General features: G+C 61.0%; 105 protein-coding genes, 2 tRNA genes and 5 pseudogenes (2 of these 112 running past the window's edge). 61 read left to right on the top strand and 51 right to left on the bottom strand.

The window, feature by feature from the left end; translation table 11 throughout:
• The 7 genes from phoB to phoR form a co-directional block, all read right to left on the bottom strand.
• Positions 1-277 carry the beginning of a phosphate regulon transcriptional regulator PhoB gene (gene phoB, locus FZ934_RS18825; RefSeq protein WP_056817148.1) on the bottom strand. Its footprint begins 407 nt before the window's first position, so 277 of the gene's 684 nt are visible here — the first part of the coding sequence; it begins with the start codon at positions 275-277; its stop codon lies off the left edge, out of view.
• Positions 278-312: 35 nt separating this feature from the next.
• The gene (gene phoU, locus FZ934_RS18820; RefSeq protein WP_113364333.1) at positions 313-1,026 is read right to left on the bottom strand and encodes a phosphate signaling complex protein PhoU; all 714 of its coding nucleotides are present in this window, start codon (positions 1,024-1,026) and stop codon (positions 313-315) included.
• Positions 1,027-1,068: 42 nt separating this feature from the next.
• Entirely contained in the window at positions 1,069-1,884 is an 816-nt protein-coding gene (pstB, locus tag FZ934_RS18815; protein WP_153272309.1) for a phosphate ABC transporter ATP-binding protein PstB, read from the bottom strand.
• 61 nt (positions 1,885-1,945) lie between these two features.
• Entirely contained in the window at positions 1,946-3,217 is a 1,272-nt protein-coding gene (locus FZ934_RS18810; RefSeq protein ID WP_432443596.1) for a PstA family ABC transporter permease, read from the bottom strand.
• A complete protein-coding gene (gene pstC / locus FZ934_RS18805; protein WP_153272308.1) occupies positions 3,214-4,695 on the bottom strand; it encodes a phosphate ABC transporter permease subunit PstC in 1,482 nt (493 codons plus the stop codon). Before pstC ends, FZ934_RS18810 begins: the two co-directional genes overlap by 4 nt.
• A 151-nt stretch (positions 4,696-4,846) precedes the next feature.
• On the bottom strand, positions 4,847-5,881 hold the full coding sequence (locus FZ934_RS18800) for a substrate-binding domain-containing protein (RefSeq protein WP_153272307.1): 1,035 nt from the start codon (positions 5,879-5,881) through the stop codon (positions 4,847-4,849).
• 200 nt (positions 5,882-6,081) lie between these two features.
• Positions 6,082-7,305 (bottom strand): phosphate regulon sensor histidine kinase PhoR, encoded by a 1,224-nt coding sequence (phoR, locus tag FZ934_RS18795; RefSeq protein WP_153272497.1) that lies wholly within the window; start codon positions 7,303-7,305, stop codon positions 6,082-6,084.
• A gap of 224 nt (positions 7,306-7,529) precedes the next feature.
• Between phoR and ppk2 the strand changes: the two genes are divergently transcribed.
• The gene (ppk2, locus tag FZ934_RS18790) at positions 7,530-8,411 is read left to right on the top strand and encodes a polyphosphate kinase 2 (protein WP_113365298.1); all 882 of its coding nucleotides are present in this window, start codon (positions 7,530-7,532) and stop codon (positions 8,409-8,411) included.
• On the opposite strand, the gene FZ934_RS18785 is transcribed toward ppk2, so the two are convergent.
• Entirely contained in the window at positions 8,412-9,602 is a 1,191-nt protein-coding gene (locus tag FZ934_RS18785) for a hypothetical protein (RefSeq protein WP_153272306.1), read from the bottom strand. It lies immediately after the preceding gene.
• A gap of 249 nt (positions 9,603-9,851) precedes the next feature.
• Between FZ934_RS18785 and FZ934_RS18780 the strand changes: the two genes are divergently transcribed.
• Together FZ934_RS18780 and FZ934_RS18775 are read left to right on the top strand one after the other, a co-directional pair.
• The gene (locus FZ934_RS18780) at positions 9,852-10,817 is read left to right on the top strand and encodes an NAD(P)H-dependent flavin oxidoreductase (RefSeq protein WP_153272305.1); all 966 of its coding nucleotides are present in this window, start codon (positions 9,852-9,854) and stop codon (positions 10,815-10,817) included.
• 128 nt (positions 10,818-10,945) lie between these two features.
• Positions 10,946-11,021: transfer RNA gene (locus FZ934_RS18775), tRNA-Thr, on the top strand.
• 83 nt (positions 11,022-11,104) lie between these two features.
• Here FZ934_RS18775 and FZ934_RS18770 read toward each other — a convergent pair.
• Together FZ934_RS18770 and FZ934_RS18765 are read right to left on the bottom strand one after the other, a co-directional pair.
• Positions 11,105-12,070 carry a flagellin gene (locus FZ934_RS18770; RefSeq protein ID WP_153272304.1) on the bottom strand — a complete coding sequence of 322 codons (966 nt, stop codon included), beginning with the start codon at positions 12,068-12,070 and terminating at the stop codon, positions 11,105-11,107.
• Positions 12,071-12,250: 180 nt separating this feature from the next.
• Positions 12,251-13,162 (bottom strand): GntR family transcriptional regulator, encoded by a 912-nt coding sequence (locus FZ934_RS18765; protein ID WP_153272303.1) that lies wholly within the window; start codon positions 13,160-13,162, stop codon positions 12,251-12,253.
• Between the two features lie 203 nt (positions 13,163-13,365).
• On the opposite strand from FZ934_RS18765, the gene FZ934_RS18760 reads away from it, so the two are divergent.
• The 7 genes and pseudogenes from FZ934_RS18760 (at position 13,366) to FZ934_RS18730 (ending at position 21,410) form a co-directional block, all read left to right on the top strand.
• Positions 13,366-14,868 (top strand): UxaA family hydrolase, encoded by a 1,503-nt coding sequence (locus tag FZ934_RS18760; RefSeq protein WP_153272302.1) that lies wholly within the window; start codon positions 13,366-13,368, stop codon positions 14,866-14,868.
• 34 nt (positions 14,869-14,902) lie between these two features.
• Positions 14,903-15,921, top strand: a pseudogene (locus FZ934_RS18755) (aldo/keto reductase).
• Positions 15,922-15,931: 10 nt separating this feature from the next.
• Complete coding sequence (locus tag FZ934_RS18750; RefSeq protein ID WP_113365294.1) at positions 15,932-16,378, top strand: RbsD/FucU family protein; 447 nt, start codon at positions 15,932-15,934, stop codon at positions 16,376-16,378.
• A 290-nt stretch (positions 16,379-16,668) separates the two neighbouring features.
• The gene (locus FZ934_RS18745) at positions 16,669-17,655 is read left to right on the top strand and encodes an ABC transporter substrate-binding protein (RefSeq protein WP_153272301.1); all 987 of its coding nucleotides are present in this window, start codon (positions 16,669-16,671) and stop codon (positions 17,653-17,655) included.
• Between the two features lie 122 nt (positions 17,656-17,777).
• Positions 17,778-19,325: a sugar ABC transporter ATP-binding protein gene (locus FZ934_RS18740; protein ID WP_153272300.1), complete on the top strand. Its 1,548-nt coding sequence runs from the start codon at positions 17,778-17,780 to the stop codon at positions 19,323-19,325.
• Between the two features lie 24 nt (positions 19,326-19,349).
• Positions 19,350-20,324, top strand: coding sequence for an ABC transporter permease (locus tag FZ934_RS18735; protein WP_153272299.1), 975 nt, complete (start codon positions 19,350-19,352; stop codon positions 20,322-20,324).
• Positions 20,325-20,390: 66 nt separating this feature from the next.
• On the top strand, positions 20,391-21,410 hold the full coding sequence (locus FZ934_RS18730; RefSeq protein ID WP_153272298.1) for a zinc-binding alcohol dehydrogenase family protein: 1,020 nt from the start codon (positions 20,391-20,393) through the stop codon (positions 21,408-21,410).
• Here FZ934_RS18730 and FZ934_RS18725 read toward each other — a convergent pair.
• Positions 21,407-22,129, bottom strand: coding sequence for a copper homeostasis protein CutC (locus FZ934_RS18725; protein WP_153272297.1), 723 nt, complete (start codon positions 22,127-22,129; stop codon positions 21,407-21,409). The genes FZ934_RS18730 and FZ934_RS18725 overlap by 4 nt on opposite strands.
• Before the next feature lie 272 nt (positions 22,130-22,401).
• Between FZ934_RS18725 and osmF the strand changes: the two genes are divergently transcribed.
• From osmF to FZ934_RS18695, 6 genes and pseudogenes are all read left to right on the top strand, one after another.
• Positions 22,402-23,310, top strand: coding sequence for a glycine betaine ABC transporter substrate-binding protein OsmF (gene osmF / locus FZ934_RS18720; protein WP_153272296.1), 909 nt, complete (start codon positions 22,402-22,404; stop codon positions 23,308-23,310).
• 66 nt (positions 23,311-23,376) lie between these two features.
• Positions 23,377-24,543, top strand: a complete 1,167-nt coding sequence (locus FZ934_RS18715) for an ABC transporter permease (protein WP_153272295.1) — start codon at positions 23,377-23,379, stop codon at positions 24,541-24,543.
• Complete coding sequence (locus FZ934_RS18710; RefSeq protein WP_153272294.1) at positions 24,540-25,484, top strand: ABC transporter ATP-binding protein; 945 nt, start codon at positions 24,540-24,542, stop codon at positions 25,482-25,484. The genes FZ934_RS18715 and FZ934_RS18710 overlap by 4 nt, the downstream gene beginning before the upstream one ends.
• Complete coding sequence (locus FZ934_RS18705) at positions 25,481-26,230, top strand: ABC transporter permease (RefSeq protein WP_153272293.1); 750 nt, start codon at positions 25,481-25,483, stop codon at positions 26,228-26,230. The genes FZ934_RS18710 and FZ934_RS18705 overlap by 4 nt, the downstream gene beginning before the upstream one ends.
• Positions 26,231-26,277: 47 nt before the next feature.
• Complete coding sequence (locus FZ934_RS18700) at positions 26,278-26,673, top strand: VOC family protein (RefSeq protein WP_153272292.1); 396 nt, start codon at positions 26,278-26,280, stop codon at positions 26,671-26,673.
• Between the two features lie 9 nt (positions 26,674-26,682).
• Positions 26,683-29,132: pseudogene (locus tag FZ934_RS18695) on the top strand (glycoside hydrolase family 2 protein).
• A gap of 117 nt (positions 29,133-29,249) precedes the next feature.
• On the opposite strand, the gene FZ934_RS18690 reads toward FZ934_RS18695, so the two are convergent.
• Complete coding sequence (locus FZ934_RS18690) at positions 29,250-29,639, bottom strand: PRC-barrel domain-containing protein (RefSeq protein ID WP_153272291.1); 390 nt, start codon at positions 29,637-29,639, stop codon at positions 29,250-29,252.
• Positions 29,640-29,887: 248 nt separating this feature from the next.
• Here FZ934_RS18690 and FZ934_RS18685 point away from each other — a divergent pair, with 248 nt between their 5' ends.
• Entirely contained in the window at positions 29,888-31,588 is a 1,701-nt protein-coding gene (locus FZ934_RS18685) for a long-chain fatty acid--CoA ligase (RefSeq protein ID WP_153272290.1), read from the top strand.
• Positions 31,589-31,669: 81 nt separating this feature from the next.
• Here FZ934_RS18685 and FZ934_RS18680 read toward each other — a convergent pair whose 3' ends face one another.
• The 3 genes from FZ934_RS18680 to FZ934_RS18670 all read right to left on the bottom strand — a co-directional run bounded on the left by FZ934_RS18680 (position 31,670) and on the right by FZ934_RS18670 (position 33,619).
• The gene (locus tag FZ934_RS18680) at positions 31,670-32,410 is read right to left on the bottom strand and encodes an SDR family oxidoreductase (RefSeq protein ID WP_153272289.1); all 741 of its coding nucleotides are present in this window, start codon (positions 32,408-32,410) and stop codon (positions 31,670-31,672) included.
• 40 nt (positions 32,411-32,450) lie between these two features.
• Complete coding sequence (locus tag FZ934_RS18675; RefSeq protein ID WP_153272288.1) at positions 32,451-32,747, bottom strand: putative quinol monooxygenase; 297 nt, start codon at positions 32,745-32,747, stop codon at positions 32,451-32,453.
• 71 nt (positions 32,748-32,818) lie between these two features.
• The gene (locus FZ934_RS18670) at positions 32,819-33,619 is read right to left on the bottom strand and encodes a DJ-1/PfpI family protein (RefSeq protein ID WP_153272287.1); all 801 of its coding nucleotides are present in this window, start codon (positions 33,617-33,619) and stop codon (positions 32,819-32,821) included.
• A gap of 118 nt (positions 33,620-33,737) precedes the next feature.
• Between FZ934_RS18670 and FZ934_RS18665 the strand changes: the two are divergent.
• The 3 genes and pseudogenes from FZ934_RS18665 (at position 33,738) to FZ934_RS18655 (ending at position 37,423) form a co-directional block, all read left to right on the top strand.
• Positions 33,738-34,684 (top strand): annotated as a pseudogene (locus tag FZ934_RS18665) (LysR substrate-binding domain-containing protein).
• A gap of 185 nt (positions 34,685-34,869) precedes the next feature.
• On the top strand, positions 34,870-36,498 hold the full coding sequence (pgi, locus tag FZ934_RS18660) for a glucose-6-phosphate isomerase (protein ID WP_153272286.1): 1,629 nt from the start codon (positions 34,870-34,872) through the stop codon (positions 36,496-36,498).
• Positions 36,499-36,622: 124 nt separating this feature from the next.
• The gene (locus tag FZ934_RS18655) at positions 36,623-37,423 is read left to right on the top strand and encodes an alpha/beta fold hydrolase (protein WP_153272285.1); all 801 of its coding nucleotides are present in this window, start codon (positions 36,623-36,625) and stop codon (positions 37,421-37,423) included.
• A gap of 1 nt (position 37,424) precedes the next feature.
• On the opposite strand, the gene FZ934_RS18650 is transcribed toward FZ934_RS18655, so the two are convergent.
• Both FZ934_RS18650 and FZ934_RS18645 read right to left on the bottom strand, forming a co-directional pair.
• Positions 37,425-38,351: a carbohydrate kinase family protein gene (locus FZ934_RS18650; RefSeq protein WP_153272284.1), complete on the bottom strand. Its 927-nt coding sequence runs from the start codon at positions 38,349-38,351 to the stop codon at positions 37,425-37,427.
• Between the two features lie 91 nt (positions 38,352-38,442).
• The gene (locus tag FZ934_RS18645; protein WP_153272283.1) at positions 38,443-39,132 is read right to left on the bottom strand and encodes an orotate phosphoribosyltransferase; all 690 of its coding nucleotides are present in this window, start codon (positions 39,130-39,132) and stop codon (positions 38,443-38,445) included.
• Between the two features lie 208 nt (positions 39,133-39,340).
• On the opposite strand from FZ934_RS18645, the gene FZ934_RS18640 reads away from it, so the two are divergent.
• Both FZ934_RS18640 and FZ934_RS18635 read left to right on the top strand, forming a co-directional pair.
• Positions 39,341-40,612 carry an MgtC/SapB family protein gene (locus FZ934_RS18640; RefSeq protein WP_153272282.1) on the top strand — a complete coding sequence of 424 codons (1,272 nt, stop codon included), beginning with the start codon at positions 39,341-39,343 and terminating at the stop codon, positions 40,610-40,612.
• 275 nt (positions 40,613-40,887) lie between these two features.
• A complete protein-coding gene (locus tag FZ934_RS18635) occupies positions 40,888-41,790 on the top strand; it encodes a GGDEF domain-containing protein (RefSeq protein WP_153272281.1) in 903 nt (300 codons plus the stop codon).
• Here the strand turns inward: FZ934_RS18635 and FZ934_RS18630 are convergent.
• Positions 41,787-42,437, bottom strand: a complete 651-nt coding sequence (locus tag FZ934_RS18630; protein ID WP_153272280.1) for a TetR/AcrR family transcriptional regulator — start codon at positions 42,435-42,437, stop codon at positions 41,787-41,789. The two genes, FZ934_RS18635 and FZ934_RS18630, sit on opposite strands and share 4 nt — an antisense overlap.
• Positions 42,438-42,530: 93 nt before the next feature.
• On the opposite strand from FZ934_RS18630, the gene FZ934_RS18625 reads away from it, so the two are divergent.
• Positions 42,531-43,013, top strand: coding sequence for a DUF1772 domain-containing protein (locus FZ934_RS18625; protein ID WP_153272279.1), 483 nt, complete (start codon positions 42,531-42,533; stop codon positions 43,011-43,013).
• 33 nt (positions 43,014-43,046) lie between these two features.
• On the opposite strand, the gene FZ934_RS18620 is transcribed toward FZ934_RS18625, so the two are convergent.
• The 7 genes and pseudogenes from FZ934_RS18620 to FZ934_RS18590 form a co-directional block, all read right to left on the bottom strand.
• A complete protein-coding gene (locus FZ934_RS18620; protein ID WP_153272278.1) occupies positions 43,047-43,583 on the bottom strand; it encodes a glyoxalase superfamily protein in 537 nt (178 codons plus the stop codon).
• A gap of 188 nt (positions 43,584-43,771) precedes the next feature.
• Complete coding sequence (locus tag FZ934_RS18615; protein ID WP_153272277.1) at positions 43,772-44,950, bottom strand: GGDEF domain-containing protein; 1,179 nt, start codon at positions 44,948-44,950, stop codon at positions 43,772-43,774.
• 186 nt (positions 44,951-45,136) lie between these two features.
• A complete protein-coding gene (pyrC, locus tag FZ934_RS18610; protein ID WP_153272276.1) occupies positions 45,137-46,177 on the bottom strand; it encodes a dihydroorotase in 1,041 nt (346 codons plus the stop codon).
• Positions 46,178-46,322: 145 nt separating this feature from the next.
• Positions 46,323-46,948: pseudogene (locus tag FZ934_RS18605) on the bottom strand (nucleoside triphosphate hydrolase).
• Positions 46,945-47,727 (bottom strand): ATP-binding cassette domain-containing protein, encoded by a 783-nt coding sequence (locus FZ934_RS18600; protein WP_113361366.1) that lies wholly within the window; start codon positions 47,725-47,727, stop codon positions 46,945-46,947. The pseudogene FZ934_RS18605 and the gene FZ934_RS18600 overlap by 4 nt, the downstream one beginning before the upstream one ends.
• 1 nt (position 47,728) lies before the next feature.
• Positions 47,729-48,793, bottom strand: a complete 1,065-nt coding sequence (locus tag FZ934_RS18595) for an ABC transporter permease (protein WP_153272275.1) — start codon at positions 48,791-48,793, stop codon at positions 47,729-47,731.
• A 150-nt stretch (positions 48,794-48,943) separates the two neighbouring features.
• Complete coding sequence (locus tag FZ934_RS18590) at positions 48,944-49,969, bottom strand: sugar ABC transporter substrate-binding protein (protein ID WP_113361362.1); 1,026 nt, start codon at positions 49,967-49,969, stop codon at positions 48,944-48,946.
• Between the two features lie 232 nt (positions 49,970-50,201).
• Here FZ934_RS18590 and FZ934_RS18585 point away from each other — a divergent pair, with 232 nt between their 5' ends.
• Positions 50,202-51,449, top strand: a complete 1,248-nt coding sequence (locus FZ934_RS18585; RefSeq protein ID WP_153272274.1) for an ROK family transcriptional regulator — start codon at positions 50,202-50,204, stop codon at positions 51,447-51,449.
• A complete protein-coding gene (locus FZ934_RS18580) occupies positions 51,433-51,915 on the top strand; it encodes an RbsD/FucU family protein (RefSeq protein ID WP_153272273.1) in 483 nt (160 codons plus the stop codon). Before FZ934_RS18585 ends, FZ934_RS18580 begins: the two co-directional genes overlap by 17 nt.
• 2 nt (positions 51,916-51,917) lie before the next feature.
• Here the strand turns inward: FZ934_RS18580 and FZ934_RS18575 are convergent, their stop codons facing one another.
• The 6 genes from FZ934_RS18575 to FZ934_RS18550 all read right to left on the bottom strand — a co-directional run bounded on the left by FZ934_RS18575 (position 51,918) and on the right by FZ934_RS18550 (position 58,449).
• Positions 51,918-52,955: a 4-hydroxyproline epimerase gene (locus FZ934_RS18575; RefSeq protein WP_153272272.1), complete on the bottom strand. Its 1,038-nt coding sequence runs from the start codon at positions 52,953-52,955 to the stop codon at positions 51,918-51,920.
• Between the two features lie 619 nt (positions 52,956-53,574).
• Positions 53,575-53,946, bottom strand: a complete 372-nt coding sequence (locus FZ934_RS18570) for a surface protein (protein WP_153272496.1) — start codon at positions 53,944-53,946, stop codon at positions 53,575-53,577.
• 119 nt (positions 53,947-54,065) lie between these two features.
• On the bottom strand, positions 54,066-54,395 hold the full coding sequence (locus tag FZ934_RS18565; protein ID WP_153272271.1) for a DUF6204 family protein: 330 nt from the start codon (positions 54,393-54,395) through the stop codon (positions 54,066-54,068).
• A 188-nt stretch (positions 54,396-54,583) separates the two neighbouring features.
• Positions 54,584-54,660, bottom strand: a tRNA-Arg gene (locus FZ934_RS18560).
• A gap of 122 nt (positions 54,661-54,782) precedes the next feature.
• The gene (locus tag FZ934_RS18555; RefSeq protein WP_153272270.1) at positions 54,783-56,294 is read right to left on the bottom strand and encodes an ATP-binding protein; all 1,512 of its coding nucleotides are present in this window, start codon (positions 56,292-56,294) and stop codon (positions 54,783-54,785) included.
• 154 nt (positions 56,295-56,448) lie between these two features.
• Positions 56,449-58,449, bottom strand: coding sequence for a methyl-accepting chemotaxis protein (locus tag FZ934_RS18550; RefSeq protein ID WP_194273736.1), 2,001 nt, complete (start codon positions 58,447-58,449; stop codon positions 56,449-56,451).
• 444 nt (positions 58,450-58,893) lie between these two features.
• Between FZ934_RS18550 and rpmH the strand changes: the two genes are divergently transcribed.
• The 4 genes from rpmH (at position 58,894) to yihA (ending at position 62,048) form a co-directional block, all read left to right on the top strand.
• Positions 58,894-59,028, top strand: a complete 135-nt coding sequence (gene rpmH / locus FZ934_RS18545) for a 50S ribosomal protein L34 (protein ID WP_016552555.1) — start codon at positions 58,894-58,896, stop codon at positions 59,026-59,028.
• Positions 59,029-59,050: 22 nt separating this feature from the next.
• On the top strand, positions 59,051-59,452 hold the full coding sequence (gene rnpA, locus FZ934_RS18540) for a ribonuclease P protein component (RefSeq protein ID WP_153272269.1): 402 nt from the start codon (positions 59,051-59,053) through the stop codon (positions 59,450-59,452).
• On the top strand, positions 59,452-61,248 hold the full coding sequence (gene yidC / locus FZ934_RS18535; protein WP_153272268.1) for a membrane protein insertase YidC: 1,797 nt from the start codon (positions 59,452-59,454) through the stop codon (positions 61,246-61,248). Before rnpA ends, yidC begins: the two co-directional genes overlap by 1 nt.
• A 140-nt stretch (positions 61,249-61,388) precedes the next feature.
• Entirely contained in the window at positions 61,389-62,048 is a 660-nt protein-coding gene (yihA, locus tag FZ934_RS18530) for a ribosome biogenesis GTP-binding protein YihA/YsxC (RefSeq protein ID WP_153272267.1), read from the top strand.
• A gap of 48 nt (positions 62,049-62,096) precedes the next feature.
• Here the strand turns inward: yihA and FZ934_RS18525 are convergent, their stop codons facing one another.
• From FZ934_RS18525 to FZ934_RS18515, 3 genes are all read right to left on the bottom strand, one after another.
• Positions 62,097-62,654, bottom strand: coding sequence for a fasciclin domain-containing protein (locus tag FZ934_RS18525; protein WP_153272266.1), 558 nt, complete (start codon positions 62,652-62,654; stop codon positions 62,097-62,099).
• 101 nt (positions 62,655-62,755) lie between these two features.
• On the bottom strand, positions 62,756-63,475 hold the full coding sequence (locus FZ934_RS18520) for an anti-sigma factor (protein ID WP_153272494.1): 720 nt from the start codon (positions 63,473-63,475) through the stop codon (positions 62,756-62,758).
• Positions 63,472-64,011: a sigma-70 family RNA polymerase sigma factor gene (locus tag FZ934_RS18515; RefSeq protein WP_153272265.1), complete on the bottom strand. Its 540-nt coding sequence runs from the start codon at positions 64,009-64,011 to the stop codon at positions 63,472-63,474. Before FZ934_RS18515 ends, FZ934_RS18520 begins: the two co-directional genes overlap by 4 nt.
• 157 nt (positions 64,012-64,168) lie before the next feature.
• On the opposite strand from FZ934_RS18515, the gene argB reads away from it, so the two are divergent.
• Positions 64,169-65,056 (top strand): acetylglutamate kinase, encoded by an 888-nt coding sequence (gene argB / locus FZ934_RS18510; RefSeq protein WP_056816975.1) that lies wholly within the window; start codon positions 64,169-64,171, stop codon positions 65,054-65,056.
• 18 nt (positions 65,057-65,074) lie between these two features.
• Here argB and FZ934_RS18505 read toward each other — a convergent pair whose 3' ends face one another.
• Positions 65,075-65,848 (bottom strand): isocitrate lyase/PEP mutase family protein, encoded by a 774-nt coding sequence (locus tag FZ934_RS18505; protein ID WP_153272264.1) that lies wholly within the window; start codon positions 65,846-65,848, stop codon positions 65,075-65,077.
• A gap of 122 nt (positions 65,849-65,970) precedes the next feature.
• Here FZ934_RS18505 and FZ934_RS18500 point away from each other — a divergent pair, with 122 nt between their 5' ends.
• Entirely contained in the window at positions 65,971-66,678 is a 708-nt protein-coding gene (locus FZ934_RS18500) for a pyrimidine 5'-nucleotidase (RefSeq protein ID WP_153272263.1), read from the top strand.
• A 109-nt stretch (positions 66,679-66,787) separates the two neighbouring features.
• Positions 66,788-67,429 carry an EF-hand domain-containing protein gene (locus FZ934_RS18495; protein WP_153272262.1) on the top strand — a complete coding sequence of 214 codons (642 nt, stop codon included), beginning with the start codon at positions 66,788-66,790 and terminating at the stop codon, positions 67,427-67,429.
• Between the two features lie 52 nt (positions 67,430-67,481).
• On the opposite strand, the gene FZ934_RS18490 is transcribed toward FZ934_RS18495, so the two are convergent.
• Positions 67,482-68,348 (bottom strand): LOG family protein, encoded by an 867-nt coding sequence (locus tag FZ934_RS18490; protein ID WP_153272261.1) that lies wholly within the window; start codon positions 68,346-68,348, stop codon positions 67,482-67,484.
• Between the two features lie 193 nt (positions 68,349-68,541).
• Here FZ934_RS18490 and dapD point away from each other — a divergent pair, with 193 nt between their 5' ends.
• The 3 genes from dapD (at position 68,542) to FZ934_RS18475 (ending at position 71,326) form a co-directional block, all read left to right on the top strand.
• The gene (gene dapD, locus FZ934_RS18485) at positions 68,542-69,402 is read left to right on the top strand and encodes a 2,3,4,5-tetrahydropyridine-2,6-dicarboxylate N-succinyltransferase (protein ID WP_153272260.1); all 861 of its coding nucleotides are present in this window, start codon (positions 68,542-68,544) and stop codon (positions 69,400-69,402) included.
• Between the two features lie 147 nt (positions 69,403-69,549).
• On the top strand, positions 69,550-70,743 hold the full coding sequence (gene dapE, locus FZ934_RS18480; protein ID WP_153272259.1) for a succinyl-diaminopimelate desuccinylase: 1,194 nt from the start codon (positions 69,550-69,552) through the stop codon (positions 70,741-70,743).
• A complete protein-coding gene (locus tag FZ934_RS18475; RefSeq protein WP_153272258.1) occupies positions 70,730-71,326 on the top strand; it encodes a hypothetical protein in 597 nt (198 codons plus the stop codon). The genes dapE and FZ934_RS18475 overlap by 14 nt, the downstream gene beginning before the upstream one ends.
• A gap of 3 nt (positions 71,327-71,329) precedes the next feature.
• Here FZ934_RS18475 and arsC read toward each other — a convergent pair whose 3' ends face one another.
• From arsC to FZ934_RS18450, 5 genes are all read right to left on the bottom strand, one after another.
• Positions 71,330-71,734 (bottom strand): arsenate reductase (glutaredoxin), encoded by a 405-nt coding sequence (arsC, locus tag FZ934_RS18470; RefSeq protein WP_153272257.1) that lies wholly within the window; start codon positions 71,732-71,734, stop codon positions 71,330-71,332.
• Complete coding sequence (truA, locus tag FZ934_RS18465) at positions 71,712-72,518, bottom strand: tRNA pseudouridine(38-40) synthase TruA (protein WP_153272256.1); 807 nt, start codon at positions 72,516-72,518, stop codon at positions 71,712-71,714. The genes arsC and truA overlap by 23 nt, the downstream gene beginning before the upstream one ends.
• Positions 72,518-73,453, bottom strand: a complete 936-nt coding sequence (fmt, locus tag FZ934_RS18460; protein ID WP_153272255.1) for a methionyl-tRNA formyltransferase — start codon at positions 73,451-73,453, stop codon at positions 72,518-72,520. The genes truA and fmt overlap by 1 nt, the downstream gene beginning before the upstream one ends.
• 146 nt (positions 73,454-73,599) lie before the next feature.
• Positions 73,600-74,115: a peptide deformylase gene (def, locus tag FZ934_RS18455; protein WP_153272254.1), complete on the bottom strand. Its 516-nt coding sequence runs from the start codon at positions 74,113-74,115 to the stop codon at positions 73,600-73,602.
• A gap of 98 nt (positions 74,116-74,213) precedes the next feature.
• Positions 74,214-75,713 (bottom strand): globin-coupled sensor protein, encoded by a 1,500-nt coding sequence (locus FZ934_RS18450; protein ID WP_153272253.1) that lies wholly within the window; start codon positions 75,711-75,713, stop codon positions 74,214-74,216.
• A gap of 197 nt (positions 75,714-75,910) precedes the next feature.
• Here FZ934_RS18450 and FZ934_RS18445 point away from each other — a divergent pair, with 197 nt between their 5' ends.
• The 3 genes from FZ934_RS18445 (at position 75,911) to FZ934_RS18435 (ending at position 80,649) form a co-directional block, all read left to right on the top strand.
• A complete protein-coding gene (locus FZ934_RS18445; protein ID WP_153272252.1) occupies positions 75,911-77,134 on the top strand; it encodes a DNA recombination protein RmuC in 1,224 nt (407 codons plus the stop codon).
• 50 nt (positions 77,135-77,184) lie between these two features.
• Positions 77,185-78,084 (top strand): ribokinase, encoded by a 900-nt coding sequence (locus FZ934_RS18440; RefSeq protein WP_153272251.1) that lies wholly within the window; start codon positions 77,185-77,187, stop codon positions 78,082-78,084.
• Positions 78,085-78,303: 219 nt separating this feature from the next.
• Positions 78,304-80,649, top strand: coding sequence for a methyl-accepting chemotaxis protein (locus FZ934_RS18435; RefSeq protein ID WP_153272250.1), 2,346 nt, complete (start codon positions 78,304-78,306; stop codon positions 80,647-80,649).
• Between the two features lie 75 nt (positions 80,650-80,724).
• Here the strand turns inward: FZ934_RS18435 and ptsN are convergent, their stop codons facing one another.
• The 6 genes and pseudogenes from ptsN to lptC form a co-directional block, all read right to left on the bottom strand.
• Positions 80,725-81,189: a PTS IIA-like nitrogen regulatory protein PtsN gene (gene ptsN, locus FZ934_RS18430; RefSeq protein ID WP_056816923.1), complete on the bottom strand. Its 465-nt coding sequence runs from the start codon at positions 81,187-81,189 to the stop codon at positions 80,725-80,727.
• Positions 81,190-81,254: 65 nt separating this feature from the next.
• Positions 81,255-81,830: a ribosome hibernation-promoting factor, HPF/YfiA family gene (gene hpf / locus FZ934_RS18425; RefSeq protein WP_153272493.1), complete on the bottom strand. Its 576-nt coding sequence runs from the start codon at positions 81,828-81,830 to the stop codon at positions 81,255-81,257.
• 249 nt (positions 81,831-82,079) lie between these two features.
• The gene (rpoN, locus tag FZ934_RS18420; RefSeq protein ID WP_153272492.1) at positions 82,080-83,636 is read right to left on the bottom strand and encodes an RNA polymerase factor sigma-54; all 1,557 of its coding nucleotides are present in this window, start codon (positions 83,634-83,636) and stop codon (positions 82,080-82,082) included.
• Between the two features lie 159 nt (positions 83,637-83,795).
• Positions 83,796-84,605, bottom strand: coding sequence for an LPS export ABC transporter ATP-binding protein (gene lptB, locus FZ934_RS18415; RefSeq protein ID WP_056816910.1), 810 nt, complete (start codon positions 84,603-84,605; stop codon positions 83,796-83,798).
• A 15-nt stretch (positions 84,606-84,620) separates the two neighbouring features.
• Positions 84,621-85,253 (bottom strand): LptA/OstA family protein, encoded by a 633-nt coding sequence (locus tag FZ934_RS18410; protein WP_153272249.1) that lies wholly within the window; start codon positions 85,251-85,253, stop codon positions 84,621-84,623.
• A gap of 15 nt (positions 85,254-85,268) precedes the next feature.
• A pseudogene (gene lptC, locus FZ934_RS18405) lies at positions 85,269-85,933 on the bottom strand (LPS export ABC transporter periplasmic protein LptC).
• A 211-nt stretch (positions 85,934-86,144) separates the two neighbouring features.
• On the opposite strand from lptC, the gene sppA reads away from it, so the two are divergent.
• The 4 genes from sppA to FZ934_RS18385 all read left to right on the top strand — a co-directional run bounded on the left by sppA (position 86,145) and on the right by FZ934_RS18385 (position 88,960).
• A complete protein-coding gene (gene sppA, locus FZ934_RS18400) occupies positions 86,145-87,098 on the top strand; it encodes a signal peptide peptidase SppA (RefSeq protein ID WP_153272248.1) in 954 nt (317 codons plus the stop codon).
• Between the two features lie 26 nt (positions 87,099-87,124).
• Complete coding sequence (locus FZ934_RS18395; RefSeq protein WP_018898213.1) at positions 87,125-87,424, top strand: integration host factor subunit beta; 300 nt, start codon at positions 87,125-87,127, stop codon at positions 87,422-87,424.
• A 114-nt stretch (positions 87,425-87,538) separates the two neighbouring features.
• Positions 87,539-87,871 (top strand): LapA family protein, encoded by a 333-nt coding sequence (locus FZ934_RS18390; protein ID WP_153272247.1) that lies wholly within the window; start codon positions 87,539-87,541, stop codon positions 87,869-87,871.
• Between the two features lie 183 nt (positions 87,872-88,054).
• The gene (locus FZ934_RS18385; RefSeq protein WP_153272246.1) at positions 88,055-88,960 is read left to right on the top strand and encodes a S1C family serine protease; all 906 of its coding nucleotides are present in this window, start codon (positions 88,055-88,057) and stop codon (positions 88,958-88,960) included.
• Positions 88,961-88,966: 6 nt separating this feature from the next.
• Here the strand turns inward: FZ934_RS18385 and FZ934_RS18380 are convergent, their stop codons facing one another.
• Positions 88,967-89,404 carry a GNAT family N-acetyltransferase gene (locus tag FZ934_RS18380; RefSeq protein ID WP_153272245.1) on the bottom strand — a complete coding sequence of 146 codons (438 nt, stop codon included), beginning with the start codon at positions 89,402-89,404 and terminating at the stop codon, positions 88,967-88,969.
• Between the two features lie 29 nt (positions 89,405-89,433).
• A complete protein-coding gene (locus FZ934_RS18375; protein WP_153272244.1) occupies positions 89,434-89,886 on the bottom strand; it encodes an SRPBCC family protein in 453 nt (150 codons plus the stop codon).
• 118 nt (positions 89,887-90,004) lie between these two features.
• Between FZ934_RS18375 and FZ934_RS18370 the strand changes: the two genes are divergently transcribed.
• From FZ934_RS18370 to FZ934_RS18350, 5 genes are all read left to right on the top strand, one after another.
• Complete coding sequence (locus FZ934_RS18370) at positions 90,005-91,105, top strand: class I SAM-dependent methyltransferase (RefSeq protein WP_153272243.1); 1,101 nt, start codon at positions 90,005-90,007, stop codon at positions 91,103-91,105.
• On the top strand, positions 91,102-91,962 hold the full coding sequence (locus FZ934_RS18365; RefSeq protein ID WP_153272242.1) for a TrmH family RNA methyltransferase: 861 nt from the start codon (positions 91,102-91,104) through the stop codon (positions 91,960-91,962). The genes FZ934_RS18370 and FZ934_RS18365 overlap by 4 nt, the downstream gene beginning before the upstream one ends.
• On the top strand, positions 91,959-92,462 hold the full coding sequence (gene lspA / locus FZ934_RS18360; RefSeq protein WP_113361268.1) for a signal peptidase II: 504 nt from the start codon (positions 91,959-91,961) through the stop codon (positions 92,460-92,462). The genes FZ934_RS18365 and lspA overlap by 4 nt, the downstream gene beginning before the upstream one ends.
• 56 nt (positions 92,463-92,518) lie before the next feature.
• Positions 92,519-94,780 (top strand): hybrid sensor histidine kinase/response regulator, encoded by a 2,262-nt coding sequence (locus tag FZ934_RS18355; protein ID WP_153272241.1) that lies wholly within the window; start codon positions 92,519-92,521, stop codon positions 94,778-94,780.
• A gap of 109 nt (positions 94,781-94,889) precedes the next feature.
• Complete coding sequence (locus tag FZ934_RS18350) at positions 94,890-95,765, top strand: GNAT family N-acetyltransferase (protein WP_153272240.1); 876 nt, start codon at positions 94,890-94,892, stop codon at positions 95,763-95,765.
• 58 nt (positions 95,766-95,823) lie between these two features.
• Here the strand turns inward: FZ934_RS18350 and FZ934_RS18345 are convergent, their stop codons facing one another.
• On the bottom strand, positions 95,824-98,109 hold the full coding sequence (locus tag FZ934_RS18345; RefSeq protein ID WP_153272491.1) for an NADP-dependent malic enzyme: 2,286 nt from the start codon (positions 98,107-98,109) through the stop codon (positions 95,824-95,826).
• A 112-nt stretch (positions 98,110-98,221) separates the two neighbouring features.
• Between FZ934_RS18345 and mutS the strand changes: the two genes are divergently transcribed.
• The 4 genes from mutS to murJ all read left to right on the top strand — a co-directional run bounded on the left by mutS (position 98,222) and on the right by murJ (position 105,836).
• On the top strand, positions 98,222-100,954 hold the full coding sequence (gene mutS, locus FZ934_RS18340) for a DNA mismatch repair protein MutS (protein WP_153272239.1): 2,733 nt from the start codon (positions 98,222-98,224) through the stop codon (positions 100,952-100,954).
• Positions 100,955-100,957: 3 nt separating this feature from the next.
• Positions 100,958-101,233, top strand: a complete 276-nt coding sequence (locus tag FZ934_RS18335) for a hypothetical protein (RefSeq protein ID WP_153272238.1) — start codon at positions 100,958-100,960, stop codon at positions 101,231-101,233.
• 105 nt (positions 101,234-101,338) lie between these two features.
• On the top strand, positions 101,339-104,248 hold the full coding sequence (locus FZ934_RS18330) for a [protein-PII] uridylyltransferase (protein ID WP_153272237.1): 2,910 nt from the start codon (positions 101,339-101,341) through the stop codon (positions 104,246-104,248).
• Positions 104,249-104,258: 10 nt separating this feature from the next.
• On the top strand, positions 104,259-105,836 hold the full coding sequence (gene murJ / locus FZ934_RS18325) for a murein biosynthesis integral membrane protein MurJ (RefSeq protein WP_153272236.1): 1,578 nt from the start codon (positions 104,259-104,261) through the stop codon (positions 105,834-105,836).
• An 11-nt stretch (positions 105,837-105,847) separates the two neighbouring features.
• Here murJ and FZ934_RS18320 read toward each other — a convergent pair whose 3' ends face one another.
• A complete protein-coding gene (locus FZ934_RS18320) occupies positions 105,848-106,273 on the bottom strand; it encodes a YcbK family protein (RefSeq protein WP_113361252.1) in 426 nt (141 codons plus the stop codon).
• A gap of 350 nt (positions 106,274-106,623) precedes the next feature.
• Between FZ934_RS18320 and FZ934_RS18315 the strand changes: the two genes are divergently transcribed.
• The 10 genes from FZ934_RS18315 to miaB form a co-directional block, all read left to right on the top strand.
• Positions 106,624-107,019, top strand: coding sequence for a VOC family protein (locus tag FZ934_RS18315; protein WP_153272235.1), 396 nt, complete (start codon positions 106,624-106,626; stop codon positions 107,017-107,019).
• 97 nt (positions 107,020-107,116) lie between these two features.
• On the top strand, positions 107,117-108,181 hold the full coding sequence (trpS, locus tag FZ934_RS18310; protein WP_113361248.1) for a tryptophan--tRNA ligase: 1,065 nt from the start codon (positions 107,117-107,119) through the stop codon (positions 108,179-108,181).
• A gap of 84 nt (positions 108,182-108,265) precedes the next feature.
• Complete coding sequence (locus FZ934_RS18305; protein WP_153272234.1) at positions 108,266-108,691, top strand: cupin domain-containing protein; 426 nt, start codon at positions 108,266-108,268, stop codon at positions 108,689-108,691.
• A gap of 79 nt (positions 108,692-108,770) precedes the next feature.
• Positions 108,771-109,262, top strand: coding sequence for a universal stress protein (locus tag FZ934_RS18300; RefSeq protein WP_113361244.1), 492 nt, complete (start codon positions 108,771-108,773; stop codon positions 109,260-109,262).
• 111 nt (positions 109,263-109,373) lie between these two features.
• Positions 109,374-109,940 (top strand): NifU family protein, encoded by a 567-nt coding sequence (locus FZ934_RS18295; protein WP_153272233.1) that lies wholly within the window; start codon positions 109,374-109,376, stop codon positions 109,938-109,940.
• 103 nt (positions 109,941-110,043) lie between these two features.
• Positions 110,044-110,703 carry a tRNA (adenosine(37)-N6)-threonylcarbamoyltransferase complex dimerization subunit type 1 TsaB gene (tsaB, locus tag FZ934_RS18290; protein WP_153272232.1) on the top strand — a complete coding sequence of 220 codons (660 nt, stop codon included), beginning with the start codon at positions 110,044-110,046 and terminating at the stop codon, positions 110,701-110,703.
• Positions 110,700-111,200, top strand: coding sequence for a GNAT family N-acetyltransferase (locus FZ934_RS18285; RefSeq protein ID WP_194273735.1), 501 nt, complete (start codon positions 110,700-110,702; stop codon positions 111,198-111,200). The genes tsaB and FZ934_RS18285 overlap by 4 nt, the downstream gene beginning before the upstream one ends.
• Positions 111,201-111,236: 36 nt before the next feature.
• Positions 111,237-111,665 carry a Fur family transcriptional regulator gene (locus tag FZ934_RS18280; RefSeq protein ID WP_113361237.1) on the top strand — a complete coding sequence of 143 codons (429 nt, stop codon included), beginning with the start codon at positions 111,237-111,239 and terminating at the stop codon, positions 111,663-111,665.
• A gap of 32 nt (positions 111,666-111,697) precedes the next feature.
• Complete coding sequence (locus FZ934_RS18275) at positions 111,698-112,495, top strand: lysophospholipid acyltransferase family protein (protein ID WP_153272230.1); 798 nt, start codon at positions 111,698-111,700, stop codon at positions 112,493-112,495.
• Between the two features lie 48 nt (positions 112,496-112,543).
• Positions 112,544-112,757: the 5' end (the start) of a tRNA (N6-isopentenyl adenosine(37)-C2)-methylthiotransferase MiaB gene (miaB, locus tag FZ934_RS18270; RefSeq protein WP_153272229.1), read on the top strand. Its footprint extends 1,196 nt past the window's final position; only the first 214 of its 1,410 coding nucleotides appear in the window; the start codon lies at positions 112,544-112,546; the stop codon falls past the right edge of the window.

The raw sequence follows: 112,757 nt of genomic DNA, 5'->3' as shown, positions 1-112,757 counted from the left end.
GAACGCGTTCGCTCTCCTCGCCGCGCGCCGTCAGCATGATGATCGGCAGACGTTCGGTTTCCGGGCGCATGCGCAGACGACGGCACAGCTCGATGCCGGAAACGCCCGGCAGCATCCAGTCGAGAATCAACAGGTCCGGTGTGCGTTCCTGCAAGCGGATTTCGGCTTCATCGCCGCGCAAGATCGTGTCGACGTCGAAGCCTTCAGCCTCAAGGTTATAGCGAAGAAGCACGCTCAGTGCTTCTTCGTCTTCGACAACAGCTATTCTCGGGATCATTCGTTTCGGTCTCCTGGGGGCGTGGTCCGGAACGCTTATTCCGTCACCGCACCGACGGTGTTGGCGGTGTCGTCCTTCGGACGCTCGCCTTCCGGCTGGGCACCGGTGGCCATGTAGTAGATCGTCTCGGCGATGTTGGTGGCGTGGTCGCCGATGCGCTCGATGTTCTTGGCGCAGAACAGGAGATGCGTGCAGCTCGTGATGTTGCGTGGATCTTCCATCATGTAGGTCAGCATCTCGCGGAACAGCGAGGTGTACATCGCGTCGATTTCCTCGTCGCGCTCGCGGATCGACTTTGCCTTGTCGGCCGCACGGCTCGTGTAGACGTCGAGCACTTCCTTGAGCTGAACCAGGGCCAGCTCGGACAGGTGTTCGAGGCCACGGGCGAGCTTGCGCGGCACGCCGGTGTTCTGCACCGCGATCACGCGCTTGGCCGTGTTCTTTCCGAGGTCGCCGACGCGTTCGAGATCGGCGGCGATGCGGATCGAACCCATGATCTCGCGGAGGTCGGCAGCCATCGGCTGGCGGCGAGCGATCGTGACGATCGCCTTGTCGCCGACTTCGCGTTCGGCGTGATCGAGGATCACGTCGTCGGAGATGACCTTCTGGGCCAGCGCCGTGTCGCCGTTCACGAGGGCGCGGACAGCGTCCGATACCATCTGCTCGGCCAGGCCGCCCATTTCAGAAATCCGGCGGGAAAGGTACTTCAGGTCGTCGTCGTAGGCAGAGAAAATATGTGTCGATGCCATGGGATCATCCTTGAATATCGTGAGGGGTTCCGACGTTGGAAATCAACCGAAGCGGCCCATGATGTAATCCTGCGTGCGCGGATCATCCGGGTTGGTGAACATCTTGTCGGTATCGTTCTCCTCGACGAGATTGCCGAGGTGGAACATGGCGGTGCGCTGCGAAACGCGAGCCGCCTGCTGCATCGAGTGCGTCACGATGACGATGGTGTAGGATTCGCGCAGCTCGTGAATCAGCTCTTCCACCTTCGCTGTCGCGATCGGGTCGAGGGCCGAGCACGGCTCGTCCATCAGGATGACCTCAGGGCTGACGGCGACGGCGCGAGCAATGCAGAGGCGCTGCTGCTGGCCGCCGGAAAGGCCGGTGCCGGACTCGTGAACGCGATCCTTCACTTCGTTCCACAGGCCGGCACGCTGCAGGCTGTGTTCGACGATCTGGTCCATATCTGCCTTGGACTTGGCAAGGCCATGGATACGCGGGCCGTAGGCGACGTTCTCATAGATCGTCTTCGGGAACGGGTTCGGCTTCTGGAACACCATGCCGACACGGGCACGCAGTTCGACCACGTCGATATCAGGATCGTAGATATCGTCGCCATCGAGCGTGATCTTGCCGGTGACACGGCAATTGTCGATCGTGTCGTTCATGCGGTTCAGGCTGCGCAGGAAGGTAGACTTGCCGCAACCGGATGGGCCGATCAGCGCCGTTACCGTGTTTTCGCGAATGTTCAGCTTGACGTCGAAGAGCGCGCGCTTTTCGCCGTAGTAAACCGAAACGTCCTGGCCGATCATCTTGTAAGGAATGGTGTTCATCTTCTGATCAACCGCTTTCTCAACTGCTGCTTCCGTCAACATGTTCATAATGTTTACTCCGTTTACCAGCGGCGCTCAAAGCGACGACGCAGGAGGATAGCTCCGAGGTTCATGACAATGAGGAACAGGAGCAGGACGATGATTGCTCCGGATGTGCGCTCCACGAAGGCGCGTTCGGCTTCGTTTGCCCACATGTAGACCTGCACGGGCAGAGCCGTCGAAGGATCCATGGGGTCGCCGGCGCGTTGGCGACGAAGGCGACCATGCCGATCAGCAGCAGCGGCGCGGTTTCGCCGAGCGCATGCGCCAGACCGATGATCGTGCCGGTGAGAATGCCAGGCATTGCCAGCGGCAGAACGTGGTGGAACACCATCTGCATCTTTGAAGCGCCGAGGCCGAGCGCTGCCGAACGGATCGACGGAGGCACGGCGCGCAGCGCTGCGCGGGTCGCGATGATGATGGTCGGGAGGGTCATCAGTGTCAGGACAAGACCACCGACGAGCGACGCCGAACGCGGCAGACCGGCGAAATTGATGAAGACAGCGAGACCAAGCAGACCGTAGACGATCGAGGGAACAGCCGCGAGGTTGTTGATGTTGACCTCGATCAGATCGGTCAGCCTGTTCTTCGGAGCGAACTCTTCGAGATAGATCGAAGCGGCAACGCCGATCGGCAGAGACAGGGCGAGAACGATCAGCATCAGATAAAGCGAGCCGATGAGGGCGACGCCGAGACCTGCTGCCTCCGGACGGCTGGAGTTTCCGTTGACGAAGAGGCCGGTATTGAAGTCCTTGTGCAGGGCGCCACTAGCCGTCAATTGCTGCATCCAGCCGACCTGCTTGTCGTTGACCTTGCGGTTCTTCTCGTCAACCTTGAGATCGATCTGGCCCTTGTTGGCAGAGTCGATGTTGGCATCCGCGAGAAGCGTGACATTCACGGTCTTGCCGATCAGCGACGGATCGGCGACGACCATGTCGCGGAGCACGATGGGCGCGCCCTTGGAGATCATTGCCGAGGCGTCGCGCATGTCCGGGCGGCTGGAGGCATTGAGCCCGAGTGTCTTGACCATCGCATCGCGGATCAGCACCGGATAGTTGGCCGCGATCAGCACCGATGGATCGGTGGCGCGCTTGTTGTTCGGGTCCAGCGTCTTTTCGCTGAACTCGATCGGCAGCGTGATCGCCGTCTGCTGGAAGGCCGTATAGCCCTGGCGGATAACGGTGGTCAGCAGGATCGCGAGGAAGATCAGGCCGAAGGAGATGGCAGCAATGCCGTATGCCTGGAACCGACGCTCGGCGGCGTAGCGACGCTTGATGCCGATATCGCGGCGGGCGGGCGCCTTGGAGACAATGACGCCTGCGGGGGAAACAATATCCGTCATTCGTACTGCTCCCGGTATTTGCGCACGATGTAGAGCGCGTAGATGTTGAGGCAAAGCGTGATGAAGAACAGCGTGATGCCTAGCGCGAAGGCAACCAGCGTCTGCGGCGAGGTGAACTCAAGGTCGCCTGTCAGCTGGTTGACGATCTTGACCGTCACCGTCGTCATCGGCTCGAACGGGTTGATCTGGATGCGGGCTGCGACACCAGCCGCAAGCACGACGATCATGGTTTCGCCGATGGCGCGCGAGGCAGTCATCAGCAGCGCGCCGACGATGCCGGGAAGGGCTGCCGGAAGAACGACCTTCTTGATCGTTTCCGAACGCGTTGCACCGAGGCCAAGCGAACCGTCACGCAGCGCGCGCGGCACGGCGGTGATGATATCGTCAGACAGCGAGGAGACGTACGGGATCAGCATGATACCCATGACGATACCGGCAGTCAGAACGCTCTGCGCCTGAATGAAGTTGGTGTAGTTGCCAGTCAGAAGGCCGTTCACCTGCGAGGAGAGATCGCGCAGGAAGGGGCCGACGGTGATCAGCGCAAAGAAGCCGTAGACGATGGTCGGGATGCCCGCGAGGACTTCGAGCAGTGGCTTGGCCAGCGAGCGAACCTTGGGTGCCGCGTATTCCGCCATGTAGACGGCAGCAAACAGGCCGACCGGTACCGCGACCAGCATGGCCACGAAGCCGATATAGAGCGTGCCGAGCAGCAGCGGGATCAGGCCGAACTGACCGAAGGACGAACTGCCGGCGCCGGCAAAGCGCGGATCCCAGACGGTGCCAAAGAAGAAATCGGCCGCAGGCACGGCAGCGAAGAAGTGGGCCGCCTCGGTCAGCATCGACAGTACGATGCCGATGGTCGTGAGGATCGCGATCGACGATGCCAGGAGCAGGCCCCAGAGCATGACGCGCTCGACGCGGTTACGAGCACGGAAGCGGGGTGCGACCTCGCGCAGAGCATAGAAACCGCCGGCGAGCGCCAGGGCCAGAACGACGGCAGTCATCACAGCGCGGCTCGCGCCACTTTCCGCGTTCAGCTTCCGGGCGGCTTCAATCATGTAAGGCTGCGGCTCGCCGGCGAGCGGGACGCCCTTTGCCGCGAGCTTCGCCTGCAGGGCAGCCGGATCACCTGCGCCAGCGCCGATTTCTTCCGGCGTCAGCGACGGCAGACCGCGCGCGATCGCGCTGACCATACCGTAATTCAGATTCTGCTGGGCGGCAGGCTGAGACTTGATGTCATCGGGGAATCCACCGCGGACGGAGGTTTCGATGATGGACGGGCTAATGGCGAGCCAGGCGAAAAGAACGATCAGTGCCGGCAGGATCGCCCAGATGGCCGCATAGGCGCCATAATAACCGGGTCTGGAATGCAATGCCGAGGACTTGCCTCCGGCAAGTGCCGTAGCGCGGCTACGCGCTGCCACGAAGGCAACGGCGCCCAGCACCACGAGGCACAGGAGTATGACGGATGTACTCATTCGTTAAGGTCCCCAGGCCCTTGGCCCCAAAAAACCAGAAACGGCGGGCGGGCCGATCCGGCTTCCAATGATGGAGATTTCAGCCTTACGGACCCGAAGGCACCGACAAGGCAATGCCGGCGCGATCTGGTGATCGCGCCGGCGAAGTTCATTACATGGTCTTGCCGTCTTCAACAGACTTGCGGATCGCGTCGCGCTCGGCGTCCGGAGCAGCAACGAGGCCGTATTCAGCGAGCGGGCCTTCCGGGCCGATCATCTGGTCGGAAACGAAGAAGTTGACGTATTCCTTCAGGCCCGGGATGACGCCGAGGTGTGCCTTCTTGACGTAGAAGAACAGCGGGCGGGAAACCGGGTACGTGCCGTTGGAGATGGTTTCGGTCGACGGAACGATACCGTTGACGGTCGCAACCTTCAGCTTGTCGGCGTTGTTTTCATAGAAGGACAGGCCGAAGACGCCAACGCCGGTCTTGTTGGCAGCGATGCGTGCCAGCGTTTCCGGATAGTCGCCGTCGATGTCAACAGCAGCGCCGTCCTTACGAACTGCAACGCAAGCCTTGGTCTGAGCGGCCTTGTCGGTGATCTCCTTGGCGATCACGTCGAGAGCGCCCGAAGCCTTGCAGCCAGCCTGAAGAACGTTCTGTTCGAAGACTTCGCGGGTGCCGTGCTTTTCGCCCGGGATGTAGGCAGCGATATCAACAGCCGGGAGAGCCGGGTTTACTTCCGACCACTTCTTGTAAGGATTGTCGACGAGCTTGCCGTCGACGACGACCTGAGCGGCCAGAGCCTTGTAGATGTCGGCCGGAACGTAGGCAACGTCAGGGTTGGACGAGTCGGTTGCGAAGACGATGCCGTCGTAGCCGATCTTGACTTCCTGGATGTCGGTTACGCCAGCAGCCTTGCAGGCTTCCAGTTCCTTGGCATTGATCGGACGCGAAGCGTTGGCAACGTCGATCGTGTCAGGGCCTACGCCCTTGCAGAATTCCTTGAGGCCAGCGCCCGTGCCGCCGGATTCGACGACCGGCGTCTTGAAGTCCTTGAAGGTTTCGCCGAAGGTTTCGGCAACGATCTTGGCGTAAGGCAGAACCGTGGACGAACCACTGACCTGGACCTGATCGCGAGCAACAGCTGCGCCAGCGAAAGCGGCGGAAGCAGCAAGTGCGGCGACCGTAAGTTTAAAAGCGTTCATGTCAATCTCCCGGACATATAGCGGTCTGAGTGTGGCCTTGAGCGGCCCCTTGGCGGCGCCGTCTTCATCAGCGGCACGCTCTCTTTAGCCCCCGATGCCTAGAGCTTTTATGTCAGTTCGATGAAACATTTGTGACAGCTTATGCGTCTGATTTGTCTTGTGAAAATCACATACAATAACAGAGCGTGCGCCGTTATATGTCAAAAGCGCACGGTAAAGCTCGTTCCCTTGCCCACTTCCGACTTTACAATCAGCCGGGCGCGGTGGCGCGTGAGAATGTGCTTGACGATAGCAAGACCAAGGCCAGTTCCCTTTTTCGAGCGGCTATCCTCGATGCTGACGCGGTAGAAACGCTCGGTCAGACGCGGCACGTGCTCGGCCGGAATGCCCGGCCCCTTGTCGACCACGGACACCTCGACAGGCTCGCCCGGGCCGTTCTTCAGGAAGACATCGACCGACTTTCCTTCCTGGCCATATTTGCAGGCGTTTTCCATCAGGTTCTCGAAGACCTGCACGAGTTCGTCGCGATCGCCCAGCACCTCCGCCTTGCCCTCTGGAAGATGCAATGCAATCTCGACACCGACATCCTTGGCGAGCGGCAGCAGTGAATCCCGGACATGCCCGAGAAGCGGGACGAGGTCGACCTTCTGATCGGGAGCGATATGCGATTTCAGCTCGAGCCGGGACAAGGACAGGAGATCGTCGACCAGACGGCTCATGCGCGTCGTCTGATCAAACATAATGCCGAGGAAGCGCTCCTGCGCCTTCAGGTCATTCTTGGCTGGCCCTTGAATTGTCTCGATAAATCCACGCAACGATGCGAGGGGCGTGCGCAGTTCATGACTGGCGTTGGCGACGAAGTCCGACCGCATCCGGTCGATCCTGCGCACCTCGGAAATATCCCTGAAGGCAAGCATGAAAAGGCGCTCGCCACTGCCGTTCGCCGGCAGCTTCACCGGCGAACTGCGGACAATATAGACGCGCTCGGAAGGCAGCCGTTCGGAATGCTCGATCTGGTTCGGCGCGTTCGTGGCGATCGTTTCGCCCACCATATCGAGAATGCCCGGCGATCGCAGGCGCGACGATATGTGCGCGCCGAGGGCGACCTCTCCGAAGGCCTTCTCGGCAGCGGGGTTCTGAAAGAGCACCGACGCATCGCCCGACAGAACCATGACCGGTATGTCGAGCGCCGAGAGCGTGGCGGAAACTTCAGGCAAAAGGCTCCGCCCGGCGGGCTCTTCGGAGACAATCTCGGGAATGTGAGGAACCGGCCTGACCGCAGGCCTCATCGACGCGAGGATCGCAATGGCCATCGCCGCCAGCAATCCCAGCACGGCCCACTGATTAATGTCGGCTGCAAACGCCAGAAGCGCAATGAACAGGGCCACCAGCAGCGGGAGGCGGGCATCACGTATGCGGACAATCAACCGGCGTGCCCATGGTATTTCGTCTTCCAACTGCCCCTCGCGACGCCGATGCGTTCTTCATTAGACCAGATTGTGCCTGATAGACCTGATTCATGACAGAAGTTTTCACATGCCGCCATCAGCCCTCACTTCTCCCTAGGTTTTTTGCCGTTAGGCAAGGCATTTGATTTTCAACGGGAAATATGTTCGCCTGTGGCAAAAGATTTGAGCGGAGGTGCACCATGGCCGATGATGTCGAAAGCAGAGCCGTCGAATTGGATATTCGCGGCAAGAAACGCATCTTCGATGTCGACGATCCGGTCCTGCCCGACTGGGTCGACGAGAACGCGCTTGCGTCCGGCGATTTCCCCTACAACAAGAAGCTGAAAGAAGAAGAGTATCTCGAGGATCTGAAGAAGCTGCAGATCGAGCTCGTCAAAGTTCAGTTCTGGCTGCAGGCGACGGGCAAACGCGTCATGGCGCTTTTCGAGGGACGTGACGCCGCCGGCAAGGGCGGCGCGATCTCTGCCTCCTCTGCGCACATGAACCCGCGCCTCGCGCGCGTCGTGGCGCTCTCGAAGCCGACCGACCGCGAACTTGGTCAATGGTACTTCCAGCGCTACATCGCCCAGTTCCCGACATCAGGCGAATTCGTACTCTTCGACCGATCCTGGTACAATCGCGCCGGCGTCGAACCTGTCATGGGTTTCTGCACGCCGAAGCAGTACGAGGATTTTCTGGAGCAGGCCCCGCAACTGGAGCGGGGGCTTGCGCATGAGGGTATCTACTTCTTCAAGTTCTACCTGGATATCGGCCGCGAGATGCAGCTGAAACGTTTCCACGACCGCCGGCATGATCCGCTGAAGGTCTGGAAGCTTTCGTCGATGGACATCGCCGCCCTGACCAAGTGGGGTGACTACAGCGATAAACGCGACCGGATGCTCAAGCAGACGCACACCGAATTCGCGCCGTGGACCGTGATCCACGCGAACGACAAGCGCCGCGCCCGGCTGAACCTCATCCGTCACATGTTGAAATCGATGGACTACGACGGCAAGGACAAGGATGCCATCGGCAAGCTCGACGACAAGATCATCGGCTCGGGGCCGGGTTTCCTGAAGTGATCACTGCCCCGGCAGAATACGCACCGCGTAGAGGTTGATGCCGCGCGCCTTTCCGTCCAGATCGCTGTTGATCAGCAGCTTTCCGGCTGAACTCGGCGCCAGCGAGCGATCGAAACGCACCTGCAGCAGCACATCCGATTTCTCGCGCGTGACCGTGAAGCGATGGCGGGCGCAGTCGCCGAGCGACTGGAAATCGCATTCGACGGTCACCTGCGTCGGCTCGTCCGTGGTGGACTGAAGCGTGATCGCGACCGTCGAGGACTTGCCGGCCAGCTGCTGCAGCACATCGGCCGGGACGCTGATGCCGACATTGCCGGCGCCGGCGCCGCTCTGCGAGATCAGCCGCACCGCCGGACCATCATTTTCCGCGACGTTCTGCGTCTTTGCCTCAGCGCCCGCGATAATCTTGTCTGCGTCTGACGGCTTGAAGACTTCGATCCAGGCCGAGGAGAAGGAGTTTTGCGGGTCAATCGCCGGCGCCTCGCCAGTGGCTGCGCCGTTTTCCGCATTTTCGTTGCCGTTGAAGTCTTCAGGCTCGGTGCTCGGAGGCGGGTTGGCGACACTGGTGTCGCGCTCGGCCGACGTCATCAGCAGACCCGACGTATGCGCCCACCACGCACCGATGCCGATAAAGGCGAGCAGCACGCACCAGACAAGCAGCCTGGAAAAGAACTTGCGCGGCTTGCGGCGGGCGGCTGCCCGCTCCGGCCGGAAATCCATGTTCGTCGCCGGCTTTTCGGCGGTCATGGTCTCGGCCGCCACTGGCGCGGGCGCGGTTCCGAGATGGTCGGCATCATCCGCATGGACGCCGGCAAGGCTGGAGTCATCGTCGAAGCGCGGGTCGACGACCGTATGGGCGCGCGTCTGGCCGCCGATCGACAGACTGTCGGCAGCACCTTCGGTGGCGCGATGCGTGGTGGCGCGCGGAACCTCGACAACAGGCGGAACAGCGACTTCCGGCGGCCCCTGGCGCGGATGCAGCCGCTCGCGCTCCTCCGCCTCGATCATGTGGATGGTCGTCTCGAGCCTGTGGCGGTGATGAGCGACGGCATCGGCGTCGGTGACGTCCTGCTTGCGCAGACCGGCTTCCAATGCCTGACGGGCTGATTGATAGATTTTTGCTCGGACTTCGGGATTGTCGCGATCGGCGTTGCTGAGAGCCGTTCTGATAGCCGTTTCTAATCCGCTCACGTCCGGTCCTTTACTCTGAGACTGGGCATCATGCTTAACAATTCATAAATGCGGTAACCGCTGTCGGCGCAAACCGCAAGTGGTGCCGAGCCCACGCTGTCGCGTCGGCAGGGGATAACAGCATGACGCAGAGGCTCGTCGCCTGCAATCTCGACAATAGAGGATATTGCCGGAGCCGATAGAGCACCTTCCCACCGGCGAAAGTCTCTGCTAGACAATTGACGTTTTCGTAAACGTCAATCAGCAGCGGTGACACATGGCCCTCCCCCGATCTTGACAGGAAACCTCCGGCTCCCGGTCGTGGCATCGCCGCTTTTCATCATTTCCCATCCTGCCTTGACGCTCGCGCAGTGCAAGGCCGGCGTCATCGGCGCTTTCCCGGCCCTCAACGCACGACCGGAAAGCCAGCTCGACGAGTGGCTGGCCATGATTACGGAGGACCTTGCCGCCCACAATGCCGCGCATCCTGACCGCCCTGCCGCACCCTTTGCCGTCAACCAGATCGTTCACATGTCCAACAAGCGACTGGAACACGATCTCGGCCTCTGTGTGAAATACAAGGTACCGATCGTGATTTCGTCGCTCGGCGCCGTCCCCGAGGTGAATGCGGCCGTGCATTCCTATGGCGGCATCGTTCTTCACGACGTCATCAACAACCGCCACGCCAACTCGGCCATTCGCAAGGGTGCCGACGGATTGATCGCCGTCGCGGCCGGCGCTGGTGGCCATGCCGGCACATTATCGCCGTTTGCGCTGGTGCAGGAAATTCGCGAATGGTTCGACGGACCGTTGCTGCTCGCCGGCGCAATCGCCAACGGCGGTGCAATCCTCGCGGCACAGGCAATGGGCGCCGACATGGCCTATATCGGCACCCCCTTCATCGCCACCGCGGAGGCGCGCGCATCCGAGGCTTACAAGCAGGCGATCGTCGAGGGCGCGGCCAGCGACATCGTCTATTCCAACTACTTTACCGGCGTGCATGGCAATTATCTCAAGCCATCGATCACCGCGGTTGGCCTCGACCCCGACAACCTGCCAGCCGCAGACCCCTCGAAAATGAACTTCGAGCAGGCCGTCGGCGGCGCAAAAGCCTGGAAGGACATCTGGGGCAGCGGCCAGGGCATCTCCGCCATCAAGGCCGTGGAACCCGTCGCCGCCCTCGTCGATCGCCTCAAGACGGAGTATGATGGCGCTCGTGCGCGGCTCCTCACCTGAGAACGAGTGCTGTTCTCCACAGCATCGCTCTTTTTTTCCAAAGACGCGACAGGACGCTTGAAATATGCAAACAATGCCTGTATCAGCGCCATGCAAATCGCGGGCCGCAATGGTTCGTCCCGCAAGTTGCCGCTTTAGCTCAGGTGGTAGAGCACATCATTCGTAATGATGGGGTCGCAGGTTCGAGTCCTGCAAGCGGCACCATTCTTCCTCCCAGGTCATCCCGAAAATAGCTCGAGGTCACCTCGGATCTCGTGAACCCGTCTGCTTCAGCCCGGAATCATTTCCTATTGAAATAAGCTTAGAATGTTCTGCGGCGCACGGTTTGCGATCGAAAGCGATTGGGTCGCTAGCTGTTGTTGTGTCTGAAGAGCGGCCAGCTTGCTGGATTCTGTTTCCATATCGGCGTCAACGAGACGTCCGATGCCGGATGAAATCGAATCCTGTAGGTTGGATGCAAAGGCCTGCTGCATGGCAATGCCTTTCGAGAGCGAGCCGAGGCGAGAACCGACCTCGGTCATCTTTGCTGTCATCGTCTCCGTTACCTGTAGCATCTCCTGGATCTCGTCGGTCGTCGTCGCATCCGTCAGAACCATCTCGCGATGGACCTGATGGCGCTCTCCGTTGAACAGCACCCAGTCACTGGCGGTTCCGAGACGGTCAGCATAGGCGGAGTTGGTGACAATGCCGGCATCGCCGCTTTCATCGTCGACTAGGAACGAGACGTTCGGCGTATCCCAATCGGAGTAGAGGTTATAGGTCAAGCTCTGGAGCGACACACTGCCGTCCGCTTCACGCGTGAAGCCCGAGGTGACCGACCGATCCACATTGTCTTCAGGCGAGTTCATGTAGAGCCAGTTCTGGCCGGAGAAAGACGCTGATTGCGCGGTGCTGCGCAGTTGCGCCTTCAGCTGATCGAGTTCCTCGTTGATCTTCGTCTTGTCGACGCCCGCCTCCGTCGCGGCAACGAACCTGGCCTTGATCTCAGACATCACGTCTATTGCCTGCGACATTGCTGAATAGGCCGTATCGACGGTTGCCGCTCCAAGCCCCAAGGCGTCGCTGACTGCTGAGAGAGCCTTGTTGTCGGAGCGCATCGTCGTTGCGATCGACCAGTAGGCAGCGTTGTCGGCGGCGCTTTCGACGCGGAGGCCTGACGATACCCGGCCCTGCGCCTGCTGCAGTCCAGAGTTGAGCGATCGAAGCGCCTGAAGCGCGTTCGCTGCAGACGTGTTCGTGACTATGGAAGTCATGAAGATCCTGAAGATAAAACCGGAGATTTATTCGTGGCGAGAACTGCGGCGCTTCATGCAGCCTATAGCTGTCAAAATAGAAAGGCGTTGGTTAATAAAGTGTAGATTTCATCGGATAGATCTGATGATCCCTCACAACTTTTGGCAGTTATTTTCGGCGTTCGCGGAACAAGTCCCGGTTCAGGCCGTGCGGGCTTCGGCGTCCGACATGGACTGCGGCAGCGACTGCAGGAGGGTCTGGCGCGCGGAACGCAGATGCAGGCGGCAGGCCCGCTCGATCGCCTGTGGATCACGCGCCTCAAGGGCTGAGATGTAGTCGAGGTGCTCGTGGATGGCGCGCTCGTTTCGCTCGCGGGCAAAGGCCTTGTTCCACTGATAGTGATAATGGAAGATGATGGCGATCGCGTCGTAGAAATCGGCAATGAAGCGGTTTCTCGATGCTCCGTGGATCAGGAGATGGAAGCGCTCGTCGAGCGCCGAGAACTCCTTGTAGCGGTTGTCGAAATCGACAAGCATTGCCCGGTGGTCGTCCTTGATCCGCGCCAGCGCCTCCCAGGCTTCGTTATCGGCAGGCAGCCTGCCGAACTCTGCGGCCGAATGCAGCTCGAACATCTCCCTGACATCGGCGAGTTCCAGCGCGAACTCGCGTGTGAAGCCCTTCAATATCCAGTGGCTGTTCGGCCGTTTCTCGATCAGGCCGAAGCGCGAGAAGCGGATCAGGAACTCGCGCACACTGGTCGTTCCGGTGCCGATCTCGCGCGCAAGCTCGAGCTCGTTGATCTGCATGCCGGGCGCAGCATCGTCGGAGAGAATGCGCTGCATGAAGCTGCGCTCGATGATGTCATGCAGTGAATCGGTTTCCTCCGACGGGAAGAAATCATCGCGAGAGGGATCGCGAAGCACGATCTTCTGGCGCTTGTTCCAGCGGATGATGCCCTCGTCGCTGAGGCGCGCGAGGATGGCGCGCGCGGTGCTGCGGCTGATCCCCAGCCGGCTTGCGATCTCGGGTTCCGACGGCAGGGCCTCATCGGTCCGCAACGTCGCCACATAGCGGTTGTAGGCTTCCTTGAAGACCGTGTTTTGCCTTGCCATGCGCGCCCGCCCTTCTGCTCCGCCGCATGGCAGAAGCGTATTTTGCGGCAATCCTTATCGTAGTTCCGGACCGCCTGCGGCTGTTTGCCTCCCTCGTCCACAGGATCAAGAACCCCGTTGACTTGAAAATGTTTATTGTAGATAAAAAACAAAATCAATGTGCATTCGCCGAGGCAGCGGGTGCTTCCCCAGGGAGAAGACTGTTGAACAAGGACCCTTGGATCATCCTGTCGGCTGGAGACAATGTTGCGGTTGCCACGGCTGCCATTCCCGCAGGCGCGATGGTTGCCGGCGTTGAAACGCGCGAGAAGATCGACCCCGGCCACAAGATCGCGCTCGCCGACATCGAACTTGGCCAGCCGGTGGTTAAGTACGGCCAGGCGATCGGGCGCACCACTGAAGACGTCAAGGCCGGCGATCACGTTCACAGCCACAATCTGCACTTCGAAAACGATCGCCTTGCGGCCACCGCCAATGCGGCGCCGGAGGAAGCCAGCGCCGCCGACAAAGCGCGCACCTTCATGGGCTACAAGCGTGCCGACGGGCGCGTGGCGACCCGCAATTATATCGGCATCATTGCCAGCGTGAACTGTTCCACCACCGTCTGTCGTGCCATCGCCGACGAGGCGAACCGCACGATCCTGCCCCATTACGAAGGGATCGACGGCTTCGTCCCGATCGTGCACGACCAGGGCTGCGGTATGAGCTCCACCGGCGACGGTATGGCGGTCCTGCACCGCACGCTCGCCGGCTATACGCGCCACGTCAATTTCGGCGGCGTGCTGATGATCGGTCTCGGCTGTGAAGTAAACCAGCTGACGCTCTACGGCCAAAGCGGCGCAGGCAACTCGAAGCGTCACTTCAACATTCAGGATGCCGGCGGTTCCCGCCGTGCAGTCGAGCGGGCCATGGGCATGTTGCGGGAGATCGCAGCCGATGTCGGCAAGGAACGGCGCGTCGCACTGCCGATCAGCGAGATCATCATCGGCCTGCAATGCGGTGGTTCCGATGGCTTCTCCGGCATCACGGCCAATCCTGCACTGGGGATTGCGGCAGACCTTCTGGCTGCGGCCGGCGGCACGGCCATTCTCTCCGAAACCTCCGAGATTTATGGCGCCGAACATCTTCTGCGCAGCCGCGCCGTCAGCGACGACGTTGCAAGGAAGCTCGACGAGAAGATCGCGTGGTGGGAGAAGTATGTCGCCATGCACGGCGCTTCGCTGGACAACAACCCATCGCCCGGCAACAAGCGGGGCGGCCTGACGACCATTCTCGAGAAATCGCTGGGCGCCGTCGCAAAGGGCGGCCGCTCGCCTCTGACGGCGGTCTATGGCTACGCCGAGCGCGTGACGGCTCCCGGCCTCGTTTTCATGGATACGCCCGGCTACGATCCGGTTTCGGCAACGGGCCAGGTGGCCGGCGGCGCGAACATGATCGCGTTCACCACCGGTCGCGGTAGCTGTTTCGGCTGTCGCCCGGCGCCGTCGATCAAGCTTTCGAGCAACTCTGCGCTCTATGCTTCCATGGAAGAGGACATGGACATCGACTGCGGCACCATCGCCACCGGGGACATTTCGATCAGCGCCAAGGGCCGCGAGATTTTCGATCTGATCATCGACACGGCCTCGGGCAAGAAAACCAAGAGCGAGGAGTTCGGCTACGGCGATAACGAATTTGTGCCGTGGCATCTTGGAGCGACGCTCTAGATTAACTGCAGATAAGGTCTTCAGAGGAGGAATGATGAAGACGAGGAGGATCGGCCAGACCGGGCTTGAAGTGACCGAAGTAAGCTTCGGCGCGGCAGCGCTCGGTGGCCTTTATCGGGCGTGCCCCCGCGAGCAGGCCATGGAGACCCTGGCTGCGGCATGGGATGCCGGCATCCGTTATTTCGATGTCGCGCCGTGGTACGGCCTCGGCCTGGGTGAACGCCACGTCGGCGACTTCCTGCGCGGCAAACCGGAGACGGAATGGGTGCTTTCCACGAAGGTCGGGCGGTTGCTGCGTCCGGTGCCGACAGGGACCGTACCCGATTACAGCTACGTCGATCCACTCTCCTTCGACGCTGACTATGACTATTCGTACGACGGCATCATGCGCTCGGTCGAATTCAGCTATGCGCGGCTCGGGCTGAACAGGATCGACATCCTCTATGTGCACGACCTTGGTGGCTATACACATGGGGCTGAGCGAAACGCCGTTCACCTCCGGCACTTCCTCGACTCCGGCATCCGGGCGCTCGAGGAACTGAAATCCTCTGCAGCGATCAAGGCCTTCGGGCTTGGCGTCAACGAGGTTCCCGTCTGCATCGATGTGATGACGAATGCCGACATCGACTGCATCCTGCTGGCCGGCCGTTACACGCTGCTCGATCGCACGGCGGTAGCCGATCTGCTGCCGCTCTGCCGCCGCAAGGGCACGTCGCTGGTGGTTGGTGGCGTGTTCAATTCCGGCATCCTGGCCACCGGACCGGTGCCCGGCTCGCACTTCGACTACATGCCGGCCAATGACGACGTGCTCGCCAAGGTCGGGCAGATGGAGGCGATCGCCAGCAAGCATGGCGTTCCGCTCGCGGCCCCTGCCCTGCAGTTCGCCCTGCGCGATCCGCTGGTTTCCTCCGTGCTGATAGGTACGGCCAAGGCGTCGAGCCTTGAACGCAACATGAAGCTTCTTTCCCCGCTCTTGCGGATTCAATTTTTCCGGAATTTGATAATTTCACCCTCGTCGCACCACCACTCGGTGCCGAAGCCGTACGCGTTTAAGGACACAGATATGCTCAAAGGTATTCATCCCGTTCTCAGCCCCGATCTCCTTCTGGCGATCGCCCGCATGGGCCATGGCGACGAAATCGTTATCGCCGATGCCAATTTCCCGTCCAGCAGCATGGGACCGGAAGTGATCCGCGCCGACGGCGTCACCGCAACTGTGATGGCGGAAGCGATCCTGACGCACCTGCCGCTCGATACCTTCGTGCCGGAGGCTGCCTGGCGGATGGAAGTCGTCGGCGATCCGAAGGCGGTGCCGGAGGTATGCACCGAGTTTCAGAACATCGTGAATGCGCGTGCCGGCGACTATCCCATTGCGACGCTTGAGCGCTTCGCCTTTTACGAGCGCTCGCGGAAGGCCGCCTATATCGTCGCAACGACGGAATTCAGGCTCTATGGCAATCTCATTCTCAAGAAGGGTGTCGTGCACCCGCATGAGGTCTTCACCGGATAAAACGGAACAAGCATTCCGCATTGACAAGCATTCGAAATCTATGTTGCATTTTGCTGCAGCAGCAGTGCTTACAGCCAGACAGACAGGACGCCCCGCTTCCTCGGGTTCACTCCCGAGATGTCTCGGCGGGGCGCATCAAACAGGCACCCAAAGGCTTAGAGGTGCCGGACTTGCAATTGAAATGGGGCTCGGCTAGCCTCCAAAGATAAATGTTTTTTATCGATAAAAGTCTCTCGTCCGCGTTCGCGAGAGATTTCCTGGAGGAGAACGCACCTGAGAGGAGAACCAACATGCGCATGAAGTCCATTCTGTCACGCAGAGCCTTCACCGCTCTTGCCGGCGCGGCTGTGATCGCCACGGCGATGCCGGTCACGACCTTTGCAGCCGATGTGACGATCCCGATCATCGTCAAGGACACGACGTCCTTCTACTGGCAGATTGTTCTCGCCGGCGCCCGCAAGGCTGGCGAGGATCTCGGCGTCAAGGTGCCGGAACTCGGCGCGCAGGCTGAGTCCGACGTCAACGGCCAGATCAGCATTCTCGAGAACGCCGTCGCCGGCAAGCCGGCCGCGATCGTCATCTCGCCGACCGAATTCAAGGCGCTCGGCAAGCCGATCGACGAAGCCGCCAAGTCTGTTCCGATCATCGGCATCGACTCGGCTGCTGACTCAAAGGCCTTCAAGTCGTTCCTGACCACCGACAACGTCCAGGGTGGCCGCATCGCCGCTGACGGTCTTGCCGCCGCCATCAAGGAAATGACCGGCAAGGAAGAAGGCGAAGTCGTCATCCTCACCAACCTGCCGGGCGTCGGCTCGCTCGAACAGCGCCGCGAAGGCTTCCTCGATCAGATCAAGACGAAGCATCCGGGACTCAAGGTCATCGCCGACAAGTACGGTGACGGCCAGGCAACGACCGGTCTCAACATGATGACCGACCTGATCACCGCCAACCCCAACCTCGTGGGTGCGTTCGCTTCGAACCTCATCCTCGGCCAGGGTGTCGGCCAGGCAATCGCCGAAAACAAGCTCGGCGACAAGATCAAGGTCATCGCCTTCGACAGCGACGACAAGACGGTCGGCTTCCTCAAGGACGGCTCGCTCGCCGGCCTCGTCGTTCAAGACCCCTATCGCATGGGCTATGACGGCGTGAAGACCGCGCTCGCCGTATCGAAGGGCGAGAAGGTTGAGGAGAACGTCGACACCGGCGCAAACCTCGTCACCAAGGCGAACATGAGCGATCCGAAGATCGACGCTCTGCTGAACCCGAAGATCAAGTAATGACGTGACGATGGCCGCGCGGGCGAAATCCCGCGCGGCCTTTCCTTCACCTGTGCTATCGTCCGCATGAGGAGCGCGGATGGCTGGTTGGAGGCATGGCAATTCGCGAGGAGGAGACGCCCATGAGCCTGGAAGAGGTCAGTCATCGACACGATGACAGCGCCACGCGGAAGGAGGCAGACCGCGTTCCGGCGGGTGCCCCAATCCTCGAACTCAAGGGATTGCAGAAGAATTACGGATACGTCCAGGCGCTGAAGCCGGCGACGATGACATTTCTGGCCGGCGAGATCCACGCGATCGTTGGCGAAAACGGCGCGGGAAAGTCGACACTGATCAAGCTTCTGACGGGCGTGATTACCCGCACGGCAGGCGAGATCCTCTGGTGCGGACATCCGGTTGCGCTTGCAACGCCGAACGAGGCGATCGCCCGCGGCATCAACGCGGTTCACCAGGAAGTCGTGCTTTGCCCGCACCTGACGGTCGCGGCCAATCTGTTTCTCGGCGACGAGGTCAACAAGTTTGGCCTGATGCGCAAGAAGGAGATGGAGAAGATGGCGCAGGCCGTTCTCGACGATCTCGGCTTCGGGCTTCCCGCCGGCGTCCCGCTCAGCGACCTGACAATCGGCCAGCAGCAGCTTGTCGCAACCGCACGCGCTGCCATGCGCGGTACGCAGTTTCTGATTTTCGATGAGCCGACCGCCTATCTGACACGACAGGAATCGGCACAGCTTTTCAAGCTGATCCGCCGCCTGCAGGGCGAAGGCGTGACCATCGTCTATATCAGCCACCGCATGGAAGAGGTGTTCGAGCTTGCCGATCGCGTTTCGGTGCTGCGCGACGGTACGCATGTCGGCACGCGAACCATCGGCGAGACCAACGAGAACGAGTTGATCGCCTTGATGATCAACCGCTCGATCGAGCAGATCTACCACAAGGAGGAGATCCCGATCGGCGAGACGATCCTCGACGTGCGCGGGCTGTCAGGACCGGGCTTCGAGAATGTGTCGCTGACCGTCAAGTCCGGGCAGATCGTTGGGCTCTACGGTCTCATCGGCGCGGGCCGCAGCGAGTTCGCGCTTGGTCTCTACGGGCGCGAAAAGACGACCGGCGATATCCACTGGATGGGCAAGAAGGTCGACATCAAGGACGAGCGCACGGCGATGGAGCTCGGGATCGCGCTTGCGCCGGAGAGCCGTCGCGACCAGGGCCTCTGCCTCAACCTGCCGATCGGGCTCAACATCAATCTCCCGGTCTTCAAGCGGCTGAGCAAGGGCCCAGTCATCAGCCACAGCGAGGAATCACAGAACGCCGACCAGCAGATCCGTGACCTGGCGATCAAGACGCCGAGCCGGCGTGTGCTGGTCTCCGCCATGTCTGGCGGCAATCAGCAGAAGGTCGTCATCGGCAAATGGCTGAGCCACGGCGCGCGGCTGTTCATTTTCGACGAGCCGACAGTCGGTGTAGACGTCGGCACGAAGGCGGAAATCTACCGGCTGTTTGCCAAGCTCCTGAAACAGGGCGCCGGGATCATTCTGATCTCGTCCTATCTGCCCGAAGTCTATGAACTTGCGGATCGGCTGCACGTCTTCAGGCGTGGCCAGCTGGTGGCAAGCCACGACTTCCATGCGGCGACACATGAAGAAGTGCTGAGCGAAGCGATCGGCGTCTAAAAGAATAAGAGGGAGAGAGAACCAATGACCGTAACCCCCACCGATATCGCCGCACCGCCGCCGCGCCGGAAAGTGAACATCCTCTTCGGCCTGACCCTTATCGGTCTCCTGGCCTTTCTCTGGATCGTGCTCGGATTCGTCACAGTGAGCTTCTGGACGCCGCTGAATATCTCGAACCTGCTGCGCCAGGGCGCGATGACCGCCATCCTGGCACTCGGCCAGACCTTCGTGATCATCACTGCCGGCATCGACCTCTCCGTCGGTGCGATCGTCGGCTTCTGCACCGTTATCCTCGCCTGGCTGTTGCAGGCCGGTTTTCCGGTATGGGCGTCGATCCTGATCACCCTGCTGATCGGTGTCGGCATCGGCGTTTTCCATGGCTTCGGTATCGTGAAGATGGGACTGCCGCCCTTCATCATCACGCTGGCAACGCTGACGTCGCTTCGCGGTATCGGCCTTCTCATCACCAACGGTTCGACCATCAACATCGTCAACGAGCCCTTCACCAACTTTGCCCGCGCGGATTTCCTCGGCGTGCCGAGCCTGTTCTGGATGGTCATTCTCGTCGCGGTGCCGTCCTATATCTTCCTGCATCTCAGCCGCTGGGGTCGCTATCTCTTCGCCGTCGGTTCAAACCGTGAGGCGGCGCGTCTTTCGGGCGTGCGGGTGAACGGCATCATCTACATGGCCTATATTCTCTCGGCGACTTTCGCCGCCTTCGTCGGCGTCCTTCTGGCGTCGCGCATCGCGATCGGCAACGCGACGCAGGCCGACGGATGGGAACTCCAGGCGATCGCCTCCTCGGTCATCGGCGGCACCAGCCTGTTCGGTGCGGTCGGCTCCGTCCACGGTCCGCTGATCGGCGCCTTCATTCTGGCGACCATCAACAACGGTGCGAACCTGCTCAACGTCAACTCGTTCTGGCAGCGTATCATCACCGGCCTGCTGATCATCGTGATCGTCTACTTCGATCAGCTGCGCCGCCGCCGCAACCCGTAATCGGCCGGCAAGACATGAAGCCGGCGTCGATGCCGGCTTCTTCAATTTCAGGAATGCGAGACCCTCATGAAAGCAGTGCTTTGCCAAGAACCCGGTGTCCTCGAGCTCGTGGACCGCCCTTCCCCCGGCACGCCTGAAGCCGGCTGGGTGCGCCTTGCCGTCAGTCACGTCGGCATCTGCGGCACCGACTACCACATCTTCGAGGGCAAGCATCCGTTCCTCGAATATCCGCGCGTCATGGGGCACGAAATCTCGGCAACGGTTCTGGAGGCGGGCGATGGTGTCGCCCTTGCCGTCGGCACGCCGGTCATCGTCAATCCCTACCTCTCGTGCGGCAGTTGTGTTGCATGCCGCCAGGGCAAGCCGAACTGCTGCACCAACATCAAGGTGCTGGGTGTTCATACCGACGGTGCGTTCTGCGAAGAGATCAGTGTGCCGGCGGGCAATCTCTATCCCGCGGAGGGCGTGAGCCTGGAGGCGGCGGCGACAACCGAGTTTCTGGCGATCGGCGCCCATGCGGTTCGCCGCTCCATGGCGCCAGCGGGATCGCGCTCGCTCGTTATCGGCGCCGGCCCGATCGGGCTGGGTGCCGCGATCTTCTCGCGGATATCAGGCCATGAGGTTACCTTGCTAGACACCAGCCAGGAGCGGCTGCGGATGGCAGCCGACCGGTTCGGTTTCTCGTCAGGCATTATTGCCGGCGAAGGTGCCGCGGAAGCCGTCAAGGCGAAGACAGAGGGCGACGGTTTCGATGTCGTCTTCGACGCTACCGGCTATGGCCCGTCGATGGAGAAGGCCTTCAGCTTCGTCGCGCACGGCGGCGCGCTGGTGCTGGTCAGCGTGGTCAAGGACGATATCCGCTTCTCCGATCCAGAGTTTCACAAGCGCGAAATGATGGTGATCGGCAGCCGCAATGCGACCCAGGTGGACTTCGAGCATGTCGCGGATTCGATCGCCAAGGGCCTCGTGCCCGTCGACCAATTGATCACGCACCGAACCACGCTCACGAACACGCCGGAAGACCTGGCGCGCTGGGCGCATGAAAAGGCTGGCCTGATCAAGGCGGTGATAAAGGTCGCGGATTAGATCGCGTCGATCGTCTGCCGCATCTGACGGACAACAGCACTATCCGTTCGGTTGGCGGCGGGCGCCTCGAAACCGAAGGCGACGGCACGTGCATCGACGCTGGCGACCGGCGTGCTGCAGGATCCATGAATCTCGCGCGCACCGGTCGCGCGAAGGATTTCCGCCGCGTTGGTCGGTCGCACGCCGCTGCCGGGCATGATCGAGATACGACCGGCCGCCTTTCGCGACAGACGGGCAAGCGTGTCGATCCCGTCAAACGCCTTCGGCACGCAGCCTGAGGTCAGGATGCGTTCACAGCCAAGTTCGATTGCCTGATCGAGAGCCGCGTCGGGATCCGGCACGAGATCGAATGCGCGGTGCAGGGTCGAGCCGAGCCCTGCGGCGTGAGCTTTCAGCCGGTGGATCAGCGGCATATCGAGCGTACCGTCCGGCCGATTGGCGCCGATGACGACGCCGGCAAGGCCGAATGCCCTGACAGCGTCGATATCGGCCATCATGGCGACTTCGTCGGCGGCGTCGAAGACGAAGGGGCCGGCGTGTGGCCGGATCATCGCGTAGACCGGGATAGGGGCGGAAGCAGCCGCCTTCATCAGGCCAGCGAGCGGCGTCAGGCCGCCGACTTCGAGCGCGGAGCAAAGCTCGATGCGGTCGGCACCTCCCTCGATCGCCGCAGCGAGGCCCCTTGGGCTGTCGACGCACACTTCCAGCAGAATTGTCACGCTTGAATCTCCCTCTTCCAGCTGCTGCCTGTGTAAGCCAAGATGGCCCCTGCCGCGACTCCCCGAACAAGGAATTTTTCGCCATCGCCGGTGTTCTTCGGAAACTGCGAGTACATTTTTTGCTGCTGCATCGTTTTTTCTTCGCAGCACTCTATTTCAGGTACGCAATTCCTTGCGAGCGACCGGGGCCTATGGCCTTTTTCGTCAGCAATTTTATTCGCGGTGATCTTCGACAAAGATTGCGCATGCTTTAACGATCAAGGGGATAGTCCATGTTTACGAAATTCGCACTTGCCGTATCGCTATCCGCATTTGCGGCAGGCACCGTTCACGCCGCAGACGTCGTCGTGTCGTCGAAGATCGACACCGAAGGAACATTGCTCGGCAACGTCATCGTGCTGGCGCTCAATGCCAACGGGATCAAGACGCAGGACAAAGTCGCGCTCGGCACCACGCCTGTATTGCGCAAGGCGATTACCGCGGGCGAGATCGACATCTATCCGGAATATACCGGCAATGCCGGCTTCTTCTTCAACAAGCCCGAGGATGCCGCCTGGAAGAACCTGCAGCAGGGCTACGAAGCGGCCAAGAAGCTCGATTACGACGCCAACAAGATCGTCTGGCTGACGCCCTCGCCCGCCAACAACACCTGGGCGATCGCCGTGCGCAACGATGTTGCCGGCCCGAACAATCTGAAGAGCCTGACAGACTTCGGCAAATGGGTTGCGGGCGGCGGCGATGCCAAGCTGGTGGCCTCGGCCGAATTCGTCAACTCTGCCGGTGCGCTGCCTGCCTTCCAGACCACCTACGGCTTCACGCTGAAGCCTGAGCAGGAGATCATTCTCTCCGGCGGCGATACGGCGGCGACGATCAAGGCGGCAGCGGACAAGACCAACGGCGCCAACACTGCCATGGTTTACGGCACCGACGGCGCGATCGAGGCAGCCGAGCTGACCGTGCTTGAGGACGACAAGAACGTGCAGCAGGTCTATGCGCCGACGCCAATCATCCGCGAAGAGGTATTGAAAGCCAATCCGAAGATCGAAGAGGTGCTTGCACCGATCTTCCAGAGCCTGACGGCCGATGAACTGCGCAAGCTGAACGGCAAGATCCAGGTGGATGGCGAGCCGGCCAAGGCCGTGGCCGAAGGCTACCTGAAGGAAAAAGGCTTCCTGAAGTAAGCGACAGGACCATGCTCCGCTCCTTCAGGGGCGGAGCTTATTTTCTTTCCATACTGGGATGGATCGATGGCAGAAACCTTAGCGGTCCGCACGCTGGACCGGCTCGGCGTCGTTCTCGTGCTCGCCGGCATTGCGGGCGCGGGGCTTCTGCCTTTCATCTATGTAAAGGCAAACCGCATCGCCAGCGGCAAGCCGATGCTGCTGACGCAGCTTCTCAATCAGCCTTCCGCTATCGCTCTGACGCTTCTTCTCGTGCTGACGGCGTTCGCCGTGCTGTTTCTCGAGAACGCGCGCGTGCGGCTGGCGATTTCGACACTCTGTCTCGCGGCGCTGATCGCGACCATGGGGGTTGTTGCCACCGCATTCACGCCGGAGGGCAGCACCGTTGCCCGAATGACGCCGGGCGGCGGGTTCTGGGTGCTGCTGGCGGTGACGGCGCTTGTCGTGTCCGACGCGCTGGTGAAGATCCGGCTGACGCCGTGGATGCGCATTGCGGCGCTGGCACTCTATGCCTGTCTTTTCGTTCTCTTCCTGCGCTCCGGGCTGCTCGACAGCCTGTCGATCATGCGCGAATACGCCAATCGTGGCGACCAGTTCTGGTCCGAGGCGCTGACGCATGTGAAGCTGGCCTTCGGATCGCTGGCGATATCGGTTCTGATCGGCATGCCGCTCGGGATCATCTGTTTCTGGGTGCCGAAGCTCAGATCCGCGCTGCTGCAAGGGTTGAGCCTCATCCAGACCATTCCGAGCCTCGCGCTGTTTGGCCTGCTGATGCTGCCGCTCGGCTATCTCGCCACGCATGTGCCGCTGGCGGCTGCGCTTGGGGTCAGCGGCATCGGTGCCGCGCCTGCGCTGATCGCGCTGGTGCTCTATTCGCTGCTGCCTGTCGTTGCCAATACGGTCGTCGGGCTTGAGGGCGTCGATCCGGCGGTGCGCGACGCTGCCTCCGGCATGGGGCTGACGCGGCAGCAGATTCTCACCGGGATTGACCTGCCGCTGGCGCTGCCCGTCATCATCACCGGCATCCGCATCGTGCTGGTGCAATCGATCGGTCTGGTGACCGTCGCGGCCCTGATCGGCGGTGGCGGTTTCGGAGTTTTCATCTTCCAGGGACTTGGCCAGACGGCCATGGACCTCGTCCTTCTCGGCGCCGTGCCGACCGTCATCTTCGCCTTTTCATCGGCCGTCATCCTCGATGCGGTCGTCGACAGCATTCGGGGACCTGCCGCATGAGCATGATCGATATCCGCAACGTTACCAAACGCTACGGCGAGACCACTGTCGTCGACAATGTCTCGATGTCGGTCGAGAAGGGCACGATCACCGTGATCGTCGGCACATCCGGCTCGGGCAAGTCGACGCTGATCCGGATGATCAACCGGCTTGTGGAGAAGAGCGAGGGCGAGATCCTTGTCGATGGGCGCAATGTCGCCGACGTGCCGGAGACCGAGCTTCGCCGCAATATCGGCTACGTCATCCAGGGTAATGGGCTGTTTCCGCACCGCACCGTGGCCCAGAACATCGCGACCGTGCCGCAGTTGCTCGGCTGGAACAAGACGCGCATCAAGGCGCGGGTAGACGAACTACTCGGTCTGTTCAATCTCGATCCGAAGGCCTTCTCGTCGAAGTATCCGCACCAGCTTTCCGGCGGCGAACAGCAGCGCGTCGGTGTGGCGCGCGCACTTGCTGCCGAGCCGGAAGTGCTGATCATGGACGAGCCGTTCGGTGCGCTCGACCCCGTCATTCGCGGCAAGGCGCAGGACGATCTGCTGGCGATCCAGAAACAGTTCGGCACCACGGTCATTCTCGTCACGCACGACATGGACGAAGCCTTCCATCTCGCCAACCGGATCGCCGTGATGCGCGGCGGCAAGCTGCTGCAATATTCGACACCGGAAAAAATCCTCACCGAACCCGCGCACCCCTTCGTACAGCAGCTGACCGGCACCACGGACCGAGCGCTAAAGCGGATGTCGCTGCTGTCGCTGACCTCGAGCATGGCCCCGGCAAAAGTCGGCCTCGGTCATGGCCTGCCGCAATCGCTCAGCCTGCGCGATGCGCTGGCCGAGATGATTTGGCAGGGGATCGACGAGGCAGCGGTAGAGGATACGGCAAAGGAGCCCGTCGGCTCAATTTCCATGTCGCAGCTGCTTGAGCTGGGCCGTAAGGCATGAAGCTGATCACGGCCAATCTGTTTCGCCTTCTGGCGCTGGCGCTGCTGCTGATCCTCCTGTTCAAGACGGAGTGGCTGTCCTTCCTGCTGGTACCGCTGACGAAGAACAACGCGCCGGCGGTCTATACGCAGAACTCCCTGCCCGGGCTGGCGCTGGCCCATATGCAGCTGGTGCTGATCTCGATTGCCGGCAGCACCGTGCTTGCCGTCGCCGGCGGCATCTTCGTGACGCGCAGGAGCGGCGCCGATTTCCTGCCGCTGTCGCGGGCCATCGCCAATGCCGGGCAGACATTTCCGCCGGTCGCCGTCCTGGCGCTCGCCGTGCCCGCCATGGGTTTCGGCGCCGGACCGACGCTGGTGGCGCTGTTTCTCTACGGGCTGCTGCCAATCTTCGAAAACACGATCTCGGGCCTGCATCAGGTATCACCCGCGGTGCTCGACGCAGCCGACGGCATGGGGATGAATTCGACACAGCGGCTCTTCCGCGTCGAGCTGCCATTGGCGCTGCCGCTGATCATCGAAGGAATCAAGGTTGCGACAGTCATCAACATCGGTACCGCGACGATCGGCTCGACCGTTGCCGCCAAGGGTCTTGGCGAGGTCATCATCGCCGGGCTGATCTCCGACAACACCGCCTTCATCCTGCAAGGCGGCCTGATCGTCGGCTTGATGGCAGTCCTGATCTACGATGCGATGGGGCTCGTCGAAAACGCTATCACGCAAAGAATTGGCTTGCGCCCGGCATGAGACGACGGCTACCAAGACTGCCGTGATATCGGCAATGGGAGGCAGCCTTGGCCAAGATGATTCACTCCATGATCCGCGTTCTCGACGAGGCGCGATCGGTCGAGTTCTACGGCAAGGTCTTCGACCTCAAGGTCGCCGATCGCATCGACTTCGATACCTTCACGCTGATCTACATGAGCAACGAGGAAACCGGCTTCGAGCTGGAGCTGACCATCAACAAGGGACGTACAGAGCCCTATGATCTCGGCAACGGCTATGGCCACCTTGCACTGTCGGTCGAGGAACTCGAGCCGGAACACAAGCGCCTGACGGAAGCGGGCCTGAACCCCGGCAAGATCGTCGAGCTCAATCGCGACGGCAAACTGCTGGCGCTGTTCTTCTTCATCACCGATCCCGACGGCTACAAGATCGAAGTCCTGCAGCGCCACGGCCGTTATCTCTAAGAGTTTCCCATGATCGAAAAGACCGAACTGAACCGGGGCTGGACGCTCTCCTGCAACGTTACAGCCCGCCCTGACCTGCCGGCTGAAATTCCGGCTCAGGTGCCAGGCTGCGTGCATCTCGACCTGCTCGCCAACCGGCTCATTCCCGATCCCTATCTCGACGTCAACGAGATCACCAACGACTGGATCGGCAAGGAAGACTGGACCTATCGCTGCAGCTTCGATGCGTCGCCTGACGCCGGGAAAGTTCAGGAGCTCGTGTTCGAAGGCCTCGACACAGTCGCGACGATCGTGCTGAACGGCGAGGAGCTTGGCCGAACCTTCAACATGCATCGCACCTATCGCTTCGACGTGTCGGAGCGCTTGAAGCACGGCGCGAACGAGCTGGTCGTGACCTTCCGTTCCGCCTATGCCTACGGCGCCGAGATGGAAGCGCATTACGGCTATCGGCCGAACAACTATCCCGGCCCTGGCAACCTGATGCGCAAAATGGCCTGCAACTTCGGCTGGGACTGGGGCCCGACGCTGGTGACGGCAGGGATCTGGAAGCCGGTGCGGCTGGAAAGCTGGGAGCGGGCGCGGCTTGCGGAGACGCGGGTTTCGGCGACACTTGCCGGCGGAGACGGGCGCGTGACAGTTCGTGCAAGCGTCGAGCGTAGTAACGGCGCTCCGGCGAAGCTCGTCGCGAGCATTGCCGGTGTGAGCCACGTCGCCAAGCTCGCGGAAGAAACTGATGAGGTCGAGTTCCAGCTGACCGTTCCGTCGCCGCAGATCTGGTGGCCGCATCATCTCGGTGCACAGCCGCTCTATCCGCTGCAGATCGAATTGCGCGACGGCGCAAGCGACGACTTGCTCGATAGTTACTCGAAAGAGATCGGCTTCCGTTCCGTCAGGCTCGATACCGCACCGGACGAGCATGGTTCGGCCTTCACCTTCGTCATCAACGACGTACCGCTTTTCCTCTGCGGTGCGAACTGGATCCCGGATGATTGCTTTCCGCCGCGGGTCACGGCGGAGCGCTACGCTTCCCGGATCGAGGAAGCGAGGGCTGCAAACATCAATCTGCTGCGCGTCTGGGGCGGCGGCATCTTCGAGCGCGACGAGTTCTACGAGGCGTGCGACCGCGCCGGTATGCTCGTCTGGCAGGACTTCCTGTTTGCCTGCGCCTCCTATCCCGAGGAAGAGCCTTTGCGCGGCGAGGTCGAGGCGGAGGTGCGAGACAATGTCGCGCGCCTGATGCCGCATCCGTCGCTGATCGTCTGGAACGGTAACAACGAAAATATCTGGGGCTTCGACGAATGGGGCTGGCGGCCGATCATCAAGGAGGGCGTCAGCTGGGGCTCGGGTACTATCTCGATGTCCTGCCGAAGCTCTGCGCTGAGCTCGATCCGGATCGGCCCTATTATCCGGGAAGCCCCTATTCCGGGACGATGGAGATCGAGCCGAACGCCGATGAGCACGGCTGCAAGCACATCTGGGACGTCTGGAACGATGTCGGATACGAGGTCTATCGCAACTACATCCCGCGCTTCTGCTCCGAGTTTGGCTGGCAGGCGCCGCCGAACTGGGCGACAATAGAGGAAAGCGTGCATGACACGCCGCTGACGCCGGTCTCAAACGGGGTGTTCCATCACCAGAAGGCCACCCAAGGCAATGACAAGCTGATCCGAGGCCTTGCCGGACATCTGCCGGTGCCGCAGACGATGGACGACTGGCACTTCGCAACGCAGCTCAACCAGGCCCGCGCCATCCGCTTCGCGGTCGAGCACATGCGTTCGCACCGCAGCGTCTGCAAAGGCGCCGTCGTCTGGCAGTTCAACGACTGCTGGCCGGTGACGTCCTGGGCGGCACTCGATTCAGCGGGACGGCGCAAGCCGCTCTGGTATGCGATGCAGCAGGCCTTCGATCCGAGGCTGCTGACCATCCAGCCGCGCGATGGCGGGCTGGCGGCTGTGGCCGTCAACGAGCGCACCCTGTTCTGGCGGGCGAAGATATCAGGGAAGCGCCTGGCGCTAGACGGAACGGTGCTTGCCGAGTTCGAGTTCTGGCGGCTGCTCTGCGACCGTTTCGAAGCGAAGTCGTTTCCGCTGCCTGCGGAGATTGCGACCACCGGCAACGCCAATGATGAACTCATCGTCGTGCAGATGCTTGACCGGCGTGCGTTCCATTACTTCGTCGAGGACCTCGATCTGAAGCTTCCGCCACCGCGGGCAACGATCGAGCTTAGCGCCACAGCCGATGGATATGCGGTCAAGGTGACGGCCGAGACCCTCCTGAAGGACCTCTGCCTTATGGCCGACCGGCTCGATCCCGATGCCGTCGTCGATTCCATGCTGGTCACGTTGCTTCCCGGTGAAAGCCACGTGTTTGCGCTGCGGACCGCGAAAGCATTGTCGGCAAACGACATCGTCGTTGGCAAGGTGCTGCGTTCGGCAAACGATCTCGTCGCCAATCACTGAAAAGGCCCCGTCAACGACGGGGCCCATCCAGGTCGTTTTACCACGCCACGCACCAACCGAGCGGTGCGACGCAGCGCATGTGCGCGCGATCAACTGATCGCACGCGTGCGGACGACGTTACATCCAGTAGGGCGGCACGCCATAGTAATCATAAACGCGGCGGCCATTGTCGTTGTACCAGCTGTCGTCATCATCCGCATAGCTCGGCGCGCCTTCGATCTGCTCCTTTGTCAGGTCGATGCGGTAGCCGTCGAGTTGGGTATCATAAGTCAGCTTTTCCCACGGTAGCGGATAGTGATCGTGGCCGATGCCCATGAAACCGCCGAAGCTGAGCACGGCGTAGGCTACGCGGCCATCCTGCTTGCCGAGGATCAATCGTTCAATTGAGCCGATATGTTTGCCATCAGCGCCATAGACGCGCGTGCCTTCCACGCGGTCGCTGGCAATCAGCGTCGGCGTATCTTTGACGTTCGGGTCGCGGCGAGTGTCAGCGTCCTGATGCAGCATTGTGCAACTCCTTATTGTTTCCTCGTGGTCGGTCCACAGTTTTGAAAACGCTTCGTCGAACTCGATGTTCCCGATTTCCTTACGCTCGCCGGCATTCGGCGATTATTGACGTTTACGTCAAGGTCAGTATAACTCTATTCCAGCTTGAACCATTCAGGCGATGACATAAGCTGCCGCGTTGGAAGATGGAGGATCGTCCAACCGCGTTGCCGGTGGGACCGGCCGGCAGCGACAGGGAGAGAGACACGATGAACAGCATTTCCGTCCATCCAGGCGGTGCGAATCCCCGAAAGCCCTGGCTTGCTACCTATCCCGACAGCGTGCCCGCTGAGCTTCCGCCTTTGCAATACGAATCGCTGGCGGAACTGCTCGAAAAATCCTGTATGCGATACGCCAATCGCGTCGCGTTCTCCAGCATGGGCAAGTCGCTCACCTACGGCGAACTCGAAAGCCAGACCCGCAAGATCGCCGCTTGGCTGCAGAGCATCGGCCTTGAGAAGGGCGACCGCGTTGCGGTGATGATGCCGAACGTGCTGCAGAACCCGGTCGCGGTCTACGGCATCCTGCGCGCCGGCTTCGTGGTCGTGAACGTCAATCCGCTCTATACACCGCGCGAACTGGAGCATCAGCTGCGCGATTCAGGCGCAAAGGCGATTTTCGTGCTTGAGAATTTCGCCCGCACGGTCGAGCAGGTGCTGGTCAAGACGGATGTGCGCCATGTCGTCGTCACGTCGCTCGGCGAAATGCTGGGTGCCAAGGGGCTGATCGTCAATCTGCTCGTGCGCAAGGTCAAGAAGCTTGTCCCGTCCTGGTCCATTACTCAGCACAAGACCTTCAAGCAAGTGCTCGGCGCCGGTGCCGGCAAATCGCTGAAACCTGCAATCCTCAAGGGCGACGACATCGCTTTTCTGCAGTATACGGGCGGCACGACCGGGGTCGCCAAGGGCGCAATGCTGACGCACCGCAACCTCATCTCCAACAAGCTGCAGCTCGAGCTGTGGCTGCAATCGGCCTTCGACAACAAGCCGCGCCCGGAGGTCCTGAACTTCCTCTGCGCCCTGCCTCTCTATCATATCTTCGCACTGACGGTGAATTCGCTGATGGGCATGTCGCTTGGTGCGCACAACATCCTCATCGCCAATCCGCGCGATATTCCGGCCCTGGTCAAGGAATTCGGCAAGGTGAAGGTCCATATCTTCCCTGGCCTCAACACGCTCTTCAACGCGCTGATGAACAATGCCGATTTTGCCAAGGTCGACTTCTCGTCCATGGTGATGTCGCTTGGTGGCGGCATGGCGGTGCAACGCCCGGTCGCCGAGCGCTGGATGAAGATCACCGGCGCCCATATAACCGAAGGCTATGGGCTCTCGGAAACCTCGCCGGTCGCTACCGCGAACCGTTTTGACTCAGCGGAGTTCACCGGTTCGATCGGGCTGCCGATTCCGTCTACCGAGCTCGACATTCGCGACGAAGATGGCAACTCGCTTCCGCTTGGCGATATCGGCGAGATCTGCATCCGCGGCCCGCAGGTGATGGCCGGTTACTGGAACAAGCCCGAAGAGACCGCCCGCGTGATGACAGCGGATGGCTATTTCCGCACCGGCGACGTGGGCTTCATGGATGCCCGCGGCTACACCAAGATCGTGGATCGCAAGAAGGACATGATCCTCGTCTCCGGTTTCAACGTCTATCCGAACGAAATCGAGGAAGTGGCAGCGATGCATCCCGGAATCCTCGAGTCCGCAGCCGTAGGGGTCGCCGACGGACATTCCGGCGAGGCGGTGAAGCTCTTCGTGGTACGCAAGGACCCGGCGCTGACGGAGGCCGATGTGAAGGCGCACTGCGCCGCGAACCTCACCAACTACAAGCGTCCCCGTTTCGTGGAATTCCGCACGGAATTGCCGAAGACACCCGTCGGAAAAATCCTGCGCAAGGATCTGCGCGGCTAAGCGCAATCAAGCCAGCATGATTACGCCACCCGCTTGCCGCGGGTGGCTTTTCCATTGTTTCGTTCAGACGGTGCCGAACGATCAGAACTCCTGCACGGTCGGGCGCAGGACGATTTCGTTGATATCAACGTCGTCGGGTTGCTCGATGGCATAGGCGATCGCCCGGGCAACCGAACTGGCCGGAATGGCGATCTTGTAGAAGTCCATGACATTTGCCTGCGCTGTTCCCGAGGTCGAGAACTTGAGGTCACTGTCGACGGCGCCGGGCTCGATCGAGGTCACGCGCACCTTGGCGCCGACTTCCTGGCGCAACCCTTCGGATATCGCCCGCACAGCAAACTTCGTGCCGGAATAGACAGTTCCGCCGGGCGCAAAGACCTTGATGCCGGCCACCGAACTCAGATTGATGATATGGCCATGTTCCTGAGCAAGGAAAACCGGCAACGCGGCGGCAATGCCGTAGAGTGTGCCCTTGATGTTGACGTCGATCATCGCGTCCCACTCCTCGGTATTGACTTCGGCCATCGGCCGGATCGGCATCAGGCCGGCATTGTTGATCAGCACGTCAAGCCGGCCGAAGTCGGCAATCACGGCGTCGACGACAGTCTTGACCTGGCGCTTGTCGGTGACATCGAGTTGGTAGGCCCGTGCCTTGCCGCCCGCAGCGGCGATTTCGGCGACGACCTCGTTAAGCTTTCCCCGCCGCCGCCCCGCCACGGCGACCTGCGCGCCCTTTGACGCCAGATGGCGTGCCGCTTCGGCACCGAGGCCGGTACCGCCACCGGTGATTAGGACAATCTTTCCCTGAATTCCTTCACGCATATTCGATCTCCTTTGATTGACAACTTGGGAAGCGAGCCTTTCAGGCAACCTGGGCGGGCTCGAGCACGATGGCCGTACGCTCCGCGAGATCGTTGATCCGCGCGAAGTAATTCTTGAAATGCGCAGTCTCGCGGTGGGCGATGACGGCCGCGTGGTCGGTATACAGTTCGTCGAGCGCAAAACGGGTGGGATCGGTGGCATCCTGCCAGACGTCCCAACGCAGGTTTCCCGGCTCGGCCCGGCAGGGGGCTACCATCCCGAAAAGAAGCGCTTTCAGTTCATGAGCCTTGCCGGGCCGGGCGGCAAGGATCGCCATGATCTTCACATGAGCAGGCATGGGATTCCCCTTTTTTGTAACTAGAGTCTGGCTGGGGTCTGACAACGAGATCCCAGCCAGGATTTACAGGTTCAGGCGGCAGCAGCCGCGCGATCGAGCGCCGCCACGAACTTCGCAGCGATCGGATGATCCGAACGCGGGTTCTGACCGGTGATCAGTTCGCGGTCCTCAATCACGTTCGGCTCGAAATCCACGTTGGTCGTGCTCACCGCGCCACCCGCAATCGTCAGCGCATCGACCATGTTGAAATAGAGCTTCGCGTGGAGAATGTAGTCCTCGACGACCTTCTCTTCCGTGTTGGAGAAAACGGTCATGTTGTAACCGGCATATTGCCAACCCTTCGCCCGCTCCGCCGCCTTGGCAGCGTCGCCGGCGATCAGCGCGGCGCGAAATTCGCGAGCATGCGGCATGGCCGAGACAACGGCGATCGGACCATGGCAGAGGAGTGCCGTCGGCTTCGCGCGCTCATGGAAGTGGCGGAGGACTATGCCTGTGTCGGGGTCCTGCATCAGATCGACGACAGGAGCCTGGCCGCCGGGCACGAAGACACCGGCATAATTATCCAGTCCCTCCTCGATTACCGAGCGAAGCGTGCGCGGCCGGTTCATCGAAGGATCGTTGGCATAAAACGCCTTGGCGCGATCATAGGCTGCCTTGTCGCCACCGAAGTGATCAACACTGTCGGAGGCTTCGTCGATATGCGGCTTGGTGCCATCAGGCGTGACCAGGACGACCTCGTAGCCGGCAGCGATCACCGCCATTGCCGGTACAACGGTCTCGTTGAGATACTGGCCAGTCGCTCCGGTACCGCCGCCCTGGACCTCGATGCGGGTGGCATTGGAACCGATCAGAAGTACTTTTCCCTTGCTCATTGTCATCTCCGTAGAACTTGGTTGGCATCCGTTTTGGATGGGCTGATCATGCTCGCAACCGACATATTTCGGAAATTTATTTGATTGATTTCAGATATTCACATGACATTATAACTGCATGCGATACGACCTGAACCTGCTGCCCGTTTTTGTGACGCTGATGGAAGAGCGCAATGTAACCCGCGCGGCCGAACGGCTCGGGATCACGCAGCCGGCACTGTCGAACGCGCTGAACCGGCTTCGCGATATGCTGCGCGATCCGCTCTTCGTTCGCGAACGCTATGGCATCCAGCCAACGCAGATGGCCCACGAGCTTGCGCCGGTCATCGCGGCGGCATTGGCGAAGATCGATGAAGCCGTCGTCGGTCAACAGGATTTTGATCCGGCGAGCGCAGAACGGCTGTTCACCATTGCTCCGAACAGCTACGTCGAATTCGTTCTTGTGCCGGCGATCGTCGCCAGGCTTCGCGAGGTTGCGCCGGGTATCCGGCTTCGGCTCACGCCGTTCGGCAATGATCTGGTCGAGACCGGCGCAATTTCAGGCACGACAGCGATGGTACTCGGCCGCATCGTCGATCCGCCTGACAATATGGTCGTGCAGCATCTCATGGACGAGGGACTGAGCTGTGTTGTCCGAGCCGGCCACCCAGATATCAGGGCCAATATCTCCCGGGAGCAATACGAGCGGCTCAAGCATGTGAATGTGCTTCCCCCGGCCGGTTGCGCGTCGGCCTCGGTCAGGCGCTCGAGCAGCGCGGCCTCAAGCGCGACGTCGCCGTCTCGGTCACTCATTTCCTGGCCGTGCCTGAGATGATTGCAGTCACCGACTATTGCGCCACACTGCCGAACCAGATCTGCCGTCACCTTGCCAACGACAACAGGCTCAAGGTTCTCCCCGCGCCGGTCGATCTCGGAACCTTTCCGGTCGATCTTGCATGGCATGTCCGCTATCGCCATGACCCGGCACATCGTTGGTTGCGCTCGCTGATCGCGGAGGTCGCCAGAGACATCGGCTCGACGGAAGGGGCGAAATCGAAGCGAAACCTGGAAATTACCGGCGAGTGACGGCTGGCAGCGTTCCAGTAAGATGCAAGATGGGTTGCCGGCCGTAAACGACGGATCCCGCCCTGCCCCTGGCGGCATTTTCCTGATGATAACGCTTTTTTCCAGTGCGGCGGTCGCCGACCTTGATTTGCGCCCTACAAAGCGAATAGTTTCCGCGACCCTCTCGCCCTGCAAAGGAGCCTCCCATGAATGCCATCGTCGAACAATTGAAGAGCACTGCGGCCGCCACCAAGGCGACTGACCTGCGCGCCGCCTTTGCCGCCGATCCGCAGCGCTTCTCCCACTTCAGCGTGTCGCTCGACGACCTTCTGATGGACTATTCCAAGACGGCCGTGAACGACGAGATCCTAGCTCTGCTGGTCAAGCTCGCGGAAACGGGCGGCGTCGAAGCCAAGCGCGATGAGATGTTCGCCGGCAAGGCGATCAACTTCACCGAAAACCGCGCCGTTCTGCACACGGCGCTGCGCAACCGCTCCAATACGCCGGTGCTGGTTGACGGCAAGGACGTCATGCCCGATGTCAACGCCGTGCTTGCGGCCATGGGCAAATTTGCCGACGGCATTCGCTCGGGCGCCCTCAAGGGAGCGACAGGCAAGGCGATCACCGACGTCATCAACATCGGCATTGGTGGCTCCGACCTCGGCCCTGTGATGGCAACGCTGGCGCTGGCGCCCTTCCATGACGGCCCGCGCGCCCATTTCGTTTCCAACATCGACGGCGCCCATATCGCCGATACGCTCAAGCTGGTTCAGCCCGAGACGACGCTCTTCATCGTCGCCTCCAAGACCTTCACGACCGTCGAGACGATGACGAACGCGCAGACCGCGCGCAAGTTCATCGCCGAAGCGCTCGGCGAGGCCGCTGTCCAGCATCACTTCGCTGCCGTTTCGACCGCCCTCGACAAGGTCGCGGCCTTCGGCATCGAGAGTGAACGGGTCTTCGGCTTCTGGGATTGGGTCGGCGGCCGCTATTCGCTCTGGTCGGCGATCGGCCTGCCGATCATGATCGCGATCGGCCCCGATAATTTCATCAAGTTCCTCGAAGGCGCCCATGCCATCGACAACCACTTCCGTACGGCGCCTGTTGGCAAGAACCTGCCAATTCTGCTCGGCCTGATCGGCTTCTACCACCGCAATGTGCTCGGCTATCCGACCCGCGCGGTCCTGCCCTACGACCAGCGCCTGTCACGCTTCCCGGCCTACCTGCAGCAGCTCGACATGGAATCGAACGGCAAGGGCGTCACGATCGACGGCACGCCGGTCGAGGGCAACTCCGGGCCTGTCGTCTGGGGCGAGCCCGGCACCAACGGCCAGCACGCCTTCTACCAGCTGATCCACCAGGGCACGAGCGTCATCCCGGCGGAGTTCATGATTGCCGCCAACGCCTTCGAGCCGGAACTGCGCCATCAGCACGAGTTGCTGATATCGAACGTGCTTGCACAGTCCGAAGCGCTGATGAAGGGCCGCACCTTCGAAGAGGCGAAGAAGCAGCTGACCGACAAGGGCATGGACGATAAGAAGGCGGACTTCATTGCCCCGCATCGCGTCTTCACCGGCAATCGCCCGTCGATCACCTTCGTCTACGACAAGCTGACGCCCTATGCACTCGGCCGCCTGATTGCGCTCTATGAGCACCGCGTCTTCGTCGAAGGCGTGCTGTTCCGCATCAACTCCTTCGACCAGTGGGGCGTCGAGCTCGGCAAGGAGCTGGCAACAGGCCTCCTTCCTGTCGTGGAAGGCAAGGAAAGCGCTGCCGGCCACGATTCCTCGACGCAGGGCCTGGTCGCCGCACTGGCGAAGCTCGCGAAGAAGTAAGCTCGCGCACAACATGACTGATCAAGAGCTCGCCCATCTCACGTGGGCGAGCTTTTTTGTTTGAAGCTGTCGAAATCGGCGACATCTCTTCGTCTCCATTGCAGAGTTCCAAGGGGAGAGAAGCATGGCCGACACGGACGACGAGTTGGTGGCATTCGAAACGAAGGGCGCCGCGCCCTTGCCCGAGACGACACGTGAAGGCTTCGTGGAGAACGAAGGCGCCAGCATCTGGTATGCGAGCTACGGCTCCGGACCGGCCGTCATCCTGCTGCATGGCGGGCTCGGCAATGCCGGCAACTGGGGCTATCAGGTGCCGGCACTCGCCGCCGCCGGCTGGCAGGTTGTCGTCATCGACAGTCGCGGCCATGGTCGCAGCACACGCGACGAGCGTCCCTATCACTACACCCAGATGGCAGAAGATGTGCTTGCGGTGATGGATCGGCTGGAACTCGATAAAGCCGCTCTCGTCGGCTGGAGCGACGGCGCCTGCACGGCATTGATCCTTGCAGACAAGCACCCCGAGCGCGTTTCCGGCGTGTTCTTCTTCGCCTGCAACATGGATCCGAGCGGCACGCTTGAATTCAAGCCGACGCCGGTGATCGATCGTTGCTTCAGCCGCCATCGGAAGGACTATCAGGCACTATCCGCCACGCCCGACGCCTTCGATAGCTTCGTGGCCGACGTATCGAAGATGATGGCGAGCGAGCCGAACTATACCGCCGCCGACCTCGCCGAAATCAAGGTGCCGGTCGCCGTCGTGCTCGGGGAAAACGACGAGTTCATCATGCGCGAGCACGCCGAGTATCTGGCGCGCAGCATCCCAGATGCAGAATTGATCCTGCTTCCGGAGGTCAGCCATTTCGCACCATTGCAGCGGCCGGAGCACTTCAACCGCGAAGTGCTCGGCTTTCTCGATCGGCTATAGATCAGAGACCGATTTCTTTTGCCCAAGGCGGGTTGGCGCCTGCGCGCGAGACCGTGACCGCGGCTGCCTTGGCGCCGAGCGAAAGCGCGTTCTGCAGCGCCTTTTCGCTGAGCGAGGCCACTTGTTGCTTGGTCAGCAGGTTATCGATCTTCAGCGAGGCAAGCACGCCGGCATCGAAAGTGTCGCCCGCGCCGACGGTATCGACGACGGTGACGCGCTCGCTCGGCACGGTGACCTTGCGCTCCTTGGTGTAACCCGACGCGCCCTCGGCGCCCTTGGTGATGACGACGAGCTTGGCGCCCTGCTTCAACCAGTAGGCAGCGAGATCGTCATGGCTGCCCTCGAGGCCGAACCACTCCAGGTCCTCGTCGGAGAACTTCAGGATATCGGACTTGGACGCCATGCGCTTGATGCGCGCCATGTGGGCAGCCTTGTCCTTGATGAAGCCGGGGCGGATGTTCGGGTCCAGCGAGATGACCCGCTTGTCGCACTCGCGGTCGAGAAGCGCTTCATAGGTCTCGCCGCAAGGGCTGGGGATGAGGCTGATCGCACCGAAATGCAGCGCCTCGCAATCGTCGCCGAGCGCAGGCAGATCATCGGTGGTGATCATGCGGCCGGCGGTGCCTTCATCGTAGAAGGCATAGGTTGCCTGGCCGTTGACCAGCTTGACGAAGGCGACCGTCGACGGGCGCGGGGTGATGGCGCAGAGGCTGAAGTCGACGTTACTCGCCTTCAGCGTATCGCGCAGGATTTCGCCCATCATGTCGTCGGCGAGGCCGGTGAAGAAGGCTGTCGGAATGCCGAGGCGTCCGAGCGCAATCGCCGTATTGAAGATCGCGCCGCCGGCGTATGGGGCAAACCCCTTCTCGCCGAGAGTCGTCTCCCGCGGCAGCATGTCGATCAACGCTTCTCCACAGCACAAAATCATGTCCGTCTCCCAAGGGCATTACGATCTGTCGATGCTCAATTGGATTAGATAACTTCGTGGCAAAAGCAAAGCGCCGTGAGCAATTATTCACTCAAAGTGATGAAATGCCGCCATTGCGTCCGGACCAGGCGAGCGGCGCATCGAGGAAGGCTTCGACTTCGCTGAGCGTCTTCTCGTCGAACAGCTTCTGAGCCCTAGCGACGGCCAGAACATCGCGCCATGTGGCGATATAGTGGAGCTTCACATTGCCATCAGCAAAGCGCAGCGCTCCTTCGTCGAAAATGCCATAGTAGAACAGAGCGATACCGTGGTCGACCACACCGCCAGCGGCCCTGACAGCATCGATGAACTTGAACATGCTGCCGCCGGCTGTCGTCAGGTCCTCGATGACGAGGACGCGCGAACCTTCAGGCATGTTGCCTTCGATCTGCGCGTTGCGGCCATGGCCCTTCGGCTGCTTGCGGACATAGATCATCGGCAGGCTGAGCCGATCGGCGAGCAGAGCGGCAAAGGGGATGCCCGCGGTCTCACCGCCGGCGATGCAATCGAAATGCTCGAAACCAGCTTCGCGCAACACGACGCTCGCGGCAAAATCCATCACCGTCGAGCGGACGCGGGGGAAAGAGAGCAGCTTGCGGCAGTCGATATAGACAGGGCTCGCCATGCCGGAGGCGAACTTGTAGGGCTGTGCGGCATTGAAGTGCACCGCCTTGATCTCCCAGAGCATCTTCGCCACGAGTTCCGCCATCACGGCACGGTCGGTGAATGTCGTCTGGATCATCGCTCTCTCCTTTGGTCAAATCTATGGGCCAATAGCAGCAAGCGCGCCGGTTTTCCAGAACAGGCAGCACTTCCGGCCGCAGAAACATCGCCTGCGAATGCCGTGCGATCATGTCGTCGTCGTCTTTTGCGCACACGCGATCCGAATGCGCCAATGGTTTCAGTTGTTTGCGCTTGCTTAGCGGCGCGGCGACGATATCGTACCTGACATGGAACATATCGAAGTCTTCCGCCGTCTGGGCGTTGCGCTTGCCATTGGTCTGCTCGTTGGCGTCGAGCGCGGCTGGACGGAACGCGAGGTGCGCGCCGGCGGGCGGACCGCCGGCATTCGTACATTCGGCCTCACGGGCTTTCTCGGTGGCGTCGTCGGTACCTTGCAGCCGCTGACGGGTCCGTTCCTGCCGGCGACGATCGCGGCCCTCCTCGGCTTCGTCTACATCGCCGGCAAATGGCAAGAGGCGATCGAGGACAAGGACTACGGCATCACCTCGATCGTTGCGGCGCTCGCCGTGTTCGCGCTGGGCGTGCTTGCGGCCGTCGGCGACCTCGTCACGGCGGGCGCCAGCGCGGTTGCGATAACGGTCGTGCTTGCAGCGCGCACGAGCCTGCATGGCTTCCTTGAGGGACTGACCTGGGTGGAACTCAGGTCAGCTCTCATGCTGCTTGCGATGACGGTCATTGCGCTGCCGCTTTTGCCCGACAAGCCACTCGACCCCTGGGGCGCGCTCAATCCCTATTCGCTCTGGCTGCTGACGATCACGATCGCGGCGCTTTCCTTCGCCGGCTATGTCGCGATCCGCTTGATGGGCACCAATCGCGGCATCTTGCTGGCCGGTGCTGCGGGCGGGCTTGTCTCTTCCACCGCATTGACGCTCTCCTTCGCCCGCTACTCGACCGAAGCGCCGCAGGGAGCGCAGCAACTGGCTGCCGGCGCAGCGGTTGCCGGCGCTCTTTCCTTCGCGCGTGTACTCGTCATTGCCAGCGCGCTGTCTTTCAGCATGTTTGCACCGCTTGCTGCCGCCCTCATCCCGGCAATCATCGGCTTCCTGGCCACCAGTTTCCTTTCGGTCTGGCACTCCAAGTCGGTGACGCAGGCACCCGAGATCGGGTTGAAGAACCCGTTCGAGCTGCAAACCGTAATTTCCTTTGCGCTGCTGCTCAGCCTGATCAGCCTCGTGTCGAAAGTCGCGATCGAGTATGTCGGGCCATCGGCGCTCTTCATCGTCGCCGCCATTTCAGGCTTGGTCGACGTCGACGCCATCACACTCTCGACGGCTCGCCTCGTCGGCTCTACGATCGCGGTGAGGACGGCTGCCGATGTCATCCTGATCGCCGTGACGGTCAACATGGTCACGAAGGTCGCGCTCGCGTTTACCGCCGGACGCCGGGAATATGCGGTGTCGCTTGGGGTCGCGTCGACCGTCGCCGTCGTCCTTGGGGCGATCGGCTATTTCACCATGCGCGGCTTCCTTGATGCCTGAAGAGAATCATTACCGGCGCCGGATAATCGCGGGAAAGGCGAGTTCGCCGTCTGCCGCGAAAACTTTAGCGATACAAGCGCATATCACTATGCATTAAAGTGCAATACCTATTGAATTTCAGATACTTCGTAAAATTGCTTTGCTTCCGGGTACTTGCTGCCTTGAGCCCTGTGGGCGGGCGCGAGATCACTCAAATTCTAATGATTTCCTTAGGAATCCAGTCGGAACTCCGGCGGCATTTTCCCGCTCCGAGGAGACATGAGAGGAAATCCGGAATGAACCTGAGCCTGTCCGATATCCGCGAAAAATTCAGCGCGTCACTGACCTTCAAGATCTTTGCAATCTGCTTCCTGTCGACCCATGTGCCGCTGCTGGCGCTGGTCGCTTATCTGGTCACCGGCTTCCGCAGCGAGGCCCTACCCGTTCTCTTACTTGTGCTCGCCGCCACGCTTGTCGGAACGATCTTATGCCTCGCGTCCGTATGGCGGCTGATCAAGCCGCTGCATCAAGTCGCCAATGTCGTCGAGGCCTATCGCTCGACCGGAGCCGTCCAAGCGGTCCATAGCTCGCGCAAGGATGAGATCGGCGTCGTCACCAACGGTATTTCCGTCCTGATCGGGGAACTCGACGCGACGCTTTCGCAGCTGCGCCGCCAAGCCACGACCGATGTCCTGACAGGGCTCGGCAACCGTCGCTGGCTGAAGGAGATTGCGTCTCTGGAGGTCAACAGGGCACAGCGCGAACGCACGCCGCTATCCGTTGTCGTGTTCGACCTCGACCATTTCAAGCAGATCAACGACCAGTTCGGCCATGATGTGGGTGATCAGGTTCTGATGATGACGGGTGCGACGATTCAGCATTGCCTGCGCCCATACGATATAGCAGCGCGTATCGGCGGCGAGGAATTCTGCCTCGTGCTGCCACGCACCGATGTCGACGCCGCAACGGCAATCGCCGATCGCTTGCGCACGCAGCTGGAGTCGAAGATGGTCGGGCCCTTGCCGAAGGGACGTGTTACCGCAAGCTTCGGTGTGTACCACGGCGATCCGAACAGCGAGACGCTGAAGACCATGCTGACCGAGGCCGATCGCAAGCTCTATGCCGCCAAGAATGCCGGCCGCAACCGGGTTCACGCCGAGGTCGCGCCCTCGATCAGAGACCGGCGCATCCGCGCCTAGCCTAGCCGGGTGATGTCTGCAGGCAGCATCCGCTGATAAAGCGCAATCGCCGAGCGTCCCTCAACATCGTCCAATGAGATTGCGTAGCGGACGGCGGCGGCCAGCAGTTGCATGGTTAGCCTGGCAATGGCGAGGAGTTCGCCCTTGCTCCGCTCCGGCTCGAGTCGCACGAGCACCGACAACAACGCCTGCGCGTGAAACTCCATGTCTTCGGCATCGATTTGCTGCAGCAGCCGGTCCGCCTGCGTCGCAACCCATATGTCGCGCATGGCGGGCTCGTGCCGGAAGAAGGTGTAATACTGATCGGCGATGTTGCAGAGCGCCAGCCGCAGCGCTGCGGCATCGGTCACCCCTGCTAGCTCGGCCTCGACACAAGCGCGACCCTGCTCGTTGAAGCGCTCGGCCAGCGTTCGGATGATCGAGCTTTTGTCCGGGAAGTACTGGTAGAGCGCACCGAATGAGAGCTCCGCCTGCTCGACGATCTCGCTCATTTTCAATGCATCGCTGCCGTTTTTCTCGATCAGGGCAAGCGCCACCGAAAGGATCTTCTCGAAACGCTCCCGACCGCGTTTCTGCTGTGGAATCCGGCGCGGCTGGCCTGTCGGCTTTGGCTGCCTTCTGCGCCTGGCGGCAACCTCTTCGGCCATCCCGCTCTCCCTTTTTGCTTGACGCAGAAAATAAGAGAGATTATCTCATTTGGCAAATAAGAGACTTTCTCTTATTTTTGGAGGAGTGTTCGGATGTCAATTCTTCTCGTCATCGCCCTTGTCGCCGCGGCGATCGGCAGCGGGCTAGTGGCCGGCATCTTCTTCGCCTTCTCGACCTTCATCATGACCGCCTTTTCGCGCATCCCGACGGAACAGGGCATCGCCGCGATGAATTCCATCAACGTGACGATCGTCCGCTCGCCGTTCATGCTGCTGTTTCTGGCAACGCTGGCGCTGTCTCTCGCGGTCACTGCTTTTGCGTTCTTCGACTGGCGTGGCGGCGCCAGCCTCTGGATGCTGGCGGGTGCTACGCTCTATGTCTTCGCGTCCTTCATCTCGACCATCGTCTTCAACGTGCCGATGAATGATGCGCTCGCGAAGGTCAGTAGCAACGGCGCGGAGGCGACGGCGCTTTGGACGGCTTATCTGAAAGACTGGACATGGTGGAACCATGTCAGGACGATCGCCTCGTTGCTGGCTTCGGTCGCTTTTGTTATTGCGTTGATGCTCGTCTGATGACGGCGGGAGAATATCTCCCGCCTTGCAGCACTAGCTGCGCTCGCAGAAAGTCAGGCGATTGTTGAAGGGATCGATGACTTCCATTTCGAGGCCCCAGGGTGCGTCCTGCAGGCCAGGCTTCATGTAGCGGTATTGCTTGGCCGAGAGTTCCGCCTGAAAGGCACGCACGCCGCTAACCGGCACGAAAGCGCGTGCACCGGGGCTGGCATCGCCGGAGTGTTCGCTGAGATGCAGGACCATGCCGCTTCTCGATACCTGGCAATACAGGGGGAAGTGGTCGCCGAAGCGATGCTCCCAGTCGAGCGCGAAACCGAGGAAGCCGCAGTAGAATTCCTTCGCTTTGTCGACATCGAAGATGCGAAAGATCGGGACCGGCGGCTCGATTGCCACCGCTGGCTTCGCCGTTTCCGGCTCATCGAGCTTGGCTGACAGGATATTCCATTGATCGAAGCCAAACTGGCGGGCCACGATTTCCAGAGTTTCGCTGTGTGTGAGATCTACATTTCGGACGGCCATTGCCTGCCGCAATGCTTTCGCCATCAGCTTGGCGTCGCGAAAATCGCGCATGTGTCTTCCTTCCGTTGGCGGCAAACAGGATGATCAGTGCCCGCGTCTGCTGACCCGTTCGCCATCAATCGCCAAACAGCAAGGGATGTGAAGGATGTGTGTGGATGCATTCACCATAGCGCTTTCGCGCCGCGGGGCGGCAGGCCGCATCCGGCCAGCGCCAACTGTAGGTGAGGAGATCTGTCCGATCAAGAGCCAGTGCGAACGGCGCCGGCCGGCACGGCATGGAGATGGCTGGCGAGCTCGATCCTGTTTCGCCCTGCCCGCTTGGCAGCGTAGAGCGCCTTGTCGGCTGCGCTCAGCATGGCATCGAAGTCGAGAGGGGTAGAGAGGCCCGGCGCGACGCCGACGCTGACCGTGCAGTTCAGTGTTTCGTCATCGAGATAGACGTCGCGCTTGGCAAAAGCCCTGCGGATGCGTTCCGCGACCAGCTCGGCACGGCCGGGCATGGTTTCGTTGAGCACCAGCGCAAACTCCTCGCCACCAAGACGAGCGGCGATGTCGCCTGCCCTGCAATTTGCCGCAAGTTCGGCTGCGAAGACCTTCAAAACGCGATCGCCACCGGCATGACCGAAGGTGTCGTTGATGGACTTGAAGTGATCGAGGTCGAAAATCAGGACTGCGGTTGTTGCCCCCATGGCGCCGTGCCCGTGACGATCGAAAAGCGCTCGCCGGTTCAGGAGGCCAGTCAACGGATCCGTGATCGCGTCCAGACGGTGGCGGGCGGCAAGGCGCCACTGATGCAACGCCAGCGACAGGGCACCGATGCCCGTCATGCTGGCGATGGAGATGGCGATGCTGAAATCTTCCGCCCAGTTGCTCGGAGCGGCGCCGAGAACCATCTTGCCATCCGCAATCAGCACGCCGGCGCACAACACGAAGGACGTCGCCGTGAGGCAATAGAGGGCCGTTATCCCCATCAACGGAGCCGGCGCCTCGGCGCGTGCGCGCCAATAGTGATGAGCCGTGCCGAAGAGCATTGCTGCAATCGCGATGTTTTCGGCAATGAAGCCCAGACCATCATAACCGGCGAGCATCGGCGGTATCGAAACAAGCATTGCCGCGAGTGCGCAGGCGACGGTGGCGGTACGCGGCAAGGTGCCGGTCAGGAACTGGCTGCCTGCTCCCCAAAGAGCGGCAAAACCGGCATGGAAAAGCACGAACGAGGCGACAGCAAAGGCCGTCTTGGGATCATCGACATACAGGCCGTAAACGACGATGCCAGCAATAATGAGCGTAAGGCCGAGCGTTCCCGTCAAAAGAAACGTTTCGGCGCGGCGAGCAAACCAGCTACCCAACAGCGTTACGGCAAGGCACGTCGTCGACACGGCGAGCGCCATCAATAGGGAATTATAATCAAGCGTCATGCTCTAAAAATCGCAGCAATCGCCACGCCCCTCATTCGTGCGGAGCCTAAGGGGTCCGCTATGACGAATGTCTTACTTATTTCGTTAAAAAATCATGCAATTAAATCAGTACGGTTGCGCCCATAGCACTTCGGTGCCGCTCTCATAGAAGAACGTCAGTAAAAATCACGTGAGACCAGAAAAAATCTAGCGCTTGACGTCCCAATGCAGCGGAAACATTGGGTCGAAGACGGTAACGGGTCCTGCGCCGGTTTCGACCTTCGCAGGGAAGCTGACGGGAGCATCCCGCTTGACCAGCGTCATTGTCTCTTCGTTGACGGGAAGGCCGTACCAGGCCGGACCGTTCAGCGACGCGAACGCCTCCAGCTTATCGAGGGCGCCATCCTGTTCGAAGACGTGTGCGAGGCAGCTCATCGTGTTGATCGACGTATAGATGCCAGCGCAACCGCAGGCGCATTCCTTCAGCGGATCGACGTGCGGTGCCGAGTCCGTGCCGAGGAAGAAACGCTGATCGCCGCTTGTTGCCGCGGCGCGGAGAGCAAGGCGGTGGTTCTCGCGCTTGGCGACCGGCAGGCAGTAGTAATGCGGGCGAATGCCGCCGACCAGGATGGCGTTGCGGTTGATGATCAGATGATGCGTCGTGATCGAACCGGCGAGATTGGCTTTCGCGGACTTGATGTAATCGATGCCATCCTTAGTGGTGACGTGTTCCATCGTCACCTTCAGCTCAGGTAGCCGCTTGCGCAGCGGATCGAGAACGGTTTCGATGAAGACCGCCTCGCGATCGAAGATATCGACGGCAGCTGTGGTGACCTCGCCGTGGACGCAGAGCGGGAGGCCGATCTTGGCCATGCGCTCCAGAACCGGCATCGCCTTCTCGATATCGCGAACACCGCCGTGCGAATTGGTCGTCGCACCGGCCGGGTAAAGCTTGACCGCGGTGATCAAGCCGCTCTTCTTTCCCGCCTCGACGTCATCGGGGTTCGTATGCTCGGTCAGATAGAGTGTCATCAGCGGCTGGAAGCTGTCGCCCTTCGGCAGCGCCGCCATGATACGGGCGCGATAGGCTTCGGCATCGGCCGTGGTCACAACCGGCGGCACGAGGTTCGGCATGATGATCGCGCGGGCAAAGTCGCGGCTCGTGTCGCCGATCACGCCTTCCAGCATGGCGCCATCGCGCAGGTGCAAGTGCCAGTCATCGGGGCGACGGATGGTGATCGATTGCATGCGCTGAAACTCCGCAGACTGGGCGATAGACGTTCACCCCGCGCATTATCACCCCGACAGGCTCGATGGCAAACACTTTGGCTGCCGCGATATCAAGCGGACGAGCATGCGTGACGACGCCGGGAAAGCCCAAGCCGCAAAAGGCTCAGGCTATCTCGAGCGTCACGTCGGCACGACGGCGGTTTTCGAGGATGAGGCGGCCGTTCGGCAGATCGTTGCCGTAGACCTTGGCGCTCGCCTGTTCTTCGCTGAGCTGGTAGCCCCGCCAGCGTGCCCACAACCGCTCTTCGAGCACCTCGATCGGCGGAGCGAGCATGACTGAGTAGTCGAAGATACCCTCAAGCTCGGCCCACTTGCCCAGGCTGAACAGCAGATAGTTGCCCTCGACGATTATGAAGCGATGCTCCGGCGAGACGACGCGCGCCGAGGCGATGGCGAGTTCGCGGGAGCGGTCGAAGACAGGAATGAGCACTTCCTGATCGGCGGGGCGCACCGCGCGGATGATGTCGAGGAACCCGCGCACATCGAAGGTTTCCGGTATGCCCTTGCGCGCCAGCAGGCCGCGTTCGATGAGGATGGCATTGTCCATATGGAAGCCATCCATCGGCAGCACTTCGGCCGTTTCACCCTTTGTTTTGAGGGCGTGGGCGACGTTGTCGGCCATCGTGGACTTGCCAGCGCCGGGGGACCGGCGATGGCAATCAGGAACCGTTTCGCATCGCCGGCGCGGCGGATGACGTCGCCGGCGATTTCATCGATCGTTGCGCTCATGCAGCAACCGGCTCCGTCGGAACGGCCTTGGCACCGGTCATGAAAGCGACCGCATCGGACATCGTGTATTCCTTCGGGTTGATAACCGTGAGGCGACGACCGAGTCTGTGAATATGGATACGATCGGCAACCTCGAACACGTGCGGCATATTGTGCGATATAAGGACGATCGGCAAGCCGCGCGAGCGCACATCCAGGATCAACTCCAGCACCTTGCGGCTTTCCTTGACGCCGAGAGCAGCCGTCGGTTCGTCCATGATGACAACCTTCGATCCGAAGGCGGCAGCACGCGCCACCGCGACGCCCTGGCGCTGGCCACCCGACAATGTTTCGACGGCCTGGTTGATGTTCTGGATGGTCATCAGGCCGAGCTCGGAGAGCTTGGTTCGCGCGCGCTTCTCCATTGCCGGGCGATCGAGCATGCGGAACACGCTGCCCAGTATGCCCGGCCGCCGGATCTCGCGGCCGAGGAACATGTTGTCGGCGATCGAGAGGGCGGGCGACAGGGCGAGGTTCTGGTACACGGTTTCGATGCCGGCTTCGCGCGCTTCCATCGGCGACTTGAAGTTGACCGGCTTTCCTTCCAGCCTGATCTCGCCCTCATCAGGGCTGATTGCACCGGATATCGCCTTGATGAGCGACGATTTGCCGGCGCCGTTGTCACCGATCACGGCGAGGATCTCGCCGGGATAGAGATCGAAATCAGCGTGGTCGAGAGCGGTAACGCGTCCGTAGCGCTTGACGAGCCCGCGAGCCGAGAGGAGAGGTTCGTTAGCCATGTTACACCGACACCTTTCTGATCCACTGGTCGATTGCGACTGCGGCGATGATAAGCACGCCCGTGAGCAACACCTTCCACTGGGGATCGGCGCCGAGCATATTGAGACCCATGGAGACGACGCCGACGATCATCGCACCGAACAGCGTGCCAAGGATCGAGCCGCGACCGCCGAAGAGCGAGATACCGCCGATGACAGTCGCGGTAATGGCCTGAAGATTGTAATCCGTGACTGCAGACGAGGGTGATATCGAACCGTTGCGGCCGATGGAAACCCAGGCTGCGAAGGCTGCAATCACGCCGGAGACGGTATAGACCGTCAGCAGCACGCTTTTCGTCTGGATGCCTGACAGTTTGGCTGCTTCCGGGTCGTCACCGACCGCGTAGACATGCCGCCCCCAGGCCGTGTGGTTGAGGATGTACCAGAGGACAAGCACGAGGAGCACCATGGCGATGACGCCAAGTGTCAACACCGCGCTTCCCATACGGAAGCTGATCGCGAAGAAATGCAGGAGCGGCGCCTGAGCGTCGACATCCGTATCGCGGATCGTCTCGTTAGCGGAGTAGATGAAATTCGTCGCCATGACGATATTCCACGTGCCAAGCGTTACGATGAACGGCGGCAGCTTCATGATTGCCACCAGGAAGCCATTGAGCAATCCGCAGAGGCCACCGACCAACAGACCGGCAAGCACGGCGATCGGCGTCGGAATGCCGTAGGTGATCGCACAGTTGCCCATGATCACGGCCGAGATGACCATGATGACACCGATCGAAAGATCGATGCCGGCCGTCAGGATGACCAGCGTCTGTGCTGCGCCGAGGATACCGACGATGGCGATCTGCTGCAGAATGAGCGTCAGCGTGTAGGACGAGAAGAACCGTCCGCCGATCGCGATGCCGAAGATGATGATTGACAGCACCAGCACGATCAGCGGCACAGCCGCCGGCGTCGAGTGCAGGAAGTGCTGAGCGCGCTTCACAAATGGTACACTCTGGTTATCGAACGACGCGACACTCTTGTCGCTGCCGTCCAGCACCCGTTCGAATTCCTGTGCTCCGGTCATTTTTCCTCCTCCGCTTTCGCGCCAAACCGCGCGCGGAAGCCCTGCTCATATTGCGTCGGTCTTTGCGCGCCGGTTTCTGAGACAGTGGCTGGTCGGTCGAAACCGGCCGAGAAACGATCCCCGGCCGGCAGCAAATTCAGATAGCGGGATTTAGCCCCAGCACTTGGCAGTGCCTTCCTTCGTGTCGATCGACTTCACGCCGGGGACCGGCTTGTCGGTGACCAGCGAAACGCCGGTATCGAAGAAGGACTTGCCTTCGGTCGGCTTCGGCTTTTCGCCGCCGTCCGCGAACTTCTTGATCGCTTCGATGCCGAGCGAAGCCATCATCAGCGGATACTGCTGCGAGGTGGCACCGATCACGCCGTCAGCGACGGACTTGACACCCGGGCAACCGCCGTCAACCGAAACGATCAGGACGTTCTTTTCCATACCGACAGCCTTCAGCGCCTGGTAGGCGCCAACCGCGGCCGGTTCGTTGATCGTGTGGATGACGTTGATGCTCGGATCCTTCTGGAGAAGGTTTTCCATGGCCTTGCGGCCGCCTTCTTCGTTACCGTTCGTGACATCGTGGCCGACGATGCGGGCGTCGTCTTCGTCGCCGATCTTGTTCGGATCCTTCGGATCAATACCGAAGCCGATCATGAAGCCCTGGTCGCGCAGGACGTCGACGGTCGGCTGCGATGGCGTGAGGTCGAGGAAGCCAACCTTGGCGTCCTTGGCCTTGTCGCCCATGGTTTCCTTTGCCCACTGGCCGATCAGCTTGCCAGCGAGCAGATTGTCGGTGGCGAAGGTCGCATCGGCAGAGTCGGCCGGATCGAGCGGAGTGTCGAGAGCGATAACGAGGACGCCGGCGTCGCGTGCCTTCTTGACCGAGGGAACGATGCCCTTCGTGTCGGATGCGGTAATCAGGATACCCTTGGCGCCATCGGCGATGCAGCTTTCGATCGCAGCCACCTGGCTTTCGCTGTCACCATCGATCTTGCCGGCATAGGACTTCAGCGTCACGCCGAGTTCCTTGGCCTTCGCTGTCGCACCTTCCTTCATCTTGACGAAGAAGGGATTGGTGTCGGTCTTGGTGATGAGGCAGGCGGAAACATCCGCGGCCATTGCCGGCGCCGAGAATGCGACACCGAGAGCAAGCGCGCCAAGCGCGGCTGAAAGCACTGATTTCTTCATTTACTCCTCCCAGAGATAGCCGACCCACCCCTGGCGGTGCCGGATTTGATGAACACGAGAACGCCTGCAGTCTCGCCGACGGCCTCCTCCAAGCCGTTCCGTGCCCTTTGACGAGGACAATTAAGATCGAAAGAAAACGCCTTGTCAATAAATAAATCCAATTGAATTATTAATTCGCTGTGGCATGCTTGGAGAAAATAGGGCATAGGCCGATAAACGGGAGGAGTGGCCAATGTCGTCCACAGGCGGACCGGCTCAAGCGTCGGTTCAGCAACCGATTCTCAGTCCGGCAGGTGGCGCGAACCAGATCAGGGTGCGCGCCTATAACGAGCGGCTTGTATTATCGCTGGTGCGCCTTCACGGTTCCCAGTCGAAGGCGGATATTGCCCGTAAAACCGGCCTTTCGGCACAGACTGTTTCGGTCATCATGCGGCAATTGGAAAAGGAAGGACTGCTTTCCCGGGGCGAGCCCGTGCGCGGACGCGTCGGCCAGCCCTCCATCCCGATGCGGCTCAACCCGGATGCCGTCTACTCGTTCGGGGTCAAGATGGGCCGCCGCAGTGCAGACCTCGTACTGATGGATTTCGTCGGCCGCATCCGCATGCAGAAGCGGAAAACCTACGCCTATCCATTGCCCGGAGAGTTCCTGGATTTCATCACGACGGGGATTGCCGAACTGGAGGCTCGCCTGAGCGCCGAGGAGCGCAGCCGCATCGCTGGTGTTGGCATCGCCGCCCCGTTTGAACTCTGGAACTGGGAGGAGGAAGTCGGATCTCCCAAGGGCGCCATGGACGTGTGGCGGGACGTCGATCTGCAAACGGAGGTCGCTGCACGTCTTTCGTTGCCGGTATTTCTTCAGAACGACGCCACCAGCGCATGCGGTGCGGAACTGGTGTTCGGCAACGGCCCCTCCTACCCCGATTTCGTCTACTTCTTCATCGGTTCCTTCATCGGCGGCGGCATCGTTCTCAATTCGGCGATCTTTTCAGGACGCACCGGCACTGCCGGCGCCATCGGTCCCCTCCCCGTTCGCGGCAAGAATGGCGAGACGCTGCAGCTTCTCGAAGTCGCATCCATCTTCGTGCTTGAGAACATGCTGCGCGAGCGCGACATCGATCCTCAACCGCTCTGGTATTCGGCCGACGACTGGATCGATTTCGGCGAACCTCTCGAAAACTGGATACAGGACACGGCAAGGGCACTGGCGCAGGCAATCGTCGCCGCTGCCTCGATCATCGACTTCAGCGCCGCTGTTATCGACGGCGGCTTTCCGGATTGGGTGCGCGAGCGGATCGTGAAGGCGACCATCGCCGAGGCGGACAAGCTCGACCTGCAGGGTGTCGTCATGCCTGACATCATCGAAGGCGCGGTCGGCGCCCAGGCCCGCGCGATCGGCGGCGCAAGCCTGCCGATCTTTGCCCGCTACCTGACGGACCAGAACGTACTCTTCAAGGAGGTCGACAATGCTGAAGGGCCTTAATCCGCTTCTCGGACCAGAACTGCTGTCGACGCTGCGCGCCATGGGCCACGGCGACGAGATCGCGATTGTCGACGGCAACTATCCGGGCGTCGAACACGCGCGGCGGCTCATCCGCCTTGATGGCCACGGGATCGTGGCCGTGCTCGATGCCGTTCTAAGTGTGCTGCCAATTGACGATTTTGTCCCCGAAGCGATCTTTCGGTCCACGGTGAAAGCCGATCGCGACCGGCTCGACCCCGTGCACGAAGAGATGATCGACTGCTGCGCCCGGCACGAACCACACCAGAAGGTGGTCCCGCTGGTCGGGCAGGATTTCTACGGGCGCGTCCGCGAGGCCCACGCCCTGATCCAGACCAGCGAGCCTCGGCTTTACGCCAATATCATCCTGCGCAAGGGAGTGATCTACCCGGCCAAATCAGGCGACAGCGCAGCTGACAAGGCCGAGGTCGATCCCTTCACCTACTGACCTCAGATATCGCCGGCTTGCGGACCCCAAACGTCCGTCAAGGCAAAGCCGCCCGGATGAGGATCGAACGGGTCGAGCGCGACCTGGGACAGCCCGAAAGTGAAGCCGCGACCCGCTATCGTCGGGATGATGGCCGGGCGCCCGGCAACGGTCGTTTCCGCCAGCAGGCCTACTTCAAATTCCGAATTGATGATCGAACGCGACTTGAAGACGTCGCCGACCTTTGCCTTGCCCCTTGCATGCAAGGTCGCGAGGTTGGCTGAGTTGCCGGTCCCACAGGGCGAGCGATCGGCGCGCCCGGGCCACATGGTCGTGCAGGTGCGCACCGTGCCGTCTGCTTCCAGATCGCGGAACATGACGTATGCAACGCCCGAGATGGCCGGGATTTCGGGATGCACGACCGAAATGCTGCGATTGATGAGATCCTTGAGAACCATGCCCGCGCGCACGAGCTCGGCGGCATTGGCCTTCTCGATGGTGAGACCGACCTGACCGACATCAACGAGGGCATAGAAAATGCCGCCATAGCAGAGGTCGACCGTGATCTTGCCCCACTCCGGCGTTTCCACCGCGACATCAAGCTCATGCACGAAGGATGGCACCATGGTCAGCGTCACCTTCTCGCAGCGACCGTCGCGGCAGGTCGCCCGCGCCTTCACAAGGCCGGCCGCCGTCTCAAGCGTCACGATGGTCTCCGGCTCCTGCATCTCGACGATGCCGGCTTCGAGAAGAGCTGTCGTGACGCAGATTGAATTCGACCCCGAACTCGCATGCGCCTGATCCGGCTGAAGAATGATGAAGGCGGCATCTGCCTCCGGATGCTTCGGCGGCAACAGGAGATTGACCGAGCCGATCGGAGCGCCACGCGGCTCGAGGCAGAGAAAGCGGCGAAGCTCCTGGCCCTTGGGATCGGTGTTCAGCCAGTGCAGCTGCTCGGCAACCGTATTGCCGGGAATCTTCGGCACGCCGCCAATGGCGACCTTGCCGATCTCGCCCTCGGCATGAACATCCAGAAGCTGAATGGTGCGCTTCCATCTCATCGGCGAACTCCAATCTCCAGTGCCTCGACTATCGTCAGTAGAGACGTGATATATCAGAACGCAGGTGTTTGCCTATCCGAAATTGTCAACGTCCGGAGAATCCTCCGGACCGGCAGGAAGGATCGCGCGGATGCGCCATTGATGCAAATGCAGCTGCCTGCGACGCGATGGTCGATTTCGACGGGAATGGTCCGGAAACGAAAAGAGCCCGGTGCGGGAGGAGGTGCACCGGGCTCTTGATCCTGACTGACAACTGGGAGGAGGAGTGTTGTCAGTCCGATGAAGGAGCGCTGGGAGGAGGAGTGCGCTGCCTTCGAGAGATTAGATACCCCATTGTTTCGATCAGGAATAGGGAGATTACCGCAATGCAGCAATGCGCGATACGCATACCTTAGTGGAAATCCGCGCGATTAACGCCTCATTTCCTGCCCTCTGCTCCATTTTCGGCAACTTCCTGATGAAAATATAGGCTCAACTGCGACTTAATGACTTCAGGATACCCCAATACCTTGACCAGATGGGCCAAATCACCGCGTCGCCGATCGACCATCCTGCCTTGAGAGCCATTGCGGAAGAATAGAGAAAGGCGGCCGCTTGGCCGCCTTTCTGTTGCACGCCGTTAGAAGCCGTTGTCGCACGGCATGCTGCCGTCGCCGTTGGTCCCGCCAAAGGTATTCTGGCAGTAGCCTTCCCGCTGTTTCGGCATTGCCTCTCGAGCACCGATGGATCCGGTTGCCCCGGGATCGATGCCAAAGGCTGCCAGCGGATACCAGAGGCCGTCAGAGTGACGGCGCGTTCCGGGAAGCTCCGTTCGCGAACCGCGATAGCCATGCCAATAGCCCGGCTGCGGCTTGTATTGCACAAGCCGAACATCCGTGACCGCCGGACGCAAGCCCGGAGCGGCTGGCAACGCGTTTGCAGGAACCACACCAGAGAGAGAAAGCAGCGCACCAAGAGGGAGCGCCACACAAGCAAAGCGGAACATTTTCATGATAAATCCTCCTTCCGGACTTACCCAAGAAAAATGCTGTCGATGCTTGCAAAGTTCCTCGATCACACGCGACCTCCAGCACTCGTGAATGCCGGCGATTGCGCGTGATCAATCACGGCTCACTGGTCGTAGATGGCGCGGTAGCCCTGGCTGGAGAGGCACGTCACATATTGCCGGCGGGCGGCAGCCCTCGCCTGGGCTTCCTCGTTGTTCGGGTCGATCGGTGTGTGTGTCATCTGCGCCCGAAGCTCGAATTGCTTGCGCGCTTCGTTATACATGAAGTTCCCATCCGACGTGCAGATCGTATGGGCGATACCGGGCGGATTGAGCGGCGGATCCGTCTGGGCGGCGACCGGGACCATGATCGGCGCATTCGCATGGTCGACGCAGCCGGCGAGCGTCGCCAGCGCAGCGCCGAGTACCACGGCCCGAAGCATCTTACTCAACATCCATTCCCTCCGGACACGCGTCACGACACCGCCGCCACGCGGGCAGCGGATCGGAAAGATGCCTGGGGAAGATTGCGCCAAGCTAACGGCCCGCAGCGGCAACACATCGAGCGCTCAAAGCACCGAGCGACACGCATCGAAGCGCTCTCGAGGAGAGCCTAAACATCAATTTTTCAGTGAAGAGGAAATGGCGCACCCGAAGAGATTCGAACTCCTGACCCCCAGATTCGTAGTCTGGTGCTCTATCCAGCTGAGCTACGGGTGCGTCTGCAGCGGTGTGTCCCGCTGGCGTGAGCGGTTCTCTAAAGGGTCATCTGAACGAATGCAATAGGCTTTCAAAAAAAATCGCGACTTTCGTCAAACCATCCATGCAATGTGAAAAAACTGTCACTTTTCCACATGGCTGCGGCTGCGGTAATCGTCCAGCGAAACAGGGCGATCGGGGATTTCGATGCGGAACTGGGTTCCGACCGACGGTTTTTCGACCAGTGCTATGGTTCCGCCGTGGGCCAAAACAAGCTCGCGGGCAATCGCCAGACCAAGCCCGGTACCGCCAGAACGCGCCGACCCGCGGAAGGCGGCAAAGAGGTTCTGACGTGCCTTCTGCGGCATGCCAGGGCCAGTATCGTCGACGATGATGCTGACGACGCTGCCGACCCGCTGTGCGGAAACCGTGATGCGCTTGACGACTTCAGGCCCGCCCGTCCCGGCAGTCAGAGCCTGCAGGGCATTGCGGCAGAGATTGTGAATGACACGGAAGAGCTGCTCGCTATCTGCATCGATCTCGAGATCGGCGCCGATCTGGTCGAGGAACTCGACGTCGGCCTGCGAATCGATCGCCAGCATATCCCTGACGTCCTCGATCAGCGCATGCAGCCGCAGGCGGCGTCGGCGCGGTGCCGATTCGGTGGCCTGACCATAGGACAGAACCTCGGTCGTATAGCCGACGGCGCGGTCGATGGTTCGCAGAAGCTTCGGTGCGAAACTCTTGACCATGGGATCATCGACATCGACGAGCCGGTCCGACATCAGCTGAGCGGACGCCAGGATGTTGCGCATGTCGTGATTGATCTTGGAGACAGCGAGCCCGAGTGCCGCGAGGTTCTTCTGCTGCTTGAGCGTCTTCTGCAGCTCCATCTGCATGGCGGTGAGGTGGCGGCCTGCGACGGCGAGTTCATCGCGCCCGCCATCACCGACGAAAATATGCCGAGGGTTGTCCGGATCGACGGAGAACGTCTGCATGCTGCCCGTCAGCTTTCGGATAGGCCGAATCAAGATTCGGTTGATCGCGAAGAACACGAGCGTCGCGGTAAACAGCGATATGAGGATGGAAAGCAGAAAGACGTTGCGCGAATAAGCCAGCATGGCGTTGCGCAGGTTCTTGTCCTTCATGATCACTTCGACGCCGGTGTTCGTGTCCTGCACCGGGCCATAAACACGGATTATGCGGTTGCCGCCGAAAATCAGCGTGTCGAGCGCGTCACGGATGGCGATCAGTGGGGGAACGTCCGTCAGGTCGTACTGCTCGTCGACGGAGGCCGGCATCTCTGTGGTCGCGAGCAAGCGCGAGGTGCCGTCCTTGCGGAGCACAATCGCCTTGGTGCCCGTCGCCTCCAGCGTTTCCTTCTGAAGCGCGCGAGGCAGCTCGACCGGCTGCAGTCCGTCGATCACGATCGCGGCGGCTGCCGCACCACTCAGCCGCTCGTCGAGCCAGCGCAGCCGCATCGAGGCGACGGACGGAAAGAAGATCAGCACCTCCGCCAGCATGATGCAGATGACCGTCAGCCAGAGCAGCTTTCCAGAAAGCGCTCCGAAGAGGCCCGAGGGGCGGCTTCCCGCATCGGCCACTTCTACGGCTGTGTTGTTCGAAGGTGTTTCACCCTGGTCGGCGGCCGGCATTGCTTCCTGTCCAATCGGCGCTCCGCGCCGTCAACATTAGGCTTCTACAATAGACCATGCCGGCTGTTTTTCAAATCTTCGAGAGCGACGGCATGCCTCAAATGGCAACGCCGCCCGGAGGCGGCGCTGTTGTTGTTAATAGGGATGAAATTCCTTAGAATTCTTCCCAGTTCTGTTCGGCGACGGCCGCGTTGCCATTGAACGCCCGTGCGACATTGCTCATGGCGCGGCGTGCAGGCGAAGCGACCGGGCGGTGCTGCTCCTGGCGCGCAACGGCGACGGGGGCGGCAACAGGCTGGTTCGAAACGCGGAAGCGCGAGATCAGCCGCACGAGATTGTCGGCCTCGCCGGAAAGCTTGTGCGTGGCAGCCGAGGTTTCCTCGACCATCGCGGCATTCTGCTGCGTGACCTGGTCCATCTGGTTGACGGCGGTGTTGACTTCCTTCAGGCCGGTCGACTGTTCCTTCGCGGCGGTTGCGATGGAATGGATATGGTCGTTGATCGCGTTGACGCGGCGCTCGATCTGCGAGAGCGCCTCGCCGGTCGCCTGGACCAGCTTCACGCCGACCTGGACTTCATCGCCCGACTTGGTGATCAGGCCCTTGATGTCCTTGGCGGCCGTTGCCGAGCGCTGCGCCAGTTCGCGAACTTCCTGGGCGACGACGGCAAAGCCCTTGCCTGCTTCGCCGGCACGCGCGGCTTCGACACCAGCGTTGAGCGCAAGCAGGTTCGTCTGGAAGGCGATCTCGTCGATAACGTTGATGATCTGGCTGATTTCGCGCGAGGCCTGTTCGATACGGCCCATGGCGTCGACGGCGTTGCGGACAACAATGCCCGACTTGCCGGCATCGTCCTTTGCTTCCGAAACCATGACGCTGGCTTCCTGGGCGCGCTCGGTCGAGTTGTTGACGACAGCGGTGATCTCGTCGAGAGCCGCAGAGGTCTCCTCGAGGGCTGCGGCCTGCTGCTCCGTACGCTTCGAAAGGTCGTCGCTGGCGGCGCGCAGTTCGTTTGTGTTGCCGTGGAAGCCTTCGGCGGTCTCACGCACTTCGCGCATCGTCGTCTGCAGGGTCGCAAACGTGCTGTTGACGTTCTGCTGCAGTTCGGCGAAGGCACCCTGGAAGTTGCCGCGCATCGTCTGCGTCAGGTCACCTTCCGCAAGGCTGGCGATCACGCGGCGCGTTTCGCCGACACCGCCGTCGACGCTCGAGAGCAGGTGGTTGATGTTGCTCGCGAACTGATTGAGGCTTTCGTCACCATAGTCCTTCTCGATACGGCGGCTGAAATCGCCGGCAGCGGCGGAGGCGACAACGACGGACATGCTGGACTGCAGATCGTCGCTCTTGGCGCGCATCGCAGCTTCCTGCGCATTCATGCGGCGAACAGCAAGGCCATTCTCCTTGAAGACGGCGACGGCTGCGGCCATCTCGCCAATCTCGTCCTGGCGCCCGGCAAAAGGAACCTCGGCATCGAAATTGCCGTCGGCGACTTCCTTGATCGCCTGGGTCACCCGCTTGATCGGGCGGCTGAGCTGGACGGTGCCGATATAGAAGCCCATGCCGATGCCAGCCATGATGCCGACGCCGGTGATGGCAAGAACGAGCCAGAGCACGGATGTACGGGAGCTCTCGACCTCGGCGATAACGGCATCCAGCGTGGCCTTGTCGGTCGCGACGATCGCATCGATCTCAGCCTGGAACGCCTTGCGGTTCGCGCGGTTGGCGTCGTTGTTGCCCTGCTCGTTGGCAGCAGCCGGGCTCACTTCGGTCCCGAGGCGTGCGGTTTCCGAGCGGAAGCTGCGGAATTCCTTGGCGCGATCGGTCATCTTGGCAAAGGAATCTCGCTGGCTCGCCGGAACCAGCGGTGTCCACGATGCGATCACCTGATCGATCTTATCGAGGTTCGCGAGGAGACCCTTGGCGAACGGGCCAGCGTCTTTCGTCGTCGCCGCGCCATAGATGCCGCGCGCTTCCATAACCGTGGCGGTCACGAAACGGTTCAGGCGTTCGCCGGCATAGGCGCGGTCCGAGGCCTGTTCATAAGCCGACAGGTTGTCTTCGTACTGGCGCACAGCCCAGAGCGCGGTCGCGCCGATAAGTAGGGCAACACCGCACATGGCGGAGACAAGCAGATTGATCTTACCTCGAATTTTCAAAAGAACGCCCCCAAAAGACTAACAAAGGGCCGCGAAAGCATTCCGGCCGATAGCTCAAATTGGCGGAAATAAATTAACGTTAGATTTCGGCGGCTTGGCCGAAAGACTACAAAAAATTACCTGTAGTTAGTGATCACGTCCGGCTTTTTTTGCTCTCCGTCCAAGCAGAGCGCCAAAAAATGCGCGTATTGGTTGCGACACCGGAAAAATATTACCTATGCACAAGTTTTAAGCGCTGTCACAAACATTAACGGAAACGGCTAGTTCTAGTAAAAACGCCCGAAATCCGAAATTGCCTGCGATAATTGACTTTCCGGCGCTTCGTCCGTATAAGCCGCCGCACGTCCGGTCATATAAGGCTCTCGTAGCCTCGCCCGTTCGAAAAACAACGCTCCTTGCACTATGCAAATTCAAGAAGGGCCGCACTCCGCGGTGTTTAAATAAATGAAGCGTACCTACCAACCATCCAAGCTTGTTCGCAAGCGCCGCCACGGTTTCCGTGCACGTATGGCCACCAAGGGCGGCCGTAAGGTTATCGTTGCTCGCCGCGCACGCGGTCGCAAGCGTCTTTCGGCCTAAGGCCGGATTGCCCGATTAAGAGATGGCGGGCGAATTGACGACCAGTAATGAAAAAAAGACTGCCGGGCGGCTGAAAAGCCGCCCGCAGTTTCTTGCTGTCCGCAATGGCGAAAAGCGCCGCGGTGGTTTCTTCCTGCTTGAAGTGCTCGACCGGAAAGAACCAGAAGCAGAAGCCCGCGTCGGCTTCACCGTCACCAAAAAACATGGCAACTCCGTCGAACGAAACCGCATGCGACGGCGCCTGAAAGAGGCGGTGCGACTTCATGCAGGGTTTGCAATGCAGCCCGGACACGACTATGTGGTTGTCGCGCGAAGGGACGTGCTCCAAGCATCCTTCAAAGAATTAGCCGCAGAGCTCAAGGCTCGCGTCCAGACCAAGCCGAAACACAAGCGGCCCGGAGAGGGTCGTCCCAGGAACGTATGATGCAAAATAACCGCAACTACTTCATTGCGATCGCTCTCTCTGTGCTGATCGTTCTCGGCTGGCAGTTCTTCTACATGAACCCGCGCATCGAAGCGCAGCGCAAGGCCGAGCTCGCCCAGAAGGCGCAGCAGCATACGGAACAGACGCAGACGCCTGCAGCAGGTGGCGCGACAACGGCACAGCCGAACGGCGCTGCCCCTTCCGGCCAAGCTCCGGCGACCACGACGCTCGCTGAAGCGCTTGCCAAGACCCCGCGCGTCACGATCGACACGACGGCTCTCTCGGGCTCGATCAATCTCGCAGGCGCACGCCTCGATGATCTGAAGCTCAAGGGCTACCACGAGACCGTGGACGACTCGAGCCCGATCATCACGCTCTTCAGCCCTGCTGATACCAAGGACGGCTACTTCACCGAAATCGGCTATATCGGCAACGACGCTACAGGCGCTGTCCCCGGTCCTTCGACCCTCTGGACGGCTCCTGAAGGCGCGAAGCTGACCGAAAAGACGCCGGTTACGCTGACCTACACCAACGACAAGGGCATCACCTTTGCCCGTACGATCTCCGTCGATGACCACTACATGTTCACCGTCACGGACAAGATCACCAATGGCGGCCAGGCTGCAGCAGCCCTGTCTTCCTATGGTCGCGTCACGCGTTACAACAAGCCGGCAGTCGCTTCGACCTATGTTCTGCATGAAGGCTTCATCGGCGTTATCGGCGAAGACGGCCTGATCGAGAGCAAGTATGCATCGGTCGAGAAGGAAGCCGTGGCGCCTGCCAAGGCGACCGGCGGCTGGCTCGGGATCACCGACAAGTACTGGGCCGCAACGATCGTTCCGCCGCAGCAGACGGCCTATGATGCCCGCTTCACGCACTTCACCGACGGACAGCCGCGCTTCCAGGCCGACTACAAGCAGGACGCCGTTACGGTCGCGCCCGGCCAGTCGCTTGAGCTGAAGAACCTTGTCTTCGCCGGCGCCAAGGAAGTTCCCGTCATCGACGGTTACGAAGCTTCGTACCAGATCCCGCGCTTCGATCGCCTGATCGACTGGGGCTGGTTCTACTTCATCACGAAGCCGATGTTCAAACTGATGGACTTCTTCTTCCGTTACTTCGGCAACTTCGGCGTCGCCATCCTGATGACCACGATCGTCGTCAAGGCGCTGTTCTTCCCGCTCGCCAGCAAGCAGTACGCTTCGATGGCGAACATGAAGCGCGTGCAGCCGAAGATGGAAGAGCTGAAGGCCAAGTTCGGCGACGACCGCATGGGCCTGCAGCAGGCGACGATGCAGCTTTACAAGGAAGAGAAGATCAACCCGATCGCCGGTTGCTGGCCGATCGCGCTGCAGATCCCGATCTTCTTCTCGCTCTACAAGGTGATCTACATCACCATCGAGATGCGCCATGCGCCGTTCTTCGGCTGGATCCAGGACCTTTCGGCACCCGATCCGACCTCGTTCATCAACCTCTTCGGCCTGCTGCCGTTTGCGGCTCCGACCTTCCTGCATCTCGGCATCTGGCCGCTGATCATGGGTGTCACGATGTTCCTGCAGATGCGCATGAACCCGACGCCTCCCGATCCGACGCAGGCAATGATCTTCAACTGGATGCCGCTGGTCTTCACCTTCATGCTGGCGAGCTTCCCGGCTGGTCTGGTCATCTACTGGGCCTGGAACAACACGCTCTCGGTCATCCAGCAGGCCGTGATCATGCGACGCCATGGCGTGAAGATCGAACTCTTCAGCAATCTGAAGGGCCTCTTCAAACGAAAGCCGGCGCCCACAGAGAAATGACGAAAGCCCCGCTTCGGCGGGGCTTTTCATTTGTATGGTCAGGCAGCGCGCCCGCCGCATGGCTGGCCAGCGGTTGACAAAATGGCGCGAAACCTGAATGCCATAGGCTCACAACACCTCGACGCTCCGGAAAAGGCCGAATGACCGACAACAAGAACGACAAGCCGCTCTTCGGGCGCCCGTGGATCTTCATCCGAGGCGTGCCGTCGTTGAAATTCCTGCCCCCGGAAGGGCCGCCGGAAGTGGCCTTTGCTGGCCGCTCGAATGTCGGCAAGTCATCGCTGATCAACGCCCTCGTCGGCCACAAGGGGCTGGCACGAACGTCCAACACGCCGGGCCGCACGCAGGAGCTCAACTATTTCGTTCCTGAGGGCTACTCCGGCGAAGGTGGCGATCTGCCGCCGATGGCGCTCGTCGACATGCCGGGCTACGGCTACGCGCAGGCGCCGAAGGAACACGTGGACGCCTGGACCAAGCTGGTCTTCGACTATCTGCGCGGCCGCGCAACCCTGAAGCGCGTCTATGTGCTGATCGACAGCCGGCATGGGGTGAAGAAGAACGACGATGAGGTTCTCGACCTTCTCGACAAGGCCGCCGTCTCCTATCAGATCGTCCTGACCAAGACGGACAAGATCAAGCCGCCGGCTGTGGTGAAGCTGCTTGCGGAGACCGCGGAAAAGATCAAGAAGCGCCCCGCCGCCTATCCGGAAATCATCGCAACCTCGTCGGAAAAGAGCGAAGGGCTGGATGATCTGCGTGCAGCGATCGCACAGACCGTCGGTATCGCCAACTGGCAATAAATGAAGCGCCCCGAAAGCGGGGCGCTTCAAGAAGCTGCCTGAACCAACTTACATCTTCGGCAGCAACACCTTGTCGATGACGTGAATGACGCCGTTCGACTGCTTGACGTCGGCGATGGTCACATCAGCAGTGCCACCGTTTTCATCGGTGAGCGTGATCTTGCCCATGCTTTCCTTTGCCTTGAGCACACAGCCGCCGACTGTCTTGATGTCGTGCTCGCCGCCGTCGTCCTTGATCATCTTGGCGACGGTCTTCGACATCGCATCCGCCGCGACGACATGGCAGGTCAGGATCTTCGTCAGCTTCGCCTTGTTCTCAGGCTTCAGCAAAGTTTCGACCGTACCCGCCGGCAGTGCGGCAAAGGCTTCGTTGGTTGGAGCAAAGACGGTGAACGGGCCCTTGCCTTCGAGCGTCGACACAAGCCCAGCTGCCTTGACGGCGGCGACCAGCGTCGTGTGATCCTTCGACTTCATCGCGTTCTCGACGATGTTCTTGGTCGGATACATGGCGGCGCCACCAACCATCGGGTTCTTGGCCTGCGCGGCAAAAGCAAATGCGGAAACGGCGGCGGCAAGTGTGACGGCGCGCAATGCGGACTTGAGCATGATTGTTCTCCTCTAGCGTCCGCTGAGCGCGCAAGCCGAATGCCTGCCGCTGCGGACACGAGGATCTACGAGAGCTCTGCCAAAAGAGTTTCAGACAAAATTTACGGCCTGTGCGCCGAGCCGCTTGCGATCACGGGACCCGTCGCCACACCCGACGGCGAGCCGCCAAAGGGCTCTAGACTGACAGCAAGCGTCGTGCCGGCGACGATATTCGCCCGCATGTCGGCGGGTATCACGAGTTCCCCGGCCTGTCCGGGCTCGAAGACGCCAAGCGACTTTGGCGTGCCTTCGGCTGGCACAAGCCAGAGTTCCAGCGATTTCTGCTCGGGTTTGCCCGCCGCGACGGGAACGATCCTGAGCCGGCCACTATCGGCCTCGTAGGATGCCAGAAGATCCATCTGGCTGCCGGGAGCCGTCAGTTCGGCGACCAGCGGCGCACTAGACTTCGTCGGATAAACAGCTGCAAAGGCCAACACCAGCGAGGCGGCCGCAACAACCACGGAGGCCGCAGTCAGGGACCGCCAGAAGACGACCGAGTTCCAGAGGCCGCCGCTCGCAGTTGCAGGCTTCTCGGAAACACCGAAGAGACGCGCCTCGATTTCCTTGAACGTTTCCGGGTTTGGATTGACGACGTCATAATCGTCGTTGAAGGTCGAAAGGTTTGCCTCCCAGCGGCTGACGATGGCGGCAAACTGGCGATCATGGCGCATACGCTCCTCTACGACCCGCCGATCCTTGAAAGAGAGGACTCCAAGCACATACTCGCCTGCGAGCACTTCGTCGCGAGAGCGGCCTCCCTTGCTTTGATCCGACGATGTCATCGTTCCATGCACTCTCTCAGCTTCAACAGGCTGCGTCGCAGCCATGTGCGCATCGTATTCAAAGGCACGCCGAACCGATCGGCCAATTCCTGATAGCTCGATCCTTCGACATAGGCCTCCCGTACCGCCGTCGCTTTGTCAGCTTCCAACTCTTCCATGCAGGTGTCAATCCGCCTTCCTTCATCCCTTATTACTGTCTGCTGCTCGGGACTGGGGTCATCGTCGGCAAGGTCGTAGGCACTGTCCAATTCATCGGCCACCGGCTTGCGGCTTCGCAGCGTATCGATCGACTGGTTCCTCGCAATCGCGGCCAGCCATGGCGATGGCGGGCCTGCGGCAGCGGCAAACCGCGACGCGCGCTGCCAGATCTTGATATAGACCTCCTGCAGCACCTCCTCGGCTTCCAACCTGTCCTTCAAGATACGAAGACAGATCGAAAAGAGTTTCGGACTGGTGCGGCGATAGAGCGCGGCAAAGGCCGCTCTGTCGCCGAGAGCCACGCGGCCTATCAGTTCTGCGATATCCTCGCCTGTCATGCCGCCCTCGTATCTGCCCGCCCTGTTCGGCGGGGCGATCAACCTTCGCCGACATCCGCTCGAATGTCAGCAGATACGGTGAACTTATACGGTCTGGATTATTCCATCTGTCAAAAACTTGCGATAAAAGGCCGCGAACAATTCCACGGGGTATCCCATGAACCAGTCCGAAAGCGAAACCCAGGCACGTCTGCTCGCGCAGGCCCTGCCATTCATGCAGCGTTACGAGAACAAGACGATCGTCGTGAAGTACGGCGGCCACGCGATGGGCAACCCCGAGCTCGGCAAGGCCTTCGCGAGCGATATCGCGCTTCTCAAGCAGTCCGGCGTCAACCCGATCGTCGTTCACGGCGGCGGCCCGCAGATCGGCGCAATGCTGACGAAGATGGGCATCGAATCGAAGTTCGAGGGCGGCTTGCGCGTCACCGACGCGAAGACGGTCGAGATCGTCGAGATGGTTCTCGCCGGCTCGATCAACAAGGAGATCGTCGCGCTCATCAACCAGACGGGCGAATGGGCGATCGGCCTTTGCGGCAAAGATGGCAACATGGTCTTCGCCGAAAAGGCGCAGAAGAAGATCAAGGATCCGGATTCCAATATCGAGCGCGTGCTCGATCTCGGCTTCGTCGGCGAAGTGGTCGAAGTCGACCGCACGCTGCTCGATCTGCTTGCCCGCTCCGAGATGATCCCGGTCATCGCCCCGGTCGCTCCCGGCCGTGATGGCGCGACCTACAACATCAACGCCGACACCTTTGCCGGCGCGATCGCCGGTGCGCTGAACGCGACCCGCCTGCTCTTCCTGACGGATGTTCCCGGTGTCCTCGACAAGCAGGGCAACCTGATAAAGGAACTCTCCGTCGCGCAGGCTCACGCACTGATCGCCGACGGCACGATTTCCGGCGGCATGATCCCGAAGGTCGAGACCTGCATCGATGCGATCAAGGCCGGCGTCCAGGGCGTCGTCATCCTGAACGGCAAGACCGCTCATTCGGTCCTGCTCGAGATCTTCACCGAGCACGGCGCGGGAACGTTGATCGTTCCCTGAGCCTCTGCTGGAACTGCTTTAGCCTGCGGCGGCATAGACCGCTGCGGCTGCCTCTTTCAGCTTCTCCATCATGGCCCGATATGGTCCCGGCCCGTAGCTGACGCGGGAAACGCCGAGCTTTGCCAGCGTCTTCACGTCAGGCGCGCCCGGCCGCATCATGATGTTGACCGGCAGCGGCGACGCGGCGCAGACCTTCTCGATCAGCCCCTCATCGATCAGCCAGGGCGCAAAGAAGCCGTTGGCGCCGGCGGCAGCGTAGGCATTGCCCCGCTCGATCGCTTCCTCAACCAGACCGGCGTGCTTCGAAAGATCGCCTTCACGCAAGAACAGGTCGGTGCGTGCGTTGATGAAGAATGCAATACCTCGACGGTCAGCCATCTCGCGGATGGCGCGAATGCGGGCGGCCTGTTTCTCGACCGGGTGCAGGCCTTCACCGCCAACCACCTGATCCTCGAAATTGATACCGACAGCACCGGCGTCAATCAGCTTTTCGACATTGGCGGCTGCGCCCGCCGGATCGGTGGAATAGGCGCCCTCGAAATCGACGGAAAGCGGGAGGTCGTTGACCGCGGTGATCTGGCGGGTCGTGGCGACCAACGCTTCCATCGGGATCTTCTCGCCATCGCCATAGCCCTGCGCTGCGGCGACCGACCAGCTTCCGGTCGCCAGAGCCTTGGCACCGGCTTCGGTGACGGCCTTTGCCGTTCCTGCGTCCCAGATGTTGTAAAGGACGATCGGATCGCCCTTCTTGTGTAACGTGGCAAACATCCGCGCCTTTTCAACCTGGCTCATCGATTTCCTCCATGACGATTTTGGCCTCAGCCTAATCGGGGCCGCATGGTCTATCAATTCGCCAGCGTGAATGATTGCATTCCCGATTTCAATCGAACCGGCATCGTGGCATAACGACCCCCATGACCAAGATCGATCGCACCCCATCCAAGGCCGACTTCTCGCATGTGACCGAGTGGGTTTTCGACCTCGACAACACGCTCTACCCGCATCACGTCAATCTTTTCGCGCAGATCGACAAGAACATGACGAGCTATGTTTCGACGCTGTTGCAGATGGAGCGGGACGAGGCGCGCAGGCTGCAGAAGCAATATTACCTCGAGCACGGCACGACGCTTCAGGGCCTGATGATTCATCACGGCATCGATCCGAACGACTTCCTCGAGAAGGCGCACGCGATCGACTATTCGAGCCTGACCGCACAGCCGGAACTCGGCGCGGCGATCAAGGCTCTTCCGGGCCGCAAGTTCATCTTCACCAACGGCAGCGTCAAGCACGCGGAGATGGCGGCCGGGGCGCTCGGCATTCTCGAGCATTTCGACGACATTTTCGACATCGTGGCCGCTGATTTCGTGCCGAAGCCGGCGCAGGCGACCTACGACAAGTTCGCGACCCTGAAGCGGATCGAAACCCGCAAGGCGGCGATGTTCGAGGACCTGCCACGCAACCTCAAGGTTCCGAAGGCGCTCGGCATGCAGACTGTTCTGCTGGTGCCGAACAATCTTGAGGAAACGGTTGTCGAATGGTGGGAAAAGACCAGCGGCGAAGACGATCACATCGACTTCGTGACCGACGATCTTACTGATTTCCTTGCGAAGATTACAGGCTAGGTTACAAAAGTTTCATCTAGCTTACAGATGTTTAATTGGGCGAATTGACGCATCTGCCCTACCCTTTTGTTGTGATCCCAAACGTGATTGCACAACGAAAGGAATTGAGATGTCTCGGAACAAGCTGATACTGGCCGCACTCTCCTCCGTGGTGATCCTCGGTGCCGCAGCCGGCAGCAGTTTTGCCGCAGCCGGCGACAAGCACAAGCATCCGCCGAAGCCGCATCACATGAGAATGATGGGCGGCGGACCGTCCATGCCCATGATCCGTGAAGTCGTGTTCGTTCGGATGCTGCAGCAGTTCGACACGAACAAGGACGGCCAGATTACCAAGGACGAGGCAAAAACCGGCATGGAAACAATCTTTGCCGCGATCGACACCAACAACGACGGGTCGCTGACGCCCGGCGAAATCCGCAAGTATCGCGAAGCGCAAATGACGAAGGTCAAGGCATCCGACGATGACATGATGTCGGATGACGGAGCACCCGCCCCACCGCCGGCCGATGCCGACACTGCCCAGCCTGCCCCTCCTCCGGGTGGACCTGAAGGCGGCCCCGGCCGCCATGGCATGCGCGGCGGTGGCATGATGCGCGAAATGATGATGATGCAGCGCATCGATACCGACGAAAACGGCCAGATTTCCAAGCAGGAAGCTGAAGCCGCCTTCGAGAAGTTCTTTACGTGGATGGATCGTAACAAGGACGGCGTGATTTCGATCGCCGACATGCCCGATCGCCCATTCCCGTAAGAAATCACTTACCGAAAGTGACGCCCGCCGCGACCAGCGCGGCGGGCTCTTTTTACTCATGATGCTCGTAGAAGTCCTGGATGATCCTCCAGGCTGCATCGGCCGTATCGACGAAGCTGATGAGATTGACGTCATCGGGCGCGATCGTGCCGAACTCGGCCAGCGCCTCGAAATTGATGATCCTGCGCCAGAATTTTTCCCCGAAGAGAATGAGCGGCATCTTCTCCATGCGGCCCGTCTGGATCAGCGTCAGGCATTCGAAGAACTCATCGAGTGTGCCGAAGCCGCCGGGAAACACGGCAATTGCCTTGGCGCGCACCATGAAGTGCATCTTGCGGATGGCGAAGTAGTGGAAGTTGAAGCTGAGCTCCGGCGTAACATAGACGTTCGGCGCCTGCTCGTGCGGCAGCACGATGTTGAGGCCGATCGACGGCGCGCCTTCATCGGCGGCACCGCGATTACCGGCTTCCATGACGCCTGGCCCGCCGCCGGTAACGACGACATACTCATGGAAGTCGAAACCGGCCGAGTATTTCGAGCAGAGCCGCGCGAACTTGCGGGCCTCGTCGTAATAGACGGACGCCGCTTCCAGATTGGCGCGCTGCGTCTCGTTTCGCGCAGCCCAGGCGCTCTGGCCGGGTGCGGGGATACGGGCGCCGCCGAACATGACGACTGTTGATTTGATGCCGCGTTCCGTCAGCAGCATTTCCGGTTTCATCAATTCAAGCTGCAGGCGGATCGGGCGCAGCTCTTCGCGGCAGAGGAAATCCTCGTCGGCGTAGGCAAGGCGATAGGCCGGCGACAGCGTCTGCGGCGTCTTCGGAACCGCCTCGGCGCGCTGCCTGTCGGTCGCGCTCGTCTTCAACGGGTCCCAGACGCCATCCTTGCGCCTCAACCTGCCGTTTCTTCCCTTTGCCATGTCGAGATGCCTTTCAGTACCGCCGGCAGCCTTTGCCGGTATGTCGTTTCATGCCGTTGATCGGGAGAGTGATCCTGTCCCGAAAAATCATTCCATTTTACCCGTGCATGCGATAGAGCAGATCGCACCCCGCCTATCACAATTCCCGGAGGCTTCGGTCTCCACGATAAAGATCGAAGTTTAAGGAATTCCCATGAGCGCCACCGACCTTACCTCCCTCGAAAAGACCATCGAAGCCGCCTTCGACAACCGCGACAACGTGAACATCTCCACTAAGGGCGAAGTTCGCGATGCCGTTGAAGCAGCGCTCGAACTTCTCGACGGTGGCAAGGCGCGCGTTGCCGAGCGCGGCAGCGACGGCGCATGGAAGGTCAATCAGTGGCTGAAGAAAGCGGTCCTGCTTTCCTTCCGCCTCAACGACATGGAAGTCGTCAAGGGCGGCTCGGGCAACTCGACCTGGTGGGACAAGGTGCCGTCAAAGTTCGAGAACTGGGGTGAGAGCGAGTACCGCTCCGCGGGCTTCCGCGCCGTTCCGAACTGCGTCGTCCGCCGCTCGGCTTACATCGCCAAGAACGTCGTGCTGATGCCCTCCTTCGTCAACCTCGGCGCTTTCGTCGACGAGGGCACGATGGTCGACACCTGGGCGACGGTCGGCTCCTGCGCGCAGATCGGCAAGCATGTGCATCTCTCCGGCGGCGTCGGCATCGGCGGCGTGCTTGAGCCGATGCAGGCCGGCCCGACGATCATCGAAGACAACTGCTTCATCGGCGCCCGCTCGGAAGTCGTTGAAGGCTGCATCATCCGCGAGGGCTCGGTGCTGGGCATGGGCGTCTACATCGGCAAGTCGACCAAGATCGTCAACCGCGCCACCGGCGAAGTCTTCTACGGCGAAGTACCGCCTTACTCGGTCGTCGTCGCCGGCTCCATGCCGTCGGGCAATGCCACCATGCCGAACGGTCTTGCCGCGCCGCATCTCTACTGCGCCGTAATCGTCAAGACGGTCGACGAGAAGACCCGCTCGAAGACCGGCATCAACGAACTGTTGCGCGATTAATTCCTTCTCCGCCGCGCCACGCCTCATGACGGGCGCGGCGGTGATGACAGCCGGGGATCGATCCGGTAGAAAACGGCATCCCTTCGGTTCGGCGACCTGCATCGCCTTGCCATTTCTTTGCCATTCCCGCTGGATAATTCCACGCCCATGACCGCTATCGATCCCGTTGCAAATCTGCAGACCCTTATCCGCTGCCCGTCCGTAACCCCTGCCGAAGGCGGCGCGCTCTCGGCGCTCGACGCCATGCTTGCTCCGCTTGGCTTCAGGGTGGACAAGGTCAAGGCGACGGAAGCGGGCACGCCCGATATCGAAAATCTCTACGCCCGTCTCGGCAGTGACGGTCCGCACCTGATGTTTGCGGGCCATACGGACGTGGTCCCGGTTGGCGACGAGGGCGCGTGGACGCATCCTCCCTTTGCAGCCGAGATCGCTGATGGCGAGCTGTTCGGCCGCGGTGCCGTCGACATGAAGGGCGGGATCGCCTGCTTCGTGGCAGCCGTCGCCCGCCATATCGAGAAGCACGGCGCTCCGAAGGGCTCGATCTCCTTCCTGATTACTGGCGACGAAGAAGGTCCGGCGATCAACGGCACGATCAAGCTGCTGCAATGGGCTGCCGAACAGGGCGAACGCTGGGATGCCTGCCTCGTCGGCGAGCCGACCAATCCCGACAAGCTCGGCGACATGATCAAGATCGGCCGCCGCGGTTCCCTTTCCGGCAAGATCACCGTCTACGGCGTTCAGGGCCACGCCGCGTACCCGCATCTCGCCGACAACGCCGTGCGCGGCATCCTGCAGCTGACACAGGCGCTAATGCATCCGCCGTTCGACGCCGGAACCGAGAATTTCCAGCCGTCGAACCTCGAAGTGACGACTGTCGACGTCGGCAACCCCGCGACGAACGTTGTCCCCGCCAAGGCGACGGCAAGCTTCAACATCCGCTTCAACGACACCTGGACTGCCGACAGCCTGCAGCAGGAGATCCTGCGCCGTCTTGATGCCGCCGCCGCTGACGGCGTGCTGCGCCCCGGTCGCGCACCGCTGAAGTACGATATCGTCTGGGCCGAGCGCCCCAGCCACGTCTTCCTGACGCGCAACAATGCGCTGATCGCCTCGCTTTCCTCCGCAGTCGAGAGCGTCACCGGCCAGTCGCCGAAGCTTTCGACCACGGGCGGCACCTCCGATGCCCGCTTCATCAAGGATTATTGCCCGGTCGTGGAGTTCGGCCTTGTTGGCCAGACGATGCACATGGTCGACGAACGGGTCGCGGTTGCCGATCTCGAGCAGTTGGCGGCGATTTACGAGACCTTCATCGAGCGCTGGTTCGCGAATGCCGGGCTTTAGAGAGGTTCAGTATTATCTGGCGGGGCTGTGGCTGCTGATCCGGATGGATCCGCGCGGCTTTCGCTTTCTCGATGTGTCCGAGCGCGGCGTCAATCGATCCTTCTGGGCAATTTTCTGGTGCCTGCCGCCGATGGGCATCTCGTGGCTCTGGTGGCGCCAGGCATTCCTGCAGACGATGCCGCCTCATACCGACGTCGGAATGATCTTCTATTTCCGCCTCGGGCTGGTCGAGGTCGCGAACTGGTTCGTGCCACTGGTGCTGGCCGGGCTTCTGTTGCTTGCCTTCCACAAGGGCGAGCGTTTCGCGCCTGTCGTCGTCAGCGTCAACTGGCTCGGCGTACCGCTCTCCTACATCAACGGCCTGCTGCTGGCCGTGGTGTTTTTCGCGCCGGGGCTTATCGGCCTGGTATCGCTGCTGCTGCTCGTCTTCATGCTCGCGCAGATCTTCGCTATCGCTCGCATCCTGCGCATGATCTTCTACGGCAACGGCCTGCTTGTCGGCGCGATGACGCTGGTGCTTCTGGTGCCGACGCTGCTGCTTTCGGAATATCTCCAGCGCTTTCTCGGCGTCTATCCTGTCTGATCCCTATTTGGGGGAAACCACTTCGCCGTCTTCCTTGGTGAACGTGCCTATGGACGCATTGGACAGAATTTCCAGCACGGTTTCAGAGGGGCGGCACAAGCGCACGCCCTTCTCCGTCACGACGATCGGTCTGTTGATGAGGATCGGGTGCGCCAGCATCGCATCAAGCAACTGCTCGTCGCTGAGCTTGGCATCGTCGAGCCCGAGTTCGGCGTAGGGTGTCCCCTTCTCGCGCAGCAGCGCCCGAACCGAACCGCCCATGGCGGCCACCAACTGCATCAGGGTTTCGCGGCTCGGCGGCGTCTTCAGATATTCGATGACCTCAGGCTCTTCGCCCGACTGACGGATCATCGCCAATGTATTGCGGGACGTGCCGCACGCCGGGTTATGATAGATCGTCGTCGTCATTGCCTGCCTCCATGGGCTTTCGCCGGTCCACGATGATCGCCGGATAATCCACCTGCATGAAATAAAGACCATCCGGCGGCGCGACCGGGCCACAGGCCTTGCGGTCGCGGGCATCCAATGCGGCGCGAACATCCTCGGGGGTCCACTTGCCCTCACCTGCAAGCTTCAGCGTTCCTGCAAAGGAGCGGATCTGATTGTGCAGGAAACTTTGTGCGGTTGCACGAATTTCGATGAGTTCGCCGCTCCGCGTGACGTCTAGTCGATCAAGCGTGCGTATCGGGCTGTTCGCCTGGCAATGCGCCGAGCGGAAGGTCGAGAAATCATGCTTGCCGACAAGCGTCTGAGCTGCAGCGTGCATGGCCTCGTGATCGAGCGCCTTCGGAACCCACCACGCCTTGCCGGCCTCGATCGCAAGCGGCGCGCGCCGCGTGATGATGCGATAGAGATAGTGGCGGCGTTCAGCAGAGAAGCGCGCGTCGAAAAATTCATTCGCGGCAAGCACCTCAAGGATCGCGACGCGTTCGCCGGCAAGCTTCAGATGGGCGTTGAGGGCGTTCTGCAGCTTGAACGGCGCCCATTCCCGGGCGAGGTCGGCATGGATCACCTGCCCCATGGCATGAACGCCGGAATCGGTGCGGCCAGCGCCACGGATCGAGACCGTTTCGCCGCTGGCGGAAAAGATTGCCTTTTCGATCGCGCCCTGGACGGAGGGGCCGTTGTCCTGGCGCTGCCAACCGACATAGGGTGCACCGTCATACTCGACGATCATTCGGTAGCGATGCATCAGGCGAGCCTCGTGCCGGCTGCAAGTGGCGTGCCGCGGAGGAAGTCGGCAGCGGCAAGCGGCTTGCCACCGGCCTTCTGCAGTTTCGTCAGCCTGACAGCACCGGAAGCGCAGGCAACGACGAGATCGTTGCTGATCAGTTCGCCTGCCGGCCCGGAGCCTTCCGCCAGTTCGGAGCCGAGCACCTTGACGCGCTCCGGCTTGCCGCCGATCTCGACTTCGAACCAGGCACCCGGAAACGGCGCCAGACCACGAATGTGATTGTGAACATCGGGCGCATTCTTCGAAAAGTCGATCCGAGTCTCGCCCTTGTCGAGCTTGGCGGCGTAGAGCACGCCATCGGTCGCTTGCGGCGTCAGCGGCAGATCGCCCATCTCAAGCTTCACCATTGCTGCGGCCATCGCCTTTGCGCCCGCATGCATCAACCTGTCGTGCAACTCGCCGCCGGTCATGTTCGGCCCGATCTCGACTTCGCTGGTGAGAGCGACCGGGCCGGTATCGAGGCCCTTGTCCATCTTCATCACCATCATGCCGGTCTTTTCGTCGCCTGCCATGATCGCGCGCTGGATTGGCGCTGCACCCCGCCAACGCGGCAGCAGCGATGCGTGGCCATTGTAGCAGCCGTAGCGCGTGCCGTTCAGGATGGCTTCGGGGAGCAGCAACCCATATGCGACAACGACGGCAACGTCGGCCTGCAATGCGATGAAGTGGTCGCGCTCCGCCTGTTCCTTGAAGTTAACAGGAGTGAAGACAGGAATGCCGAGCAGTTCCGCCGCCTGATGCACCGGCGACTTCTGCAGGTCCAGTCCGCGGCGTCCGCCGGGTCGCGGCGGTTGCGTATAGACGGCCGCGACGGTGTGGCCGGCATCGACCAGGCTGCGCAATGTCGGGACCGAAAACTCCGGCGTCCCCATGAAAACGATACGTAGAGACATTTTTCCCGCCTGTCCTTAGGATCCGCCGTCTTTCAACGGGCTTGCCAGTTGGAGATCGGTAGCCGCCAATGCCATTTGCGTGCACCGCCATGCTGACGTGGCAATGATAGCGCCCGATGATCTGACGTCACCGGCGCCAAGATGGCTCAGATCGCCTTGGCTTTCGCAGCCTTGGTGAACTTCTTGATCACCATCTCGCGTTTCAGCCTCGAGATATGGTCAATGAAGAGTACGCCGTTCAAGTGGTCGATCTCGTGCTGCAGGCAGGTCGCCAACAATCCGTCGGCATCGATCAGCTGCTCTTTTCCATCACGGTCGAGATACTTGACGCCGATCGTCGCCGGGCGTTCGACTTCCGCGTAATAGTCGGGGATCGAAAGGCAGCCTTCCTCGTAGACGGAACGCTCATCGGACGATTTGACGACTTCGGGATTGATGAAGACGAGCGGTTGCTTCTCCTCACCCTCACGCGAGACGTCGATTACCAGCATGCGGCGCGGAACGCCGATCTGAATGGCGGCAAGGCCGATGCCCGGTGCATCGTACATCGTCTCGAGCATATCGTCGGCGAGACGCTGAAGGTCACTGTCGACACGTTCGATAGGCTTGGAAACCTGGCGCAGCAGCGGATCGGGAAGAATGATAAGTGGCTTGATGGTCATGGCCGTTCCCATAACGCATCTTTCCGCCCGATGGAATTATCCGAAAGGCGACGGCCGCGCTTTTTTGCGCGGCCGTCGGGAATTTCATTGGCTTTACGTTACGCGGCGCGGCGGGAAGCCATCGGCATGGCGCGCTCCGGGGCGCCGGTGCGGAAGCGCTGCAGCAGGCCCACAAGGCTGTCGACCTCGCTGCGCAGGCGGCGGGTCTCCTCGGATGTGCGCTCCACCATGCCGGAGTTCTGCTGGGTGATCGTATCCATGTTGCGAATGGCGACGCTGACTTCATTGACGCCGGTTGCCTGATCGCGCGCGGCGGCCGCGATGTCGGCCACAAAGCGGTTGATGATGTCGATACGGTTGATCATGTCGCTCAGCGCTTCGCCCGTGCTGCTGACGATATCGACGCCTTCGTTGACCTGAGACGAGCTCTGCGAAATCAGGTTCTTGATTTCCTTTGCCGCGTCGGCGGTCCGCTGCGCGAGTTGGCGAACTTCCTGCGCAACGACAGCGAAGCCCTTGCCCGCATCGCCTGCGCGGGCCGCCTCGACGCCGGCATTCAAGGCCAGCAGGTTGGTCTGGAAGGCGATTTCATCGATGACGCCGATGATCTTTGAAATCTCGGTCGAGGACTTCTCGATCTCGGCCATCGCCGATACGGCGCTGGTGACGAGCTCGCCGGAGTTTTTCGCCTTCTGCTGTGTTTCACGCACGGCTGCCGAAGCCTTCTCGGCATTGGCGGCCGTCTGGCCGACGCTGACCGAGAGCTGCTGCAGCGCGGCCGAGCTTTCCTCGACGCCTGCGGCCTGCTGCGCGGTGCGCAGCGCCAGGTCGTCCGAGCCCTTGGCGATGACGTCGGTGCCCTGAAGAATTTCCCCGGAGGTTGCGCGTACCGATGCAAAGGACGTGCGCAAGGCCGCTACGGCGCGATTATAGTCGTCCGCCATTTCCTTGAAGCTGCCCGGCAGATCGGACGGCAGGGTTGCCTCGAGGTCGCCGTTGGAAAGCGCCTCCAATCCGCGACGAAGGTGGCTGAGCGCCAGCGCCTGGTCGGCTTCGGCCTTCGCGCGCTCCTCCTCAAGCTGCTTGCGCTTCTCGTCGAGCGTATCGAGATAAACGGAGATCGAGTAGTCCATGTCCAGCATGGCTGCCTTCACGACAGCCGCAAGCTTTTCGGCGAGTACCTTGCCCTGCTGGCGTGCAAAACGTGACGGCCACTGCTTATCCATGAGGCCCTTGATGAGGTCGCTCATCAGCAACGCGTAACCACCGATGTACCAGCGGGGCTCAAGGCCGATGCGTGCGTGCGTCCGGCCGACAGCGGTGACGCCATTGACATAGGACTCATCGAAATTGCCGCCCGCCAGATTGGCCCAGTGGGCTTCCTGGCGTTTCTTGGCGTGGTTCATATGGTTCTTGTCGGAGAAGAACTTCGCAACCGCAGGCGTCTTGCCGAGCTTGCCGTAGAATTTGTCGAGAGCTGCACCAAGCAGCTCCGAAATGGCAGGACGCATTTCGCGCAGTGCCATCCGTGCGTCATCGTCCAGCTCGATGAAGTCAAGGCGTTGCTTGAGCGCATTGTCGGACGGCTGACTGGTCATGATGTCTCTGCTTTGTGATTGATGCCGAAGGAAAAATTGAAGCCGAGCATTTGCCGAATATAGTTGAGCAATGGTTAAATCGAGATCCTATTTGTCTGCTAGTGGCTCAAATATGCGCCACCCAGCCGACAACACCGCCCTGTGAGTTGTTCACGTTTTGATCTAGAAAATGCGCACGGGTTTGCTATGGTGCCCTCATGAACCCAAGCGCCGACTCACTTTCCTTCGCCTTTTCCAAGCTCAACCCAGCTATCCTCGCCCTCGGTGGCGGAGCGATTGCAGCACTGATCGTCCTGATGATCGTGCTTCTCGTGCGCAGCGGCCAATTGCGGCGGGAACAGGCGGACGACGCGGCCATGAGGGCGACGGAAGCCGATGCCCGGATGGCAGAGCTTCTGAAAATTCAGGCGGAAATGCATGGGCGCATGTCGACGATGGCCGAGGTTTTCGGCTCGCGGCAGGCGGAACTCAACCAGGCGATAAACCAGCGTCTCGACGGCATGTCGCAGCGCGTCAGCACGACCATTTCCGAGCAGACGAAGTCCACGCACGAGAACCTTCAAAGATTGCAGGAGCGCCTGGCCGTCATCGATGCCGCTCAAAGCAACATCCAGACGCTTGCCAAGGACGTTGTTGGTCTGCAGGCGATCCTTTCCAACAAGCAGACGCGTGGCGCCTTCGGGCAATCGCGGATGGAAACGATCGTTGCCGACGGCCTTCCGATGGGTGCTTACACCTTCCAGCACACGCTCTCCAACGGCTCGCGGCCGGACTGCACGATCCGCATGCCGAACGGCGCGCCGCCACTGGTTATCGACGCGAAATTTCCGCTGGAAGCATGGAATGCCATCCGCGATGCGGGCGGACCTGATGGCGCGAAGGTCGCCTCGCAGCAATTCCGCCGCGACATGGAGACGCATATCCGGGACATCTCGGAGAAATATCTGATCCAGGGAGAGACCCAGGATACGGCTTTCATGTTCGTGCCATCGGAATCGATCTTTGCCGAGATACACGAGAATTTCGAGCCGATCGTGCAGAAGGCGCATCGGGCGCGGGTCGTCATCGTCTCCCCGTCCCTCCTGATGCTGTCGATCCAGGTCATTCAGGCGGTCCTGAAGGATCAGCGCATGCGCGCCCAGGCACACGTCATCCAGGGCGAAGTCGTCAGCCTGATGGACGACCTTGGGCGCCTTGATGACCGCGTCCGGAAGCTGCAGAGCCATTTTTCCATGGCGCAGAAGGATGTCGACATGATCCTGACCTCCGCGGACAAGCTGAACAAGCGCGGCGCGAAGATAGAGGCGCTGGAATTCGAAGGCGACGCTCCGGCGCAACGGGCGAAGGAAAGCGATACTTCACAGAAGTCGGTCGACAGCCGGACCGGCTTGCTGAAGCTCAGAGTAGTTGACGACGAGTGAGCCATTCGGGCAGTGTCGCGCCCGAAGAAGATATCGGACGGGCACATCTCATGATCACAGTTTTCGGCTCCATCAACATGGACCTCATCGCCACCACCGACAGGCTGCCGAAGCCGGGCGAGACCGTCGCCGGCAATGGCTTTTCCACCGCCGCAGGCGGCAAGGGCGCCAACCAGGCACTGGCAGCGCGTCGAGCGGGCCGCGTTGTGCTGATGGCCGGCGCTGTTGGTCGCGATAACTTTGCGGAGCCCGCTTTGGAACTCCTGAAGGACGCCGGAGCGACGCTTGACGGCGTAAAGCATGTGGAGCAGCCGACCGGAACCGCCCTTATCCTTGTCGGCGGCGATGGCGAGAACATGATTGCGGTCGTACCAGGTGCCAACGGCACAGTCACGGCGAAGGACGCCGATGCCGCTGTCGATGCGATGCAGAAGGGCGATACTCTCATGCTCCAGCTGGAAGTCCCTGTTCCAGCCGTCGAGCAGGCGCTCGCCCGCGCAAAATCGAAGGGCATCACGACAGTCCTCAACCTTGCACCATTGATCGCCGACGCACCGCGCCTCGGGCGCCTTGCCGATATCGTCATCGCCAACGAGACGGAATTCGAACGGTTGGCCGGACAGGACGGCATGAACGCCGGTGAACGCGAGGCAGCGCTGAAACGGCTGAACGGCGAGACCGGCCAGACGCTGATCGTCACGCTCGGCGCCGATGGCGTGATCGCCATACGCGACGGCCATCTGTTCAAGGCCAAGGGTCTGAAGATCGAGCCGGTGGACACTGTGGGCGCGGGCGACACCTTCTGTGGCTATTTCGCCGCCAGCCTGGACGAGGGGCTCGATTTCGAGACTGCTCTTCGGCGCGCAGCCGTTGCCGGTTCGCTCGCCTGCCTGAAGCAGGGCGCACAGCCTTCCATCCCCCTGAGCGACGACGTCGCAAAGGAACTATAGCGCCGTCGCCGCCGCGACATTTCGCTGCGCGGACGATCTCGGCCCATGGAATTTGATGGCATTTCATTCAAATTTAATAGATTTCTGGCGATGTTTCGGGTGATCGCCAGACCTTCCTCAAAGGATCGGGCATTCCTTACGGCTGCTCCATGAAGGGGCGGGCTTCCGTCTCTGCGTCGGTGAATGCACCGGCCGACGCATCCTTCCCCCGAGGAAACCATGTTCATTTTTCGCATGAAGTCGCTTGCGGCTAAGCTTATCCTCATCACTGGCATTTCGATTGCACTCGTTCTTCTCGTTTCCAACTTTTTCCTGATCGGTGAGACGCGCAGCCGCGTTCAGACACTGACGATGGACCAAGCAAACCTCGAGGCGAAGTCGATCGCCAACGAAGTCGCCTCTTCCGTCGGCGAACTCGCCGGCGCCGCTCGCTCGATGGCCGGCACGATCAGCCGAGGCCACGAAGGCAAGTATCTCGACCGCAAGTCGGTCGTCGACATGCTGAAGGCCAACGTCGAACGCAACCAGTTCGCATTCGGCAGCTGGTTTGCCGAGGAACCGAACGGCTTCGACGGCCAGTCGCCGACGATGGCCGGCAAGGTCGATTTCGGTTCGGCCAAGGATGGCACGTTCAACCCATACTGGACGAAGAAGAAGGACGGTGGCTTCACCTTCTCGACCTTCGATTCCGACTACAAGGCCGAATGGTACTCCCTCGCCGCGCAGAGCAAGAAGGGCGCGCTTTCGCCGCCTTACGCCGAGACGACGACCGGTGAAAACACGGCGATGACCTCGATCGCTTATCCCGTCATGTCCGGCGGGAAGCTGGTCGGCGTCAGTGGCGTCGACATCTCGCTGAAGTCGCTGCGCGACAAGCTCTCGACACTGCACCCCTTCGGCACCGGCCGCGTCACCCTGCTGTCCCAGACGGGCAAGTGGATCGTCGCGCCGAAGGCCGACCTCTCGATGAAGGACTACGACGGCGAAGGCCTCGCTTCGATCAAGAGCGCGCTGAACTCGCTGCAGCCTGCCGTCGTCAAGGATCTCACCTTCGATGGCTTTGAACCCTTCGATCGCGTCGTCTATCCCTTCGCACTGCCGGACGTGAACGCCAGCTGGGTGATCCTCGTCGATGTACCACACAGCGCCATCAACGCTCCGGTTCAGGACCAGACCTTCATGATGGTCGTGGCAGGCATCCTCGTTCTCGCCGCCGTCATGGTCGCTCTCTACCTCGCGGTCCGCTCCCTGGTTCAGCTGCCGCTCGGCGGCCTTGTCTCCAGCGTGCGTGCTCTGAGCGACGGACGCTACGAGCAGCCGGTGAAAGGTCAGGATCGTGCCGACGAAATCGGCTCGGTCGCCAAGGCCCTGGAAGGCTTCCGCTTCGCGCTTGCCAACACGCAGCGCCTCGAGGCCGAAGCCAACAACCAGCGCGACGCGGCGGAAGCCGAACGCGGTCGCTCGGAATCCGAGCGTCAGCAGTCGGTAAACCTACAGCGCCACATCGTTTCGATTGTCGGCGCGGGCTTGTCCGAGCTGTCGCAGGGCAATCTCAGCCACCGTATCAGCGAGGAGTTCCCCGGCGAGTACGGGAAACTGAAGCAGGACTTCAACGCGGCTCTCGCAAGCCTTGAGGAAACGATCAACACGATGAACATGAGCGTCGTGAACATCGGATCCGGCACCAGCGAAATCAGCGGCAGCGCCTCGGATCTCGCCAAGCGCACCGAGCAGCAGGCTGCAAGCCTGGAAGAGACTGCAGCAGCCCTCAACGAGCTGACCGCGCAGGTCAACTCCAGCGCCGAAAACGCACGGACTGCCGCCGATAACGTCAACCATGCCTGTGAAGATGCCGAAAAGTCCGGTGAAGTGGTTCGAAAGGCCATCTCCTCCATGCACGGCATCGAGCAGTCCTCCACCGAGGTCTCGCGCATCATCGGCGTCATCGACGATATCGCGTTCCAGACCAACCTTCTCGCTCTCAACGCGGGCGTCGAGGCTGCGCGTGCAGGCGAAGCGGGCAAGGGCTTTGCGGTTGTCGCGCAGGAAGTTCGTGAACTTGCGCAGCGTTCCGCGAATGCCGCCAAGGAGATCAAGACGCTGATCAACACATCTGCATCGCAGGTGAAGGAAGGCGTGGATCTCGTCGGTCGCGCAGGCGATACGCTGCACAAGATCTCCGAGCAGGTCATGGGCATCAACAGCCTGATCCGTCAGATTTCCGCCTCCGCCAGCGAACAGGCGATCGGCCTCAAGGAAATCAACCAGGCCATGAACCAGATGGACCAGGTGACACAGCAGAACGCGGCGATGGTCGAAGAGACCACCGCAGCCAGCGTGACCCTGAACGACGAAGCTCAGACACTAAAGCAGCTGGTCATGCGCTTCCGCGTCGCCGGCTCCAGCAACGGTGCGGCTTTGCGCTCCACCGCCCAGCAGATGCGGGCACCGTCCGTCTCGGCGCCGAGCTACCAGCGGGCAGTTGCACCGGCACCCCGTCGCGCGGCCGTCGCTCAAACGCACGGCAACGCAGCGCTTGCACAGGACAACTGGGAAGAATTCTGATCCCAGTCGCCACCCAATAAAGAAAAGAGGCGCCCGATCGCTCGGGCGCCTCTTTTCTTTTAAATCTGCCTGTTATCAGGCGGCGTTCGACGTCTGCTCTTCGTTCAGGAAGGCGTAGATCGCCGATGCGGAATCCGTAGCGCGCAGCTTGGCGACCAGATCATGATCGCGCAGTACGCGCGCGATGCGCGACAGCGCCTTCAGGTGATCCGCGCCGGCGCCTTCCGGCGCCAAGAGCAGGAACACCAGATCGACAGGCTGGTCATCCAGAGCCTCAAAATCGACCGGCTGATCGAGTCGCGCAAAAATCCCGACGATGGAATGGATGCTTGCCAGTTTGCCGTGAGGGATAGCAATGCCGTTGCCCACTCCGGTCGAGCCAAGCCGCTCGCGCTGCAGGACAACGTCGAAAATCTCGCGCTCGGAAAGCCCGGTCACCTTAGATGCCTTGGCCGCCAATTCCTGGAGAAGCTGCTTCTTGGAATTTACTTTGAGTGCGGGAATGATCGCATTTTGTTGCAGCAGATCTGCCAATGCCATTTCTTCTTCCTTTTGCGCCGAGAACCGGGGGAGCGGCAGGCTATCTGCCGCCCCTCGCCTCAATCTCAGCCTTTGATGTTGGCTGCGTCTATCCAGCCAATGTTGCCGTCGTGCCGACGGTAAACGATGTTAAGTTGGTCCTTGCCGGGGCTGCGGAACAGCAGCAGCGGCTCATCCGTCATGTCGAGCGCCATCACGGCGGTCGCAACGGACATGGTCTTCAATTGCTTCGTGCTTTCCGCCACGATGGCTGGCGCAAAGTCGTCGGGAACCTCATCCTCGTGATCCGGCACGGCGTCCATCACGGTGTAGGCAACCTCTGCAAAACCATTCGAATGGTTGCCCGCATGGTGATCCTTGAGTTTCCTCTTGTACCGGCGAAGCCGCTTCTCGATTCTTGAGAAAGCAGCGTCAAACGCCGGCTGCGGATCCATTGCTTCTCCGGCGGCATGCAGAACGACACCGCTATCGAGGTGAAGCTTGCAATCTGCGGAAAAGCGGACGTTCGATTTCTCGACGATTACCTGGCCAGAATACCCTCCGTCGAAGTATTTCGTGACGGCTACATCTATTTGGTCTTCGATCCGCTGACGGAAGGAGTCACCAATTTCCATATGTTTACCGGCTACACGCACACTCATGGAGTTTCCCTTCTTATGGTGGTTTGCGAGTACCAGTTTACGCCAAGGCTCATCCTCATCCAAGCACTTCACGCGATCCCGAGCAAGATCGGCCGAAGTTCTCGGCTATACGCGCCCTGAGGATGATGGGGATAACCTCTAACGCTGCCGACAGCGTCGATCGCGGCGGCTTCTATCCAGAAGTTACCAAAAAGTCAACAAGAGCTCAATTTACACAGGAGTACGCGCACAAAACGCAATGCCGGACCCTCAGAAACCGGCGACCTTTGCCAAGGCCCGCTTCTCCCGCCGACGCTGGACGGATGAAGCAATATTCATGGCTTCACGATACTTCGCTACCGTACGGCGAGCAAGCTCGATGCCGCTCTTCTTCAGGATATCCACGATATCATCGTCGGAGAGAACCGCATCCGGGCTTTCCTGCATGATCAGCAGCCGGATCTTGTGACGAACAGCTTCGGCGGAATGGCTGTCTCCGCCTTCCACGGCACCGATCGAAACCGTGAAGAAGTATTTGAGTTCGAACAACCCGCGCGGCGTCAGCATGTACTTGTTCGACGTTACCCGGCTGACGGTGGACTCATGCATCTTGATCGCGTCGGCGACCGTCTTCAGATTGAGCGGACGGAGATAATCGACGCCATGAAGCAGGAAAGCGTCCTGCTGCCGGACGATCTCACTTGCCACCTTCATGATGGTCTTCGCCCGCTGGTCCAGGCTGCGCGTCAGCCAGTTGGCGCTCTGCAGGCACTCGGAGAGGAAGGCATGATCCTCGCCGTTCTTGGTCACATTGGCAAAATAGGACTGATTGACAAGAACACGGGGCAACGTATCCGGATTGAGCTCCACCAGCCAGCCGCCGGTCGAATCCGCCCTGACGACGACGTCGGGCATGATCGCCTCGGATACACCCGCCTCGAAGCCGCTGCCGGGCTTCGGGTTGAGCTGGCGGATCTCTGTCAGCATGTCGAGGAGATCCTCCTCGTCGACGCCGCAGAGCCGCTTCAGCGTCGCAAAGTCGCGCCGTGCAAGCAGCTCGAGGTTGCCGACAAAGGCTTGCATCGCGGGGTCGAAGCGATCCTTCTGGCGTAGCTGTATCGCAAGGCACTCCGCGAGGTTGCGAGCAAAGACGCCCGGCGGATCGAGCGTCTGAAGGGCTGCGAGCACGCGTTCCATGTCTGAGGCATCACATCCGAGGCGCTCGGCTGCTTCCTTCAGGTCTCCCTGGAGATAGCCCGCCTCATCGAGCTGATCGACGAGATGCTGGGCAATCAGCCTATCGCTCATCTCGGGCAAAACGAAAGGCAACTGCTGGCCGAGATAATCTCGAAGGGACACCTGGCCGGCGACGAAATCATCGAGGTCGTAGGATTCGGCGGCATCGCCTGCCCCCGGCATCGACTTCCACTGGCTGATAAGTTCCGGCGCATCGGCCCGTTGCGGCGCCGCGTCGTCCTGGAAGACATTGCTGTAGTTTGCATCGAGCTCGTCGCTCATGCGGCTGGCGCCGGCGCCATCGGCCCGATCGGACCAGTCATCTGAAAGAACTTCGGCCCGGCGATCATACTCTTCATCGCCGCCCGGCTCTTCGGTACCGCGAGAGAAGGCATCGTCCTCGATCCGATCGCTGCCCGTTTCCGCGTCATTTGACGGAAACTCGAGCAATGGGTTCTTTTCGACCTCCTGCGCGATGAACTGGTTCAGCTCGAAATGCGTCATCTGCAGCAGCTGGATCGACTGCATCAGCTGCGGCGTCATGACCAGGGACTGGCTTTGGCGCAGGAAAAGGTTGGCCGAAAGTGCCATAGCGGACGCGAAACTCCCGTTCATTTCCTCCGGGAAATCGTGCCCAAAAAATTGGGAGCGGGCCACGAAAACCAAGTTGGCCCAAAAATTGCTTTTTTATCTTATTTGGTCAAGCGGTAGTGTGACGGCAAAGTAAATTTCCGTCACGCTAGGTCATTCCTAGAGGCTGAAGTTATCGCCGAGATAAAGCCGGCGAACCTCCGGATTATTGACGATGTCGTTGGCACGACCATGCGTCAATACTTCGCCTGCATGGATGATATAGGCGCGGTCGATCAGGCCCAGCGTCTCACGAACGTTGTGATCGGTGATCAAGACGCCGATGCCGCGCGCGGTCAGGTGGTGCACGAGGTTCTGAATGTCGGCAACGGAAATCGGATCGACGCCGGCGAAGGGCTCGTCGAGGAGCATGAACGTCGGATCGGTTGCCAGGGCGCGCGCGATCTCAAGACGCCGACGCTCGCCACCCGACAACGACACGGCCGCGCTCTTGCGGAGCTTGCGGATATGGAATTCGTCCAGCAGCTCATCGAGCTTCTTTTCCCGCGCCGCCTTGTCCTTGATATGCACTTCGAGGACGGCGCGAATGTTTTCTTCCACCGTCAGGCCACGGAAGATCGACGCTTCCTGCGGCAGATAACCGACGCCAAGACGCGACCGACGATACATCGGCATCGTGGTCACATCGTTGCCGTCAATCTCGATGGTGCCCTCATCAACCGGAACGAGGCCGGTGATCATATAGAAGCACGTCGTCTTGCCGGCACCGTTCGGCCCGAGCAACCCGACAGCCTCGCCGCGGCGAACAACGAGCGAGACACCATTGACGACGCGTCGCGTGCTGTAGGTCTTGGTCAGACCGCGCGCGATCAGCGTGCCCTGATAACGGCTCTTGTCCGTGGTTGCGGCATCAGCCGCAGCCTGCGAACCAGTCTTGCCGAACTTGGTCGATAGCGAGAATAATTTCACGTGGTAAGGCCGGGGTCAGTTCTTCTTCTGTGATTTCGGATCAAGCTGAATTTGGACGCGCCCCCCGCAGCTGTCCAATTGCGCCTGTCCGGTCGCCATATGCACCGTCAGCTGGCAACCGGTGAAGACATTCGGTCCGTCTGACAGGACGACCTTCTCACCCTTCAGGATGAAAAGCTGCTTCGCCATGTCGAAGGATCCGTTGTCGGCAGTGGCAGTCTGTGTTCCGGAGCTCAGGAACACCTTGTCGGTGACGATGATGTGGTCGATATCGGCATTGCCTGACGCGATTGAGGTCGACGCCTGCTTGTCGTCGGCGGCCGATGCCTTGGAGGCGCCATTCGCATCGGCGTTCGCGGCGTCGCCGCCCTTCGCCTTGTAATACACCGTCATATGACCGGCCTGCAGGGTCGTCCCACCCTGGACAACCTTGACGTTGCCGGTGAAGTCGGCCGTGTGTTCCTGATCGTGGATTTCCAGCTTGTCGCTTTCGATCTGGATCGGTTCGTCCCGGTTGAGTTTCAGACCGTTCATCTGGCTGGTCGTTGCCTGAGCCAGCGCACCGCCCGCCAAAAGCATCAGTGCGAGCGCACCGTTAAAGAATACTGCGCCCGACTTGCGGGTGGAAATGCGACAATAGTTTGCCATTAGGAACCCGGCTGGTTAAGTGCCCTGTTTGTGAATAGCGGACGGATCAACATTCATTCGAACATTCCCTCGAATGTGATCGTCCGCCCCTTATCTGTCATCTTGAGCGAGCGCGCAACAACTGATGCGCCGTCTTTTTGGATCTCGACGGCATCATTGGTCGTAAGCTTGCCACCTTTGATATCGACCTGAGCGGTTTGGAACTTCGCGGAAAGGCCGTTGCTCAGAAGAATGGTGAACGGCGACTTGACGTTGAGGTTATCAGTCGCGCGATCATAATCGGCCGTCGTTGCCTCGACTCGAGCGATGAGATCATCGCGAATGGGAACGGCGGCCTTGATGGTTTCGAGTGTGATGAGATTGGGATTCTTGATGTCCTGCAGCGCGCGCTCGGCCAGCATGGAATAGTTGATGCCATCGGAGTTTCGGCCAGAGATCGCCGGCTTCTCCATCACGACCTTGCCGTCCTTGATCTTGGCACCCTCGATCTTGATGTTCTCGGGCAGATAGGTGCGGATGATGGAAACGCCGATGAAGGCGAGCGACACGATCACGGCGGCTACCGGCAGCAGCACCTTCAGCCGGCGAACCCTGGTCGAGTGAAACCGCGCGTCGCCATAGGCGCTCCTCGCGGACTTCGCATAGGCAGCCTGTCCGCCGTTGTTCAGGGTATTGAGCATAAGTTGGGTCCGTTGCAGTGATCGGCAGGCGTATATAGGGAGCGCTTCTGCAGATCACAGTTCGTTTCGCATTATTACACTGGCTTGCCAATATGGATTTTTTTCTGCAACAAGCAAGAAAAGCATGAAATTAGCCACAAAAGCATTTCCGCGCGCCTGGTGAACTCTAGATTGACGGGGTTGCCTGAGGCTTGCCGATCCGGAGGAATGAATGGACAGTTCGATGATCGCTGACCGCCGGCGGCTGCGGCGCAAGGTTGGCTTCTGGCGCGTGATCGCGGTTCTGCTGCTTCTGGCGTTCGGCTTTGTCGCATATCGCTTCTTTGCCGAAGACGTCGGCCTGGAACGCCCGCACATCGCCCACGTCACGATCTCCGGCCTGATCACCGACGACAACGAGCTGCTGGAGCGGCTCGGCAAGATCGAGAAGAGCGATGCGGTCAAGGCGGTCGTCGTCTCGATTTCGTCTCCAGGCGGAACGACCTATGGCGGCGAACGGATTTTCAAGGCGATCCGTGCGATCGCCGCCAAGAAGCCCGTCGTCTCTGACGTACGGACGCTCGCCGCCTCTGCCGGCTACATGATCGCCACGGCCGGCGACATGATCATCGCCGGCGACAGCTCGATCACCGGCTCGATCGGCGTCATCTTTCAGTATCCGCAGGTGAAGCCGCTTCTCGACAAGCTCGGCGTCTCCATGGAGGAGATCAAGTCCTCGCCGCTGAAGGCGGAACCCTCGCCGTTCCATCCGGCCAGCGAGGAGGCCAAGGCGATGATCAACAACATGATCGTTGATAGCTACGGCTGGTTCGTCGATCTCGTGGCCGACCGGCGTAAGCTTCCTCGCGAGGATGTCCTGAAACTCGCTGATGGAACGATCTTCACGGGGCGCCAGGCGCTGAAGGTAAAGCTGATTGACAAGATCGGCGGCGACGACGAAATCCGCGCCTATCTGGCGACGCGGAATGTCAAGAAAGACCTGCCCGAGGTCGACTGGGACAAGAAGAGCACGACGCCATTTCTGCTCGCCGGCGCCGCTTCGCAAATCCTCACACTCCTGGGTTACGGCGATCTTGCCCGCAGCCAGGACCTCACCGGAATTCTGCCGCAGAAGTTGCTCCTTGACGGGCTCCTTTCAGTTTGGCAGGTTGGCAATGATAGATAAGAAATCAATAATTTAAGGGGGCAACTGTGATCAAGTCCGAACTGGTGCAGATAGTTGCGGCACGCAACCCGCATCTTTATCATCGCGACGTCGAAAATATCGTCAACGCGGTCCTCGACGAGATCACGGATGCACTCGCGGCAGGCAACCGCGTGGAGCTGCGCGGCTTCGGCGCGTTCTCCGTCAAGAACCGTCCGTCGCGCTCCGGCCGCAACCCGCGTACCGGCGATACCGTCTTCGTCGAGGAGAAGTGGGTACCGTTCTTCAAGACCGGCAAGGAACTGCGCGAACGCCTCAACCCGGGACAGGCGGATCAAGACGACTGAGCGGATTTCTCCATCCAAAGCGACATCGCGCGCACTTGAACTTCCGCTAGCTCCGCTTATCCTGATATGCAGCATCGCACGCCGCGGTGAATGACAGCATACGGAGACAGCACAATGACGAAGAAAATCATCAACCTTCTGATTTTGCTGCCTCTTGGCATCATTCTGATCATCTTCTGCGTCGCCAACCGGCAGAGCGTGTCGCTGGCTTTCAACCCTTTCAGGCCGGAAGATCAGGTGCTCTCCCTTTCGGCACCACTCTTCGTTTTCCTGTTTATCGCTCTGATCATCGGCATGTTCGTCGGCGCCGCCGCCACCTGGCTCGGCCAAGGCAAGCATCGCAAGCGCGCCCGTAGCGAAGCCAAGGAGGCAGTCCGCTGGCAGACCGAAGCCGGACGCCACAAGTCGCGCGCCGAAGAGATCGCCGGGCAGCTGCCGTCGCGGTAACGCGCCGCAACTTGCGCCGAAAACGCCTGTTTCTTTCGAAGAACCATCTCCGAACGGACTTGAAGTCGCCTGAATTAGGCTGATGGCCACTTGCAGCCATGGACCTGCCTTCATAGCTATACGCGATACAGGTAGTGCGTACGCATCTGCCGGGCCGACATTCTGCCTTGCGAGGATGAAACCATGGATATCGACGACATTCTTCGGTCTGTTGTGGCCGTTCGCGCCTCAATCCCCGACGACGCCTATACGGCGGACACGCTCGGCACCCGCCGGGAAGGAAGTGGCGTCGTCATCCGTTCATCCGGGCTTGTGCTGACGATTGGTTACCTGATCACTGAGGCGGAAGAGGTGTGGCTGACGACGCTCGATGGCCGAGTAATCGCAGCTCATCCCCTCGCCTACGACCAGGAGACGGGCTTCGGCCTGCTGCAGGCGCTCGGCGATCTTGGCCTGCCGGCGCTCGAATTCGGCGATGGCAGCGGCGCGAACCTCGGAGACCCGGTGGTTTTGGCCGATGGCATCGGCCAGTTCGTCGAGGCCCGGATCGTCGCGAAGCAGGAATTTGCGGGCTATTGGGAATATCTGCTGGACGAGGCGATCTTCACGACGCCGGCGCATCCCTCGTGGGGAGGTGCTGCCCTTGTCGATGCTGATGGGAAGCTATTGGGCATCGGCTCCCTGCGCCTGCAGATGAGCCAGAATGACGAAGTTGCCGACATCAACATGATCGTGCCGATCAACCTTCTGCCGCCCATCCTCGATGATCTCCTGACCCGCGGGCAAGTCAACAAGCCCGCTCGCCCCTGGCTCGGTGCTTTCTCCGCGGAGAGCAACGGCGACGTCATCGTTATGAGTGTCGCCGATGGCAGCCCGGCCGATGAGGCTGGACTTCGCAGAGGCGACATCATCTCCGAAATAAGGGATGGCGAAGTGGACGGGCTTGCCGACTTCTACCGCAAGATCTGGAGCAGCGGCTCCGCCGGCGCTGAAATCCCAATGCGGGTTTTGCGGGACGGACGCGAAGCCTGGCTGCGGATCAGGTCGGCCGATCGCAACAACTACTTGAAGAAGCCGCAGTTGCAGTAGAGCGCGCTAGCCGGCGGGAAAGAAGCTCATCTCGTCATACATGCCTTCGGCAGACTTGCCGTTTCCTGTCACGACGAACCCGTTCGCCAGATAGAACACCTTTGCCCGCGTATTCTGGACAAGGCATTTCAATCGGTACTTCTGGTGCGGCCAGTCGGGAAGCGCACGCAGAAGGGCGCCACCCGCCCCACGCGACTGCCAGGGGCCGGCCACGTAGAGCATGTGAATGAAATCGTCCGGCGGCCACAGTGAGATAAATCCCGCGACTTCGCCTGCGGGCGTCTCGGCCACCCAGATGATCTCTCCCTGCGTTTGCGAGAAGAAATCGCCATGTCGGAAGGTCAGCGGATCGACCCACGAAAACGTCTGTCGCCGCACGGCCAGATAGAGATCGGCCAGATGCTCCCGATCCGAGGCATTGGCAAGCCTAACCACCCAGTGCATGACCTACCTGACCGAGCAATCCGCTCGCGCTATTCCGCCGCCTGGACGCTGACAGCGGCATTAAAATCCGAAAAGAACTGCTGCGCCAGCTTCGTCGACGTGGAGTCGATCAATCGCGCGCCAAGCTGAGCAATCTTGCCACCGACCTGGGCTTTCGCCTCGTACTGCAGGATTGTCTCGCCGCCGTCTTCCCTGAGCACGACATCCGCTCCGCCCTTGGCAAAGCCCGCAATGCCACCCTTTCCTTCGCCTGATATCGTGTAACTTTCAGGAGCGTTGATATTGGATAGCGTCACCTCGCCGTTGAAGGTCGCCGAGACCGGGCCGATCTTGATCTTCACCACAGCGGCAAGCTCGGTCGGGGACTTCATTTCGAGGCTCTGACAGCCCGGAATACACTGCTTCAAAATTTCGGGGTCGTTCAGAGCTGCCCATACGACATCCCGGGGCGCTGTAATCCGTTCTTCGCCGGTCAAGTCCATCCGAAATCCTCCCATTTCGACCTGCCTCAATTTATCACAGCCCGAAAGCGCTTTGCCAAGGTGAAACGGAATGCTATTTGCACCAGTTCTATCGAATTGAAGCACGCGGAAGACCACGTTGAGACAGAAAGAACGCCGGCCGAGCCAGAAATCCGCCGCCGGCCCCTCCGGCGGACGCCGCACCGACGATCGCGGGCCACGCCCGGCGAAGCCCGCCGCAAAACCGGCGCCGGCGCGCGACAAGGTGCGCGAACCGGCCTCGGTACCAACGGCCATAGACCGGCCGCTGCTGGAGCGCACCGGCGAGCGCCCGGCTGAACGCGTCCCCGTCATCCTCGAGTCCCTTGGCGCAGGCGACTTTCACCTGATCGACAGCGGCAATGGCGAGAAGCTGGAGCAATACGGTCCCTACCGGATCGTGCGCCCCGAAGGCCAGGCGTTGTGGCAGCCTTCCCTGCCGAAGCAGGTCTGGGAAAAGGTCGATTCCGTCTTCACCGGTGATACCGACGAGGAGGGAACCGGGCGCTGGCGCTTTCCCAAGGAAGCGCTTGGCGAGACCTGGCCGCTGAACCTGCTCGGCGTGGATTTCTTCGGCCGTTTCACCTCCTTCCGCCACGTCGGCGTCTTTCCGGAGCAGATCGTTCACTGGACGTGGATGAAGCAGCAGGTCGAGACGGCAGGGCGGCCGCTGAAGGTGCTAAACCTCTTTGGTTACACCGGTGTCGCTTCTCTCGTCGCCGCAGCGGCGGGCGCCGAGGTCACGCATGTCGACGCCTCGAAGAAGGCGATCGGCTGGGCGCGCGAAAACCAGGCGCTGAGCCGACTGGAGAAGGCACCGATCCGCTGGATCTGCGAAGACGCGATGAAGTTCATCCAGCGCGAGGAGCGCCGCGGCAACAAGTACGATATCATTCTCACTGACCCGCCGAAATTCGGGCGCGGACCGAATGGAGAGGTCTGGCATCTTTTCGAGCACTTGCCCGTCATGCTCGACATCTGCCGCGAGATCCTGTCGCCGAAGGCCGTCGGGCTTGTGCTGACAGCCTATTCGATCCGCGCCAGCTTCTATTCGATCCATGAGCTGATGCGCGAAACGATGCGTGGGGCCGGCGGCGTCGTCGAGTCTGGCGAACTCGTCATTCGCGAGGCCGGGCTGGACGGCAAGTCGCCGGGCCGCGCGCTCTCTACATCCCTCTTCTCCCGCTGGGTGCCGAAATGAGCCATGAACACAAGGGCCATGGCCCGCACAAGGTCGGGCACGTGAAAGAGGTCACCTCGCTCGCAAATCCCATCATCAAGGATATCAAGGCACTCAGCGACAAGAAGACGCGCGAGCAGAGCGGCACCTTCATGGCCGAAGGCCTGAAGCTTGTGATCGATGCGATCGAGCTCGGCTGGACGATCCGTACGCTGGTTTATGCCAAGGCCGCCAAGAGCAAGCCGCTCGTCGAGCAGATGGCGGCAAGAACCGTTGCATCAGGCGGACTGGTGCTCGAGGTCAGCGAGAAAGTGCTTTCCTCGATCACCCGCCGCGACAATCCGCAGATGGTCGTCGGCATCTTCGAGAACCGCTGGAAGCCGCTGCGCGAGATCCACCCGAAGCATGGTGAGACGTGGATCGCCCTCGACCGCGTCCGCGATCCCGGCAATCTCGGCACGATCATCCGCACCGCCGATGCCGCCGGCGCCTCCGGCGTCATCCTCGTCGGCGAGACGACCGATCCCTTCTCTCTGGAAACGGTGCGCGCCACCATGGGCTCGGTGTTTGCCGTTCCCGTTGCCCGCGCCACGGCGGACGAATTCATTGCCTGGAAGAAGCACGCCGGCGTTTCCGTCGTCGCCACACATCTGGCGGGTTCCGTCGACTACCGGACGATCGACTACAAGAAGAAGCCGGTCGTGATCCTGATGGGCAATGAGCAATCGGGGCTGCCTGAGCATCTTGCCAAGCAGGCCGACGCCCTTGCCCGCATTCCGCAGCAGGGCCGCGCCGACTCGCTCAATCTCGCCGTCGCCAGCGCCGTTATGCTGTTCGAGGCACGCCGCCATCTCCTCTCACTCGACGAGGTCAAATGACTGATCAGACGCTAGAACGACCGACCCTGTTTGCCCGGCCGCTGCCGATCCTGATCTTCATCGTTATTGCCGTCGTGCTCGACCAGATCGTCAAGATCGTCGTCGACCACACGCTGCCACTGCAGGAGCCGGTGCATCTTATACCGATGCTGGCGCTCTACCGGACCTACAATCTTGGCGTCGCCTTCTCGATGCTTTCGGGCATGGACGGCTGGTTCATCGTCGGCATGCGCTTGATCATCGTTGCCTTCGTCATCTGGCTCTGGCATCGAACAGGCAAGCAGCGCACCTTCGCCCATCTCGGCTATGCGCTGATCATTGCCGGTGCGCTCGGCAACCTGATCGACCGCTTTCTTTATGGGCACGTCATCGACTACATCTTGTTTCATACCGAGACATGGTCGTTCGCCGTCTTCAACCTGGCCGACAGTTTCATCACAATCGGCGCGGGATGCGTGATTCTTGATGAGCTAATACAACCTAAAAAAGCGGATACCTAAAGTTTTAGCTGTTTGCTGAAGCTATTTGGAACGGCCAGCGTGCTAATCCGATCCACATGGTCGGTCTGGGTCACTTGCAGCAAAAGCTGGCGAACGCCTTTGGCGCACATGCGGCACGTCGTAGCGGCGCTCCGGAACGGTCGCTTGCGCCCTTCGGTTCGGCCGACATCACCTTCTCCAATTCAGCGCCCACGGGTCGGAAGCTGTTGGCACATTGGCTCGGCGGGGCAGGCTTGCTGGCTTCGGTCGTTCTCCTTGGCCTTGCCTACACTGGCGGCATTCTGCTCTTTCTGATCGGCGTCGGCACGATCATCGTAGCATCGATCCTTGCGGCTGTCGTGCTATCGACCCGGCGAAGCGTCGCGCGCGGCATTTCGACCCGGAAAAAGCAGCCGGCTGGCGGCGGAGCGCAGCTCTTTGCGAACATCCACGACGCGCTGGGCGACATTACCGTAACACGGACGATGGACCGCCGGATCATCGCCGCGAACGAGACCTTTCGCCAGCTCACCGGGCGATCAGCACCTGAAGGACAGACCTGCGAGGAAATAGGCGTCGCCTTCCGCCCGGGAACCGAGCCCCATCGATACGACGTCGAAATCTCCACGCCGCAAGGCCAGCGCATTTTCCTCTGGCGCGATGTGGTGGTCCGCGACACGGACAGCGGGCGCCTGCTGCTTCACAGCATCGCGCGTGATGTCACCGACGAACGGCTGGCCGCGCAGGCGCGCGAAGATGCCCGCCAGAAAGCCGAATATAACAGCGCTGCCAAATCGCGCCTGCTGGCAACCGTCAGCCATGAGCTGCGCACGCCGCTGTCCGGTATTCTCGGAATGACGCACCTCCTGAGCGAAACCCGGCAATCCCTGGAACAGCAGAGCTATCTCAACGGCATCCGCCAGTCCGGCGATGCGCTGACGCAGCTGGTCGAGGACCTCCTGGATTTCTCGACGATCGAAGTCGGCCGCTTCCAGCTTCGCCCGCGCGCCGAGTCGCTCCGCAAGCTGCTGGAGAGCGTCGTCGAGATGCTCGCTTATCGTGCGCACGAGAAGGGCATCGAGATCGGCGCGACCGTCTCGTCCGACGTTCCCGACCTGATGAACTTCGACCCGGCGCGCCTGCGGCAGGTGCTCTTCAACGTCATCGGCAACGCCGTGAAATTCACACAGGCCGGCGGCGTCTTCATCCGTGCCTCCAAGCAGGACGACGAATTGCTGATTACCGTGACCGATACGGGCCCGGGAATGACCGACGAGGAGCAAGCGCGCATCTTCGGCGAGTTCGAACAGGGCGGCACGATGGCAGACAGGAGCGCAGGCACCGGGCTTGGCCTTGCGATCTCCTCGCGCATCATGCGTGAATTTGGCGGCACGCTCAGTGTTTCCAGCGAAAAGGGTCTCGGCAGCGAGTTCAGCATCCGCTTCACCGTCGCGCCTGAGGACGACAAGCAGCCGCGGCGCGACGCGATGCTTGCCGGCAACATTGTTCTGCTGCTTGCCCCGGTCGGTGCGGCGAGAATGGCGATTTCGGAAACGATCACCACGCTCGGCGGCATCTGCCATTTCGCGGAAGACGGCAGCACGGCCCGTCGGACCCTGCTCGAAATGGCCGGCCTCGGCAGCAGGCCCACAGACATCATCGTCGATCACCGCATGTCCGGCGAGTTTGCCGCCCACCTTGCGGATCGCGCCGATATCGCGGGGCTGGGTCTCAGAAAGATTCTTCTGGTTAACCCCGAGGAACGCAACGCCCATTCGCTCGATCTCTTCGATGCCTGGCTTATCCGTCCGCTGCGCGAACAGTCGCTGATCGACGTGTTGCGCGGGCGCATGCGCGGCATGGAGAAGCGCGACGCCCTCAACGACAACCAGCCGGGTTTCAGCGCCGTCGTTCCCGATACCGGCGATCATGGCGGTCTCAAGATCCTTTTGGCCGAAGACGACCCGATCAACGCGATGCTGATTCGCGCGATGCTCGACAAGGCCGGCCACAGCGTCCAGCACGTAACGCATTTCGAAGCGCTGCTTGATGGCGCACTCGCCGAAGGGGCTCGCCCCGACATCATCATCAGCGACCTTTCCATGCCTGGCGGTGATGGCATCGAAATGATTGGCCGGCTACGCGGGCACGAGCGCCGTCTCGATCTGCCATCGGTGCCGATTATCGTTCTGACCGCCGACAAACGCGACGATTCCCGCCGCCAAGTCTTGCTGAACGGCGCAAACCGCGTCATGTTGAAGCCCGTCGATCCAATAAGACTTCTGACGGAAGTCCAAGCCGTGGCCGCCCTTTCCGCACGACGTGCGGAGGCCAAATAGTCGTCCACAACCCTTGCATTTGCTGCGTGGCAGGGGGTTTAAAATGTCACTTTCCTGTCGCATATAAGTGTTTTATGGCGTGTCAAAAGCCGGCAATGAAAGAGTCGCCATGTCAGTAGACATCATCAACCGTGACGCAGTCGCCGAAGCCTCGCACGCTTCCCGGGCAACCGCGCCAAAGGAAAGCGACGTTTTCGGACGCATCGGAAATCTCGAAACGCGTCTCGCCCGCACACCGAGCGAGATCGACGCTGCGCAGGCTGTCCGTTACCGCGTCTTCGTCGAAGAGATGCAGGCGCAACTGCCGGCGGAAGCGATGCGCCGCAAGCGCGATTTCGATGCCTACGACGCTTTCTGCGATCACCTGCTGGTGCTCGACCGCTCGATCGAGGGCGACAGCGAGGACCAGATCGTCGGGACGTATCGGCTGCTGCGCCAGGACGTTGCCATGGCAAACGGCGGCTTTTACTCGGCTTCGGAGTTTGCGATCGACGAGCTGCTTGCCCGCCACCCGGATAAGCGCTTCATGGAACTCGGCCGCTCCTGCGTGCTGCCTGACTACCGCACCAAGCGGATCGTCGAGCTGCTCTGGCAGGGCAACTGGGCCTACGCTCTGAAGCACGGCATGAGCGCCATGTTCGGCTGCGCTTCCTTCCCAGGGGTCCATCCGGAGAGCCATGCGCTGGCTCTTTCCTTCCTGCATCACAACGTCGCCGCCAAGGACGAATGGGCGGTCAGCGCTCTTCCGCATCTTGCACGTGACATGGACCTGATGCCTGCGGAAGCGGTCAATCCGAAGCGGGCGCTGATGGCGCTGCCGCCGCTGATCAAGGGTTATCTCCGCCTCGGCGCCATGGTCGGCTCGACCGCTGTGGTCGACAAGGCGTTCAATACGACGGACGTCCTGATCGTTCTGCCGATCTCCAGCATTTCCGATCGTTACCTGAACTATTACGGCGCCGATGCCGGACGGTTCGCGAGCTGATTTTTCACTGATGTAATGACGACGGAGCGGGAGGCTGCCTCCCGCTCCGTTTTCTATTTCACGATCCAGCCGTATAGGCCGCGATCGCCGCCATGTTGACGATGTCGGAATCCTTCGCACCCATCGAGGTGATCTGAACCGCCTTGTCGAGACCGACGAGGATCGGGCCGATGACCGTCGAACCACCGAGTTCCTGCAGCATTTTCGTCGAGATCGAAGCCGAGTGGAAAGCCGGCATGACCAGAACGTTAGCCGGTCCCGATAGGCGGCAGAAAGGATACTGCTCCATTACCTTACGGTTCAGCGCCACGTCAGCCGCCATCTCGCCGTCATACTCGAAGTCGAGGCGGCGCTTGTCGAGGATCTTTACTGCCTCGCGCACACGCTCGGAGCGTTCGCCCGAGGGATGGCCGAAGGTCGAGTAGGCCAACATCGCAACGCGCGGCTGGTAGCCCATACGACGCGCAAAGCCGGCGGCTTCGACGGCAATATCGGCCAGTTCCTCGGCATTCGGCATGTCGTGAACCGCCGTATCAGCAACGAACACTGTCCGGCCGCGGCAGAGCGCGATGGAAACACCGATGACCCGGTGGCCGGGCTTCATGTCGATGCAGCGGCGGACGTCTTCGAGTGCGGTCGAATAGTTGCGGGTGATGCCGGTGACCATGCCATCGGCATCGCCGAGCGCCACCATGCAGGCCGCAAAGTGATTACGGTCATTGTGGATCAGGCGCTGGGCATCGCGGTGCAGGTAGCCTTTGCGCTGCAGCCGCGCATAGAGATAGTCGGTATAGGCTTCCACCCGCGTCGAGATGCGGGCGTTGACGATTTCAAGCCCCGGCCGATTGAGATCGATGCCGGCGCGCTCGGCGGTCTGGCGGATCAGGTCTTCGCGGCCGAGCAGGATCGCCGTGCCGAGTTCCTGGTTTGCGTAGGACATTGCCGCACGCATCACCTGCTCTTCTTCAGCTTCGGCAAAGACGACCCGCTTCGGACGGCGGCGAACGCGCTCGTAGAGGCTTGCCAGCGTCGAGGCGATCGGATCGCGGCGGGCGGAAAGCTCGCGGGCGTAGGCAGCCATGTCTGATATCGGCTTGCGGGCAACGCCGCTGTCGATCGCTGCCTGTGCCACAGCAACCGGGATCGCCGAGATCAAGCGCGGATCGAACGGTACCGGAATGATGTACTGTGCACCGAAGCGCGGACGGTTGCCCTGGTAGGCAGCAACGACATCATCGGGCACGTCCTCGCGAGCGAGGTTGGCCAGCGCCTGGACCGCCGCGATCTTCATCGCATCGTTGATGGTGGTGGCACGAACATCCAGCGCACCACGGAAGATGTAGGGAAAGCCGAGAACGTTGTTGACCTGGTTCGGATAGTCGGACCGGCCGGTTGCCATGATGGCGTCGTCGCGAATGCGGGCGACCTCTTCCGGGGTGATCTCCGGATCGGGATTTGCCATCGCGAAGATGACGGGCCGGTCGGCCATCGAGCGGATCATCTTCTCGGAGAAGGCGCCCTTCTGCGACAGACCAAAGACCACGTCGGCGCCCTTCATGGCCTCCTCGAGCGTGCGCGCCTTGGTCTTCACTGCATGCGCGGATTTCCACTGATTCATGCCTTCGGTGCGGCCCTGATAGATCACGCCCTTGGTATCACAGAGGGTGATGTTTTCAGGGGCAAAGCCCATCGCCTTGATCAGTTCGACGCAGGCGATGGCAGCGGCGCCGGCGCCATTGCAGACGAGCTTCGTGGTCTTGAGGTCGCGGCCGGTCAATTCCAGCGCATTGATGAGACCGGCGGCCGCGATGATCGCCGTACCGTGTTGGTCGTCATGAAAGACCGGAATGTCCATCAGCTCGCGCAGGCGCTGCTCGATGATGAAACAGTCGGGCGCCTTGATGTCCTCGAGGTTGATGCCGCCGAAGGACGGACCGAGGAAACGGACGCAGTTGATGAATTCGTCGACATTCTCGGTATCGACTTCGAGGTCGATGGAGTCGACGTCGGCAAAGCGCTTGAAGAGCACCGACTTGCCTTCCATGACCGGCTTGGAGGCCAGTGCGCCGAGGTTGCCGAGACCGAGGATCGCCGTGCCGTTCGAGATGACCGCAACCATGTTGCCGCGCGTCGTATAATCGTAAGCGGTCGCAGGATCGGCGGCGATCGCCTTCACCGGAACGGCAACGCCCGGCGAGTAGGCAAGCGACAGATCGCGCTGCGTTGCCATCGGCTTCGTGGCATTGATCTCCAGCTTTCCGGGCCGCCCCATGGCGTGGAACTCAAGAGCCTCGTTGTCGGTCACAGACGTAACCGGCCGCTGCTTCTTCTCGGTATCGGGCATTTTTCCTCCAAACGTCTTGTGGGTGACGCCTTGCTCTTCCTCAATCGCAGTTGTCATCTATAGCGGCGGGCAGCTAGGGTTGGCACCTCTTTTTTGGAAAAAATGCATCCCCGTGAACCAACGAATAGACACTGGAATAGAAGCCTTTTCGGCAGCTGAGCTAGCCACGGAAGAAAGCCGTGCCTCGGCAACGCCGATGATGGAGCAATTCATCGAGATCAAGGCGAACAACCCTGACTCGCTGCTGTTCTATCGCATGGGCGATTTCTACGAACTGTTCTTCGAGGATGCGCTGGATGCCTCCCGCGCGCTCGGCATCACGCTGACCAAGCGAGGCCAGCACATGGGGCAGGACATTCCGATGTGCGGCGTGCCTGTTCACGCGGCCGACGACTATCTGCAGAAGCTGATCGGACTCGGCTTCCGGGTTGCCGTCTGCGAGCAGGTCGAGGACCCGGCCGAGGCCAAGAAGCGTGGCTCGAAATCGGTGGTGAAGCGCGACGTGGTCCGCCTGGTGACGCCGGGCACGATCACCGAGGAAAAGCTGCTTTCACCATCCGAATCGAACTATCTGATGGCGCTTACCCGGATTCGCGCCGGCGCCGAGCCGGTGCTGGCGCTTGCCTGGATCGACATTTCCACCGGGATTTTCCGGCTGGCCGAGACGGAAAGCTCGCGGCTGCTTGCCGACATCCTGCGTATCGACCCGCGTGAACTGATCGTGCCCGATACGATCTTTCACGACCCTGAACTGAAGCCAGTCTTCGACGTGCTGGGCCGCACCGCCGTTCCGCAGCCATCCGTCCTCTTCGACAGCGCCACGGCGGAAGGGCGGATCGCGCGCTATTTCAACGTCTCGACACTCGATGGCTTTGGCACCTTCTCGCGCGCCGAGCTTGCTGCCGCTGCTGCAGCCGTCGCCTATGTCGAGAAGACACAGATTGCTGAGCGGCCGCCGCTCGGGCGGCCGGAGCGCGAAAGCGGCGCGTCCACGCTGTTCATCGATCCGGCGACCCGCGCCAATCTCGAACTTGCCCGCACGCTGTCGGGCGATCGCAACGGCTCGTTGCTGAAGGCGATCGACCGTACCGTGACCGGCGGCGGCGCGCGTTTGCTCGCCGAACGGCTGATGTCGCCGTTGACCGATCCTGTCCGCATCAATGAGCGGTTGGATTCGATCGGCTTCCTGATGGAAGAGCCGTCGCTTTGCGGCGACCTGCGCCAGCATCTCAAGCATGTTCCTGATATGCCACGCGCACTCTCGCGCCTGGCGCTCGACCGCGGCGGCCCGCGCGACCTTGCGGCCATCCGCCAGGGCCTCAACGCTGCGGGCGATGTAGCCAGGCTGCTGTCCGAAGCGCTGCTGCCAGAGGAACTGCAGCTTGTGCTTTCCAGCCTTCATGCGCTTCCCTCCAATCTCATAGCGCTGCTTTCCGAGACGCTCGGCGATGAGTTGCCGCTGTTGAAACGCGACGGCGGCTTTCTTCGCGACGGCGCCAATGCCGAGCTCGACGAGGTCCGGGCGCTCCGTGATCAATCGCGCCGGGTGATTGCCGGCCTGCAGCTGCAGTATGCCGAGGAAACCGGCATCAAATCGCTGAAGATCAAGCACAACAATATCCTCGGCTTCTTCATTGAAGTCACCGCCGGCAATGCCGGGCCGATGACCGATACGCCGGAGGCCAAAGGGCGCTTCATTCACCGCCAGACGATGGCGAACGCGATGCGCTTCACCACGACCGAGCTTGCGGATCTCGAAAGCCGGATCGCCAACGCCGCCGACAAGGCGCTTGCGATCGAACTGGCAGCCTTCGACCACATGACCTCAGCCGTCGTCGCCGAGGCCGAGGCGATCAAGGCAGGCGCCCGTGCGCTCGCGGTCATCGACGTTGCCGCCGGCCTGGCGCTGCTTTCCGACGAACAGGCCTACTGCCGACCACTCGTCGATGGCTCGAAGATGTTTGCGATCGAGGGTGGCCGCCATCCGGTGGTCGAACAGGCGCTCAGGCGGCAATCGTCAGGCCCGTTCGTTGCCAACAACTGCGATCTCTCGCCGGTCTCCGACGGCAAGGATGGCGCGATCTGGCTGCTGACCGGCCCGAACATGGGCGGTAAATCGACCTTCCTGCGCCAGAACGCGCTGATTGCGATCCTCGCCCAGATGGGCTCCTTCGTGCCGGCAACGTCCGCCCATATCGGCATCGTCGACCGGCTGTTCTCGCGTGTCGGCGCCTCCGACGATCTGGCGCGCGGCCGCTCGACCTTCATGGTCGAGATGGTCGAAACGGCAGCGATCCTCAATCAGGCAACCGACCGTTCGCTGGTCATTCTCGATGAAATCGGCCGTGGCACTGCAACCTTCGACGGTCTCTCCATCGCCTGGGCTGCCGTCGAACATCTGCACGAGGCGAACCGCTGCCGCGGCCTCTTCGCCACCCACTTCCACGAGCTGACGGTGCTTTCGGAAAAGCTTGCGCGGCTATCGAATGCGACGATGCGCGTGAAGGAATGGGACGGCGACGTGATCTTCCTGCACGAAGTCGGCCCCGGTGCCGCTGACCGCTCCTACGGCATTCAGGTCGCCCGCCTTGCCGGCCTGCCGGCCTCCGTCGTGGCGCGCGCCCGCGATGTGCTGACGCGCCTCGAGGATGCCGACCGCAAGAACCCGGCAAGCCAGCTCATCGACGACCTGCCACTGTTCCAGGTGGCCGTGCGCCGCGAGGATGCCAGCCGCGGCCCCTCGAAGGTCGAAGAAGCGCTGAAGGGCATGAGCCTCGACGACATGACCCCGCGCGAGGCGATGGATGCGCTCTACGAGCTCAAGAAAAAGCTGAAGCAGGGCTGACAGATGTTCATGGACCGGCTGTTCAACGAGACCCAAAGGCTTGCGGCAATCTTCAGCGCGCTCGAAGCGCTGCGGCTTGCCGACGAGCGCGGCAATCCGCGCGGCTGGGCTTCGCCGTTCGGTCTGCTCCAGATCATCCGGTGCTGCGCCAGGATTCTGGAGCTGTCGACCTGCGTTGCCAAAGCCGGCTATCGCGAGTGCGACCAAGAGACGCTGGAGGCGATCACCAGCGAGACGCGCCAGGTGCTGTATTCCGTGCGAGCGCAGATCCCCGCCTGATTGGCTGAAGCTGCATGTTTCAAGCATGGCAACACCTTTTCGCCAAAATTAAAGGTTCTGCAGTATGAAAGCCCGTGTCATCGGCGGGCAAAGAGGCTATAGCGCATGCAGACGAAACGAGAGGCACAGCACGAAGCGGCTGCGCCGCGCGAACAGGAAGCCGCCCCGCGCATGGCGACGACGAACGAAATCGATTTCTCCGATATCCTCGACACCGACTATCTCCTGAAGATGTGCGACGCGGTCGCCGAGGCCAACAAAACACGGCCCGACGTCATGCGGTCCGATCTGCTCGCGACCCTCAAGAAGGCGAGCAGCGAAGGCCGGCAGAAAGCGCGCGAGCTGCTCTCTGTCGACGGCAGCGGCATCAACTGCGCCCGCCGGATTTCCTGGCTCCAAGACCAGATCATCACCGTTCTCTACGAATTCGTCTGCGCCCATATCTTCCCGAAGCAGAAGGACAAGTTTGCCGTCACCGCCGTCGGCGGCTATGGCCGCGACACGCTGGCGCCGGGCTCCGACATCGACCTCCTGTTCCTGTTCCAGCCGAAGCCGGCGGAGGAGACGCACAAGGCCGTCGAATTCATGCTCTACGTTCTCTGGGACATGGGCTTCAAGGTCGGCCATGCGACGCGCACGGTAGAGGAGTGCATCGCGCTCTCGAAGTCGGACATGACGATCCGCACGGCAATCCTCGAGATGCGCTACATCTGCGGCCTGCGCTCGCTGGAAACCCAGCTCGAGACGCGCTTCGACAAGGAAATCGTTACAGGCACGGGCCCGGAATTCATCGCAGCCAAACTCGCCGAGCGCGACGAGCGCCACCGCAAGGCCGGCGACACGCGCTATCTGGTCGAGCCAAACGTCAAGGAAGGCAAGGGCGGCCTGCGCGACCTGCACACGCTCTTCTGGATCTCGAAATACTACTACCACGTCCGCGATACGGCCGAGCTCGTACCGCTCGGCGTTCTCTCCAAGCATGAGTATCGCCTTTTCGAGAAGGCCGACGATTTCCTCTGGGCGGTGCGCTGCCACATGCATTTCCTGACCGGGAAGGCGGAGGAGCGGCTGTCTTTCGATATCCAGCGTGAGATTGCGGAAGCACTCGGATACCATGCGCGCCCCGGCCTTTCGGCCGTCGAGCGCTTCATGAAGCACTACTTCCTCGTCGCCAAGGATGTCGGCGATCTGACGCGCATTCTCTGTGCGGCCCTTGAGGACCAGCAGGCGAAGTCGACGCCAGGATTATCAGGCGTGATCAGCCGCTTCGCACACCGCAGCCGGAAGATCGCGGGCAGCACCGAGTTCGTCGAGGATCGCGGACGCATCGCGCTCGCAAGCCCCGACGTCTTCAAGCGCGATCCGATCAGCATCATCCGGCTCTTCCATGTCGCCGATATCAACGGGCTGGAATTCCATCCGGATGCACTGAAGCGCGTCACGCGCTCGCTCAGCCTGATCGACAACAATCTGCGCGAAAACGACGAGGCAAATCGGCTCTTCCTGTCGATCCTGACCTCGAAGCGCGATCCGGCGCTGATCCTGCGGCGCATGAACGAGGCCGGCGTGCTCGGTCGTTTCATCCCTGAGTTCGGCAAGATCGTCGCGATGATGCAGTTCAACATGTATCATCACTATACGGTCGACGAGCATCTGATCCGCACCGTCGACGTGCTGTCCGAAATCGACAAGGGCAAGGCCGACGACCTGCATCCGCTCGCCAACAAGCTGATGCCCGGCATCGAGGACCGTGAGGCGCTTTACGTCGCCGTCCTGCTCCACGACATTGCCAAGGGTCGCCAGGAAGACCACTCGATCGCCGGCGCCCGAGTCGCGCGCAAGCTCTGCGCCCGTTTTGGCCTGTCGCAGAAGCAGACGGAGATGGTTGTCTGGCTGATCCAAGAGCATCTGGTCATGTCGATGGTCGCGCAGACGCGCGACCTCACCGACCGCAAGACCATCACCGACTTTGCCGACGTCGTTCAGTCGCTCGACCGGTTGAAGATGCTGCTGATCCTGACGATCTGCGATATCCGCGCGGTCGGTCCCGGTGTCTGGAACGGCTGGAAAGGCCAGTTGCTGCGCACCCTCTACTACGAAACGGAACTCTTGCTTGCCGGCGGCTTCTCCGAGGTGTCGCGCAAGGAGCGCGCCAATTTCGCGGCCGAAGCGCTCTATAATGCGCTCTCCGAGTGGAGCCAGAAAGACCGCAAGATCTACAGCAAGCTGCACTACCAGCCCTATCTGCTCTCTGTTCCGCTTGAGGACCAGGTGCGGCATGCCGGCTTCATCCGGCAGGCGGACAAGGCCGGCCAGGCGCTGGCGACGATGGTGCGGACCGACAGCTTCCACGCGATCACCGAGATCACCGTGCTCTCGCCGGACCATCCGCGCCTGCTCGCCGTCATTGCCGGGGCGTGTGCGGCAGCGGGTGCCAACATCGTCGATGCGCAGATCTTTACGACCTCGGATGGCCGCGCGCTTGATACGATCCATGTCAGCCGCGAGTTCAAGGACGATGCCGATGAGCTGCGCCGTGCCGGAACGATCGGACGAATGATCGAGGACGTGCTTTCCGGCCGCAAGCGGTTGCCCGAGGTGATTGCGACGCGGACCAAGAACCGCAAGAAGAGCAAGGCCTTCGTCATCCCGCCGTCGGTCAACATCTCGAACAGCCTGTCGAACAAGTTCACGGTCATCGAGGTCGAATGCCTTGACCGGACGGGCTTGCTGTCGGAAATCACCGCTGTTCTCTCCGATCTGTCGCTCGACATTCAATCGGCCCGGATCACCACCTTCGGAGAGAAGGTCATCGACAGCTTCTACGTGACCGACCTCGTCGGCCAGAAGATCTCGGGCGACAGCAAGCGTTCGAACATCACCGCACGCCTCAAGGCCGTGATGGCCGAAGAGCAGGACGAACTGCGCGAGCGCATGCCATCAGGCATCATCGCGCAACCGACCCCGGTTCGGGCCGTCACACAGACAGACAAGAAGGCGGATTCGCCCGCATGAGCCAGACCGTATGAGCCTCGTCAGAAAATTCGCCACCGTCGGCGGCGCCACGCTTGGCAGCCGCATCTTCGGCTTTGCCCGGGAAACGCTGATGGCGGCGGCCCTTGGCACCGGCCCGATGGCCGACGTCTTCTACGCCGCCTTTCGCTTCCCGAACCTCTTCCGCCGGCTGTTTGCCGAAGGCGCGTTCAACGCCGCCTTCGTGCCGCTGTTTGCCAAGGAGATCGAGGCGAACGGCACCGACGGAGCCAAGCGCTTTTCCGAAGAGGTCTTCGGCGTCCTGTTCTCGGTGCTGCTGCTCATCACTATCGTGATGGAACTCTGCATGCCGCTTCTCGTGCGCTTCGTCATCGCGCCGGGCTTTGCCGACGATGCTGAGAAATTCTCGATCACCATCCGCATGGCGGCGGTGATGTTCCCTTATCTCATGTGCATGTCGCTGACGGCGATGATGAGCGGGATGTTGAACTCGCTGCATCATTTCTTTGCGGCGGCCATCGCTCCCGTCTTCCTCAACGTCGTGATGATCGGGGCGCTATTCTACGCGCTCTACACCGGCGCCGAACCGCTTCAGACCGCCTGGTATCTCTCCTGGGGCGTGCTGGTCGCGGGTATCCTGCAGCTCGTCGTGGTCTATCTCGGCGTCCTGCATGCCGGCATGAGCATCGGCTTTCGCTTTCCGCGCTTTACGCCGAACGTCAAGCGGCTGCTGATCCTCGCGGTGCCCGCCGCCGTGACTGGCGGCATCACTCAGATCAACCAGATGATCGGGCAGGCCATCGCCTCCAGCAAGGAAGGCGCGATCGCAGCACTTCAATATGCGGACCGTATCTACCAGCTGCCGCTCGGCGTCGTCGGCGTTGCCGTCGGCGTGGTGCTTTTGCCGGAACTGGCGCGTGCGCTGAAGGGCGGCAATCTGCGCGAGGCCGGAAACCTGCAGAACCGGTCGATCGAGTTCGTGCTGTTCCTGACGATCCCGGCCGCCTTCGCACTCTGGATCCTCTCCAACGAGATCATTCGCGTGCTCTATGAACGCGGTGCCTTCCATCAGGAAAATACCGCGGTCGTCGCTTCCATTCTTGCGATCTACGGCATCGGCCTGCCCGCCTTCGTGCTGATCAAGGCGCTGCAACCTGGCTTCTACGCGCGCGAAGACACCAAGACGCCGATGCGGTTTTCCGCCGTGGCGGTTGGCGTCAACTGCGCGACGGCTCTGACGCTATTTCCGTTCCTCGGCGCTCCCGGGATCGCGGTTGCGGAAGCAACGGCCGGCTGGATCAGCACGGTGCTGCTGTTCACGACACTGCTTCGCCGTGGCCACCTCGCCTGGGAATGGGCCCTTGCACGCCGCGCGGCGCTGCTCGTCATATCCGCCGCCGTCATGGGCGGCGTGATCATGTACCTGCAGCACCGCTGGGAGCCTTGGCTTGCCTCTGGCGCGCACCTGACGACGAAGATCGGCACACTCGGACTGCTGATCGTCATCGCCATGGCGGTCTATTTCGCGACCGCCTTCCTGATCGGCGGTGCCAACCTCGGCATGATCCGGCGGAACCTGAACCGCAAGCCGGCGAAGGTCGACGGCTAGAGCGCCGTGCTTCAGCAGTATGTCCACCGCCGCTTCGGGCCGACGTCCACATGGACGATGCCGTTACAGTAGCGACCGATGCCACCGATCCCAGGCGCTGACGCCGCGATCGCGATGATCGTGCGCTCCGATACACCTGGAATCCGGATGTCGGCCGCCGCGCAATGGCGGTGCTGGGAATGCGATCGGCCGCGTGCCCGAAACCCTGAGGTTACGATGGGACGGCGGCCAGTCTTGTCGGCGATGTACGACAGGATACCGCGGAGCTGTGGCGGGAAGCAGTTCGCCTGAACGCTGACGGTCTGCAGAGTATAGGCGAGCGTTTCCTTGTGCTTGAGCGGCGGTATTACAACTCTCTTGATATTCTGAGCGTCGGCACTGTCGAAACACGACAGACAGAACAGGCCGGCGAGTGCGATGGAAAATGCGGATTGCATTGGTTTCCCTCCCCTCGAAATGTACCGGATTAGCCCGGAACGACTTTCTGGCGAGCGGAAAAGCTCTCCCCAAAAATGGCCTTTTTGTGAAATTGTTTACCCTGCTACATATGTTAATGCCATAATCTACCGCTAAAATATGATTTAGATATACCTAAAAAGCGGTATATTTTTTCCTTTCACGTAAATGTGCAGAGCATATTCACAACTATGTTTGCGCCACTTCCCGAACCCTGATCGGACCCCCTGAAGGAGTGTCGAATGCCACATTTCAGACCGCCGAAGAGGTCGGCGCGCTTGACCGGAGACCAGCTCTTCGCAACAAGTTGCAAGCCTGCAGCGGAGTGATCATGTCCCAGTCCCTTTTCCTCGTGACCCTCATCGTCGACGACTACGATCGCGCCAAGGATTTCTATTGCGGCGCCCTCGGCTTCGACTGCGTCCAGGACGATGCCCAGTCTCCTGATAATCGCTGGCTGGTGGTCAAGCCTGATGGTGGTGACGGGGCGGCCTTCCTGCTCGCGAAGGCCGACACCGAAGAGCAGAAGGCTGCGATCGGCAACCAGACCGGCGGTCGCGTCGGCTTCTTCCTCAAAACCGATGATTTCGCCCGCGACCATGCGTCGATGCTGGCAAAGGGCGTGCGCTTTCTGGAAGAGCCCCGGCATGAAATCTACGGAACCGTGGCGGTGTTTTCGGATCCTTATGGCAACACCTTCGACCTGATCCAACACGCCGCAGCCTGAACCCCTTGATTGCGGTTTCGCGCGCGTGCATAAGCGCGCCCGTTAGCAACATGGGTTACAAACCCTGGGGCCCTCCACCAGCCTAATCGAGGACACTATGAGCGAATTCAAGAAAGTCGTCTTTTCCGGCGTTCAGCCGACCGGCAACCTCCATCTCGGCAACTATCTCGGCGCGATCCGCAAGTTCGTGGCGCTGCAGGACGGCAACGACTGCATCTACTGCGTTGTCGACATGCACGCGCTGACCGCACAGCTCGTCCATGAGGACATGCCGAACCAGATCCGTTCGATCGCCGCCGCCTTTATCGCGTCCGGCATCGACCCGGAAAAGCATATCGTTTTCAACCAGTCGGCCGTTCCTCAACATGCCGAACTCGCCTGGATCTTCAATTGCGTGGCGCGTATCGGCTGGATGAACCGCATGACGCAGTTCAAGGACAAGGCCGGCAAGGATCGCGAGCAGGCCTCGCTCGGTCTCTACGCCTATCCGAGCCTGATGGCCGCCGACATTCTCGTCTACCGCGGTACGCATGTCCCGGTTGGCGACGATCAGAAGCAGCATCTCGAGCTTGCCCGCGACATCGCGATGAAGTTCAACCTCGATTACGCGGAGCATATCCGCAAGACGGGTTACGGCATCGACATCACTGTCGGCGATGAACCGGTGCATGCCTACTTCCCGATGGTCGAGCCTCTGATCGACGGTCCGGCGCCGCGCGTCATGTCGCTTCGCGACGGCACCAAGAAGATGTCGAAGTCGGATCCCTCGGATCTGTCGCGCATCAACCTGATGGACGACGAGGACGCGATCTCGAAGAAGATCCGCAAGGCGAAGACCGATCCGGAAGGTTTGCCGAGCGAACTCGACGGCCTCAAGGGGCGCCCGGAAGCGGACAACCTCGTCGGCATCTATGCGGCACTGGCCGACAGATCGAAGGCGGACGTGCTTGCCGAATTCGGCGGCCAGCAGTTCTCCGTCTTCAAGCCGGCACTGGTCGACCTCGCGGTCAACGTGCTCTCGCCGATCACCGCCGAGATGCGCCGCCTGATGTCTGATACCAGCCATATCGACGCGATCCTGCGCAACGGCGGCGAACGCGCGCGTGCCCGCGCCGAAGTGACGATGAAGGAAGTCCGCGACATCGTCGGCTTCCTCTACTGAGACACAGTCCGGGCGGTTCCTCCGCCCGGACTTGTCGAACCGAAAACGACAGCGTACTCTCCTCGGACCCATGAGGATGACCCGATGCGCGATCGTAACCTCATTCAGATCGGCACCATGGAGATCCGCTTTCTGATCGATGAAGATCAGAGTTCGGAAAGCCTTGTGATGTTCGAGTTCACGGTGCCGTCGCAGGCAAGGGTTCCGGCTGCGCATTTTCATCGCGACGTCGACGAGGTGATCTACGGCCTGTCGGGAACGATGACGACCACCCTCGACGGAAAGAAGCACGAAATAAGGGCCGGCGAGACGCTGTTCATCCCGCGCGGCTACGTGCACACACACGAAAATCTCCATGGTGAGACGGCGAAGGTGTTGATCACCATGACACCCGGGCTGATTGGGCGGCGATACTTCGAGGAAATGGCCTCCGCCATCAACGTCCAGGGAAAACCCGATATCGAGCACGTCAAGGAAATCATGCGGCTCTACGGCCTGATGCCGGTGTAACAGTAGGCCGGCGAAAACCCTCGCTCGTGGCAAAAACCAGCACTTGCAAAATCTCGGGATCGGGTGTCAGAGTCCCGCCATGGTATCAAAGCGACTCTCACGGCTCGAAGGTCATCGGCGCAAATTCATGGCGGTCATCGATGATACGCCCGAATGCTCCCGTGCGGTTCATTATGCCGGTCGGCGTGCGAAGAATTCCAACGGCGGCCTGGTTCTGGCTTACATCATTCCGGATGGCGACTTTCAGCAATGGCTCGGCGTGGAGGAAATCATGCGCGCCGAGGCGCGCGAGGAAGCCGAGGCCGTTGTTGCCAAATCGGCCCAGCTGGTGCGCGAGACGATCGGCATCGAGCCGGAAATCGTTATTCGCGAAGGTAGCGCTGCCGAACAGATCAATGCGGTGATCGAAGAAGATCGGGACATCGCGATCCTCGTGCTTGCCGCAAGCTCGGCCAAGGAAGGCCCCGGGCCTCTGGTTTCTTCGGTTGCAGGACGCGGCGCGGCCTTTCCCATTCCGGTAACCGTTCTTCCTGATACGCTGACGGACGAGGAGCTCGACGCCTTGGCCTGATGCGCTTTCTTGAGTATGAGTCTCTTGAATAGCTCAGCCAATCGGCTTATTTTCTCTTTTGAAGAATTCTAAAGACGGCTCGGGGCTGCTGCCCGCCGCACGGAGAGCGACATGTTTATTCAGACCGAAGCGACGCCCAATCCCGCCACGCAGAAGTTCCTGCCGGGCCGGGTGGTCATGGAAACGGGCACGGCCGAATTCCGCAACGCCGAGGAAGCACAGGCTTCGCCTCTGGCTGTGCGTCTCTTCGAAATTCCAGGCGTCTCCGGCGTCTACTTCGGCTACGACTTCATCTCCGTCTCCAAGGACAATGCCGAATGGCAGCATCTGAAGCCGGCGATCCTCGGCTCGATCATGGAACACTTCATGTCCGGCAAGCCCGTGATGGGCGACGCCTCGGTTCTTTCCGAGGATCTCGACGCCGGCGATGAATTCTTTGACGCAGCCGACCAATCGATCGTGCTGACCATCAAGGAATTGCTGGATACCCGCGTGCGCCCGGCTGTCGCCCAGGATGGTGGGGACATCACCTTCCGCGGCTTCAAGGACGGCAAGGTGTATCTGAACATGAAAGGCTCCTGCTCCGGCTGCCCGTCTTCGACGGCAACGCTGAAGCATGGCGTGCAGAACCTGCTTCGCCACTTCGTTCCGGAAGTCGAGGAAGTCATCGCCGCCTGACGACGACACTCAAGTTTCCGTCATTCGTCCTGGCGCAGCATTTGCAAGCGCGGCAGGGTGAATGTATGGACGCTCAGGAACGCTTTATTCGGAAATTGATGCCATGATCATACTGGCGCTCGACACCGCAGGTGTGGATTGCGCTGCCGCTCTCTATGACAGCGGCAGGAATACGATGCTGGGGGAGGCATCGGACATGATCGGCAAGGGGCATGCAGAACATCTGATGGGGATTGTCGACCGCGTGCTGGATCAGGCAGGCGTTGCGCTTTCGGCTGTCGATCGCATCGCCGTCACCGTCGGTCCGGGCTCGTTTACCGGCATTCGCGTCGGCGTTGCCGCCGCTCGCGGCTTCGCGCTCTCGCTCGGCGTCCCGGCTGTCGGCATCACAACGCTCGCGGTCATGGCCGAGGCGCAGCGGCTGAAGACGCCGGGCCGCCCGGTTCTCGCCGCCATGGATGCGAAACGCAACGAGATCTATCTGCAGGCATTCGATGCCGATGGCTACGCACTTGACGAGGCCCGCGCCGTCTCGATCGAAGAGGCACAGGCATTCGCGGCCGGATTTGGCGGTGAGATCACCGGCTCGGCGACCCCGCTGCTGAAACCCGACGCATCGGGCGATCACGCCAACCACTTCCCGATTTCGATCGTGGCGCGCCTTGCTGCTGCCGCCGATCCTTCTTCCGGAAAGCCGAAGCCTCTTTATCTGCGCGGACCCGACGCCAAGCCACAGGCCGGATTCGCAATCGAACGAGTATGACCATGTTGGAATCCTATCTGACGCTGAAGCCGGAATTCGAGATCATCGCAATGGACAGCGACGATTGCCGCGCGGTCGCCACGTTGCATGGCGAACGCTTCGCCCGCCCCTGGGGTGACGGCGAATTCTACAGCCTGCTCACCCAGAGCAATGTCTTCGGTTTCGTTGCCCGCCAGACCAACGCCTTCCTCAAGAAGCCGCTGCCGGGTTTCGTGCTTGCGAGGCAGGCCGCCGGCGAAGCCGAGATCCTGACGATCGCCGTGCAGGCGAAGCTCGCGCGGGCCGGCCTCGGCTGGCGTCTGATGCAGGCGGCCATCCGGGAGGCCCAGGCCCGCGGTGGCGAGAGCATGTTCCTTGAGGTCGACAACGGCAACGCTGCCGCATTGGGGCTCTATCGCAAGCTCGGCTTCGAACAGGTTGGCGAACGCCGTGGATACTACAAGGATGCCAACGGCGCGACATCCACAGCGCTTGTCATGAAGCGTGTTCTTCGCTAGTTCCCTTACGGCAGTTTGACTATCGGAAGGCGGCTCATGACAGAAGTGGCCAAGACCCTGGAGGAGCTTTGCGCTGAGCGCGGCATGCGAATGACCGAGCAGCGCCGCGTTATTGCGCGCATTCTCGAGGAATCCGCTGACCATCCCGATGTCGAGGAACTCTATCGCCGTTCGGTCAAGGTCGATGCCAAGATCTCGATTTCGACGGTCTACCGCACGGTCAAGCTCTTCGAGGATGCGGGCATCATCGCACGCCACGACTTCCGCGACGGGCGCTCGCGTTACGAAACCGTCCCGGAAGAGCACCATGACCATCTGATCGACCTGAAGTCGGGCGTGGTCATCGAATTCCGCTCGCCGGAGATCGAGGCGCTTCAGGAGCGCATTGCTCGCGAACACGGCTTCCAACTCGTCGACCACCGGCTCGAACTCTACGGCATTCCGCTGAAGAAGGACGAGCACTGAGGCATGAGCTACGCAGCCCGGGAGTCTTCTCATTGATCGCCTGGCTGCGCGTCGCCCTCGCGGGTATCGTCATTCTCGTCGCAAGCATTCTGCTGATGCCGTGGCAATTGCTGGCGCTAAGGTATGACTGGAGGATGCGGCGTTGGCTGCCCCGCCTATGGCATCGCATCGTCTGCTTCTGTCTTGGTATCCGCATTCACATTCACGGCGAGATGGAAACGCGGCGGCCGCTGATGCTCTGCGCCAATCACTCCTCGTGGATGGACATCATGGTTCTGTCCGCAGTCGCGGACGTCGCATTCATCGCAAAGACCGAGGTGCGGGACTGGCCGATCTTCGGCACGCTGGCGAAACTGCAGAAAAGCGTCTTCGTTGTGCGCGAAGAGAAGCATAAGACAGGGACCCAGGCGAACGAGATCGCCGGCCGCATGGCCGACGGAGAGATCGTCGTGCTGTTTCCCGAGGGCACGACCTCGGACGGCAACCGCCTGCTCGAGGTGAAATCCTCGCTGTTCGGTGCAGCCGCCATGGCGGTCCCGGCGTCGCCGAGCGGCACGGTCTATGTCCAGCCGGTGGCGGTCGCCTACACCAGGGCGCAAGGCCTTCCGATGGGGCGCTACCACCGTCCGCTTGCCTCCTGGCCCGGTGATGTCGAGATGCTGCCGCACCTGAAGGACATGCTGAGATGCGGCGCCTTCGATGTCGAAGTGCATTTCGGAGAAGCCATTCCCTATCGAGGCGACAGCAAGCGCAAGGAAGTCAGCGCGACCATCGCCCACCGCATCCGCTCGATGCTCGGGGCAGCGCTGCGCGGTCGCGAAGCTGCCTGAGAGAAGATTTCCTTTTCTCGCGCATGAAAAACCACTAAATAGCCGGCCATGACCCAGGACAGCGCCCTTCTTCCGGCCCCGGAGACCGATCTCCGCGATGGCAGCAACAGCCGCAAGGTATTCATCAAGACCTATGGCTGCCAGATGAACGTCTACGATTCGACACGCATGAGCGACGCTCTGGCCCGCGACGGCTATGAGCCGACCGAGGACATGGCCGAGGCCGATCTCGTCCTCTTGAACACCTGTCATATCCGCGAGA

This window comes from Rhizobium grahamii (assembly GCF_009498215.1).
In the GTDB taxonomy this organism is placed as follows: domain Bacteria; phylum Pseudomonadota; class Alphaproteobacteria; order Rhizobiales; family Rhizobiaceae; genus Rhizobium; species Rhizobium grahamii_A.
Note: the sequence above shows the minus strand (reverse complement) of the source record. Positions and strands in the feature narration are given on the sequence as shown.

Excerpts from the sequence above, each read along its gene's own strand:
- osmF (WP_153272296.1), top strand. The coding sequence starts at position 22,402 with ATGTTTACGAAATTCGCACTTGCCGTATCGCTATCCGCATTTGCGGCA.
- FZ934_RS18490 (WP_153272261.1), bottom strand. The coding sequence starts at position 68,348 with ATGGCAAAGGGAAGAAACGGCAGGTTGAGGCGCAAGGATGGCGTCTGG.
- rpmH (WP_016552555.1), top strand. The coding sequence starts at position 58,894 with ATGAAGCGTACCTACCAACCATCCAAGCTTGTTCGCAAGCGCCGCCAC.
- FZ934_RS18580 (WP_153272273.1), top strand. The coding sequence starts at position 51,433 with ATGCTGAAGGGCCTTAATCCGCTTCTCGGACCAGAACTGCTGTCGACG.
- FZ934_RS18305 (WP_153272234.1), top strand. The coding sequence starts at position 108,266 with ATGCGCGATCGTAACCTCATTCAGATCGGCACCATGGAGATCCGCTTT.
- tsaB (WP_153272232.1), top strand. The coding sequence starts at position 110,044 with ATGATCATACTGGCGCTCGACACCGCAGGTGTGGATTGCGCTGCCGCT.
- argB (WP_056816975.1), top strand. The coding sequence starts at position 64,169 with ATGAACCAGTCCGAAAGCGAAACCCAGGCACGTCTGCTCGCGCAGGCC.
- FZ934_RS18350 (WP_153272240.1), top strand. The coding sequence starts at position 94,890 with ATGTCAGTAGACATCATCAACCGTGACGCAGTCGCCGAAGCCTCGCAC.
- FZ934_RS18320 (WP_113361252.1), bottom strand. The coding sequence starts at position 106,273 with ATGCAATCCGCATTTTCCATCGCACTCGCCGGCCTGTTCTGTCTGTCG.
- pstB (WP_153272309.1), bottom strand. The coding sequence starts at position 1,884 with ATGAACATGTTGACGGAAGCAGCAGTTGAGAAAGCGGTTGATCAGAAG.
- FZ934_RS18645 (WP_153272283.1), bottom strand. The coding sequence starts at position 39,132 with ATGATCCAGACGACATTCACCGACCGTGCCGTGATGGCGGAACTCGTG.
- FZ934_RS18635 (WP_153272281.1), top strand. The coding sequence starts at position 40,888 with ATGAACCTGAGCCTGTCCGATATCCGCGAAAAATTCAGCGCGTCACTG.
- FZ934_RS18280 (WP_113361237.1), top strand. The coding sequence starts at position 111,237 with ATGACAGAAGTGGCCAAGACCCTGGAGGAGCTTTGCGCTGAGCGCGGC.
- ptsN (WP_056816923.1), bottom strand. The coding sequence starts at position 81,189 with ATGGCATTGGCAGATCTGCTGCAACAAAATGCGATCATTCCCGCACTC.
- pyrC (WP_153272276.1), bottom strand. The coding sequence starts at position 46,177 with ATGCAATCGATCACCATCCGTCGCCCCGATGACTGGCACTTGCACCTG.
- FZ934_RS18345 (WP_153272491.1), bottom strand. The coding sequence starts at position 98,109 with ATGCCCGATACCGAGAAGAAGCAGCGGCCGGTTACGTCTGTGACCGAC.
- FZ934_RS18810 (WP_432443596.1), bottom strand. The coding sequence starts at position 3,217 with ATGACGGATATTGTTTCCCCCGCAGGCGTCATTGTCTCCAAGGCGCCC.
- fmt (WP_153272255.1), bottom strand. The coding sequence starts at position 73,453 with ATGTCTCTACGTATCGTTTTCATGGGGACGCCGGAGTTTTCGGTCCCG.
- FZ934_RS18745 (WP_153272301.1), top strand. The coding sequence starts at position 16,669 with ATGCGCATGAAGTCCATTCTGTCACGCAGAGCCTTCACCGCTCTTGCC.
- phoU (WP_113364333.1), bottom strand. The coding sequence starts at position 1,026 with ATGGCATCGACACATATTTTCTCTGCCTACGACGACGACCTGAAGTAC.
- FZ934_RS18800 (WP_153272307.1), bottom strand. The coding sequence starts at position 5,881 with ATGAACGCTTTTAAACTTACGGTCGCCGCACTTGCTGCTTCCGCCGCT.
- FZ934_RS18685 (WP_153272290.1), top strand. The coding sequence starts at position 29,888 with ATGAACAGCATTTCCGTCCATCCAGGCGGTGCGAATCCCCGAAAGCCC.
- FZ934_RS18495 (WP_153272262.1), top strand. The coding sequence starts at position 66,788 with ATGTCTCGGAACAAGCTGATACTGGCCGCACTCTCCTCCGTGGTGATC.
- FZ934_RS18375 (WP_153272244.1), bottom strand. The coding sequence starts at position 89,886 with ATGGACTTGACCGGCGAAGAACGGATTACAGCGCCCCGGGATGTCGTA.
- lspA (WP_113361268.1), top strand. The coding sequence starts at position 91,959 with ATGACTGATCAGACGCTAGAACGACCGACCCTGTTTGCCCGGCCGCTG.
- FZ934_RS18655 (WP_153272285.1), top strand. The coding sequence starts at position 36,623 with ATGGCCGACACGGACGACGAGTTGGTGGCATTCGAAACGAAGGGCGCC.
- FZ934_RS18730 (WP_153272298.1), top strand. The coding sequence starts at position 20,391 with ATGAAAGCAGTGCTTTGCCAAGAACCCGGTGTCCTCGAGCTCGTGGAC.
- pstC (WP_153272308.1), bottom strand. The coding sequence starts at position 4,695 with ATGAGTACATCCGTCATACTCCTGTGCCTCGTGGTGCTGGGCGCCGTT.
- FZ934_RS18680 (WP_153272289.1), bottom strand. The coding sequence starts at position 32,410 with ATGCGTGAAGGAATTCAGGGAAAGATTGTCCTAATCACCGGTGGCGGT.
- def (WP_153272254.1), bottom strand. The coding sequence starts at position 74,115 with ATGACCATCAAGCCACTTATCATTCTTCCCGATCCGCTGCTGCGCCAG.
- FZ934_RS18385 (WP_153272246.1), top strand. The coding sequence starts at position 88,055 with ATGGATATCGACGACATTCTTCGGTCTGTTGTGGCCGTTCGCGCCTCA.
- FZ934_RS18315 (WP_153272235.1), top strand. The coding sequence starts at position 106,624 with ATGTCCCAGTCCCTTTTCCTCGTGACCCTCATCGTCGACGACTACGAT.
- FZ934_RS18590 (WP_113361362.1), bottom strand. The coding sequence starts at position 49,969 with ATGAAGAAATCAGTGCTTTCAGCCGCGCTTGGCGCGCTTGCTCTCGGT.
- FZ934_RS18335 (WP_153272238.1), top strand. The coding sequence starts at position 100,958 with ATGTTCATGGACCGGCTGTTCAACGAGACCCAAAGGCTTGCGGCAATC.
- FZ934_RS18475 (WP_153272258.1), top strand. The coding sequence starts at position 70,730 with ATGCCGGGCTTTAGAGAGGTTCAGTATTATCTGGCGGGGCTGTGGCTG.
- dapE (WP_153272259.1), top strand. The coding sequence starts at position 69,550 with ATGACCGCTATCGATCCCGTTGCAAATCTGCAGACCCTTATCCGCTGC.
- pgi (WP_153272286.1), top strand. The coding sequence starts at position 34,870 with ATGAATGCCATCGTCGAACAATTGAAGAGCACTGCGGCCGCCACCAAG.
- FZ934_RS18740 (WP_153272300.1), top strand. The coding sequence starts at position 17,778 with ATGAGCCTGGAAGAGGTCAGTCATCGACACGATGACAGCGCCACGCGG.
- FZ934_RS18595 (WP_153272275.1), bottom strand. The coding sequence starts at position 48,793 with ATGACCGGAGCACAGGAATTCGAACGGGTGCTGGACGGCAGCGACAAG.
- FZ934_RS18615 (WP_153272277.1), bottom strand. The coding sequence starts at position 44,950 with ATGACGCTTGATTATAATTCCCTATTGATGGCGCTCGCCGTGTCGACG.
- FZ934_RS18770 (WP_153272304.1), bottom strand. The coding sequence starts at position 12,070 with ATGACTTCCATAGTCACGAACACGTCTGCAGCGAACGCGCTTCAGGCG.
- FZ934_RS18445 (WP_153272252.1), top strand. The coding sequence starts at position 75,911 with ATGAACCCAAGCGCCGACTCACTTTCCTTCGCCTTTTCCAAGCTCAAC.
- FZ934_RS18690 (WP_153272291.1), bottom strand. The coding sequence starts at position 29,639 with ATGCTGCATCAGGACGCTGACACTCGCCGCGACCCGAACGTCAAAGAT.
- FZ934_RS18450 (WP_153272253.1), bottom strand. The coding sequence starts at position 75,713 with ATGACCAGTCAGCCGTCCGACAATGCGCTCAAGCAACGCCTTGACTTC.
- FZ934_RS18675 (WP_153272288.1), bottom strand. The coding sequence starts at position 32,747 with ATGCCTGCTCATGTGAAGATCATGGCGATCCTTGCCGCCCGGCCCGGC.
- FZ934_RS18300 (WP_113361244.1), top strand. The coding sequence starts at position 108,771 with ATGGTATCAAAGCGACTCTCACGGCTCGAAGGTCATCGGCGCAAATTC.
- dapD (WP_153272260.1), top strand. The coding sequence starts at position 68,542 with ATGAGCGCCACCGACCTTACCTCCCTCGAAAAGACCATCGAAGCCGCC.
- FZ934_RS18410 (WP_153272249.1), bottom strand. The coding sequence starts at position 85,253 with ATGGCAAACTATTGTCGCATTTCCACCCGCAAGTCGGGCGCAGTATTC.
- FZ934_RS18565 (WP_153272271.1), bottom strand. The coding sequence starts at position 54,395 with ATGTTGAGTAAGATGCTTCGGGCCGTGGTACTCGGCGCTGCGCTGGCG.
- FZ934_RS18600 (WP_113361366.1), bottom strand. The coding sequence starts at position 47,727 with ATGGCTAACGAACCTCTCCTCTCGGCTCGCGGGCTCGTCAAGCGCTAC.
- FZ934_RS18520 (WP_153272494.1), bottom strand. The coding sequence starts at position 63,475 with ATGACATCGTCGGATCAAAGCAAGGGAGGCCGCTCTCGCGACGAAGTG.
- FZ934_RS18285 (WP_194273735.1), top strand. The coding sequence starts at position 110,700 with ATGACCATGTTGGAATCCTATCTGACGCTGAAGCCGGAATTCGAGATC.
- FZ934_RS18435 (WP_153272250.1), top strand. The coding sequence starts at position 78,304 with ATGTTCATTTTTCGCATGAAGTCGCTTGCGGCTAAGCTTATCCTCATC.
- FZ934_RS18570 (WP_153272496.1), bottom strand. The coding sequence starts at position 53,946 with ATGAAAATGTTCCGCTTTGCTTGTGTGGCGCTCCCTCTTGGTGCGCTG.
- FZ934_RS18630 (WP_153272280.1), bottom strand. The coding sequence starts at position 42,437 with ATGGCCGAAGAGGTTGCCGCCAGGCGCAGAAGGCAGCCAAAGCCGACA.
- FZ934_RS18585 (WP_153272274.1), top strand. The coding sequence starts at position 50,202 with ATGTCGTCCACAGGCGGACCGGCTCAAGCGTCGGTTCAGCAACCGATT.
- rpoN (WP_153272492.1), bottom strand. The coding sequence starts at position 83,636 with ATGGCACTTTCGGCCAACCTTTTCCTGCGCCAAAGCCAGTCCCTGGTC.
- trpS (WP_113361248.1), top strand. The coding sequence starts at position 107,117 with ATGAGCGAATTCAAGAAAGTCGTCTTTTCCGGCGTTCAGCCGACCGGC.
- ppk2 (WP_113365298.1), top strand. The coding sequence starts at position 7,530 with ATGGCCGATGATGTCGAAAGCAGAGCCGTCGAATTGGATATTCGCGGC.
- yidC (WP_153272268.1), top strand. The coding sequence starts at position 59,452 with ATGCAAAATAACCGCAACTACTTCATTGCGATCGCTCTCTCTGTGCTG.
- FZ934_RS18500 (WP_153272263.1), top strand. The coding sequence starts at position 65,971 with ATGACCAAGATCGATCGCACCCCATCCAAGGCCGACTTCTCGCATGTG.
- FZ934_RS18750 (WP_113365294.1), top strand. The coding sequence starts at position 15,932 with ATGCTCAAAGGTATTCATCCCGTTCTCAGCCCCGATCTCCTTCTGGCG.
- FZ934_RS18710 (WP_153272294.1), top strand. The coding sequence starts at position 24,540 with ATGAGCATGATCGATATCCGCAACGTTACCAAACGCTACGGCGAGACC.
- FZ934_RS18640 (WP_153272282.1), top strand. The coding sequence starts at position 39,341 with ATGGAACATATCGAAGTCTTCCGCCGTCTGGGCGTTGCGCTTGCCATT.
- FZ934_RS18365 (WP_153272242.1), top strand. The coding sequence starts at position 91,102 with ATGAGCCATGAACACAAGGGCCATGGCCCGCACAAGGTCGGGCACGTG.
- yihA (WP_153272267.1), top strand. The coding sequence starts at position 61,389 with ATGACCGACAACAAGAACGACAAGCCGCTCTTCGGGCGCCCGTGGATC.
- FZ934_RS18715 (WP_153272295.1), top strand. The coding sequence starts at position 23,377 with ATGGCAGAAACCTTAGCGGTCCGCACGCTGGACCGGCTCGGCGTCGTT.
- FZ934_RS18390 (WP_153272247.1), top strand. The coding sequence starts at position 87,539 with ATGACGAAGAAAATCATCAACCTTCTGATTTTGCTGCCTCTTGGCATC.
- FZ934_RS18620 (WP_153272278.1), bottom strand. The coding sequence starts at position 43,583 with ATGCGCGATTTTCGCGACGCCAAGCTGATGGCGAAAGCATTGCGGCAG.
- FZ934_RS18330 (WP_153272237.1), top strand. The coding sequence starts at position 101,339 with ATGCAGACGAAACGAGAGGCACAGCACGAAGCGGCTGCGCCGCGCGAA.
- FZ934_RS18765 (WP_153272303.1), bottom strand. The coding sequence starts at position 13,162 with ATGGCAAGGCAAAACACGGTCTTCAAGGAAGCCTACAACCGCTATGTG.
- FZ934_RS18670 (WP_153272287.1), bottom strand. The coding sequence starts at position 33,619 with ATGAGCAAGGGAAAAGTACTTCTGATCGGTTCCAATGCCACCCGCATC.
- FZ934_RS18525 (WP_153272266.1), bottom strand. The coding sequence starts at position 62,654 with ATGCTCAAGTCCGCATTGCGCGCCGTCACACTTGCCGCCGCCGTTTCC.
- FZ934_RS18380 (WP_153272245.1), bottom strand. The coding sequence starts at position 89,404 with ATGCACTGGGTGGTTAGGCTTGCCAATGCCTCGGATCGGGAGCATCTG.
- FZ934_RS18295 (WP_153272233.1), top strand. The coding sequence starts at position 109,374 with ATGTTTATTCAGACCGAAGCGACGCCCAATCCCGCCACGCAGAAGTTC.
- murJ (WP_153272236.1), top strand. The coding sequence starts at position 104,259 with ATGAGCCTCGTCAGAAAATTCGCCACCGTCGGCGGCGCCACGCTTGGC.
- FZ934_RS18555 (WP_153272270.1), bottom strand. The coding sequence starts at position 56,294 with ATGCCGGCCGCCGACCAGGGTGAAACACCTTCGAACAACACAGCCGTA.
- hpf (WP_153272493.1), bottom strand. The coding sequence starts at position 81,830 with ATGAGTGTGCGTGTAGCCGGTAAACATATGGAAATTGGTGACTCCTTC.
- FZ934_RS18440 (WP_153272251.1), top strand. The coding sequence starts at position 77,185 with ATGATCACAGTTTTCGGCTCCATCAACATGGACCTCATCGCCACCACC.
- FZ934_RS18505 (WP_153272264.1), bottom strand. The coding sequence starts at position 65,848 with ATGAGCCAGGTTGAAAAGGCGCGGATGTTTGCCACGTTACACAAGAAG.
- FZ934_RS18650 (WP_153272284.1), bottom strand. The coding sequence starts at position 38,351 with ATGATTTTGTGCTGTGGAGAAGCGTTGATCGACATGCTGCCGCGGGAG.
- rnpA (WP_153272269.1), top strand. The coding sequence starts at position 59,051 with ATGGCGGGCGAATTGACGACCAGTAATGAAAAAAAGACTGCCGGGCGG.
- FZ934_RS18355 (WP_153272241.1), top strand. The coding sequence starts at position 92,519 with ATGGTCGGTCTGGGTCACTTGCAGCAAAAGCTGGCGAACGCCTTTGGC.
- sppA (WP_153272248.1), top strand. The coding sequence starts at position 86,145 with ATGGACAGTTCGATGATCGCTGACCGCCGGCGGCTGCGGCGCAAGGTT.
- FZ934_RS18625 (WP_153272279.1), top strand. The coding sequence starts at position 42,531 with ATGTCAATTCTTCTCGTCATCGCCCTTGTCGCCGCGGCGATCGGCAGC.
- FZ934_RS18735 (WP_153272299.1), top strand. The coding sequence starts at position 19,350 with ATGACCGTAACCCCCACCGATATCGCCGCACCGCCGCCGCGCCGGAAA.
- FZ934_RS18575 (WP_153272272.1), bottom strand. The coding sequence starts at position 52,955 with ATGAGATGGAAGCGCACCATTCAGCTTCTGGATGTTCATGCCGAGGGC.
- arsC (WP_153272257.1), bottom strand. The coding sequence starts at position 71,734 with ATGACGACGACGATCTATCATAACCCGGCGTGCGGCACGTCCCGCAAT.
- FZ934_RS18705 (WP_153272293.1), top strand. The coding sequence starts at position 25,481 with ATGAAGCTGATCACGGCCAATCTGTTTCGCCTTCTGGCGCTGGCGCTG.
- FZ934_RS18515 (WP_153272265.1), bottom strand. The coding sequence starts at position 64,011 with ATGACAGGCGAGGATATCGCAGAACTGATAGGCCGCGTGGCTCTCGGC.
- truA (WP_153272256.1), bottom strand. The coding sequence starts at position 72,518 with ATGCATCGCTACCGAATGATCGTCGAGTATGACGGTGCACCCTATGTC.